This is a genomic window from Amycolatopsis sp. NPDC049252, from assembly GCF_043197175.1.
Classification (GTDB): Bacteria; Actinomycetota; Actinomycetes; order Mycobacteriales; family Pseudonocardiaceae; genus Amycolatopsis.
On record NZ_JBICSQ010000022.1, the window covers coordinates 1 to 113,839 of the forward strand.

Sequence of the window (113,839 nt, forward strand, 5' to 3'; positions counted from 1 at the left end):
CTCGGCGGCGCCGGCCCGATCCAGGCGGGCACGACCCAGGTGCTCGTCCTGATCGGGCTGCTCGCCGCCGAAGCCGTCTCGATCCTGGTGACCGTCCAGTGCGTCGCCGCCGGGAAACTCACCGGCCGGGCGTACGACTTCCGGCGTACGCGCTACGCCGGAGGTCGCACCCCGGGCCCGCGCAGATCGCCCGCCAGGCTGTCGCTCCGCCGCCGGGCCCGGTCCTAGGCTCCGCGCACGCCATGCCCGAGAGGACGAGAACGCCCATGATCGAAGCACGTGCCGTGTCCAAACGCTACGGCGACAAGAGGGCCGTGGACGACCTCACGTTCACGGTGAAACCCGGTGTGGTGACCGGGTTCCTCGGTCCCAACGGCGCCGGGAAGTCCACCACCATCCGGATGATCATGGGCCTGGACGCACCCACCTCCGGCTCGGTCACGGTCAACGGCAAGCCCTACCGGCAGCACGCCGCGCCGCTGCACGAAGTCGGCGCGCTCCTGGAGGCCAAGGCCGTCCACACCGGACGGTCCGCCTACAACCACCTGCTCGCCCTCGCGCTGAGCACCGGCATCCCGCGCCGGCGCGTCGACGAGGTGATCGACCTCGTGGGGCTGCACGAGGTCGCCCGCAAGCGCGTCGGCGGGTTCTCCCTCGGCATGGGCCAGCGCCTCGGCGTCGCCGCCGCCCTGCTCGGTGACCCCGCGACCCTGGTGCTCGACGAACCGGTCAACGGGCTCGACCCGCAGGGCATCCTCTGGATCCGCACCCTGCTGCGCGGCCTGGCCGCCGAGGGCCGGACCGTCTTCGTCTCCTCGCACCTGATGAGCGAGATGGCCCTGACCGCCGAGCACCTGATCGTGATCGGCAAGGGCAAGCTCATCGCCGACACCTCGGTCGAAGAGTTCATCCGGCGCGCCTCGAGCCGGGTCGTGCGGGTGCGCACCCCGGAGGCCACCCGGCTGCGGGACCTGCTCACCGGACCCGACGTCGGCGTCACCAGCCTGGCCCCCGCACTGCTCGAGGTCAGCGGCCTCGACGGCGCCGAGATCGGCCGCGTCGCCTGCCGCGAGGCCATCCCGCTCGAAGAGCTCACGCCCGTCCAGGCCTCCCTGGAAGAGGCGTTCATGGAGCTCACCGACGACGCCCTCGAATACCGGGTCACCCCGGCGGCCCAGGAAAGGACCGCGTCATGACGACCACCCCCGCCCCCGCCGCCACCGGCGGCACGCCGGCACCCCGGGCGTCGCTGCCGGACGACCTCAAGGTCACCCCGGTCCGGGTCCTCCGCTCGGAGTGGCTGAAGTTCCGCACGGTCCGCTCGTCGCCGGTGGCGGTCGCCGTGACCGTGGTCGGGATGATCGCGCTCGGCTGGGTCTTCTCGGCCGCCGACGCGAGCCGCTGGCCGGTCATGCGGCCGCAGGCCAAGCTGCGCTTCGACCCGACCGACGTCAGCATCCGCGGCTACGTCCTGGCGCAGCTGGTGATCGGCGTGCTGGGCGTGCTCGTCGTCTCCGGCGAATACGGCACCGGGATGATCCGCGCGACCTTCTCGGCCGTGCCGACGAGGACGCCGGTGCTGTGGGCGAAGCTCGTCATCTTCGCCGTCGTGTCGTTCGTGGTGGGCACGGTCAGCTCGTTCGCCGCGTTCCTCGGCGGGCAGGCGTTCCTCAGCTCCCAGCACATCGAGACGACGCTGTCCGCGCCCGGGGTGTTCCGAGCGGTGTTCGGCGTCGGCCTCTACCTCACCGTGGTGGGGATGCTCGGTGTCGCGCTCGGCTGGCTGATCCGGCACACCGCCGGCGCCATCGCCACCCTGTTCGGCCTGCTGCTGGTGCTGCCGGGCATCGCCGAGGCGCTCCCCGACAGCTGGGCCCCGCACGTCGTGCCGTACCTGCCGAGCAACGCCGGCCAGGCCCTGATCACGGTCCACCCGGACGCGGCCATGCTCGCGCCGTGGACCGGGTTCGCCGTGTTCTGCGCCTACGTCGCCGTCGCGCTCGTGGCCGCGTTCGTCCTGCTCGAACGCCGCGACGCCTGAGGCGGTGGAGGAGGATGGCGGGGTGAGCGACGCGGGTTCGGCGTGGCCGGTCTCCGAGCACGGCCTGGTCAGCGGGTGGCCCGGGGCCGAGCGGCTGCGCGCCTGGGCGCGGGGTCACCCGAGCGCCACGGACGTGCTGGCGGCGTGCGCCCTGCTGCCGCTGGCGCTGGTCATCGAGCACCGCGGGGTGGCGCCGGCCGTTCGCCCGCTGCTGTTCGGGACGGGCGCGCTGCTGGTCTCGACACTGGCGTTCCGCCGCCGGTTCCCGCTGGCGACCCTGGCCGCGGCGTGCGCGTTCGCGCTGGTCCAAGCGCTCTTCGGGCCGCCGTTCCCGCCGACCTCCATCGCGGTGCTCGTCGCCGTCTACACCGTGGGTGCGCATTCCGGACGGCGGCGGGCATGGACGGCGCTGGCGGTCCTCGGTGTGCTGATCGCGATCGTGGTCTTCCGCGGCGACGAGCTCGCCGAGTCCGCCGCCCGGTTCGTGTTCGCGGCCGCGGTGGTCACCGCGGCGTTCGTGCTCGGGGTGAACGTGCGGATGCGGCGGGTGTACCTGGTGTCGCTGCGGGACCGGGCGCTGCGGGCCGAACGCGAGCGCGACCAGCAGTCGCAGATCGCGGCGGCGCGCGAACGGGCGACCATCGCCCGGGAGATGCACGACATCGTCGCGCACAACCTCTCGGTGATGATCGCACTGGCCGACGGCGCCGCGTACGCCGCGCGCACCGACGCCGCCGCCGCGGAAACCGCGTCGCTGCACGTCTCCTCGACCGGGCGGCAGGCCCTCGACGAGATGCACCGGCTGCTGGGCGTGCTGCGCAGCACCGGCGGCGGCAGCCCCCGCACGCCGCAGCCCGGCGTCGCCCAGATCGACGAGCTCGTCACCCAGGTGCGCACCACCGGGCTCCCCACGTCGTGGACGATCACCGGCGAGCGGTTCCCGCTCTCCCCCACGGCCGGGCTCGCGCTCTACCGCGTCGCCCAGGAGGCGCTCACCAACGTGCTCAAACACGCCGTCCGGCCGTCGGCCGCGCACATCCGCCTGAGCTACACCGACCCGACGATCACCCTCGAGGTCGACGACGACGGGGCCGGCGGCCGGGAAACCGCCGGTCCGGTGGCCGGGCACGGGCTCAGCGGCATGCGCGAACGCGTCGGCGTCTTCGGCGGTGAGGTCACCGCCGGCCCGCGGCCCGGCGGCGGCTGGCGGGTCACGGCCCGGCTCGAACCCGGGTACGCCGGATCGGCGGCCGGCGCGTGATCAGCATCCTGCTCGTCGACGACGAACCCCTGCTGCGCCTGGGTTTCCGGCTGGTCCTGGAGTCGCAGCCGGACTTCACCGTCGTCGGGGAAGCCGCCGACGGCACGGCCGCGATCAGCCGCACGGCCGAGCTCGACCCCGACGTCGTCGTGATGGACGTGCGCATGCCCGGGATGGACGGGATCGACGCCACCCGCGAGATCGTCCGCGCGCACGCCCGCTCCCGGGTGCTGATCCTGACCACGTTCGACGTCGACGAGTACGCCTTCCCCGGTCTCAAGGCGGGCGCCAGCGGCTTCCTGCTGAAGAACGTCCCGCCCGCGGACCTGATCTCGTCGATCCGGGCGGTGGCCAGCGGCGACGCGGTGGTCGCGCCGAGCGTCACCCGCCGGCTGCTCGACGCCATGGCCGACCGGCTCCCCGACCGGGGCCCGGCCGAGGACGCCCCCATCACCGGACACGGTCTCGACCGGCTCACCGACCGCGAACTCGAGGTCCTCCGGAAGCTCGCCCGCGGGCTGTCCAACGCCGAGATCGCCGACGAACTGGTCCTGTCGGAGGCGACGGTGAAGACCCACGTCGGGCGCATCCTCAACAAGCTCGACCTGCGCGACCGCGTCCAGGCCGTGGTGCTGGCCTACGACGTCGGCCTGGTGCGGCCGGCCTGATTCAGGGCTTTCCCACCGCCGCACCCGCTTTCGCCCACGTGGCGCGCAGGTCCGTCAGATAGGTCTGGGCCTGTGCGCCGGGCTTCGTGCCGCGGGCGAACGCCTTCATGTTCCCCGGCCCGGCGTTGTAGCCCAGCGCCAGCAGTTCGCCGGTCGTGTACTGGCCGCTGTGTTTCGCGGGCAGCTGAGCGGCCAGGTCGTGCAGGTACCAGGCTTCGGCCCGGATGGCGAGGTCCGGGTCGTCGGGCAGCTCCTGCCAGTCGCGGCCGGCGAACGGGCGGCCGCGGCGGGTCTGCTCGTACGTCGCGCGGTGCATGTTCGCCACCCCGAACGCGGCGTCCGGCTTGAGGTTCTGCCAGGCGCGCTCGAGCTGCGGATCGTGCGGCTTGTAGTTCTCGTTGTAGAGGATGGCCAGCACCAGCTGCGGGTCGACGCCGGCTTCGCGGGCGCGGGCGATGACCTGCGGCGCGAACTTCGCCGGATCGGGGTTCACCGCGGCGTCCTGGGCCGAGGTCGTCGTGACGGGCGCGACCGGGGTGACCGAGGTCGCGGGAGCGCCGGCCCCGGGAGCCGCGGAGCAGCCCGCCAGCGCCAGCGCGCAACCGGCCGCGAGCACCCGGTACGGCCGCATGAGTCCTGCCTTTCCTCGGGTGAACGCCACTGTACGGCGTGCGGCCGGTCGAGTGCGCCGGCTCCGCACGACGCCCTCCCGGATGTCCATAAAGGACTGACGTCACCGGGCCGCGGCCGCGGTTCGTTCGCCGGTCCCGGCCAGCGGCCGCAGGGCTCCGTCCCGCAAGTGGTCCACGAGGGCCGTCATCGGACGCCGCAGCGGCAGGCCCAGGCACGCCACCAGCGCGCCGAGGACAGCTCCGGCGAGCACGTCGTGGGGGTAGTGCGCGCCCAGGTACATCCGCGAAAACGCGACCAGCAGGGCCAGCCCGAGCGCGACCAGGCCGGTGCGGCGCGCGGCGAACAGCAGGGCGAGCGCCGCGGCGACGGCGAGCGTGACGTGGTTGCTCGGGAACGAGTAGTCCGTGGCGTAGTCACAGGTCGCCACCGTGGGCACCGCCGGGTACCGGATGCACGGCCGCGGTTCCTGGACGAGGACCTTCACGAGGTTGCTCAGGCCGTAGGCCAGCACGACGGCGAGCGGGACCCACCACGCGGCGGCCATGCGGGCCGCGTCGCGCGAACGCATCCGCCACCACGTCACCACCGCCAGCAGGGCGAGCAGCACCAGGCCGACGTTGGTGTAGATCGCCATGACCCCCTGCAGCCACGGGGTTTCCCGGGCGAACCCCAGCACCGCGAGGTACCAGCTGCCGTCGATCGCCCCGCCGTCCACGCGAATGTCCTTCCGCCGTACATCTACAGTCTTCTAGAAGTTCTACTCCAGTGTAGATGTTTTCGCCGCCCTCCTTGCCGTACGTTAATCTACAACTGTGTAGAAGTTCGGCATCGGGGAGAGCGAAGGAGGGACATGGCGCGCATCGTGATCGTTTCCGCCCGGTTCGGCGCCGGGCACGACCGGGCCGCGTACGCCCTGGCGGACCGGCTGAGCGCCCACGAGGTCGAGGTCCTCGACTTCCTGGACCTCCTGCCGCCCGCGCTGGGCGGACGGTTGTGCCGGCTGTACCGGCGCCAGCTGCAGGCCGCCCCGCGCAGCTGGGACTGGACCCTGCGCGCCCTGAACGGTCCCCGCGCCGCCGCCCTCGCGAGCCGGGCGGCGGGCCTGGCCTGCCGCCGGCTGCGCGAAGCGCTCGGCGACCGGACGGACCTGGCCGTCTCCACCTACCCGCTCGCGTCCCACGCCCTGGCGCGCCTGCGCGGACGCGGTGAGCTGACCGCCCCGCTCGCGGTGTACCTGACCGACCCCGCCGTGCACCGCATCTGCGTCACCGCCGCCGCCGACCTGCACATCGCGCCGAACCACCTCGCCCGGCAGCAGGCGCGAACCCTGGGAGCCCGCGCGGCCGCGGTCGCGGCTCCGCTGGTGGCGTCCGCTTTCCGGCCCGCCACCCCGCCCGAGCGGCGCCGGGCCCGGGAGGCGTTCGGACTGCCCGGCGAAGGACGGCTGGCGCTGGTCACCGCCGGTTCGTGGGGCGTCGGGCAGGTCCGCCGGACCGCCCACGACGTCGCCCGGTCCGGCCCGCTGACGCCGGTGGTGGCCTGCGGCAGCAACACCGCCCTGCGCGACCGGCTGCGCGCCGAGGGCCTGGCCCACGTGTTCGGCTGGGTCGAAGACATGCCCGGGCTGATGCGCGCGGTCGACGTCGTCGTCCAGAACGCCGGCGGGCTGACCAGTTCGGAAGCCCTCGCGGCCCGGCTGCCCGTGCTCACCTACCGCTGCCTGCCGGGCCACGGGCGCGCCAACGCCGCCGTCCTGGACCGGCTCGGCCTCGCCCGCTGGGTCCGCGACCCCGGTGACCTGGCCGCCGCGCTGGCCGCCGGCGAGCGCCCGCCGGCCACGGCCCAGCCCGCCGAAGATCCGCTCCCCCTGCTCGAGAAGCTCCTGGACCGCGCGTGAAAGCCGCAATCGGGCTCGCGGCGCTCGCCGCGGTCACCCACGTCGCCCCCGCCGCGGCGTTCCTTCCCGGCCCCCGCCGCACCCTCCTGCCGCGGCTGGCCGGAATCGGCTTCACCGGGCAGGTCGCCCTGACCTTCGACGACGGCCCCTCGCCGACGTCGACCCCGCAGTTCCTCCGCGCCCTCGACCGCCACGGCGTCCAGGCGACGTTCTTCCTGCTCGGCGCCCAGGCCCTGCGCGCCCCGAAGCTGACCAGGGCCATCGCCGAGGCCGGGCACGAGATCGGCGTCCACGGCTGGGACCACCAGTGCCTGCTGCGCAAGACACCCGGCCGCACCCACCGGGACCTGCTCGGCGCCCGCGACCTCCTCGAGACCCTCACCGGCGTCCGGCCCCGCTGGTTCCGGCCGCCTTACGGCGTCTTGAGCGGGGCGTCACTGCTCTCGGCCCGGCGCCTCGGGCTCACCCCGGTGCTGTGGAGCACGTGGGGCTTCGACTGGACCGAAGGCTGCACGGCCGCGTCCGTCCACCGCAGGGTCATGCGGAACGTCGGCGACGGCGGCACGATCCTGCTGCACGACAGCGACGTCACCACCGGCAACGGCGCCTGGCGGGCCACGCTCGGCGCGCTCCCGTCGATCATCGGCGACTGCCGGGCCCGCGGCCTCCACCTCGGCCGGCTGGGTACGACACTTCTGTAGAATGCGGCCATGAGGATGCAGCGGGACGAAGGCGTGCGGCGGGCTCCCGGCGCGCTGGAGGCGGAGGTCCTGGCGATCCTGTGGGAAGCCGAAGGCCCCCTCGCCCCGGCGGACGTCCAGGAACGGCTCGAGGGTGACCTCGCCTACACGACCGTGGTCACGATCCTCTCGCGCCTGCACGAAAAGGGCGTCGCCGCCCGGGAGAAGCAGGGCCGGTCGTTCCGCTACCACGCCGTCGAAGACGAACCCGGGCTGGCGGCGCGGCGGATGACCAAGGTGCTCGACAACGAGCCGGACCGCCGCAGCGTGCTCGCCCGCTTCGTCTCGAACCTGTCCAAATCGGACGAACGCGAGCTGCGGAAGCTCCTGGGCAAGTCCGGTACCGGGGACTGAGCCGTGGACCTCGACGTCTGGGTCCCGCTGCTCCTGCCGCTGGCCGCCTGGCCGCTGGCCCGGCTCGTCGCCCCCCGGCTCCCGCCCCGGGAAGCGAGCTGGCTGCTGACGGCCGGCTGTCTCGTGCTGGCCGCCGCCAGCACCGTCACCCTGGCGCTGCAGGCCTTCGCCGGCCTGACGCTGATCCCGGCGGTCGCACGCGCCGGGCACTGGTCACCCGACGTGCTGCGCGGCCTGGACCCGATCAACCTCCCGGCGTCGGCCGCCTGCGGCCTGCTGCTCACCGGGCTCGCCGTCGCCTTCGTCCGCGCCGCGATCGGCTACACCCGCTGGATCCGCGCCCTGACCCGGGAGCTCGACGACCACAGCCGGGCACCGGGCGTGGTGATCCTGCCGGGCACCGAGCCGGTGGCGTTCGCCGCGCCCGGGCGCGGCGGCCGGATCGCGATCTCCAGCGGCATGCTCAGCGCCCTCTCCCCGCACGAACGCACCGCCCTGCTCGCCCACGAACGCGCCCACCTCCGCCTGCGCCACCACCACTTCCTCGTCGCCGTCACGCTGGCCGGCACGCTGAACCCGGTGCTGCGCCCGCTGTGCGCGGCCGCCCGGTTCGCCCTCGAACGCTGGGCCGACGAGGCCGCCGCGGAGCAGGTGGGCGACCGCACGGTGGTCGCCCACGCCGTCGCCAAGGCCGCGCTGGCCGGGCGGTCCCGGCCGACGTTCGCGCTCGCCGCGACCGGCGGCCCGGTCCCCCGCCGCGTCAAGGCCCTGCTGACGGCCCAGCGCCGCCGGCTCCCGGCCGCGCTGCTCGCGGCCACCGTGGTCTCCGGCATCACCGCGTGGTCCGCGGAGACCGCCCTGGATTCCGTCACCGATCTGCACAGCACCATCGAATCGGCACAGGCAGGACCCGGGTCCGGCTGACGTCCGGCAGTACGTTGCACGTACTACTTGACACGTAGTAGCGTGCGGCCGGACCACCGAAGGAGCCGCGGATGCCGAACGACGCCCAGATCCTCGTGCTCTACGCCCTGACCGACGGGCCGCTGCACGGTTACGCCGTCAACACCGCGATCGGCGAGCTGACCGGCGAACGGCTGGGGCCGGGCAGCCTCTACGGCGCCCTCGCCCGCTTGGAGGCGAAGGGGCTGATCGAAGCGCTCGAAGGGGAAGGCCGCCAGCGTCCGGTGCGCATCACCGACCAGGGACGGACCGTCCTGGAGCGCGAGCTGCGGGCCATGGCCAGGGTGGCCGACGCGGGACTCCGGCGGCTCGGCGTGCGGCCGGCATGACCGTCGCCCAGGGGCTGGTCCGGCTCTATCCGCGGGCGTTCCGGGACCGCTGGGGCGCGGACCTGGCCGCGGAGGTCCGCACGAGCGGCCCGCGGTCGTGGCCGAACCTGCTCGCGGGCGTCGCCGACATGTGGCTGCACCCCGCCGCCTGGCCCGCCCGCTCGGCCGCCCAGCGCCAGGCCCGGCTCGTCGCGATGGCGGTGATCGTGACGGGCATCGGCTGGTTCGCCGCGCACCTGATGATCGAGGGCACCCGCGGGCTTCCCCGGATGCTCGACGTCTGCGCGGTCGCGGTGGTCGCCGGTCTGCTGCTCGCCGTGCCGCGCCCGGCCCCGGCCACGCTGACGGCCCTCGGGCGGCGGCTCCTGCGCCGCCTCGCCGGGCCGGCCGTGCTGGGCGTCGCCGTCGTCGCCGTCGTCCACGGCACCGGCGGTGCCTTCGCCCCGCCGATCCGGCTCACCGTGCTCGCGTGCTGGTGGGGTTCCTGGGGCTGGGCCGTGATCCAGGTCGCCAGGACCATCGCGGGGGCGGGTGCCGATCCGGCCGTGCCCCCGCGGCGCTTCCGGTTCGGCGTCCGGGTCCTGGCCGCGGCGGCCGCGGCCACCGGCGCGACCCAGCTGGTCGCGGCGGTCACCGATCCGGCGCCCGTGCCGGCCGCGTTCGGGCTGTGCCTGCTCGCGGCACCGCTGGTCCTCCGGCCCCCGGCCACCGCGGCCTGAAAGGTGCAGACGATGCGCGTCACCGCGCCCCTCTATGCCCGGTACGCGCGCCACCTGCGCAAGCAGCTCACCGGCACCGCCCTGCCGGGCCACGTCGGCCTGATCATGGACGGCAACCGGCGCTGGGCAAGGCAACAGGGCCTGGCCAACCCCAGCCTCGGGCACCGGTACGGCGCCGAGCACGCCGAACGCGTGCTGTCCTGGTGCGAGTCCCTCGGCATCCGCTACGTCACGGTCTTCCTGTGCTCCACGGAAAACCTGACCAGCCGCGCCGACGGCGAGGTGGCGTTCCTCATGGACGTCGTCGAACGGCTCGCCACCGACCGGCTGGCCCGGCCGGACGCCCGGTGGCGAGTCCACGTCGCGGGCGCCGTCGACCTGCTGCCGGCGTCCACGGCACGCGCCCTGAAACACGCCGCCGAAGCCACCAGGGACTGCCCGACCGGCGCCCACGTCACCCTGGCGATCGGCTACGGCGGCCGCCAGGAGATCGTCGACGGCCTCCGCGACCTCCTCACCGAACGCGCCACCTCGGGCAGCACGCTCACGGAGGTCGCGGAAACCCTGACCGTCGACGACGTCACCGCCCACCTGTACGCCCCGGAGCACCCGGAACCCGACCTGATCATCCGCACCAGCGGCGAGCAGCGCCTGTCGAACTTCCTGCTCTGGCAAGGCGCCCACGCGGAACTGCACTTCTGCGACGCCTACTGGCCGGCCTTCCGCGAGATCGACTTCCTCCGGGCGATGCGCAGCTACACCACCCGCCGGCGCCGGTACGGATCCTGACGGCCGGGCCCGGTCAGGCCACGGTGTAGAACCAGAAGTACTGGTTCGGATTGCCGTTGGACGGCCACTGCTCGAGCTGCGTGCCCCAGTTGCCGGTGCCACCCGGCACGTCGATCACCTGGTGGCTGTTGGCGTTGCGCAGCACGTACGCGGTGCCGGAATCGACCGGCTCCAGTGCCCACTCTTCGTGGGCGACGTCGCTGCAGGGGTACTGCACCAGCGGGGCGCCGGCCGCGAGGCTCGCGCCGGGGACGCTCAGGCACTTGCCGGTGGCGTAGTTGACGAGCCAGCTGCCATAGGTCTTCCCGACGAGCGTCCACTCCTGGTTCTGGCCGTCGTTGATCGGCCACTGGATCACCGCCGCGCCGGCGTCGCTGGACGACCCCGCGACGTCGACGGCCAGCGTGGCCACGGTGGTGATGCGGTACACGGCGGGCGCGGCGTGGGCGGGCAGGGCCGTGCCCACGGCGAGGGCGGCCGCGGCGGCCGTGACGGTGGCGAGCTTCCGGCCGTGACGCTGGATCAGGTGGCGCATCGGATTCCTCCATGTTCCGGGTGCGGCCTCCTCCGTCAGGTCGTCACCTGTGGCTCGTTCACCGCGGCGGCCACCGCACTCGGCATCAGCCAGCCCGCGGTGTCGCAGCACATCGCCCGGCTGGAACAGGAAGTCGGGATGCAGCTGCTGGACCGCGCCGGGCGCGGGATGCGCATCACCTACCCCGGGAAGGTGCTGCTCCATCACACCGAAGGGCTGCTGAGCCATTTGCGGGAAGCGACGAGGGAACTGTCGGCGCTCGCCCAGCCGGACGGCGGCGAGGTGCGGATGGTGACGTTCCCGAGCGCGGCGGCCACGATCGTGCCGCCGGTCGTCGGCACGTTCCGCCGGGCCCTGCCGAAGGCGAAGGTCCTGCTCTCCGAAGCCGACCCCGTGGTGGCCCTGCCGCGGCTCCTCGCCGGTGACGCCGACCTCGCGCTGGTCTACGACTATCCGGACATCGGCGAGCCCCGCGATCCCCGGCTGCACTGGGAAGTGGTGGCCGACGACCGGATGGCGGTGGTCCTGCCGGCCGGCCACCGGCTCGCCGCCACCGCCGAAGTGCCGCTGGCCGGGCTGGCCGGCGAGCACTGGATCGCCCCGAACCCCTGCCCGTGCCTGGACGCCTTCGTGAACGCCTGCCGCGGTGCCCTGTTCAGTCCCGAGATCGTGGCGGTGTCGAACGACCACGCCGCCATGGTCGGCCTGGTGTCGGCCGGGATCGGCGTCGCCGTGGTGCCCCGGATCATGGCGCCGGCGCCGATTCCCGCCGCCGTGGTGCTGCGCCCGCTGCGCGACGCCGGGATCAGCCGCAGCATCGCCGCGGTCACCCGCACCACGGGCTACCGGCCACCCGCCACCGACCGCCTGGTGGCCACGCTGCGCGCGGAACTCGCCGGGCACGCCGCACCCGGCCTGCGGCTCGACATCAGGCGTGCCGCAGGAGACCGCTGAGCGGGTAGGCCCGGCAGCCGGTCACCGCCGGCCGGGTTCGCCCTTCCCCTGCACCGGTATGAGCGGTCCGAGATCGTCGGCGGGCACACCGGCCAGGCCGTCGAGCCGCAACGGCCGGCGGTCGTCCCCGTGGCCGGCGACGAAGTCGAGGGCGCAGTGGCGGCACGCGGCGAGCTCGGCCAGGTCGGTGAGGATCGCCAACCCGGTGTGGTGCAGGGCGGTCAGCTCCGTCAGGTCGAGCACGACCGGGCGGCCGGGCGTCAGGAGGACGAACGGCGTCAGCCACAACGCGACGAGGCTGCCGGCGTTCTCGTCGAGGACCCCGCCGAGGCGCACGGCGACCCGGTCGTCGTCCTCGGTCACCGAGATCGAGAACCCCGTACTCGCCGGGGTCATGACACCGGCACCCGTTCGGCTTCGCTGCCCCGGCGCGATCGGCGCCCGGTCACCAGCCGCACCGCGGCGGCACCCGCGAGCAGCACCACGACAGCGGCCCAGGCGGTGTAATCCGTCAACGGCACCCCGGAGAAGACCGTCGGCCGGGTGAACGCCGTCGCCGGCGGGACCGTCCACAGCAGACTGGCCGACGCCGGGACCAGATCGGGACGGCGCGCGGTGACGGTGATCGACCAGTTCCCGCTGTCGGCCAGGTCGTCGGTGGCCAGCAGGTAGGCGCCCGGACCGGCCGGGCTCGCCGTGCGGGTGACCGCTGCCCCGCCGGGTCCGCGCAGGACGACGTCGACGGCCTGGATCGGCGCGGGGGCCGGCCGCCGGGTGTCGAACAGGTTCACCGTGACGAAGTTGCGGCCCGGCAGGTTCGGACGTACGTCGACGGTGCCGACGAGGTCGTCGGCCGCCAGTGAGGTCTGGGTGACCACGGGCTCCGGCGGACGCCATTGGGGTCCGGTCGCCTGGTGGGTCGACACCAGTCCCCCGGTCACGACGAGGACTCCGGCCAGCACCGCCATCTCGGCCCGCACGGCGGGGCCGGTCCGGGTCGGATCCTGCTTGCGCCCGTGCAGGCTCCGGGTGGTCGCGAGACCGGTCAGCGCGGCGACGGCGACGAGTCCCGCTTTGACCACCAGGATCCGGCCGTAGGTCGACAGCAGGAGGGCGTCCAGCGAAGCCACCCGGTCCCCGGCCAGCAGCAGGCCGGTCGCGACCAGCAGGGTCAGCGCACCGGTCGCGACGAGGCCGAAGCGGCGGAGAACCGCCCTGGCCTGCTCGCGGTGCCCCCGCAGGCCGACCAGGACGACGCCCGCCACGATCACCGTCCCGGCCCACGTCATGGTCGCCAGGATGTGCAGGACGTCCGTGACCAGCAGCAGCGGCCCCGACCGGCCGAGGTGCCCCAGCAGGGCCGTCGTGACCGCCCCGGCGGACGCGAGCACGAGCACCGCCGCGGCCGCGGGCCGCCTCGGCAGGGAGCCGCGGCGCAGCGCGGTGACCGACACCGCCGCCATCCCCAGCGCGACGGCCTCGCGGATCACCCACGGCGGTCCGGCGGTGGTGCCGCTGACCAGCTGCCACGCCACGGGGACGACGTCGGATCCGAACGCGGCCGCCCGCACCAGCATCAGGACCAGGCCGCCGGAGAACGCCACGACGGCGGCGATCGCGCCGATGCGCAGCAACCGGGCCCGGATCCGCCGCGCGGGACCGTCGGCCGGACGGCGCAGGAACAGCAGCACCATCGACCCGATCCAGCCGCCGAGCCCGAGGTAGATCGCCGCCTGCGCGAGCACCTCGCCCGCACCCGGCAGCGGGTCGGGGGGCGGGCCGCCGGTGGCCGGCGCCACCGGCCGCTGCACCCCGAACACCACGGTGCCGGCGGTCGCGTGGAGGTCGTCGCTCGACACCGTCGACCAGGACAGCCGGTAGGCGTCGGGCGGCAGGACCGGAAGCGGGATCCGCAAGGTGGCCGGTTCCTCCGGACCGGCACCCGCGGTGCGCAGCAGCACCGCGGGGGCGGTGGGCAGGGTTCGCCCGGCGCCGTCGACGAGGGAGACCTTCGTCGCGGCGGCCTCCACGGGCTCGCTCAGCCGGACCTCGACGGCCGGCGGCGATGTGTCCACAGTGGATCCGTCGGCGGGCACCGTGCCGATCGGCTCGGCGTGCGCCCAGGCGGGCGCCGCCGAGAGGACCGCGAAACCCGCCGCCACGACCACCGATCCGGCGAGCACCGCCACCCGCGTCCGCAGCCGTCCGGTCACCGGGTCACCGCACCGGGACGTGCTGCAGCTTGGCGCCGCCGGCCTCGACCTCGAGGGTCTCGCCGCTGCGGATCGCGTTACCGTTGTTCAGGTAGAGGATGTAGTAGGTCTGGCCGGGCCGCAGTTCGTGGCCCTGCTTCATCAGCGCGGCCCGGTAGACGTCACCCTTGCGCCGCTCGCTGTGCAGGACCGGCGGGTGGTGGACGTCGTTCTGGAACTTCGACGCCTTCTGGCCGTCGAGCACGGTGTAGCGCAGCTCGACGATGCCGCCGTCGGCGACCACCGCCGCCTGGGCGATCCGGATCCCGAGGCTGCTCTCCAGCTGCGGGTCCTGCGGTACCTGGTAGGGCTTCCCGGCGCCGGCGGTCGACTGGACCCGCCAGGTCAGCACCGCCGCGAAGGTGAGGACCAGCACGGTGAGCACCGCGATCCGGACCGCGCCGCGCCGCCACCACTCACCCAGTTTCCTCGGCAACATCGTCGTTCTCCTCGCGTCGGGCGGGTCAGGGCAGCGTGAACCGGGTGGAGAGGACCGCGTCGAACGACGCCGCCCCGGTGGTGGCGGCACCGCCGCCGGACAGGCCGAGCCAGAGCGCGTCGAGCCGGACGGTGCCGGTGTTGACGCCGGTGAGCTGCTGGCTCGCCGCGCCGACGGTCAGCTTGTGCGTCGTCGACGTCCCCGCCGCCCAGTCGACCCGGATCGTCTGGACTCCGGTGCCGAGCGTCAGGTACGGCGTGTAGGCCACGACGCCGGTGCTGCGCCGCACACCGAGCCGCACCTGGGCCGCGCCGGTCGACTTGCGGTACTGCACCACGAACAGCTGCTGACCGGTCGCGGACAGCCCGGCCGCCAGGTTCACCGTGCCGGTCCCGGTGGCCAGCGTGTCGGGCCGGAACTGGAACTGCAGGTGGTAGGCGGACTCGTTCAGCGGCGTGGGGTCGGTGAGGTACGCCGGCGCCGCTCCCCCGGCCGTGGCCTGCAGGCCCTGGGTGCCGCTCAGCGCGGAGCCCGGGAGCACGGCGACGGGGCCGGTGCCCGTGGCCCAGGCGCCGGTATTCCCGGACTCGAAGCCGTCGGAGAACACGATGTTGCTCAGCGCCGTGACGGTGAGGGTCACCGTCACCGGGGTGCCCCAGTTGCCGGCGGCGTCGCGGGCCCGCAGCGACAGGACGTGCGTGCCGACGGCGAACCCGCCCGGTCCGGCCACGACCCCGACGTTCGCGGTCTTCGGGCCGGTGGCCGTGACCGTCATCGGGTGGCCGAGGCCCTTGCCCGGGTCGGCGCCGTCGAACCACTCCGCACCGGTGACCGCGGTCTGGTTGTCGGTCGCGGTCGCGGCCAGGGTGACGCCGGTCGTGTTCCGGTTGACCGTGTTCGGCGTCGCGCTCGCGGCGCTGAGGACCGGACCGCTGCGGTCGACCACCAGGGTGAGCGGGGCGTACGGGCCCCAGTTCCCGGCGGCGTCCTTGGCGTGGACGTAGACCTGGTGCGGGCCTTCGGTCATCCCGGTCAGCTGGCTGAGCGGGATGAGGCCGTACGCGCCTTCCGCCGTCGCGTTGAACGCGCCGTCCGACGCGACGAACGTCAGCCCGGTGCCCGGAACGCCGTTCGGGTTGTCGAGGAAGCCCTCGGCGGCGGTGATCGCCGTGGCGACGCCGTTGGTCACCGGGTCGGCGAACGCGGCGGTGACCTTGATCGCCGTCGGGTCCACCGGCGACCCGGCGGTACCGTTGTTCGGGCTCGGCTCGACGATCCCGCTGGTCATCGCGGGCGGCGTCCGGTCGAGCGTGAACGGCAGGGCCTGCGCCGGTCCCCACAGCCCGAAGGAGTCGTGGCTGTGCGCGTACACCGTGACCGGGCCTTCGGGCAGCGCCGCGAGGCTGAGCGCCGGGATGGTCGCCGACTCCGCCACGACGGCGCCGGGCGTCAGTGTCATCGGGGTGCCGGTGCCGTTCGCGCCCTGAGTGCCGACGAAGTACTCGGCCTGGTCGACGGTGCCGCCGAGCAGGGAGTCGTCGCCGGTGGTGGACAGGACCACCGCGGCCGAGCCGTTCCCGGCGGCGGGGGTCAGCGCCCCGCCGGTGGTGACCGGCCCGGAACTGCTGACCGTCAGGACCACGGAGTTCACCACGCCCCAGTTGCCCTGGGAGTCGAGCGCGCGGACGTAGACGACGTGCTTGCCCGCCGCGAGTGCCGGAGTGAGCGTGGCCAGGTTCAGCGTCGCCTGCGCGCCGGTGACCGTGGGGCCGCCGAACGTGCCGGTGAACGGCGTTCCGGTGCCCACGGCGATCGCCGGGTCGTCGACGACGTACTCGGCGCGGGTGACGTTCGAGCCGCCGTTGGGCACGTCGGTGAAGTCCGCGGTGAACGTCACCGTCTGCAGCGCGGTCGCCGTCGCCGGTGCCGCCGCGAGCTTCTGCGTGACCGGGCCGGCCGTGTCGGTGCCGGACGGCGCCGCGCCGGTGTCCAGGAACGTCATCATCCCGCCGAAGGCCACGGTGTTCGTGGTGCCGACGCGGTGACCCGCGGTGTCGAGCCGCCCGGCCGTCTCGTAGACCGCGAACTTCGGCCCGTCCTCGGCCGGGGGCACGGTGACCAGGGTGTCCTTGGTGCTCCCGGCGGCGATGCTGTCGGAGACCTTGAGGTACGGGGCCTCGCTCGGCCGGGCGTCCTTGGCCAGCACCGACTGTTCGGTGCCGAGGGTGCCCATCGCGTGGGCGGACAGCCCCGCGTTGACGTACCGGAGCAGGACGCGGCGCCCGGCGCCGGTCGCGACCGGGTCGGTCTCGGGGTAGGCCTTGCCGTTGATCAGGCGGTAGACCGGCTGGAACTTCCGCAGGTCGTAGCCCGCGGGGTCGGCGTTGAACGCCGGGTCCACTTCGGACAGCACGAGCGCGCTCTCGTCGTCGAACGCGGTTCCGTACGCGGTGCCCGGACCGCCGGCGGGACGCACGATCATCGCGCCCACGACGCCCATCGCGGCCTGCCGGGCGCCGTCGGCGGTGTGCCCCGCCTCGTACAGGTAGGTGCCGGCCCGGTTCGCGGTGAACGTGTACGACTTGGTGGCACCCGGAGCGGCGCCGGTGCGGTCGTCGGCCCCGCCGAGCAGGCCGGGAACCGCCAGGCTCAGCGCACCCGGCAGTCCGTTGTGGACGTTGACCGTCACGGTGGCGCCTTCGGTGACCACGAGCACCGGCCCCGGGGTGCCGGGTACCCCGGTGTCCGTCGAGGACAGTCCCCAGATGGGAACGGCGATGCTGGACACCGTGAGCGTGCCGGGCTTGGCGTAGAGCTCGCACGTCGACGCCGTGCCCGCGGCCGTGCAGCCGGTCGTCGGCAGCGCACCTTGAGGGGTCGCCGCGCGGGCGAGCGGAGTCGCCAGCGGAGCGGCGGCCGCCGCCGCGGCGGGGTGCGGGACGACGACGGTGAGCCCGGCGACCGCGAGGGCGAGCGCCGCTCCCCCGGCCGTGCGGCGTGTGCTGCTGCGCATGGTCCTGTCCTCTCGGCCCGGGGTCGTCATGACGGGCACCCGGCGGCCGGGTCGATGCGCACGAGCGTCATCATCCCGCCGAAGCTCGCGCCGTAGTTGGTGGCCTGTTCGAGTGCGTGGCTGTGGGCGACCATGTAGTACTCGCCGCACTGGTTGTTGCGGACGACGCCGGCGGGCACGTCGCCCGGCTGGCCGCCCAGGTACGGGTTCTCGCTGAACCACGTCTCCGTGCCCGGGCCGACGATCTGGTCCTGCAGCTGCGGCAGCGGGACCGGGATCGGGTTGGTCTCGCCGTTCCAGTGCTCGGCGTCGACCCACTGGTCGAGGGTGTCGGCGCTCTGGCCGGGCCCGATGTCGATGAGGAACTTGTCGTAGGAGGCGTCGCTGCCGCCGGCTCCCTGCACCGGCTGGCCGTCCTCGGTGATCACGCGCTGGTCGTTGCCGTGCGGGTGGAACGGGTAGTTCACCGACCCGGCGTTGAGGTAGCGCACGAGCGCGGGCCGGCTGTTCGGGTCACCGGGCACGAACGGCTTGAGGTGCACCAGCGAGCCGTAGGGCTGGTTGGGCAGCCAGGCCGCGCCGGTGGGCGCGATCGTGTCGGGCATGCTGCGGCCGTTGATGAAGAAGTAGCGTGCCTTGGTCTTGGTGACGTCGAAGGCCCGCTTGCGCTCGACGGCGAGGTGCAGGTCGGGGTCCACTTCGGACAGCAGGTAGACGTACTCGCGGTTGAGGTCGAACGCCGAGTCGGCCCGGCCGTTCGCGTGGTCGGGCTGGCCCGGCGGACGGACGACGAGCGCGCCCGACAGGCCCATCTCACGCTGCTTGGCGACGTCGGTGCCGCTCTCGTAGAGGTAGGTGCCCGGCGAGCCGGCGGTGAAGGTGTAGGTCACCGAACCCGTGAGCGGCGCCGCCGCGTCGGTCAGCGACGTCAGGCCGGTGGTGTCGGCCTGCGGTTGCGCGGGGTGCCCATCGGCCCGCTGATGGTGCTGGCCCGGGAAAATGATCGACGTCACCTCCGGCAGCGTGTTGTGCAGGACGACGGTCACCGTGACACCGGAGTCCACGCAGAGCATCGGGCCGGGCAGCTGGAACGCCTTGGTGCTCGAGGAGTAGCTCCACATGTAGATCGAGTTGCCGTCCGGGGTGGCGACGTAACCCGCCTTGGCGTCGAGGGAGAACGTGTTGGCGGAGTTGGCTTCGCAGGGCAGGCCGTCGGTGGTGGCCGCGGCCGCCGACGGCATCGGCATGGTGAGCGCGACGACGATGGCGACGGCCAGGACGACCGGGGCCGCGGAGGTGAAGCGGGGCGAGCGCGTCGGGTTCATGGCGTGTCCTGCTCAGGTGTTGGGGGTGGTCTGCGGGCCGAGCGTGCCGGCGGGGCTGACCCGGATCTCGGTCAGCTGACCGCCGTACCCACCGCCCCCGCCGTTGTTCAGGAAGCCGTAGTCACGGTCGTAGAGCAGGTACGTGCCCGGCGACGGCGCGGTGAACAGCACGTCCCGGCTCTCCCCCGGCCCGATCTCGACGCTGTTGCCGGCCAGGTAGTGCTTGCTGCCGTCCCGGCCGACGAGCGGGGCGGCGTCCTTGGCGACGGTGGTCAACGTGATCCCGTCGGCGGTCAGCGAGTGGTTCTGGTAGCCGAGGTTGGCCAGGCGCAGGAGCACGCGGTCGCCTTCGTTGGCGGTGATCAGGGAGCTGTTCGGCTGGTACTGCAGGCGTCCGGCCGCCGTTGTCAGGGGATTGCCGTTCGGGGCCAGGGTGTCCGGGTAACAGCGGCCGTTCATCGTCCAGAAGCTGGGCGAGAAGTCGGTCCAGTCGGTGGTCTGGATGTGGGCGTCGCGGTAGTGCGCCTCGGCCCAGATCTCGGTCAGCATGAAAGCGAACTCGCGGGTGTAGCGGGTGGAGCCGTCGCCGTCGTTGTAGGCGTACTTCGTGCCGAGCGGGTCGCCGCCGACCGGGGCCTTGTTCTGCGCGGGCCGGACGAACACCACGCCGGTCATGCCCATCTGCACGTGTTCGACGTCTTCGAAGTGGCAGTGGTACATGTACGTCCCGGCCTCGTGCGGACGGTAGAAGTAGGTGAAGTCCCGGCCGATCGGCACCGAGATCGACAGCTCCGGCACGCCGTCGAACAACGGGATGGCGTTCTGGAACCCGTGCCAGTGCACGGTGTGCCCGTCGACGAGGTCGGGCCGCTGCGAGAGGCCGAGGTTGGTGAGCGTCAGCTTGATGTCGGTGCCCTGGTCGAACGCCAGCAGGGGCGCGGAGATCTGGGCCTTGCCGCGCTGGGCCTTGACGGTCGCGTCGTCCAGCCCGGTCACATCGCGGAAGCCGAAGACGTAGAGGTCGAACGGGCTCGGGGCCAGGGAGTCCGGCCAGAACGGCAGGTTCTGGCGGGCCCCGGCCGGCATCGAAACCCAGCCGTCGGTCGCGGCGAAGTGCACCTCGGTGACCGGGGGCACGACGGCGGCGGCCGGCCGGACGGTGGTCGGGGCCGGCGCGTCGAGGCGGGAGCCGAGCAGCCGCCCGCCCGCGACGGCGGCCACGGTCGCGGCGCCGCCGTAGAGCAGGGCACGGCGGCTCATCGGCCTCGGCGGCCGCTGCTGGTTGTCGCTGGTCACGGTGTCCTCCCGGCGAGCCGGTTGCCGATGCTGGTGGGGTGGAACCGGCCCGGCCGTACCCTCGGGGGGTAGGAATACGGCCGGACCGGAATCGCGGGAGCGGGCCTAGAACGCTTCGTCGGCCCCGATGTCCGGCGGGGTGGCCCGCCGCTGCCCGTCGTAGTCGATCGCGGGCGCCTGGATCGCGCCGCCCGGGTTCGGCTGCGAGCCCGTGCCGCCGCCGTTGGCCGGGGGCACCGGTCCGCTCAGGTGGTAGTCGCCCTGCAGCTGCGGCGCCACGTTCTGGGCGACGATCACCGCTTCCCGGAAGGACGGGAACGTCCGGGAGGTCAGGATCGTGGCCGAGACGTCGAACGGGGTCCGCACGTGCGGGTCGGTGCCGATCTTGTTCGTCGGGCTCGCCGTCACCCCGGGGTCGTACTGCTGCAGCACCGAGTAGGTCGGGGTCAGCGTGACCCCGGCGTCCACCGAACCCAGGTCCCAGTGCCGGACCGGGTCGCCGGCCGGCGCCTGCGGCGAGGCGATACCGGAGACGTAGAGCCCGTTCCAGTTGCCGGCCCGGTTGTCGTAGAAGATGTTGTTGAACAGCACCGGCTTGCTGTACTTCGGCGCGTTCGCGGGCAGGGTCGCCTGCAGCTGCGCGCTGTTCAGCGCGGTCGACAGCCCGGCCGGGGCCGCCTCGCCGGTGCTGGTGATCGCGGTGGCCGTGGTGACGTTCTTCATCACCGTGTTGTTGACGACCCGGACGTTCGTCGCGTCGTCGAGCGCCAGGCCGCCCCCCTCGTGGGTGGAGATGTTGTCGGTGATCATGTTGTTGACGATCGAGATCGGGAACGTCCCGGCCTGCAGCAGCCGGATGCCGCCGCCGTCGTCGTTGGCGAGGTTGTCCTGCACGAGGTTCTCGTGCACGATCACCGGTCCCGAGCCGGCCGAGGGCTGGTTCAGGTTGGTGTTCAGCTCCCCGGCGATCATGATGCCGCCCGCCTCGTCGTAGGACTGGTTGAACCACAGCCGGTTGCTGCCGATGTCACCGCCCGTGCCGCGGCCGTAGTGGCTGATGCCGCCGCCGTACTCGGCGGAGAAGTTGCCGCACAGATCGTTGTGGTGCACGGAGTAGTTGTCGGTGCCGTCGAACAGCCCGATCCCGCCGGCCAGGTTGGTGCCGCCGTTGTCGCGGATCTGGTTGTGGTCGATGGTGAGGTTGCGGTTGTGGGTCGTCGTGTCGTACGGCGTCCCGACGCGCACGCCACCGCCGTACGAGCCGCCGTTGCCGACGATCACGTTGTCCGACAGGCCGAGCCCGGTGACCCCGGCGTGGACGTACACGCCGCCGCCCTGGGTGATGGCCGCGCCCGGCGCCCCGGCGGGTGTCTTCGTGCCGCCGTAGACGTCGTTGAGGTTGGTGGCGAAGTCCGCCTGCGCGCCGCCGGTGATGGTGAACCCGTCGATCGCCGAGCCGGTGTTGCCGGCGGGCGGGGCGAGCACGGTGACGACCGCGGAGTCGGGGACGTTCGCCGGCCCCTGGTGGGCCAGCCCGCCGACGAGGGCGAACCACGCCGTCCCCGACGGGTTGTCCGGGTTGAAGCCCAGCCCGTTGAGCACGGATCCCCGGACGTAGCTGCCGTCCGGCCGGAAGCCGCCCGGGCCGACGCCCTGCAGGCGCACCTGCGAGTGGACCACGACGTTCTCGAAGTACGCGCCCTGCGGGTTGTCCTGGCCCTGCGGGCCCGGCCACACCACGACGACCTGCTGGCCGGTGCCGCGGGCGGCCGCCTCGAGCGCGGCCTGGACGGTGGTGAAGCCGGTGCCGACGGGTGCCGGGGTCGGCGGGTTCACCTGCAGGATGCGCGGGTTGTAGGCGAGCCCGAGGACCTGCAGCCCGACGCCGTTGACCGTCGTCTGGCCGTCGGACTTGCGGACGGAGATCTTCACCGGGCCGCCGGCGAGGGTGAGCGGGACGGTGAACTTGATCTGGGTGTCGCTCCAGGCCGTGGTCGCCAGGTTCACCGTCGAGCCGTCGGCGCGGGTCAGGATCACCTGCCCGGTGCCCTTGGCGGCCCCGAACCCGAGACCGTCGAGGGTGACGGTCCGGTTCAGGACGTCGGTCAGCCGCAGGACCGGCCGGTCGAGTGCGAAGATCTGCGGTGCGGCCGCCGGCGGGGTGCAGTTCACCGGGTTGACCTGGGTCGAGCCCGGCGCCACGGCCACGACGCCCACCTGGGTCGGCGCGGTGTCGGTCACCGTGTAGAGCCCCGGCCACGCCTGGAAGTTCGTCGCGATGGTCCGGAACCGCGGGTTGTAGTCGCGGTTGACGTGCCCGGGCTGGCCGGGGTCGTTGCCGACGAACCGGTACATGCCGGGACACGGTCCGGCCGGCAGCGGGCAGTTGTACGTCGACGTCGACGGCTCCAGGGCCTCGTAGTAGCCGTTGAAGTCGGTGGCGACGGTGTCGACGAGCCGGCCGCTCCAGTCGTAGACACCCATCGGGACGCCCGGCAGCGGCTGGGCCTCGCCGTACTGGATGGACCGCTGGTCGTTGGACAGGCCGAGGTCGTTGATGGTCAGGCCGTAGAAGTGGGTCGGCAGCGGCACGTCGGTGAACAGGCTGAAGTTCGGCGCGGTCGACTGTCCACCTCGGACGGTCACGAGCTTCTGGTCGCACAGCGGCTTCGCCTGGCCCTCGAACGGGCTGCCGCCGCCGTCGACGAACGCCTGGTTCGTGACGTGCACCGTGTGGTTGGCCCCCGCGCACGGAGCCACGATGCCCGCGCCGCCCGACGGCGGTGCTCCGGGATCCGGCTGCGGCTGGGCCGGGGTGGGCGGGTCGCTCGACAGTTCCGGAGCCGGCGGGAAGTTCTCCTGCGGCAGGTACCCGTCACCGTTGAAGATGTTGACGTCCTCTTCCTTCGTCACCTGGTACATCGGCTTGCCGCCGACCGGGTTCTGCGGGACGTCGACCGAGACCAGGTAGTCGTCGGGGACCAGGGGCTGGTCGTCGTAGTGGTTGTCGGCCAGGTTCGCGTAAAGCGGGAGGTCCTTGCCCGGCGCCGGGTTGTTCTCGTCGCCCGGTGGGTACAGGTTCAGCTTCGACGTGCCGAAGCCGTAGTTGCCGTTCACGGTCTGCCCGAAGCTGCCCGGCGTGGTGTCACTCGGCTGCACCTGGATCCCGCTCATCGGGGACTCCACACAGGACGGTGGATCCTGCCCCGGGATCCCGACCGCCTGCTGGCCGGTCAGGACGTTCCCGTTGTACAGCCGGGGCGTGCAGCCGGTCGGCTGCTGCCAGGTTTCCGACGTGTAGGTGTCCGCCAGCTCCGGACCGCGCGCGACCGAGCCGTCGGGGTTGAGGACCGGGTCGCCGTTCGCGTCGCGCTGGACGGCGTAGAGGTGCACGGGGACGTTCGGCACACCCGGCTGGTAGGGCTCGGTCACCGCGTAGCGCGGGTCCAGCTCGTTGCGGGTGGTGTCGTAGCTGACGGTGCCGACGATCCCGCCGTTCTCCGCCCCGGTGTAGGGCTGCACGCCCCAGTCGACCCGGCCCTTGAGCCCGATGATCGGCAGGATGGACACGTCCACGGCGGCACCGAGCATCGTCGTCGGCGCCGGCTGGTTGTCGGCCTGGTAGGTGATCCCGGTGGTCTTGTACCGGGTGTTGAACGCCTCCAGCACCAGGAACTTGCTGAGCGGGTAGACCTCGGGGATCGAGTACTGCCCGGTGGCGTCGGTGGTGACGCCGGCGATGCCCTGGTCCATCGTGGAGTTGTCGCGTTCCTTCACCGACACCGGGAACTGCGGCACGCCCGCTTCCCCGGGGTCGCGTTTGCCGTTGCCGTTGGTGTCGACGAAGATCGTGCCCTCGATGGCGGCGTGCCAGCCGACGAGCCCCTTCTGCCCGACGTCGGCCACGCCGCCGTTGTTGACCGTGACGTTGAAGCTGTCGAGGATCACTTCCTGCGGGTAGTCCCACAGGGTCAGCTGGTAATCGCCGTTGGGCACGTTCTTGATGTCGAACTTCCCGTCGCTGCCGGCGCGGGCCATGTAGGCCACCTGGTCGTTGTTGCCCAGCGCGGACAGCGCGACGAACGGCCGGTCGACCGGGCCGCGGACGCTCGCCCCCGCCACGCCGGCGTTGGGCACGCCCACTCCCCCGGTGCCGCCGACGTAGGTGTCGATCTGGACGGCGACACCCTTGATCTCGCCGGTCGGCCCGGCGGGCAGCGCCTTGGGGCGCACGAAGCCGAAGTCGACCGCGGGCACCGGCTCGGCGCCGACGGTCTGCTCGGTGTCGAACCCGGTGTCGCCTTCCTGGGTCCAGATGTCCCAGTCGTGCGCGCCTTCCAGGGTCGTGGTCTGGGCCCAGTCGGTGCCGACCGGCGGGATCACGGTCGCGGCGTAGCGATCCGGTCCCATGTTGGGGATGAGGATGTCGCCCTGGGCGTCGCTGACGCACTTGCCGGTCGAGGCCGGGTCGACCTGCGGCTTGCCCCCGGTGAAGACGATCTGGCCGGCTCCGTTGTGGACGTACTTGGTGCACAAGGGGTTTCCGTAGTAGTCCGTGGACACCTCACCGAGCACATCGGACAGATGCGCGGTGAACCCCGCCAAGCCGGACTCGGCACCGACCTCGTAGGTCGCGTCGACCGGCACGGAGTCGTTGAACACCCGGATCCGGACGTTGCCCAGGGGCAGCGGATAGGGCTGCATGGCGACGTTCACCCGCTGGGTGCCTCCGTCCACGGTGAAGTGCGCACCGTCGATCTTGTAGCCGTCGGCGGTGAGGGAGATCAGGTACCGGCCCGGCGGCAGGGAGTCGAGCGCCTTCGTGTCGTTGAGGTCGTTCTGGTCGCCCTGCGCGACGATCGGCACGTTGCCCGGGGTGTAGCGGATCGACGGCCACTGGCACTTCGTGGCGAAGTCCGCCGAGCCGCCGGCGCGGGAGGGGAGGCAGTTCTGCAGGCTGTCACGAGGATTCCCGACGTCTTCGGCGGCGATGAGCCACTTGTAGCCGGTGATCGGGTCACCTTTGCGGACCTGACCCGGTGCGGTTCCCACGGTGCGCGCGCTTTCCGCGTGCAGCGTGATCGAACCCGGTTGCGCGGCACGGGCTTGCGGCGTGCCGTGCTGCACCACCACCGGCAGGGCGAGCGCGATCCCGGTGAGCACGGCGACGACGACGGCCGCGGAACGGAAGGTCGGACGAGCCATGGCCAGCCTCCAGTGGGCGCTGCGAATGACCCGATCGTCCGGCGCCCGATGAGCCGCGCCGCCGAAAATGAAAGGTCCGTCATCTGGTTGTCACGGTGTCCCAATCGTTATGGCTTGGTGTAACGAAGGAAGCGCGCCGGTCGACAACGTGCAGGGACGACGAGACATCCGGCAGCGGACGTCGGCCGGTCCCGCTCCACCGGTGAGTGAGGTGAAGTCGTTGAGCCGCCTGCTGGTCGTCGATGACGAAGAACGGATCCGGCGTCTGCTGCAGCGCGTGCTGCAAGCCGAGGGCTACGCCGTGGACTTGGCCGCGACGGGCGCCGAAGGGCTCACCGCCGCAACCGCGCGTAGTTACGACCTGATCGTGCTCGACCTGATGCTCCCCGACGTCTCGGGCGCCGCCGTCCTCGCCGAGCTCCTCGACCGGCTCCCGGGGTCGCGGGTCGTCGTGTTGTCGGCGGTGCCCGAGATCGGGACGCGCGTCCAGGTGCTGGACGCCGGCGCACTCGACTTCCTCCCGAAGCCCTTCGTCACGGCGGAACTGCTGGCCCGCGTCCGGGTCCGGCTGCGTGAACAGCAACCCGGGAACACCGGTGGTTCGCGATTTCTCCAGGTCGGCGATCTGCGGCTGGACACCCAGCGCCGGATCGTTTCCGTGGGCAACCAACAGACCGCGTTGTCGCAACGTGAGTTCGTCCTGCTGAGCCACCTGATGCAACGGGCGGATCAGGTGTGCAGCCGGGAAGAACTGCTCGCCGACGTCTGGGGCTACCAGTTCGACCCGGGGAGCAACGTCGTCGACGTCTACGTCCGGCGGCTGCGTTCGAAGCTCGACGGGCTCCGCCGGATCGAAACGGTGCGCAATGTGGGTTACTGCCTCTCCGCGAGCTAAGCGGACAGTCCTTTTCTGCTGGATCGGGTTCGCCTTGGTGAACCTCGTGGCGATGTGGCGGTTCCCCGAAGGGGAGACGATCCCGTTCCACTTCGTGTGGATCAGCATCGCGCTGGTGTTCGGGGTCAATTCCTGGCCGCTCGCGGGAATGCTCACCGCGCTGGGCGCGGTGACGGCGTCGACCGGACTCCTGATGCTCGACCAGGCCACCCGCGGGGAGATCCGGTTCGAGGAGACCGCCGAGGTCCCGCTGATGGCCGCGGTGTTCCTCGTCATGGTGTGGCACGTCCGCGGCCGCCAGCGCGCGGTGGAAGAGCTGCAGCGGGTGGCCGCGCTGGAACGGCAACGTGCCGAGACCCAGGATCTCTTCGTGCGCCTGGGTTCGCACGAGCTGCGGACCTCGATCACGGTCGCCCGGGGTTACGTCGAGCTGATCCGTTCGGCCCACGAAGACCAGCAGACGGACGAAGACGCCGGCATCGTGCTGGACGAGCTGGGCAAGCTGGACCGCCTCACCGGCGGGCTCACCACCCTGATGCGGCTCGACTCGCCGGTCAGCACTCCCCCGCTCGACTTCGACGCCTTCCTCGAGCGGCTGGTCCGCCGCTGGACTCCCGTGGCCGACCGGCAATGGTCGTGCGAAAGCCGGGTGGGCACCGTGCTCGCAAACCCGGAACGGCTGCAGGCCGCGATGGACAGCCTGCTCGAGAACGCGATCGCCTTCACCCAGAACGGCGACCGGATCGCCGTGCGCGCGCGGCCCGCGCCGGCCGGGTTCACCATCGAAGTCGCCGACACCGGCCGCGGCATCGCCCCGGAACACCTGGCGCACATCTTCGAACAGTCCTGGTCGACCCGCCACGGCGACGCCCACGGTGGCACCGGGCTCGGGCTGGCGATCGTCCGTGCCGCCGTCGAAGCGCGTGGCGGCAAGGTCTCCGTCGCCAGCACGCCGGGTGCGGGCGCCACCTTCACGCTGACCATCCCCGACGCCGTACCCGTCACCCCACGCCGCGCCGGGGTGAGTCCGGCGATCCCGAAACCGAACACGAGCGCCGAGGACTCACCGAACGCACGCCGGGTGCCGTGAACGCCGTCTCACCCCACCGGGTGTTCAAGCCCGGGAATCGGCGGTGACCGGCTCGGCGACAGCACGCGAGGGCGACACCGCGGTGGCGAGCGCGAACCGTCCCGGTCCCGTGAACGCGATCAGCAGGAACGCCCAGCAGAACAGCGCGGCCGCCTCTCCCCCGTTCTGGATCGGCAGGATCCCGTTGAGGATGTGCACCGTGAAGTAGGCGTAGGCCATGGATCCCGAGCTGATCAGCGCGGCGATCCGCGTCCCGATCCCGAGCAGCACCAACGCGCCGCCGACGAGCTGGATGAGCGCGGCCCACCAGCTCGGCCACAGGCCGATCGCCGCAGGAGCCTTGGCGCCCAGGATTCCGAAGATCGTTTTCGCGCCGTGGCAGGCGAACAGGAAACCCAGGACGATGCGGAAGAGCCCGAGAACGTGGTCACGCGCAGGGTCGAGCCGGTGCATAATTCCTCCACAAAGGACGGTTTCACGGGGTTCTCGTTACGGGGCACGATCGACGGCGTCCGGCGCCGCCGTCGACAAAGCAGATTCCGGCGCCGGCGCCGAAACCCGCGGAGTGCGTTTCGAAAATGCGCCGCGACGACGCGGCAGTTGGGCAATAACGTTCAAGGTGCCGCGCACAGATATACCGGACAACATCAACCGGCAACACCCTCGAAGGTGTGCTCTTACCGAGTTCTTACCGTCCTATCACCGGATTCCCACCCTCGGTCAGTTGTCTGGACCAGACCCCCGTCCGGAGGTCGAGCGCGAGATGCGGTGAGGTTTCGAACACGGCGGCGGCCCGCTGACCCGCGGAGTCCATCCCCGGCCGCGGTGTCAGCTGCCGTGTCAGCGCCGTGGCCGTCCCGTGTCAGCCCGGCCCGCCACTGTGGTTCACGTCCCCACCACCGGGGCCACGAACCCAGGAGAACACCGTGCAGACCTTCGCCACCACCACCCCGATCACCGCCACCCTCGACCTCCCCGCCGGCCGCGTCCACCTCCACGCCACCGACCGCACCGACACCACCGTCGACGTCCGCCCGGCCGACCCGGGCAAAAACCGCGACGTCAAGGCCGCCGAACAGACCACCGTCACCTACACCGACGGCGTCCTGCGGGTCCACACCCCGCAGGACAAGAACCAGCACTTCGGCCCGTCCGGCTCCCTCGACGTCACCGTCGCACTGCCCGCCGGTTCCCGCGTCGAGGCCACCACCGCCGCCGCCGAACTCGACAGCACCGGCCGCCTCGGCGACGTCAGCGTCACCGGCGCCTACCGCCACATCACCCTCGCCCACACCGCCGCTGTCCACCTCACCGCCACCGACGGCGACGTCCACATCGGCCACCTCGACGGCCCGGCCGACATCAGCACGGCCCGCGGCGACATCCACATCGGCGAAGCCGCCGGCGGCACGGTCACCCTGACGACCCAGTCCGGCAGCATCACCGTCGCCGCGGCCCCCGGCGTCTCCGCCTCCCTCGACGCCGGCACCACCTACGGCCGCATCGACAACACCCTCAAGAACAACGGCACCCCCGAGCTCACCATCCGGGCCACCACCTCCCAGGGCGACATCACCGCCCGCAGCCTCTGAACCCTGGCGGTGCCGGCGACGCGCGACCGAGACCGGGCCTCATGCCGCCCGGCCGGTCGGGCCGAACAGGATGACGCTGCTGTAGCCCTCCATCGGCGCGAACTGCGCGTGCGCGCGGCCGAGCCGGTCGACGAGGTAGTCCCAGCCGGCCGCGACGTCGTCGATCGCCTTCATGTTCGTCGTGAGGTGGCCCGTCACCGGGGTGAAGAAGTCGTTCCAGTGCAACGGGACGAACAGCTTGGGCCGCACCTTCGCGACGGTCTCCTCGTAGAACTCGTCGCGGAACGCCGCGTCCTTGCCCACACTCCCCGCCGTGCCGCAGAACATCGCGTCCGCCCGGACGTGGTCGAGCCCGCCCGGCAGGTACCCCGCGGACGCCTTCACCAGCAGCGAATGCGTGCCGTACTCGACGAGGAAGTCGAACGAGCCGCCTTCCAGGTAGTCACCGGCGTCGGCGGGCTGGCGCAGCGGCCGCGTGATCGGGGTGCCGTCGCCGCCCTTGGTGCCGGGGGAATGCTTCGACGCCAGCACCGTGACGGTGAAGCCGCCGATCTTCAAGGGGTTGCCGACCTGGTACGGCCGCAGCTGCGCCTCGGGGACGTCGCCGCCGCGGCCGATGTTGAGGGTGGACGGCGAGCCGTGCAACGTCGCGTTCGCGCGCTTGGCGATATAAGCCGCGTCGAGCGCGTGGTCGTAGTGGGAGTGCGAGACGAAGATGCCCTTGATCCGGTCGGCGCCGACCCGGTCGAGCGTCGTGTCGACCTTCGCCGTGTCCGTTTGGAGCCGGCCGAAGATCGCCGTGCTCAAGGAGACGTCGGTGATGAAGGCGTCGAACAGCAACTGCGTGGTCCCGTCGTCGACCAGCAGCGTGGTCGTGCCGAGGAACGTGACGCGCACCTCTCCGGGCCGCAGCGCCCGCTGGTCGTCGACGAGGTGCTCGGCGTAGTCCGCGACGTCGCCCGACGGCGTCAGGAAACCGAGGTAGCCGCCCGCGCCGGCCGCGACGACGGCGACCCCGCCGAGGCCCGCGGCCCGGGCCAGGACCTGCCGCCGGGTCAGTTTCTTCATCCCGCTCCCTCCAAAGTTGGCAGTTTCTGCCACATTTCGACGGTAGCCGATAGTGGCAGAGACTGCCAACTTTGTTAGGCTGCGGACGTGCAGACGAACGACGGGACCGGGCGGCGAGCGGCGAATGCCGCCCGCAAAGAGGCCGCCGTACGCCTGGCGGCCCTGGAGCTTTCCGAGCAGGTGGGGTACTCCGCGGTCTCCATGGCCGACATCGCACGGCGCTCCGGCGTCGCGGAACGCACCGTCTTCCGCACCTTCGGCAGCAAGGCCGGGATCTTCTGGCACGACCCCTTCCTCCAGCGGCTGGTGCACCACCTCGACCCCGCCACCGCTCCCCTGGACCCGCTCACGGCGGTGTCGGCGGCCGCGGCCACCGCGGCCCGGGAGATGACTCAGCAGGACCGCGACCTCGAGGCCCGCCGGCGCGCGCTCATCCTGGGCGAACCCGACCTGATGGGCGTCGGAACCCAGTCGATGGGCCGGAACATCGGCGAGCTCGCCCGGCGCATCACCCCCCCGGACGCCGACGCCGAACAGCGGCGGCGGCTGTCCTTGTTCGCGCTCTTCGCGGCGATGGCTCTCGCGTTCGTGCGCATGGACGCGGCCAAACCGGTCGACGACTGGATCACCGGGCTGCACGAGGCGCTGTCCCTCGCGGCGTTCGGACCGCTGACCGGCACCCAGCGCGAGAGGCCGTAGCCACCGCTGTGCTCGCCGGCCTCGAAGAGCACGGTCTCCCCGTGGCGTGTCGGATGTCCGGAGCGGCCCGGATCGCCGCTTCGCGTTCGGCCTGGCGCCTGCCGACGTGGAGCGCCCGGCCGGCGGTCTCCGGGTCCGGCATTTTCACCGGCGCTTCGAGGTCGCCGAAATCGGGTTCCACGGCCACCAGCCGGGTGTGTTTTCGCGCAACTGAGCCACTTCGGCGTCCGCCCTGATGGCCGAGGCGGGTACACGAATCGCTCAACGGCTGTAGAGTGAGTTCATGACCGAGACCTCCCGCGACGCCAAACGCGCCCGCACCGCACAGCGGATCCTCGAGGCCGCCCGCCAGGAGTTCGCCACCCACGGCTTCGACGGCGCCACGATCCGGGGCATCGCCGGCGCCGCGGGCATCGACCCCTCACTGGTGATGCAGCACTACGGCTCGAAAGCAGCCCTGTTCACCGCCGCCGTCCAGCTACCCGGCGACAACGCCGACAGCGCCGCCGAACACCTGCTGGAAGTCCTCACCAACCGGCTACGCGAACTGCCCCCGGAGACCAGCGCACTCGTCCGGTCCATGCTCACCGTGCCCGAAGCCGCCGACACCATGCGGACCTACCTCGACGAACGCGTCGACAACCTCACCAGATCCCTGGAAGGCGACGACGCCCACCTGCGCGCCCTCATCACCGTCAGCGGCATCCTCGGCCTGACGATCACCCAGCACTTCCTCAAGCTGCGCGCCTTCGACGACGCCTCCCACGAAGAGCTGCTGCACGCCGCACGCGGCTGGACCGAATACCTGTCGCGCGACTCATGAGCCCCACCGGTTGATCACGACGGCCGGCTGGGCGTCTCCGTTCCCCTGGGTGCCTCGAGCAGGCCGGCCAGCAACTGGAGCCGTTCGTCGTCCGGGCCGCCCGGCTCCGCCGTGTAGACGATCAGCACCGGCCCCGGCGCACCCGGCATCGGATAGGCGTCCCAGTCCAGGTTCAGCTCCCCGACCAGCGGGTGCGCGATCCGCATCCGGCCGCGGGTCGTGTCCTCGACGTCGTGGCGAGCCCACAACGTCGCGAACTCCGCGCTGCGCACCGCCAGCGCCCCCACCAGCTCGACCGCACGGGGGTGGCCCGGCTCGGCGGCGACCTGGGCCCGCAGCATCCCGGTCAGCTCGGCGACCGTGGCCGCGCGCTCCGGGCACGCCTGGTCGGCCTCCGGGTGCAGCAGCAGCGACAGCAGGTTCCGTTCGGCCCGGGGCACCTCGGTGAACGCGCCCAGCAGCGCACCGGCCAGCGGGTTCCAGGCCAGCACGTCCAGGAACCGCCCGACGACCAGGGCCGGTGAGGACGTCGCGCGCAGCAGCCGCAGCGTGGTCGGCGGCACCTCCTCCGGCGGGTACCGGCGGGCCGGCCGGGCCGGGGTCCGGGCGGCCGCGGCGAGGCTGTGCAGGTGCCGGGTCTCCTCGGCGGAGAAGTCCAGCGCCCGGGCGATCGCGTCGAGGACCTGGTCGGAGGGCCGCACGTCCCGGCCCTGCTCCATGCGCTGGTAGTAGTCCGAGCTCACGCCGGCCAGCAGGGCCAGTTCCTCGCGGCGCAGTCCGGCGACCCGCCGCCGCGGGCCCGGCTCGAGACCGACGTCCTGGGGCCGGACCCGGGTCCGGCGGGTCCGCAGGAACTCGGCGAGGGCGCGGCGGGGGTCATCGGTCACCGGCCCAGTATGCCCGCGGTGTGACCGGCGAAGGTGGGTCCGGCGGACCCAGGACAACGCGAACGACCGTGCCGCCGCGAATCCGCCCCAAGATCGGTGCCGTACCAGCCGATCACGGAAGGAATCCCGACATGAAGGCCGCACAGATCACGAGCTTCGGAACCCCGGACGTCCTGCGGGTCGCCGAGACCGGCCGCCCCTCCCCCGGTGCGGGCGAGGTCCTGGTGGCGGTCGAGGCGTCCAGCGTGAACGGGCACGACACGATCGTCCGCGCCGGCGGATTGCGGATGGTGTCGGGCCGCAGGTTCCCGATCGGCGTCGGCCTGGACTTCGCCGGGGTCGTCGTCGAGACCGGACCCGGGGTCGAGAACCACCGCGCCGGCGACCGGGTGTGGGGCATGGTGCACCCGCGGCAACGCCACACCGTCGCCGCCGCGGCCGAGTACGTCGTGGTCCCCGCCGAGCGCATCGCCCCCGCTCCCGCGGGTGTCCCGGCGGTCGAGGCGGCGTCCCTGGTCGTCGCGGGCAGCACCGCCCTGACCGCCCTGCGCGACAGCGTCCGGCTCGAGGGCGGCGAGCGGGTCCTGGTCCGCGGCGCGGCCGGCGGTGTCGGCACCGCCGCGGTCCAGCTGGCCCACGCGATGGGCGGCCACGTCACCGCGCTGGCCCGCGACCGCCACGCCGCGCTCCTGCGCGACCTGGGAGCCGACGACGTCCTCGACTACGGCACCACCACCTCGGACCGGATCGGGCCGTTCGACGTCATCGTCGACACCGTCGGTTCCGAGCTGAACTGCTTCCGCGGCCGGCTGGCCAAGGGCGGCCGGATGGTCACGGTCGCCCTGTCCGCCCCCGCACTGGCGGCGATCGCCGCGTCCGCCGTCCACGGCGCCCGGCGCATCCGTACGTTCAGCGCCAACCCCGGCTCCGCCGTCCTGACCGACCTGGCCGGTTACGTCACCTCCGGCGCCTTGCGCCCGATCGTGCAGGGGGTCTATCCGCTGGCGGACATCGCCGCCGCGCACGAAGCGTTCGAACGCGGCGGCGCCGTGGGAAAGCACGTCCTCGCCGTCGCCCCCTGACCCGTCGATCCGGGCACGCCCGGACTACGCGGAGGCCGGAACCGGTCCGCCGTTGGCCGGTGTTTCCTGCCGCGGAACGGCCGGGACCGGGGTGGGGACAACGGCCTCGGGCAGCGCCGGGACCTGCGGTGTGGCCGACGCGGCTTCGCGGGCGAGGAACGAGCCCAGCTCGCCGATGGTGCTCATCAGCGGCGCGGGGAACACGACCGTCGTGTTCTTGTCCACGCCGATCTCCACCAGGCTCTGCAGGTTGCGCAGCTGCAACGCCAGCGGGTGCGCCATCATCGTGTCCGACGCGTCACCCAATGCCGCGGCGGCCTGCGACTCACCCTCGGCGTTGATGATCTTGGCACGCTTCTCCCGCTCGGCTTCCGCCTGCCTGGCCATCGCCCGCTTCATCGACTCCGGCAGCTGGATGTCCTTCAGCTCCACCAACGTGACCTCCACACCCCACTCGGCCGTGGTGACGTCGAGGATCTGGCGGATGTCGGTGTTGATGGCGTCCGTCTCGGACAGCGTCTCGTCGAGCGTGTGCTGCCCGACGACCTTCCGCAAGGTAGTCTGGGCGATCTGGTCGATCGCCGAGTACACGTTCTCGATGGCTACCACCGACTTCGTCGCGTCCACCACCCGGAAGTACGCCACCGCCGACACATCCACGCTCACGTTGTCCCGCGTGATGATCCCCTGCGACTGGATCGGCATCGTCACGATCCGCAGCGGCACCTGCCGCAACACGTCCACGACCGGGATGATCAGCCGCAAGCCCGGCTCGCGCACCCCGATGACCCGGCCCAGCCGGAACAGCACACCCTTCTCGTACTGCTTCACGATCCTGACCGACAAGGCCAGCAGGAGCAGGACGACCACGACGATCGCGGCGATGATCCAGCCATTCATGATGAATCTCCTGGTATAGGTGGAATCCGGCCGCTGACCTCGACGGTCGGCAGGTCCGGCGGTTTGCCGATCCGGTTCTCGACGCGCGCCACCGCGTCGCCGGCTCGGCTCACGATGTGGGTGACTGGACGACCAGCAGCGGGCACGTGGCGTGGTGGATCAGCGCCTGGCTCGTCGATCCCGTCAGCATCCCGGAGAAGCCACCGAGGCCGCGGCTCCCGACCACGAGCAGCTGGGCGTCGGCGGAGTGGTCGAGCAGGCAGCGCACCGGGTGGTCACGTGCGACGACGCGCCGGACCGTGACGTCCGGGTACTTCTCCTGCCAGCCGGCGAGCCGTTCCGCCAGGATTTCGCGTTCGTTCCCTTCGAGGGCGTCGAAGTCGTCGAGCAGCTGCCGGCCGAGGGTGTGCGCGGTGCCCGCGGAGACCGACAGCCAGCTGTGCACCGCCACCAGGTCCGCACCCCGCGACGACGCCTCGTCGAAGGCCACCGCGATCGCGGGCTCGTTCGCCGGGGAGCCGTCCATGCCGAGCACCACCGGGCCGTTTTCCCGGCCGCCGCCACGGACCACCATGATCGGGCACCGCCCCCGGGCGACCATCGCCACCACCGTGGAACCGGTCAGCATGCCGCTGAACCCGCCCAGCCCCCGGGACCCGAGCGTGACCAGGCGCGCGTCGGCCGACGCCTCGAGCAGTGCGCTCACCGGGCTGCCCGTCACCAGATCAGTGTGGATCTCCAGATCGGGATGAGCCGACCGGATGGCGGCCTCGGCGTCGGCGAGCCACTCGCGGCCCTGCGTTTCCAGCACCTCCGTGAACCCGTCCGGGGGCCGGACACCGGCGCCGTAGGACAGCGCGGGCGTCGGCACGGCGTGCACGATCCGCGCCGGCAGCTGCCGGCGCGCGGCCTCGTCGCCCGCCCAGCGCGCGGCTTGAAGAGCCGAAGCCGATCCGTCCACGCCGACGACGATCTGCTGCCTGGTTGTGTTGTCGGCCATGAGCGGAACTCCTCGGCTGTCGCGAACTGTCGAAACCCGAGTCTGTTCTCCGGAAAATCTTGGCACTAGAGCATTCCACCGCGTTTCCCGGTGACTTTCTTCCCTGCTTTCCCGCCCGCGACCGGCCGGGCCGTGCACCAAAGTCACCACGATCAAGGGATTTCGGCACCAGCGTCCGGCGCGCACGACGGCCCATGCTCCGGGCACAACCGAAGAGGAGCCCACGATGTCCGTCCAGGACCGCGGCCCGTCCCTGACCACCCCCTTCCTCCCCGGCCGGCCGTACCCGCGGCCCGCCGAGCGGCCCCGGCCCGCCTCCTCCGCCCGTGGCCCGGCACTGGCCGTCCTGCGCATCGTGATGGGCCTGACGTTCCTCTGGGCCTTCGTCGACAAGCTGTTCGGGCTGGGTTACTCCACGAACCCGGCGCAGGCCTGGATCAGCGGCGGCTCGCCGACCAAGGGATTCCTCGGCCACGTCCAGGTCGGGCCGATGCAGTCGACGCTGCGCGACTGGGCCGGCGCCGGCTGGGCCGACTGGCTGTTCATGCCGGCCCTGCTCGGCCTCGGCGTCGCCCTCCTGCTCGGGGTGGCCCTGCGCCCGGCCGCGGTCGCGGGCACCGTCCTGCTCGCTCTCATGTGGATCGCCGAATGGCCGCTCGCCCGCTCGACCTCGGCCGGGACGGCGACGTCGTCGGCCAACCCGCTGATCGACTACCACGTCGGGTACCTCGCCGTGCTGATCGTGCTGGCCGCCTTCGCCGCGGGTGACACCTGGGGCCTCGGCCGCCGCTGGGCGAGCCTGGATCTCGTCCGCCGCACCCCCTGGCTCCGCTGAACCCGACCGTTCGATCCATAAAGGACACCGTCACCACCGCAGGAGGAAGACCATGCGCACCAGTACGACAGCAGGACAGGTCATGACCCGGGACGTGATCACCGCGACGCCGGCCACGCCGTTCAAGGACCTGGTCGGCATGATCGTCACCAACGGCGTCGGCGCGGTGCCGGTCGTGAGCCCGGAGGGTGCGCTGCTCGGCGTCGTGACCGAAGCGGACCTGCTCTGCCGGCAGGCGCACCAGGACGACCGGCTCGGTGCGGGCTGCCCGCACTTCGCCGGCCACCTGACGCGGGAGGACTGGCGCAAGGCGGCCGCGCAGACCGCGGGCACGCTGATGACCGCGGCGCCGCGGACCACCGCGCCGGGGGCCACCCTGCCGGAAGTCGCGCGCATGCTCACGACGAGCGGCGTCCGCCGGCTGTTCGTGCTCGACGGTGCTCGGCTGGTGGGCGTCGTCACGCGGCGGGACCTCCTGCGCACTTTCCTGCGCACGGACGAAGACCTGCAGGCGGACGTCGACCGCACCGTCTTCCACGACGCTCTGCACGCCGACCGGAACGCCGTGCTCGCGAGCGTCGAGCGCGGGGTGGTCCTGCTGACCGGCCGGCTCGAGTACGAAGCCGACGTGGCCACCGCGGAACGCCTGGCCCTCGCCGTGCCCGGCGTGGTGGGGGTCAAGAACCGGATGGACTTCGTCTGGCAGGGCCGGAGCCCGCAGCACGCCGGCGGCTGACCGCCCGGGCGTGGCGGAGGTTCCGCGCGTGCAGGACGACGGCCAGGACGAGCAACGGCACGTGGATCACCGGCAGGTACCGGGCGAACCACCGCGGCAGGAAGATGTCGGTGACCGAGCCGTCGCCGGCGCCGAACGATTCGGCGACCGCGGTCAGCGGACAGCGGAATCCGTTCGCCGCGAAGACGAGGCACTCGAGCGCGACCACGCCGCCGGCGAGCGCGGCTCGCCGGTCCGATCGTTTCGCCAGCCCCGAGTACAGGACGTACGAGAAACAGGATTCGATGGCGAACCAGGCCGTCGTGTGCCCGAGCTTGATCGCCACGAGCACTCCGGGGTGCCGGCCCCGCCGGGGTTCACCCTTCATCGAAGTCCTTTGCCCGAAGGGATTCCCGGGGCCCGCTCCGCGGTGCTGAAGTAGCCGGCCCGGCGGCGCAGGTGACGGCGCGGGCTCGCGGGCCGTGGCACGGTGGTCGTCGTGCGCACCACCCGGTAGAAGATGCGTTTGCCCACCTCGATCAGGACGAGGTATCCCAGCACCATCCCGGCCAGCGCGGCGAAGAAGCCGCCCGGCAACGGCGAAAACCCGAGTGTGGCCGCGAGCGGCGTCGCGGGCAGCAGGGCGCCGACGGTGACGACCCCGAGGGCCCCCAGGGTCAGCGGCAGGCTGGGATGGCTGCGGAAGAACGGGATCCGCCGGGTGCGGATCGCGAAGATCACCAGCGTCTGGGTGGCCAGGGACTCGACGAACCAGCCGGAGCGGAACTGGTCCGGGCCCGAGTGGAACACCCACAGCATGACGCCGAACGTGACGAAGTCGAACACCGAACTGAGCGGGCCGAAGAAGACCATGAACCGGCGGATGAACCCGATGTCCCAATGGGACGGGCGGCGCAGCTGTTCCTCGTCGACGGTGTCGGTGGGGATGGCGAGCTGGCTGGTGTCGTAGAGCAGGTTGTTGAGCAGGATCTGCGAGGGCAGCATCGGCAGGAACGTCAGGAACAGGGACGCGCCCGCGGCGGAGAACATGTTGCCGAAGTTGCTGGAGGTGCCCATCAGCACGTACTTGATGGTGTTGGCGAAGATCCGCCGCCCTTCGGTGACGCCGTCGGCGAGCACGTCGAGGTCCTTCTCGAGCAGGATCACGTCGGCGGCGTCCTTGGCGACGTCGGTGGCCGAGTCCACCGAGATGCCGACGTCGGCCGCGTGCAGGGCGAGCGCGTCGTTGACGCCGTCGCCGAGGAACGCCACCCCGCCGCCGCCGATCCGCTGGACGCGCACGATGCGGGCCTTGTGCTCGGGGTTGACCCGGGCGAACACCGTGGTCCGCGTGATCGCGGCGGCGAGCTGGGAATCGTCAAGGGCGTCGAGTTCGGTGCCGGTCAGCGCGGCGCCGTCGCCGAGTCCGAGGTCGTGGCACACCTTCGCGGCGACCGCGGGGTTGTCCCCGGTGACGACCTTGACCGTGATGCCCAGGTCGCCCAGCCGCCGCAGGGCGCGCGCGGCGTCGTGCTTGGGCGGGTCGAGGAACACCAGGAACCCGAGCAGCGTCAGGCCCTGTTCGTCCGCGGGCGTCGGCGCCCGCCCGCCGGGGAAGGGCCGGGTGGCCACGGCGACGACCCGGTTGCCCGCGGCGAACTCGGCGTCCAGGGCATGGCGCGCTGCGGGCGGGACGCCGGTGCAGCGGTCCAGCACGGTCTCCGGGGCGCCCTTGGTGACCAGGACGGTGTCGCCCGCCGGGTCCTGGACGACCACGGAAATCATCCGCCGTTCGTGGTCGAACGGCAGCACGCCCAGCGTGGTGTGGCCGGTCAGCGCGGCTCGTTGCGCCGCCGAGCCCGGTGACGCCCACAGGGCCTGGTCCAGGGGGTTGCCGCCGACGGCGGCGGTGTTCCCGGTGCACAGCAGCCCCCAGCGCAGGACCTCGCCGGGATCGCCGCCGGCCGCCGGGACGGCCCGCATGTAGTCGATGCGGCCGAGGGTGAGGGTGCCGGTCTTGTCGGTGAACAGCACGTCGACGTTGCCCAGGTCCTCGATGCAGACCAGCCGTTTGACGAGCACCTTGCGGCGGCTCATCCGGCGCGACCCGGCGGCGAGGCTGGTGGACACGACGGCCGGCAGCAGCTGCGGGGTGATGCCGACCGCGATCGCGAGGGAGAACAGCAGCGCGTCGAGGATCGGCTTGTGCAGCACCACGTTGACCGCGAAGATCGACGTCGTCAGCGCGCCGGCGACGTACACCAGCAGCATCGAGAACTTCCGCAGCCCGACCTGGAACTCGGTGTCGAGCTGGTGGGTGCTCAGCCCGGCCGCGATCGCCCCGAAGCCGGTGCGGGCGCCGGTCGACACCACGACACCGGTGGCGCCGCCGGCGTGCACGACGGTGCCCATCAGCGCGCAGCCGGACAGTTCGGCCAGCGCCGTGCCTTCGGGGACGGGCGCCGTCCCCTTGTCCAGGGGCAGCGACTCCCCGGTCAGCACCGACTCGTCGCACTCCAGGCCGGTGACCGACAGCAGCCGGACGTCGGCCGGGACGACGTCACCGAGCTTCAGCTCGACGACGTCGCCGGGGACCAGCGCGGTGACGTCGACCGGCACGGGGCGGCCGCCGCGGATCACGACGGTCTCGTGCCGGATCTGCGCGTGCAGGGCTTCCGCGGCCTTTTCCGCGCGGTACTCGTTGACGAACCCGAGCCCGACCGAGACCGCGACGATCACCCCGATGATCACCGCGTCACTGCGCTCGCCGACGAAGTAGGACGCGACGGCGGCGACCATCAGCAGCACCAGCAACGGCGAGCGCAGCTGGTGCCACAGCACCGGGACCAGCCGCGCCCGGTGCGACGACACCGCGTTCGGCCCGTACCGTGCCGAACGCCCGGCGACCTCGCCGTCGGTCAGGCCGTCGAGCGTGCCGCCGAGCGCGTCCAGGACCGCTTCACCGGACAGGGCCGCGGCGCGGCCGACGTCCAGGTCGACGACGGCCGGTCGCGGGAGCGACGAGGTGGTGCGGGTGGCCATGGGCGCCTCGGCGTTCGCGAAGGGAAGATCCGGATCGGCGAGCCGTGGTGGCGCACCGAGAAGGGGCAGACGGCGCCGGGGTCCGAGGCACGGAGGAAGAACCGCCGGCAGCGACGAGGACGCCGTGACGCGCGGAACCACCGCCAGTGTATCCCCGCCGGATCCCGCCCGGCGTGGCTCGGCCGGTTCGCCCTGGACCGGGGGGCTGGTGACGTGCACTGTTCACGTCGGAGCCCGGGCCGGAGTGGGAAGCTGGGATCCTCCCAGCGAAGGCAGTGAGGACGATGCGCATCCACGAACCCGGGTTGACGATGGAGCACTCCGCGTCGCCCGGCGAAGCCGGCGGCCGGCCGAGCCAGGCCGAGGAAATCGGCGAGATCACCGCACGGCTCCGGAAGCGCTACCCACCCGGCGAGATTTCGCCCGCGGACCTCGCCGAGCGCGTCCGCGGCTACCACCACCGGTTCGACACCGCCAGGATCCGCAGCTACGTCCCGATCCTGGTCGAGCACCTCACCCGCCGCTCGATAGAAACCCCGTCGCGCTGACCCGCGCGAGCGACGTCAGCCCGCCGTGCCCGACTCGACGGACCGCGCGAGACGGCGCAGGTTGGTTTTCATGCCCTGCTTGAAGAAGCGTTCGGCGAGGCCGCCGAGGTGACCGGCCGGGCCCGGTAGTCCCTCCGCGCTGATCTGCCCTTCGAGCGTCAGGCGGGTACCCGTCGCCGCCGGCGCGAACCGGTAGCGGTACCGGAACGGGGTGGGGCCGGTCACGGACGCGAAGGTGATCTCTTCGTCCGGCACCCACGTGGTGATTTCGACGTCGTTGTGCGCCGGGCCGGCGGGCAGCGACCGCACCATGCGGAACCGGGCTCCCGGCCCGGCCGGGTCGGCGGGCTCGACCCGGACCACCGCCTCGTACCAGCGCGGCATGGTCGTGACGTCGGCGACGAACGCGAACACCCGCGCCGGCGGCCGGTCGACGTCCTGCGTGATCTCGAAGCTCATCAGAGGTCCTTCCCTCGTTCCACCCGGTCGATAGGTGATACGACATCTGATGACGTGTAATCTATTCCCATGCGCCCTGCCGAAGAGCTGCGGTTCCTGATCCTGGCCGCGCAGCGGGAAGGCAACCGCCTGCTCGCCCAGGCCCTCAAGCCGCTCGGGGTCACCCCGTCGCAAGCCGAGGTCCTGGCGCTCCTGCAGGAGCGCCAGCCACTGACCCTCAACGGACTGGGCGCCCTGCTGGTCTGCGAAAGCGGCAGCAACCCCAGCCGGCTGGTCGACCGCCTGACCACCACCGGCCTGATCGACCGCCTCCCCGCCGACCACGACCGCCGCCAGGTCCGGCTCACGCTCACCCCCGAAGGCGCACGCATCGCCGCGGGCATCAGCGAGATCGAGGACGAGCTCTACGACCGGCTCGACACCGCCGGCGCCGGGAGCGACACCGGCGAGGTCATCGCCTTCCTGCACCGGTTCGTCGACGGCCTGCCGGCCGGCCGTGCCCTCGCGCACCGGAAGGACACCGGCGGCTGATCGGGCCTGCCGCCTCGGTTTCGGCCGACGCGCAGTGACGGCGTCCTGACCGCCGTCCGCCTGAAACGGACCGCGGGGTTCATGCTTCCCTGAAGACCCGAAACGGCAGGAGACGAATCGTGGCCGAACACCGGCTCCCGGCGACACGTGAGACCACTGTGGACGTTTTCGACCGGGACACCCCACCCGTGCTCACGGTCGACCCCGGCGATTCCCTCGTGGTCGCGTCACTCGATGCCGCGGGGTACCTGGAACGCCGGATCGACGGCCCCACGATGATCCCCGGCCGGCGCGGGCACTGCCTGACGGGCCCGATCGCGGTGCGCGGCGCCGAGCCCGGCCTGGTCCTGGGCGTGCACTTCACGTCGATCACGCCCGCGGACTGGGGCTGGACGTCGGCCGGGGTGAAGGACACCGCGCTCAACCGCGCCCTCGGCGTGGCCGGCGGCCCGGGCACGCGGCTGACCTGGGACATCGACGGCGACACCGCCACCAGCAACCTCGGCCACACCGTCGGCGTCGCGCCGTTCCTCGGCGTCGCCGGCGTCCCGCCCGCCGAACCGGGGCCGCACTCGACCATCCCGCCGAGGGCGGCCGGCGGCGGCAACATCGACTGCCGGGACCTCGTCGCCGGGTCCACGCTGTTCCTGCCGGTGACCGTGCCCGGCGCGCTGCTGCACCTGGGTGACGGCCACGCCGCGCAGGGACAGGGCGAAGTCGGCGGGACGGCGATCGAGTGCTCGATGACGACCGGGGTGACCCTCACGCTGTCGGCGGATCCCGTGCTCCCGGGCATCCACGCCGAGACGCCGGAAGGCCGGCTCACCTTCGGCTTCGGCGCCGACCTCAACCAGGCGGCGGCGGACGCGCTGGCCGCCATGACGACTTGGCTGCAGCACCTCTTCGACCTGGACCGGCCGACCGCGCTCGCCCTCGCCAGCCCCGTGGTCGATCTGCGGATCACCCAGGTCGCCAACGAGACGTGGGGGGTGCACGCCGTCCTGCCGCACGGATCGGTCCGCTGATTTACCGTTGCCGGTCCCGGTTCCAGGATTCCGGCGGAAGCGTGAGCCACCCGAAGCCACCGGCGGCGAGCCCGAGGCCGGCGGGGTGCTCGCTCCCGGCTCCCCGGCCGTCGAGCGCGGTCATCGAGCCCGCCCGTCGACCATGGCCACGACCAGCGCGGCGCACCCGGCCAGTGGCAACCCCCGATCCCGGGCCATCGCGGCCAGCGCGCTGCGGGCCGCGGCTTGACCGAGTCCTTGTGCGGCAAGGACATCCATCGCCAGCCGGACGACGTCGGGGCCGGGCGACGGCGCGGATCGAGCAGCCATGGGTGACCTCCGGCGGGTTTCGCGGACCAAGACGCGACCGGATACCCGGCTGATTCCGGGTTCACACCGGCCCGCTGAAGATCACCCGATCAGTGGCACGTCCGGCGGGGCGGTGCGATCCTGGGAGGTATGACCGATCAGTCCGGCCCGCGGCGTGAGCTGGAACGGACACAGCACGGTGCCGGTTTCGCGGCCGAGCAGGCGCGGATCGCCCTGACCGCCGAAACCCCGGCCGAAGGTCTCCGGGCCGCCATCCTCGCGCTGGCCACCGCACGGGGCACGGACAGCAGCACCTGCCCCTCCGACGCGGCGAGAGCAGTGGCCGCCGACTGGCGACCCCTCATGCCGGAAGCGCTGAAGCTGGCTCGTGATCTCGCCCGCGGCGGCCAGGTGGAGCTCAGCCAGCGCGGTGAGCCACTCGACCCGGACGGTCGGTGGCGGGGCCCGATCAGGATCCGGCTCCCCCGGCCTTGAGCACGAAACCGCCCGGCGAGTGCCGGGTCAGGGCAGTTTCGAGGCCAGGATGTCGACCCGCTGGATGACGGGGGTGCCGGCGAAGAGATCGGGTGCCTGGGCCATCAGGGCCTCGGCCACCTTGCCGTTCAGGTGTGCCTCGCGTCCCGCGTCGTCGGGGAACACGTCGTAGATCCCGAACGTCGTGTCACCGAGACGGAACGCGAACCAGGCGGTGGTCGCCGGCTCCTCGTCGACGAGCGCCCGGCCCGACTCGAGGAACTTCTCGACGTCGCTCTCCCGGCCCGGCTTGGCCTCCATCGTCACGAGCAGCCCTACGGTCGGTGCCTCGGTCATGAGTTTTCCTTACTCAGCTGTCGTCTTGTGTGTCGGATTTCGTCCTGTTTGGACGCGAGCACAGATGACGGTAGCCCCGTTCCGACGGTAACGCCAGGACACTCCTGGGGGGTCCGGCGGGGTTCGGCCGGCCCCTCCCGGTCACGTCGAGCCCCCCAGCACCTTCCACGCTCGGGTCGCCACGTGCAGGTTGAGCCGGCTTTCGACGTCGTTGAGGTCGAGGTCGGTGAGCTCCCGGATCCGGCCCAGCCGGTAGCGCAGGGTGCTGCGGTGGATCACCAGCGCGGAAGCGGTTTCGTCGTAGTGCCCGCCGCATTCGAGGTACTGCGACAGCGTCCGGACCAGGTCCGTGCTCTTGTGCTCGTCGTAGTCGAGAAGCGGGCCCAGCCATTCCCGCACGAACGCAACGATTTCGCCGCGATTCACCCCGGTGTCCAAAATACGGTAAAGGCCCAGGTGATCGAACGTTGTCGGTCCGTCGGGCGATCTTGATTTCCGGCGGATATCCAGGGCTCGCATCGCTTCCGAATAGGATTTCGGAAAGTCGCCGGGGCGGTCGCAGCGCCCGCCGACGCCGAGTGCACCGCCGCTTCCGAGGTTTTCCGAAAGCAGGCGGTACAGCGTGTCCCCGTCCGGGCGGCCGCTGACGAGGAGCACCACCGCTCCCGAGCGCCGCGAGATCATCGAGCTCAGCTGTAGGGAGGCGACCGCCCGGCCCGCGGCCTCGGCGACGGCGTCGTCGGTCTGCCTCCCGCCCCACCGCACGACGATCACGCGATGAGGACCACGCAGGTCGTGCCCGAGCGCGTCGGCGCGAGCGTAGGCGCTCTCGTCGTCGGTGCCGGTGATCAGGTCGTCGACCAGGTCACGGTGCAGGCGCAGCTCGACCTCGGCGAGGTTGCGCAGGTGCGACAGCTCCAGGGCCAGCACCGTCGTCCCGTATTCGAGCGCGAACACCTCGTGGCTTCCCACGGTCCTGCGCGGGTCCACGAGCGCGACCACACCGAGGACCTCGTGCTGCGGCTTGACCAGCGAGATCAGCCGATCCTTCTCCCGGACCGGATGGGGAACCGCCGCGGCCCGCCGGAGCAGCTCCTCGCGCCGGTGGGCTCGGGCCTTCGGGTACGGGTCGGGCTTGCCGGGACCGGCCCACGCCCGCAGGTTGCCGAACCGGTCTTCGATCGCGACCGGCAACGACGTCAGCTGGTGCACCGCGTAGGCGATGCCCGGCTCACCCGCACCGGACACGGAGATGTCGCTGAGCACCTCGTGCACGTGGGTCTGCTGCTCGAGCCGGGCCACCGAGGCGGACAGCCTGCCGTTGACCTCCTGCAGTTCGACCGCGTGCGCGCGCTCGCGCAGGTGGAGCGAGGCGTTCGCCAGCGCACCCGCCGTCTGCCGGCCGAGCGCTTCGAGCAGGAAGAACTCGTCCTTCGGCGGCTCCACCGCCGCGTGCACCACCAGGTAGCCCTTCGGCCCGCTCGGCCCACGCAGCGCGAAGCCCCAGCACCAGCCGCCGCCGGTCAGGACGAGCGGACCGCCGTCTCCGTCGAGGAGGCGGACCTGCCGGTCGAGCTCCGCGTCCGGCTCCGCGCCGTCACGACGGCTGAGCGCACCGTCGACGACCAGGTACACCGCCTTGACGCCGCAGCCGCTCAACGACGGTACCGAGGTGGCGGCCAGCCGGACGATGTCGTCGGCTTCCCGGCCGTCGAACATCATCGTCGAGACGACGAAGAGCCCGTGCAGGTTCGACAACTGGTCACGCCACCAGCTGTCCGGCCTTTGTGGAGTTTCGTGGGCTCGGTCGCCCGTCGTCGCGGGTGTCATCGGGACCTCCGACCGCCGACTGCCCAAAACCCTACACGGTGGTTCCTGCTCTGCGGGGTCGATCGTTCGCGCGAATTTCGACCTGCCAGGCGCACGCGCCGGGACGGCCGTCCTTGCCACTGTGTGGCTATCCCGAAAGGTCACTGCGACAGCCCCGATTCTGCCGGCATTCGCAGAACTCGTGTCCGACCGGAAACCGCGTCGCAAGTCGATTTGACGCGGTGGATCTCTTCGCGGCACGTACCCGGGCGAGAAATGAGGAGAGTCATGACCTTGATGCGTTTCGACCCCTTCCGTGATCTCGAACGCTTGACCGAGCAGGCCGTGGCCGGCACCCGCGGCCCGCGGGCGATGCCGATGGAGGCCTTTCGCCGCGGCGACCGGTTCGTCGTCGCCCTGGACCTGCCGGGAGTGGACCCCGGCGACGTCGACGTGACGGTGGAACGCAATGTGGTGACCGTGCGCACCCGCCGCGCCCCGCTACGCCGGGAAGGTGACGAACTGCTGGTCGACGAACGGCCGCAGGGCGAGTTCAGCCGCCAGTTCTTCCTCGGCGACAACCTGGACAGCACGCGGCTGTCCGCGGAGTTCGACCGCGGTGTGCTCATGCTCGGTATCCCGATCGCCGAAGCCAGCAAGCCCCGCAAGGTTGAAATCGGCACCGGTTCCGGGACGGCCGAACAGAAGCCCCGCATCGCCGAACAGGTTTCCCGAGAAGAACCCGCCAACGTCTAGGAGCCGGACGATGACTGCGCAGCCGGGCGCCACGGCGCCACCACCGCGTCACTCTTCGGACCCCCACGCTTCGGACCAGCGCCGTCCGATCGGGTCCTACGAAAGCTACAGCGAAGCCGAGCGTGCCGTCGACTACCTGTCGGACAACGGTTTCCCGGTCGAGCGGGTCGCCATCATCGGCTCGGACGTCAAGCTGGTCGAGCAGGTCGTCGGGCGCCTCAACTACGGCGGCGCCGCTTTGCGGGGAGCCGGCTCGGGCGCCCTCACCGGGCTGCTGATCGGCTGGCTGTTCGGGATCTTCAACTGGTTCACGCCGGTGCTGGCCGCCTTCACCCTCGCCCTCTACGGCCTCGTGTTCGGCGCGGTGATCGGCGCGCTCTTCGGCCTCGTCGCGCACGCACTCCAGGGCGGCCGCCGCGACTTCGCGTCGGTCCGGGTGATGACGCCGACCCGCTACGAGGTCGTCGCCGACGAAGCGGTGGCCGGCGAAGCCAAGGACCTGCTCGCCAAGATGACCGGAGGTGTGTGATGGCGAAGGCGGTCGGCATCGACCTGGGCACGACCAACTCGGTGATCGCCGTCTGGGAAGGCGGCGAGCCCACGGTCATCGCCAACTCCGAAGGCGCCCGGACCACCCCGTCGGTGGTCGCGTTCACCGAAAGCGGCGAACGGCTGGTGGGCCAGCTCGCCCGCCGGCAGGCGATCCTCAACCCGAAGGGCACCATCTACTCGGCGAAGAGGTTCATCGGCCGCAAGTTCGACGAGGTGTCCGACGAGGCCAAGGCGGTCGGATTCGACGTCGTCGAGGGCGAGGGCGGCGTCGTCCGGTTCAAGGTCCGCGACAAGCTCCACTCGCCGGAGGAGATCAGCGCGCAGATCCTGCGCAAGCTCGCCGACGACGCGGGCAAGTTCCTCGGCGAGCGGGTGACCGAAGCCGTCGTCACCGTGCCCGCGTACTTCAACGACGCCCAGCGGCAGGCCACCAAGGACGCCGGCAAGATCGCCGGCCTCGAGGTCCTGCGGATCATCAACGAGCCGACCGCCGCCGCGCTCGCCTACGGACTCGACTCGAAGGGCCACGAGACGGTCCTCGTGTTCGACCTCGGCGGCGGCACCTTCGACGTGAGCCTGCTCGACGTCGGCGACGGCGTGGTCGAGGTCCGCTCGACCGCCGGGGACACCCACCTCGGCGGCGACGACTTCGACCGCCGGATCGTGGACCACCTCGCCGATCGGTTCAAGCAGGACAACGGCATCGACCTGCGTTCGGACCCGCAGGCACTGCAACGGCTCTTCGAAGCCGCGGAAAAGGCGAAGGTCGAACTCAGCTCGGTCAGCCAGACCAGCGTCAACCTGCCCTTCATCACCGCGGGCCAGGACGGCCCGAAGCACCTCACGACCACCTTGATGCGCTCGGTGTTCGAGCAGATCACCGCCGACCTCGTCGAGCGCTGCCTCGGCCCGGTCAAGCAAGCCATGGCCGACGCCAAAGTCACCGCGAACGACATCGACGAAGTCATCCTCGTCGGCGGCTCCACCCGCATCCCCGCCGTGCAAAGCCTGGTCCGCCGGCTCACCGGCGGCAAGGACCCGAACATGAGCGTCAACCCGGACGAGGTCGTCGCGCTCGGCGCGGCGGTCCAGGCCGGGGTGCTCAAGGGCGAGGTCAAGGACGTCCTGCTGCTCGACGTCACGCCGCTGTCGCTCGGCGTGGAAACCCGCGGCGGCGTGATGACGAAGATCGTCGAACGCAACACGACGATCCCGGCGCGGCGGACCGAGGTGTTCTCCACCGCGGAGGACAACCAGCCCGCGGTCGACGTCGTGGTGCTCCAAGGCGAACGCGAACGCGCCGCCGACAACCGGGTGCTCGGGCGCTTCCAGCTCACCGACATCCGGCCCGCACCCCGCGGCGAACCCCAGGTCGAAGTCACCTTCGACGTCGACGCCAACGGCATCGTCAACGTCACCGCGCGCGACAAGGACACCGGCACCGAGCAAGGCATCACCATCAGCGAAAGCTCGAACCTCGACCAGGCGGAGATCGACCGCATGGTCAGCGAAGCCGAACGCAACCGGTCGGAGGACCAGCGGCTGCGCGAGGAGATCGACGCGCGCAACCTGCTCGATTCGGCCGCCTACCAGGTCGAGCGGGCCATCACGGACACCACTCCACCGCACGAGAAGGCGCGGGCGGAGATGCTCGTCCAAGACGCTCGCGAGGCGGTGAAGGACGCCGCTCCGCTGGACCGGGTGCGCGAGCTGACCTCGGAGCTGCAGCAGGTGCTGGCCGGGCTCAACACGCCCCGGGCGAGCGGCGGCAACGGTGAAAGCGGCAACGGCGAAGGCGGCGGCCCCCGGCACGCCGCCGACGAGGACGACGTGATCGACGCCGACTTCGACCGGGCGTGAGGCAGCGCGATGGCCACCACAGGAAGGGCCGCGGAGCAGGGAGAACCCTCCGCGGAGGTCGCCGGGGCGGGCACGGATTCCCGCCCCCAGGAGGTGCCGGCCCCGGCGACCGGGGTGGACGGGAAGCTCGCCGAGCTCGAGGACCGGTGGCGCCGCGCCGCGGCCGACCTCGACAACGTGCGCAAGCGCCAGGCCACCGAACTGCGGCGGGAGGTGGAAGCCGAGCGGGCGAGGGTCGCCGCGGCCTGGCTCCCGGTGCTCGACAACCTGGAGTTGGCGCTCGCGCACGCCGAGGCGGACCCGTCGGCCATCGTGCAGGGTGTCCGCGCGACCCGGGAGCAGGCCGTCCGCCTGCTCGCCGGGCTCGGGTACCCGCGTGACGACGAAACCGGCGTCCGGTTCGACCCGAACCGGCACGAGGTCGTCGCCGTCGTCGAGGACCCGGCCACCGCACCGAACACGGTAACCCACGTCGTGCGCCCCGGCTACGGGACCGACCGGCACCAGCTGCGGCCGGCGGCCGTGGCGGTGTCCAAGTCCCAGGGGTGATCGCGGGTGGCGACTGATTTCTACGAGGCTCTCGGTGTCGCCAGAACGGCGAGCACCGAAGAAATCCAGCGGGCGTACCGGAAACTGGCGCGGCAGCTCCACCCCGACGTGAACTCCGACCCGGGCGCCGAAGAGCGCTTCAAGGAGGTCAGCGAGGCCTACCAGGTGCTGTCCGACCCGGAGCAGCGCAAGAAGTACGACCGGTTCGGCGCGGACTTCCGCCGGGTGCCCGACGACTTCGACGAGCGGGCGTACGCCGGTGCCGGTCGGCGGGGCGGCGGCCGTGTCCGCCACCCCCGGGCCGGCCCGGGATTCGGCGGCGGATCCGAGGGCTTCGAAGGCGTCGACATCGAGGACCTGCTGGGCGGCTTCTTCCGGAGCCGGGGTGCCGGTGGGCCGATCGCGGGCGCCGACCAGGAGGCCGAGCTCGAGCTGACGGTCGAGGAGGCCTACCGGGGCGGGCGACGGCACTTGAGCATCGCCGGCGCGGGCGAGCGCGGCTACGACGTCGACATCCCGGCCGGTGTGCTCGACGGGCAGCGCATCCGGCTCGCCGGTCAGGGCGGGCGGGCGTCCGGGAACGCCGCGCCCGGCGACCTCTACCTCGTGGTGCGGATCAAGCCGCATCCCCGCTACCGGCTGTCCGGGCGCGACCTCACGGTCGAGCTGCCGGTGACGCCCTGGGAGGCGGCGCTCGGCGCCACGGTTCCCGTGCTGACCCCCGGTGGCGAGGTGAAGGTGCGGGTCGTGCCCGGTTCGTCGACCGGACGGCGGCTGCGGCTGCGCGGCGAAGGCCTGCCCAACCCCAAGGGCAAGCCGGGCGATCTCTACGCCGAGGTGCGCGTGATGGTGCCGAAGAAGCTCGGCAAACGGGAGCGGGAGCTCTTCGAAGAGCTCGCCGCCGTGTCCGATTTCGACCCGAGGAGGACCTGATGGCCGAGTACCTGCTCGCCCGTCCCGTCCGGCTCAGCCTCGACACGGCAGCCGCGCGAAGCGGACTGCACCCGGAGCTGATCCGCCGGTTCGTCGCGCTGAGCCTGGTGGACGGCACGACCGACGCGCGCGGGCGGATGTGGCTCGCCCCGTCCGCGGTCGCCACCCTCGCCCGCATCCAGCGCTTGCGCGCGGGTCTTTCCCTCAACTACGCGGCCATCGGGCTCGTGCTCGATCTGCTGGACCGCATCGACGTCCTCGAAGCCCAAGTCAGGAGCCACCGGCGATGGACATGAGCAAGCTGACCCGGAAATCGCAGGAAGCGCTGCAGGAGGCCCAGAGCGTGGCGCAGCGCCACGGCCACACCGAAACCGACGGTGAGCACCTGCTGCTCGCCCTGCTCGATCAGCCCGACGGCCTGGCGCCCCGGCTGCTCGCCCAGGCGGGCGCGGACGTCGACAGCCTCCGTGAAGCCGTCGAAGCGGAACTCTCGCGGCGGCCGAAGGTGACCGGCCCCGGCACCACTCCCGGGCAGGTCTACGTCACCCGGCGCCTCGCCGGCCTGCTGGACGCCGCCGAACGGGAAGCCAAGCGGCTGAAGGACGAATACGTCTCCGTCGAACACCTCGTGCTGGCCCTCGCCGACGAGGGTCCGAAGTCCGCCGCGGGGCGGCTGCTGACCCAGTACGGCGTGACGCGCGAGTCGTTCTTGACGGCACTGACCAAGGTCCGCGGCAACCAGCGGGTCACCTCGGCGACCCCCGAGGGCGCGTACGAAGCGCTGGAGAAGTACGGCCGCGACCTGGTCGCCGACGCGCGGTCGGGCAAGCTCGACCCGGTGATCGGCCGCGACTCCGAGATCCGCCGCGTGATCCAGATCCTGTCGCGGAAGACGAAGAACAACCCCGTGCTGATCGGCGACCCCGGCGTCGGCAAGACGGCGATCGTCGAGGGCCTCGCCCAGCGGATCGTGCGCGGCGACGTGCCGGAAGGGTTGCGGGACAAGACGATCTTCTCGCTCGACATGGGCTCGCTCGTCGCCGGGGCGAAGTACCGCGGCGAGTTCGAGGAGCGGCTCAAGGCCGTGCTGGCCGAGGTCAAGGCCGAAGAGGGACGCATCCTGCTCTTCGTCGACGAGCTGCACACGGTCGTCGGGGCCGGCGCCACCGAGGGCGCGATGGACGCCGGGAACATGCTCAAGCCGATGCTCGCGCGCGGCGAACTCCACATGATCGGCGCCACCACACTCGACGAGTACCGCAAGCACATCGAGAAGGACGCCGCGCTGGAGCGCCGGTTCCAGACGGTCGTCGTCGACGAACCCTCCGTCGAGGACACCATCTCGATCCTGCGCGGGCTGCGGGAGCGGCTCGAGGTGTTCCACGGGGTCAAGATCCAGGACGGCGCCCTGGTCGCCGCGGCGACGATGTCCCACCGCTACATCACCGACCGGTTCCTGCCGGACAAGGCGATCGACCTGGTCGACGAGGCTTGTGCGCGGCTGCGCACGGAAATCGACTCCATGCCCGCCGAGCTCGACGAGCTCACCCGGCGCGTCACCCGCCTGGAGATCGAGCAAGCCGCGCTGTCCAAGGAAGCCGACCAGGCCAGCAAGGCACGGTTGGCGGACCTCGACCGGGAGCTCGCCGATCTTCGTGCCGAAGCGGACTCGAAGAAGGCGCAGTGGGAAGCCGAGCGACAGGCGATCCGGCGGGTCCAGGAGCTGCGGTCCGACCTGGAACGGCTGCGCCACGAAGCCGAAGAAGCGGAACGGAACTACGACCTGAACCGCGCGGCCGAACTGCGCTACGGCGAGATCACCGAAGCCGAACGCCGGCTCGCCGCGGAGGAGGAACAGCTGGCGGGCAAGCAGGGCCGCAAGCGGCTGCTGCACGAGGTCGTCACCGAGGACGAGATCGCCGAGATCGTCGCTGCCTGGACCGGGATCCCGGTTTCCCGGCTGCAGGAAGGCGAACGGGAAAAGCTCTTGCGCCTCGACGAGATCCTGCACGAGCGGGTGATCGGCCAGGACGAGGCCGTCCGGCTGGTCGCCGACGCGGTCATCCGGGCGCGCTCGGGGATCCGCGATCCGCGCAAGCCGATCGGGTCGTTCATCTTCCTCGGCCCGACCGGGGTCGGGAAGACCGAACTCGCCAAGACCCTCGCGGCGGCCTTGTTCGACAGCGAGGAGAACATGGTCCGGCTCGACATGAGCGAGTACCAGGAGCGGCACACCGTCTCGCGACTGCTGGGCGCTCCCCCGGGTTACGTCGGCTACGACGAGGGCGGGCAGCTCACCGAAGCCGTGCGGCGCAAGCCTTACTCGGTCGTGCTGTTCGACGAGATCGAGAAGGCGCACCCGGACGTGTTCAACACCCTGCTCCAGGTGCTCGACGACGGCCGGATCACCGACGCGCAGGGCCGGACCGTCGACTTCCGCAACACGGTGATCATCATGACCTCCAACATCGGCTCGCAGCACCTGCTCGACGGGGTCACCTCCACCGGCGAGATCAAGCCGGACGCCCGGGACGCCGTGCTGGCCGAGCTGCGGCACCACTTCCGGCCGGAGTTCCTCAACCGCGTCGACGACATCGTGCTGTTCACCCCGCTCGGGCCGGCCGAGATCGAGCGGATCGTCGACCTGCAGTTCGACGAGCTGCGCCACCGGCTGACCGAACAGGGCATCTCGGTCGAGCTGACGGCGGAGGCCAGGAAACTCATCGCCCGGCACGGGTTCGACCCCGTGTACGGCGCCCGGCCGCTGCGCCGGTACATCTCCCACGAGGTCGAGACCAAGATCGGCCGCACGCTCCTGCGCGGTGAACCGACCGAGGGACTGGTGATCACCGTCGACGCCCAGGACGGCGAGCTCGTCGTCACCTACAGCGGGGGCGAAGGGCGGTCCGCGGCATGAGCACCGGCACCGGAACCACCACCACGGTCGTCTGCGAACACTGCGGCCACAAGAACCGCGTCCCGGCGGCCGCCGCGGGCAAGCCGAAGTGCGGGCACTGCCACGAGCCACTGCCCTGGATCGTCGACGCCGGCGACCCCGACTTCGCGGAGGTCGCGGAGCGGGCCACGCTGCCGGTGCTGGTCGACCTCTGGGCCACCTGGTGCGGACCCTGCCGCCAGGTCAGCCCCGCGCTGGCCCAGCTGGCGCGGGAGCGGGCCGGGCAGGTCAAGCTCGTGAAGGTCGACGTCGACAAGGCACCCGGGCTGTCCCAGCGGTTCGACGTGAAGGCCGTGCCGACGCTCATGGTGCTGCGCGGCGGCGAGGTCGTCGCGCGACAGGCGGGCGCCGCGCCCGTGCCCGTGCTGCGCGAGTGGCTCGATCAAGCGCTGGCACGGCCGGCGAACAACTCGACAACGGAAGGTGACGCGCGATGACCAGTGTCGTCGACCGGCATCTCGCGCTCGTGCGAGACGTGGTGCCGCGAACCCCGCAGGGGTGTGAAGAGTGCCTGGTCGCCGGCACGCCGTGGCTGCACCTGCGGCTGTGCCTGACGTGCGGGCACGTCGGCTGCTGCGACTCGTCGCCGATGAAACACGCGAGCAGGCACGCCCACGCCATCGGCCACCCGATCGTGCGCTCGTTCGAACCCGGGGAGACCTGGCGCTGGTGCTACGTCGATCAGACATTCGTATGACCGCCTTGGCAGGGCTCGACCTCGGCGCGCCGCCGACCGAGACCCCGGATCCGCACGGCGCGTTCCCCCGGCTCACGGACGAGCAGATCAGCACCCTCGGTGAAGGCGGCGAACGCCGTCCGGTCCAGGCCGGCGAAGTGCTGTACACGCAGGGCGGGCGGCCGTCCGAGTTCTTCGTGATCTTGAGCGGCAAGGTCGCCGTCACCGAAGGAACCGGGGACGACGCGAAGGTCGTCCGCGTGCACGGCCCTCGCCGGTTCCTCGGTGAACTCGGCCTGCTCGAAGGGCAGCCCGCGTTCGTCGGCGCCGTGGCCGCCGAACCCGGCGAGGTGCTCGCCATCCCGATCAGCACGGTGCGGCACCTGGTGCTCGGCGATCCGGTGCTCGGCGACCTGATCCTGCGCGCCTACCTCGTGCGGCGGACGGTCCTCATCGGAGCCGGCAACGGACTGCGGATCGTCGGCTCGTGCTATTCCCCGGACACCAGGCGGCTGCTGGAGTTCGTGGCGCGCAACCGGCTCCCGTACCGGCTGGTCGACGTCGACAAGGACCAGCAGGCCGAAGCGCTCCTGGGGCGCTTCGGCGTCGCCGTCGCGGACACCCCGGTGGTCGTGCTGAACGGCACCGAAGTGCTGCGGAACCCGAGCACCGCCGAGCTGGCCGGGAGAATCGGGCTGCGGCCGCCGGACTCCGAACGCGATGTGCGCGACCTGCTCGTGGTCGGTGCCGGGCCCGGCGGTCTGGCCGCGGTGGTCTACGGCGCTTCCGACGGGTTGCGGCTCTCGGCGTTCGACGCCATGGCCCCGGGCGGCCAGGCCGGGACGACGTCCCGCATCGAGAACTACCTCGGCTTCCCGCCGGGGATCTCCGGGGCGGAGCTGGCCGAACGGTCGGTGATCCAGGCGGCCAAGTTCGGGGCCCGGGTCGCCGTCCCGGCCGAGGCGTGCACCCTCGAAGAACGCGACGGCCGCTACGCCGTCGGCTTCGACGACGGCATCGAGATCGTTTCCCGCGCCGTCGTGATCGCCACCGGCGCCCGCTACCGCCGGCTCGTCGTACCCGGCATCGAGACGTTCGAGCCGACCAGCGTCTACTACGCGGCGACACTGCACGAAGCGCGTCGGTGCCTCGCATCCCCGGTGGCCGTGGTCGGTGGCGGCAACTCGGCCGGCCAGGCGGCGGTGTTCCTCGCGGAGGGTTCGCCGGTGGTCTACCTGCTGGTGCGCGGCGGCGATCTCGCCGCGAACATGTCCCGCTACCTCGTCGAGCAGGTCGAACAGCATCCGCGGATCACCGTGCTCGGCCACACCGAAGTCCGTGAGCTCGCCGGCGGCGACGGCCTCGAATCCCTGGTCGTCGAGAACAACCGCACCGGCGAGCGCCGCGTCCTCGACGCCCGCGCGTTGTTCGTCTTCATCGGGGCTTCCCCGCACACCGCCTGGCTTTCGGGGATGGTCGCCCTCGACGAGGACGGGTTCGTGCTCACCGGGGCGGACGCCGAGCAGTTCCGGGACGCCGAAGTGTGGCGCGGGGTGCATCGCGCGCCCCAGGTGCTGGAGACGAGCAGGCCGGGGGTCTTCGCGGTGGGAGACGTACGGCACGGCTCGGTCAAACGGGTGGCCTCGGCGGTCGGGGAAGGCGCCATGGCCGTCCGGTTCGTCCACGAACATCTCTCACAGGAGGCCTGATGCCGGTCATGGGTGCGGCGAGGTTCGAACGGTTCTTCCGGATGGCCGCGAGCCTGGACGTCGACAAGAGCGACCTGAAACGGTACGACGAGTTCCTCGACCGCAAGATCTACGACTTCTTCGTGGTCGCCAAGGCCACGGCCAAGGCCAACGGGCGGGACGTCATCGAGCCGCGGGACCTGCCGATCACCAAGGGCCTGCAGGAGCGCATGCACGAGTTCCTCAAGCTGGACGAGGACCTGGAAGTGGTGCCGCTGCTGGAGCAGCTCCTGGCGCGTCCCGCGCTCGGGATCGCCCTCTCCGAAGAAACCGAGGCCCGGCTCCCCGCCGTCGCCGGCGGCCTCAGCGTGGCGCTCGCCCAGGCGTTCAAGATCGTCGACCCGCGCGTCAAGAACCCCGGCTCCACCGAGTGGGACCAGGTCTTCCGGATGTTCGAACTGCTCCTCTGAAAGGACGTCAGGCATGGTCAACGGACTCTCCCTCAACCTCGATCAGCCGGCGTACGCGGCGGCGTTCGCCGAGCTGCACCGCCTCACCGGGCAGGCGCGCGGTGCACCGGCCGAAGTCCCCGGCACCACGGGAAACTTCACGGTCACCTCGACCTTGCGCGACGACCACCACACCGTGGTCACGGTCGGCGGGTCGATCGACGCGCGGGCCCGCCGCCTCCTGGCCGCGCACTTCGCCGGGCTGCTCCACGCCGGCACGCGGCACCTGGTGGTCGATCTGTCCCGGGTCGAGCAGGTGGACGACAGCCTGTTCGAGCTGATGCACCGGGTCGAGGACCGGCTGACGGCGCTGGGCGGCCTGTTCGAGCTGACCGGGCTCGCGCCGCCCGTGCTGTACGCGATGGACGACGTCCTGCTGGGCGAGGTGTTCTCCTGGTACCGCGCCGTCGTCGACGACCCGAAACCGCGGGCCGCGCTGTGGTCGGCTTTGCGCTGCCCGCAAGGGCTCGAGGACGTCGCGGAGCCCGGCTCCGCGGACCGCTACCGGACCTTCATCGACACGGCCGCCCACGGCCGCGGCGAGCGATGGGGGAAGCGCCGGTGAGAGCCGTCACCGAACGACCGAAACGACGTACGTGGCTTCGGATGTTCGGAGCCGGCCTGGTCCTGTGGATCCTGTCCGCGGCCGTCACCTACCTGACCGGGAACCCCAACCTCATCCCCACCCTGGTGCTGCTCGGCAGTTTCCTGGTGCCGGTGACCTTCGTGGCGTGGGCGTTCGAGCGCCGGGACTCCGGCGAGATCACCGCCGAACTCGTGTTCCGCACGTTCGTCGTCGGCGGGGTGCTCGGCGTGCTCGGCGCTTCGGTGCTGGAGACCTACCTGCTGCACCCGTCGACGTGGCTGTACATCGGCGTGGGGCTCATCGAGGAGGCGGTCAAGCTGGCCGCGCTCGCCCTGCTGACCCGGCGCCTGGCCGTGAAGTCCCTGCGCGACGGGTTGATCCTGGGCGCCGCGGTCGGGTTCGGGTTCGCCGCCTTCGAGTCGGCCGGGTACGCGCTGACCGCGCTGTTCACCCCCCAGGGACTGTCACTGGCGGACCTGGTGACCACCGAGCTGTTGCGCGGGCTCCTCGCCCCGGTCGGGCACGGGCTGTGGACCGCCGTGCTCGGCGGGCTCCTGTTCGCGTGGAGCACCCGCGACCACTTCCTCCTCACCACCCGGCTCGTACTGGCCTACCTGGGCGTGTCGCTGCTGCACGCGCTGTGGGACTCGATGTCCGTGATTTCCCTGTACCTCACGCTGCTGCTGACCGGTCAGCCGTGGCAGTACGAACTCCTGCTGCGTGGCCTGCCGGCCGCGCCGACCGGCGCCCAGGTCGGGCTGTACACGACGCTGACCTGGGTGGGCCAGGGCCTGATCGCGGCGATCGGGGTGGTGTGGCTGCTGGTGCTGGTCGCGCGGGCGCGCCGGGAACGGCGGGGCACGCCACCGGCGTGGGCCTACCGCGTGGCGACGTCCCGGCGTCCGGCTCTTCCGCTCTGACCCTCGCCGTGGCCGGCCGGGTGGTTGGCCGCCACCCCCAGGGAAACCGACGAGCGAGGTGACGCATGACCGCACCACCCCAGGTGACCGTCGGGGTGCTGGCCGACAAAGGCCTGCCGGAGCAGGTGATCGCGACGATCGCCGACGACCTCCCCGAAACGTTCGCCACCCGGGTCAGCGGAGAGACGCGGTGGCGGGTGGACCACGAGGTGGACCAGCTGCCGCTGGACGAAGACGGTGACATCCCGATGCGCACGCTGTCGGAGCGCCACCGGCCGGACCGGGGCTGGGACGTGCTGGTCCTGGTCACCGACCTGCCCCGGCGGGCGGGGACGAAACCCGTCGTCGCGGGCGTCGACGTGGAGCACGGTGTCGCGATGATCTCGCTGCCCGCGCTCGGCGCCGTCCTGGTGCGGCGCCGGGTCCGGGCGTTGCTGGTCCGCGTGGTGCGGCAACTGGTGTCGCGGCGGCTCGGGATCGACGGGGACCAGCGCCGGCACGGGATGATGGCACGGTTGCGCGAAGCGCTGGCCCCGACGCAGCGGGTGTCCGGCGAACACCAGTCCGCCGCGACGCACGTGGCTCTGGTCGGGCTGCGGGGCCGGCTGCGGCTGCTGGCCGGGATGGTGCGGGACAACCGTCCGTGGCAGCTCGTCCCCCACCTGGCGGGCGCCACCGCGGCGGCGGCCGGCACCGCCGCCTACGGCGTCATCACCAGTTCGTTCTGGAAGCTCGCGGACGCGCTGTCCCCGCTGCGGCTGGCCGGGATCATGGTGGTCACCGTGGTGATCATGGCGGTGTGGCTGATGGTGTACAACCACTTGTGGGACCGGCCTGCCGAAGGCGTCGAGCGACGCAAAGTCTTGCTGTACAACGTATCCACGGCGGCCACGCTGGCGATCGGGGTGGCGTGCATGTACGCGATCCTGTACGTGGTCGCAATGCTCGCGGCGGCCGTCGTGATCGACAGCGGCTATTTCGCGCAGGCCCTCGGGCACCCGGTCGGCGTGGGCTCGTACCTGAAACTGGTGTGGCTGTGCAGTTCGGTCGGGATCGTCGCCGGTGCGCTCGGGTCGAGCCTGGAGGACGAGGAGACCGTCCGCAAGGCGACCTACAGCCGCCGCGAGCGGGAACGCCAAGAGCACAACCGGCGCGAGCGGGAAGGCAGGTGACCGGCCGGCCGCCGGTGGACGCCGCCGCTACTCGCCGGTCAAGCCCCGGCGGCGAGACCAGGCGCCGGCGTCCGTGACGTAGCGGACGAGGAGCCGACCGAACCGCGTACGGTCCTCGGGCGACCAGGCGGCGGTGATGTCCTCGAACGCCGCGCGCTGGTCGGCGGCGAACCGGGTCCGCTCGGCCTCGCCGCGCTCGGTGAGCTCGAGCACGGTCCGGCGGCCGTCGGCCTGGGACGCCGCCCGCCGCAGCAGGCCCTCGGCGATGCAGGCCGCGACCGTCCGGCTGGCCACCGGCTGCGCGACACCCATCTCCGCGGCCAGGCCGCCGACGGTCATCTCGCCCGGGGCGTCGGCGACCACGTTCAGCACCAGATTGCGGGAGAGGTCCCGGCCCGAGGCCGGCGTGCGACGGCGCAACCGGGACAGGGCGGGCCCGATCTGGTCCAGCAGGGCGTCTTCGGCGGAACTGCTCACCTCACGGATCGTAGTACTCCCCGCATTTGCATGCCAGACGTAAAGTGCATAGCATCGGGTATGTAACTGCGAGCGAGAAAGTGAGCCAGCCATGACCACCACCGCCATCACCGGCGCCCGGATCTTCGACGGCGAGAAGACGCTGGGGGTGCAGACCGTCGTCCTCGACGGCCGGAAGATCCGCCAGGTCGGCGGCGAGATCCCCGAGGGCGCCGAGGTCGTCGACGGCCGGGGCGCGACCCTGCTGCCCGGGCTGATCGACGCGCACGTCCACTCCGCCCCCGGCTCCCAGGCCCTCGCCCTGCGGTTCGGCGTCACCACCGAACTCGAGATGCAGGGCATGAACACCCGCGAGAACCGCGCGCACATCACCGAGGACGACACGGTGGCCGACATCCGGTCGTCCGGCTTCGCCGTCACGCCGCCCGGCGGCCACCCCAGCGAGCTGATGCCGGAAGGCTTCCGGCCGGCCGGGAACCTGCCGCCGGTCATGCCGCTGATGCCGTTCTCCACCACCCCGGACCAGGCCGCCGCGTACGTCCCGCAGCTGCTGGCGCGCGGCTCCGACTACATCAAGTTCATGATCGACGACGGCAGCGTCGAAGGACACCCCGGACTGCCGATGCTCGACCAGGCCACCCTCGACGCGGGCGTCGCCGAGGCCAAGAAGTACGGCGCGCTCACCGTCGCGCACACGCTGACCCTCGACGCCACCCGGATGGCCGCCGAAGCCGGCGTCGACGGCGTCGTCCACCTGTTCATGGACCGGCCGCACACCGCGGAGATCGTGGACCTGATCGCCGACGCCGACATGTTCGTCGTGCCGTGCGTCTGCCTCGACGCGTCGATGATGGGCATCACCGGCAGCGACCTCGCCGACGACCCCCGCGTCGCCCGCCGCCTCGACGCCAAGTGGGAGGAAACCCTGCGCTCCAGCTACGACCGCTATCCGCAGGGCAAGCTCGAAGACGTCCTGGACACCGTCCGCGCACTGGCCGACGCGGGCGTGGACCTGCTGGCCGGCACCGACGCCTCCATGGCGGAGACGTTCTTCGGCGGCCTGGCCCACGGAGCCAGCCTGCATGACGAACTCCGTTACCTCGTGGCCGCCGGACTGACTCCCGCGCAGGCGCTGCGCGCCGCGACGGCGACCACGGCCCGCCGCTTCGGACTCGGCGACCGGGGCCGGATCGCCGAAGGACTCCGCGCCGACCTCCTGCTCGTCGACGGCAACCCGACGGCGAACATCGGCGACACGCTCAACACCCGCGCGATCTGGCGGCGGGGCAGCCGCCTCCAGGATTCGTCATCCCTTCGATGACATCATTCTTGTCATCACTTCGATGACATGTTACAACGGTGGGGCGCGTTGACCAGAGATCGACAAATCCGCCGCCGAGGCCCCGGCGCCACCCCCGACCGGAAGGAAATCCAGGCCTGACGGCCTCGCGGCCCGCTGTCCCAGAAAGGCATCTCCACCCGTGACCGCATCGCTGCACACCCCGACCGGCCACCCCCACCCGGCCTTCACCGCGCTGCAGACCTACCTCGCCGACGTGACCACCGCCCTCGGTGTCGGTCTCGAGTCCTGCACCGTCGACCACGACAGCCCGGTTTCCGCCTACGTCGCCCTCGACGAACACCTGCCCGGCTACCCGGGTCGCGACGTCGCCCTGCTGTGGGACGAAGTCCACGGCTGGGCCGCCGCCATCGAGACCCACTCCGGCGAAGACCTCATCGTCATCCGCTACCTCGGCGGCACCACCGTCACCTCGGTGCCCGGGGACATCACCCGGTTCTTGACGGCGCTGCGCGAGGACGACCATCACCTCGGCCGCCTCGACCCACCCCCCATCCGCGCCGCCGGCACCCTCGCCGAACTGCAGGCCGTCCTCGCCGAGAGGAGAACGGCATGAACTCCCCGGCTCTGCCGCTGCCGGTGAGTTTCGCCCTCGCCGTGCGCGGATACGACCGTGCGCAGGTCGACGAACACCTCGCCGACCTGCACGACGAAATCCGGCTTCTGACCCTCGACCGCGACGCCGCGCTCGCCGAAGCCGAAACCCTGGCCCGGCTCCTCGAAAGCACTCGCGTCGAGGCGGGTGACCTGCGCGCCCGCCTCGACCGCGTCGTCCGCGCCCCGGCCGACCCGGCGGCCGTCGGCGACCGTGTCCAGCGCCTGCTCGAACTCGCCCGTGCCGAGGCGGACACCATCGTCGCCGCCGCCCGCGAACGCGCCGAGGCCATCCTGCGGCACGCCACGACGGCCGAACGGCGCACCGCCGCCCGCCTGCGGGCGATCGACGACCACCTCGCCCGGGCCGAGCACATCCTTGCCGGGGAACCGGGACCCGCGGCCGGCAGGGAAAGGCTCGCCGCCGCCTGACATCCGCGATCACCACGGAGAACGACATGAGCAAGTCCGCGCACGAGGCGGCGGAGAGGATCCTCGCGGCGGCCACCGAAATCGGTACCACTCGGCAAGAAGCCGTCCTGGTCACCCGGGCGGTGCACGCGATCAAGCAAGGCCGCTCGACCGAGGTCGCGCTCACCGACACCGAACAGCACCGGCGCCGGAAGCTGGCCCACATCGCCGGCACGGAGATGTGGGATCCCTGCCTCGACGCCGACGCCGTACTCGCCGCCGTCACCGGGACGAACCCGCCCCCGATGCGCCGCGCGACCAGCGGAAGCGCCGTCGCGGGCGCGTAGTCGCCCGGCTTGCCCCTGCCGTCAGCCGGCTGTCCCCTTCGCCGGGCGCCGGCCGTGCAAGGTTTCCGAGGGCAGGACACCGAACTTGCGGCGGTAGGCGGTCGAGAACCGGCCGGCGTGCAGAAAGCCCCAGCGAGCGGCGACCGCGGCGATCGTCGTGCCGCCGGGGTCGGCCCCCGCGAGTTCGTCGTGCACCCGGACCAGGCGGACATCGCGCAGGTAGGTCATCGGCGGCAGGCCGAACCAGCGCTGGAACCCTTCCTGCAGTGCGCGGACGCTGACCGAGACCTCACGGGCCAAGGTGCTCGAAGTCCACGGCCGACCCGGGTCGTCTTCGATCAGCTCGACGGCCCGGCGCAGGGCCCGGGGCGGAGCCGGGGCCGCCGGCGCGTGCAGGTGGTCGCTGTAGGTGTTCGGCTGGGCCAGCAGCAGGCCGGCGATGGCCAGGCTCTGCAGGTGCGCGGCCGCCGCGGGGTGCTGCGTGATCCCGCCCGGCCGGCCCGCCTCACGCTCCAGCAGGGCCAGCACCTCGAGCCACGACCGCGCCGCCGGCGTGTCCAGGTCCATCGCCGTGGTGAAGCGCAGCCGCTCGCCCAGTGGCCGCCCGAGCTGGCGCTGCAGCTCCAGTTCCAGCTCGTGCCGGTCGATCATGAGGCAGAGCTGGGCGCAGGCGGCTCCCCACCGCAGGTCGGCCGGATAGCCCGGCACGAACACGGCGGCCCGCCCGGGTCCGGCGAACACCGGTTCCGACGAGCCGCAGCGCTGCTCGGAACGTCCGGTGACCGGGATGTTGACGTGGTAGTTGCCGGCGTCGACCGTGCCGAGCCGGACCGCGCTCCCGTAACGCAGGTAGCCCGCGGTCACCGCGCCCACCCGGACCGCGTTGAGCCGCATGTCCAGGTCGATCCCGCGGTCCAGCACCTCGAGCCGATGGGGCAGGTACGTCCGGGTCACCGCTTCGTGCGCTTCGTCGACGTCCAGCGCGCGAGCGACCGGGTGCCCGGGCAGCAGCTCCGTCTGAGGCAGGCCCGTCACCAGCCGAACAGTAATCGCCTCGTCACGCTCACGCCAACGCGGGCACCGGACAGGGTGCCGCGCGAATCGGCTGTGCCGGAGCGGCCCCGGGCACTTCACTGGAGCGGCTGGGGTAGCTACCGCGGGGAGAAACGTGCTGGTGATGGACCCGGACCCGTCGATGACGCGGTCCGTGCAGGTCGAGCCGCTGGACCACGTGCGGCCGGGCGCCTGTCTGCTGCGTCCACGCGGTCCCTTCCACGCGCGGACCGGGATCGAGCTGATGGCCGTCATCGACGGGCGGCGGGCGCACGCCCTCGATCTGCTGATCCTCGACCTGACCGAACCGGGCACCTTCGGTCCGGTGGCCCTCCAGATCGTCGTGCAGATCGCGATGGAGCTCCGCCGCGTCGGCGTCGGGCTGCGGCTGGTCGGCTCGGAACCGGCCGTCGGCTCGCTCTTGACCGTGGCCGGCGTGCGGTCCCTGTTCACCCTGCACGGCACGGTCGGCGAAGCCCTCGACAACCTCGGAGCCCGGTGATCGCTCGGTCGCCGTCAGGTTGAGGTGACGGTCCGGGCGCGGCCCGGGTTTCCGGGCCGGCCAGGACCGCGACGACGAACACCAGGGTCGCGCCGGTCCGCCGGATGGTCCGCTGCTCCGAGTCGCCGAGGTACTCCGACAGCCCCATCGCACCCAGCCCGTCGGCGAACAGGTTCAGCGTGTCGTCGATCTGCTGGGGAAGGCACGGGACCTACCCCTGCGTCCCGAGGACGGCGGGCTTGAGGACCTCCTCGCACCACGCCCGGAAGCTGGTGGGCGTCCCGGTTTCCGGGGTGCGCGCCACACCGTTGTCGAGACCGGCGTCCTTGGCCAGGGCCATGGCGAGCATGCCCTCGGCCATGGCCTCCGACATCCCGGCCCGCATCATCCGGTCCTGGTAGGCCGGCCCGGGAACCTGCTGGAACCGGATCGGCCGCCGCAGCACCTCGGACATGATCCGGGCCATGTCGTCGAAGGACAGATCCTGCGGGCCGAGCAGCGGAACCTCGGCCACTCCGGTCCAGGACGTGTCGATGAGCAGGCCGGCGGCGACGGTGGCGACGTCCTGGGTGGCGCACGACGGGAGCTTGCGGTCCCCGGAGATCGGTGAGGTGAACCTGCCCTCGTTCTTGATCAGTGCCGCTTGGCGGGCGATGTTGTCCATGAACGAGGGCATCGTCAGCGCGCGGTAGTGCACGCCGGTACTCGCGATCAGGTCGTCCATCGCCAGCGACGCCGTCACGTTCCCGGCTGCGCCGGCCGGCGCGGTCGTGCGCCCCAGAGCCGAGACGCCGACCACCCGCGCGACCCGGTGGTGTTCCAGCGCTTTGCACGCCGGTCCGCTGAAGCCGACGTAAGCGGCCTCGACGCTGAGCGCGCGGGGATCCGCCGGCACGAGCCAGAAGACGGCGTCGGCGCCGTCGAACGCCTCGGTGACGACGTCGGAATCTCCGTGGGAGCCCTCGACGACTTCGATGCGTTCGCGTGTCTCGGCGGGAAGGCGGGACGGGTCGCGGGAGATCACCCGGACCGGCGCGTTGCGGGCCAGGAGGTGGTCGAGGACCTGGTGGCCGATCTGACCGGTGGGCGCGGTGACGACGATCATGGGACTCCTCGGAGGACGTGGCGGCGGACTCAGGCCGGATTCCCGCCCGAGCGCACGAAAGTGTTACCCCGCAAGGAAACGTGGCTCGCGTGGCGTGATGATCATGCCGGGTGATCGTGGCGGTCGATCGTCGCGAGGGCGGGGACTGGGCACTGCGGCGCTGTCCACCGCAGCCTACGCGCGATCGGGGCTCACGGCGGCGTTCACCACCCCGGATAGCATGTGCCGCATGCCCGACGCACCGGTGACTCCGGCTGACTGGCAGAGGTTTCTGCGCAGCTACAGCGAAGACTTCCTGCGGGTCGATTCCGGAGCGGAGTTGACGGATTTCACGAGCACCCAACTCGCGGACGGCTGGCTCGGGTATGCCCCGGCCACCGAAGAGGAGGTCGGCGCGCTCGAACAGCGCCTCGACGTGCACCTGCCGCCCAGTTACCGGAATTTCCTGCTCACCAGCAACGGGTGGAGCGGCGTGCCCTTCGCGATCCGGGAGCTGTGCACGACCGACGAGGCCGGCTGGCTCGCCGAGGTGGAGGCGGACTTCCTGGAGGCGTGGTCGGAGTTCGGCCCCGCAGACGTCGTCGAGCTGGCCGAGCGGTCCCTGCTGGTGTCATGCCCCCGGGAGGGCGACTTCTGGCTGCTCGACCCGGGCACGATCGGACCGGGCGGCGAGTGGACCGCGTACAGCTGGTTCTCCAACGACGGTATCCCGCCGCAGCCACACGCCGGTTTCGGCGCCCTGCTGCTCAACGCCCGCGAGGAGTACGAGAACCGCTGCCCGCCGGCCTAGGTACACGGAATGCCCTCCGCGAAGGTCGTGGGTACGCGCACGGGCGACCAGGGCACGCTCAGCGTCCACTCGCCGAGGGCCTTGACGAAGCCTTCGTCATCGCCGGGCCGCAGGAAGGCGACCACGTCGGACTGCAAACCGGAGCGATCTGAACGGGTGATCACCATCGGCTCGAACGGGCTTGTCTCCTGGCGGTGCCGGTGTCCGGAAGGGGCCACGACCCAGAAGACGTCGTCTTCAGTGGCTGCGGCACCTCGAGGCACTTCGAGGTGGGCACAGGGGTCGGGGTACGCCTTCGCACTCGCGTGGCCTCCGGTTTTTCGGCACGCCGCGACCAGTTGTTCGATCCGTGTCAGCCGGTCCCGGGCCGCCCACCGCTCGGCCAGCGAGCGGTCGCTTCCCCACGCGCCGACCAGCCATCCGGCCGCGCCGTCCGGCAGCGGGCCGGATCGCCCGTTCCCCAACGCGCGGGTGACTTCGAGGACCTGCCAGGCGCGGGACGCCCGGTCCGCCGGTTCCCGCGGGAAAGGCAGCACCCGGAGCGCTTCGGCCCGGCCGGCGGCGTCGGCGGTGAGTTCGTCGGCGACGGTGAGCCGTTGGGCTCTGCTCAGCTGCGGCAGCACGTCCGGAAGGCAGGAGTGCAGCATGTCGGTCACGTCGTAGAAGCTCCACTGGCTGACGTGGCGGTAGCCGGTTCCGGCCAGACTGATCTGCGGGATGGTGTCCTGGGGGCCGCGCAACTGGCTGATGAGCTCGGTGATGCCGGCCTCGATGACCGGATGGGTGTCGAGCCAGGGTGCCGCGTCCCACGCGCCCTCGGACAGATGCGTCAGGTAGGCGGCGAGATCGCCGGCCATGTCGCCGTCGTCGAGGGTGGTGACCTTCTGCGTGTGATCGCTGTACATTCCGGGCCAAGTGGCGAGAACGGAGAAGCGGCGGCGGGAGGCCAGAACGCTGTAACTGGTCAAGCGAATCTCCTGAGCGCGGACCACTGACGACGCCGGCCGTCAGGGCGGCACCGTCTGCAAGTGAGGGGTCCGGGAGCCCCGCGGCGCGACCGCCAAGCCAATCCGTGGGCGAGAGTTTAGCCCATCGCGGACCTGCACTTCCACGCACGCTCCACGTCGACGTGGTCACCCGGGACGGGTGGCCGCCGCCTCTCGGCACTGCGCACAGGGTCAGCGGCACCACGTGCCGGACGGTGTTCCCCTTGCCCGGCAACAGGACATCGGCCGGGGAACCGTCCATGGCGGACAGCATCCGCACGGTGGCCTTTGTGGCTACGGCCCTCACCGGAATGATTCGATCAGGGTTCGGGTGGGCGAGCCGAGCCCGGTGGCCGTGTTGTAGCCGGGTGCGAACTCGAGGTCGGCGTTCGCGTACTGCCCGGGAGTGACGAGGGTGACCTGGCCGCGGCGGCTGACGGCGAAGGCGATCGTGTGCGGGGTGCCCGCCGGGTTGTCGTGGATGGCGTGGAACAGGTGGCGGCGGGCGTAGAGAGCCGGGTTGGCGAAACCGAGCGGACCGTGGACCTGCACGAGGAGGGCTTCGACGCCGGCGAACAACGGGGACGCAAGGCTGGTGCCGCCGCCGTTGTCCTCGGTGTAGCCGAGGTTGCCGCTCAGGTCGTACCCGGTCGTCCCGATGAGCAGGCCGAGGTCCGGGTCGGCGAGGGCGGAAACGTCGGGGACGGTGCGCATCGGTGGGGTGCCGGCGAAGGTCGCGGGTACGACATCGTGTTGGTAGGAGGGCTGGCCGAACACGGTGCCGGTGCCACCACCGGTCGCGCCTCTCTGGTAACCGGGTGGTTCGTCTTCCCAGCGTGTGCCGTCCGCCGACAGGTCCGTGTTCTCGGTCGCCCAGACGACTTCCCCCTGGTACCTGTTCCGCGGGCCGATGACCAGGGTGGTGCCGCCCACCCCGGTGACCCAGGGGCTGGACGCCGGATATTCGACGGACCTCACACCGTCGACGAGGCCACCACCGGAGTCGCCGCTGGCGAAGTCGACGGTGATGCCTTCGACGGCCGCCTCCTGGAACAGGCGCTCGTACGCCGCGATCGCGTCGGGCGCCGAGCCGGGGGTGCGGCCGACCATGATCGAGCCTGACACGACATCGGCCAGGCGATGGTCCACGATGGTTCCGATCCCGTCCAGCACCCGGTCTCCCCACGTGGCCGAGGAGCCGACCACGTAGGCGATGTTCGCGTCCGGGGCCATCGCGTGCGCGGCCTGGATGTCCATGCCGAACTCGCCGCTGGCTTCGCTCGTACCGGCGCCGGGCGCGACGTACGCGGTGAACTGACCTGGCGCGAAGGTGGGCTCGCCGTGTTCCGCGGCGAAGCGGTTCGCGTCGGCCAGGGCGTTGACCGCGTAGGTGGAGCCGACGATGCCGATGGTCACGCCCTTGCCGGTGAGCCCGGTGCCGGTGATCCCGTAGGCGTCGCGTACCTGCTTCGGCGTGTAGCCACACGGGGCCCACTGGACGAGATGCCCGTAGGCAGCGGGGAGAGTGGTGGCCGGCGTGTCACCGAAGTAGGCGGGGCACGGACTGGACGGCGTATCGGCCCGGCCGGTGACTTTGTCCGGCGCGAACGTCCGTTCCTCCGGCGGAGGGCCGTCGGCGGAGGGCTTGCTGGGCTTGTCGCCGGCGGTGAGCCCGGTGACGGCGAGCACGTCGGCCGCCACGGTGATCGGATCCACCGCCGCGCGGAACTGCCGCTCCCCTGCGGTGTAGTTCGCGAACCGCGTGCCGAAGGCGGCGGTCGCCTGGGCCACCGTTCCGTGGACGACGACGCCCCGCGAGCCGGCCAAGTCGATCGACAGACCGGTGCCGCGCAGCCAGGTGGTGACCGCGTCGATCCGGTCCGGTGCGGGACCGAAGCGGGCACGTGCCTGCTCGGGGGTCAGGAAGTGGCCGTAGCGGGGGTCGGCCGGGTCGGACACCGCGCGCGCGTAGCCGGCCAAGCCGTCGGCGTCGCCTTTGAGAAACACCTGGGCGCTGAGGTGCGTGGACGGATCGGTCGGTCCGATCCGAGTGGCCTCACGGACCACTTGGTCGGCCACGGTGTCGGTCGGATGCGCCACCGGCACCCGATCCGGCTGGTCCGCCCGGGCGGTGCTCGCCCCGGGAAGGCTGACGACCACGGCGACGAGACACGCCGGCACCGCATGGAGGTGGCGTCGCTTCCGCATTTCTCTCCTTTGTGGACACGGGGCGATCTTGCGCGAATCAGACGGTCCCCAGTGGACCTGACCGTGCGGACGTGCTTGCCCGCCCGCACGGTCGAAGCCGGTGTCCGGTCAGAACTTGCCGGCCGCGATGTCGGCGACCTTCACCCGGGAGGATTCGTAGGTCTGGGGAGGCGACGGCTTCTCGCCCGGGGCGGTCTTGCCCGTCTCGGAGCGGATCGGCAGACCGGTCTGGGCGTTGATCGTCAGCACGTACTCGTAGTGCCCGGCGAACAACGCGGATCCGGCCGTCAGGATCAACACGGCCTGTCCGTCGACGATCGCCTTGCTGACACGGACATCCGGAATGGTGGAGAGCAGGCGGAGCACCCCGGCCCGGACCTCCGGGTTGGCCGCACCCACGGTGAGGGCGCTGAAGCTGTTGCTCCACAGGACGCCGTTGATGCCGTCCTCCAGAGCCTTGCCCGTGGGCCGCGGCCGCGGCTGCGGGTCCTTGATCCCCTTCGCCTTCAGAAGCGGAATCAACTCGGCCTGAGCCTTGTCCCATGCTTTCTGTGCTTCGGCCGGGCCGAGACCCACCCCCCACGCGTTGGGGGCCGCGTTGATCATCTGCACCCGGGCCTTGTCGAGATCGCTGCTCGCCGCGAAACGCGCGGCCGCGACCACCGAGGAGTTGTAGGAAACCGCGAGGTCGTCGCCACGGACGACCGCCCTGGTCAGAGCACTCCGCTCGTCGGCGAAGAAGATCTTGCCCGTGTCGGTGTACACGGTGTAGACGGGGTACGGCTTTCCGTCGGGCGCGATCTTGCTGCTGACGACCAGCGAGGCGTCTCCCGGCACCGAACCGGCGGTCACCTTGACGTTCGCCGCCAGGGTCACCAGCCCGGGCTCCACCACGGGCGCCTGGGCGGTCGGGTCGGCCGGCGGCGCCGAGGTCGCCGAGGTCACCGACACGACGACCACCGCCGCCGCGGCCACCCCCACCACCCCCGCGCCCACGCGGAAGCCCCGAGTCCGGGTGAACCGCTTCTTCCGCGCCGGAGCGGCGACCAGGTTCGGCCTCTCGGCCGTGACCATCGCTGTCTGCAGCGCCGCCCTGGCCCGCTCGAACGCCTCCGGCCGCACGGGCGCCACGTCCTTCACCTGCTTGACCAAGTCCATCTCATCCATGTCGGCAAGCTCTCTTTCACAAAGTGGGGATCTTCAGCAGAGCGGCGACTTCCGGCGCGTTCCGCAGTTCTTTCCTGGCCTCGTGCAGCAGGCGGCGCGCAGTGCCCGCCGGTATGACGAGCACCCGCGCGGCTTCGGCGGCGGTCAGGTCCTCCCAGGCGACGAGGGTCAGTACCTCTCGTTGCTCCGGCTTGAGCTTCGCCAGGGCCGCACGCAGCAGCGTCTGGATGTCCACCCGGACGTCCACCGCGGGCCACGGGTCCCACCCGCCGGCCACGTCCGCGACTTCCGGCACGAGATCCTCGGCCGTTTCCGACCGCCAGTGACGCCGCAGCTTGTTCAGCGCCACGCCGTACAGCCACGGCCGCGCACTGTCGAACGACCGGTCGTAGGTCCGCCGGGACTCGTAGGCCGCCACCCACACGTCGCCGAGCAGGTCCTCGGCCGTGTCACGCCCCACTCGCCGGGCCAGGTACGCACCGAGCGCGACCTCGTGGCGGCAGACCACCTCCACGAAGGCGTTCCTGTCGCCGTTCAGCGATCGGCTGATCAGTTCCGCGTCTGACGCCATGCAACTCCTCGGTCCGCCTTGCCCTGCCACCCTGTGCTTGCCAACCGGCCCCGAAAGTGTTCAGCAGGTCGTTCCGGCCGTCCCGGGACTGGCCACCGGCCCGTCAGGCGCGAGGCTGTCCGACTGCTCGCACCGCTTGACAAGACCCGGTCCGAGCCTCCATGGTTAGTTACATGAGTAATGAACCGACGAACCGCCACACGCGGTGGTCGGCGTGAAGGACGACGGGCGGCCGCTGTTCCTTCAAGTCGCCGAGCAGATCGAGAACTCGATCGTCGACGGCAGCCTGGCCGCGGACACGCAGGTGCCGTCCACCAACGAGCTCGCGGCCTTCCACCGGATCAATCCGGCGACCGCGGGCAAAGGCATCAACCAGCTCGTCGCCGACGGGATCCTCTACAAGAGACGAGGCATCGGCATGTTCGTCGCCCCCGACGCCCGCACCCAGCTGCTTCAGCGGCGGCGCCAGGACTTCACGCGGCAGTTCCTCGCCCCGCTGATGACCGAGGCGAGCAAGCTCGGCATGGATGCCGAGGACATCAAGAAGCTGATCGACGTCTGGGAGCCGCAGGGATGAACGTGGTGCGCACAACCGGGGTGAGCAAGCGCTACGGCCCGCTCGCCGCGCTCGACGGGGTGAGCGTGGAGCTGGCCGAGAACACGATCAACGGCCTGCTGGGCCGCAACGGCGCCGGCAAGACCACGCTGATGCGGATCCTCACCGGGCAGGCGTTCGAAACGAGCGGCACGGTGGAGGTCTTCGGGCAGCACCCGTACGAGAACGCCGACGTGCTGTCGCGGGTCTGCTTCGTCAAGGAAAGCCAGCACTACCCGGAGAAGTTCCGGGTGAAGCACGCGCTGCTGGCCGCGCGGCTGTGCTACCCGAACTGGGACGGCGCCTTCGCCGCGGCGCTGCTGGCGGACTTCGCCGTCCCGGCCGGCCGGCTGCTCGGCAAGCTCTCGCGTGGCCAGCTCTCGGCGGTCGGGGTGATCATCGGGCTGGCCGCACGGGCCCCGCTGACGTTGTTCGACGAGCCCTACCTCGGCCTCGACGCCGTCGCACGCCAGCTGTTCTACGACCGGCTGCTCGCCGACTACGCCGAGCACCCGCGCACGGTCGTGCTCTCCACGCACCTGATCGACGAGGTCAGCGACCTGATCGAGCACGTCGTGCTGCTCGACCGCGGCCAGGTGCTCATCGACGCCGACGCGGAGGCACTGCGGGGCGAGGCCGTCGCGGTCACCGGGCCCGCCGACGCCGTCGAGCGGTTCGCCGCCGGATACCAGGAGCTGCACCGCGAACGGATCGGCGGCGCCCTGCGCGTCACCCTCACCGGCGCCCCCGACCGGCCCGAACCCGGACTGGACTTCGAGCCGGTTTCGCTGCAGCAGCTGGTCGTCCGCACCACCCAACGCCACGGCGGGCCGGTCGCCGCCGGAAGGGAAACCCGATGACCCGCGTGCTCGACGTCGCCCGGATCCAGCTCGTCCACTGGCCCACCCTGCTCGCCTACCCCCTGATCCTGCTCGCCGCGATGCCGCTGCTGGGCTGGGGCATCGACATCTCCAACGGCGAAACCGCGGCCGCCGCCCACGAGATCTACCTGCTGCCGGCGATGTGGGGCCTGGTCGCCCCCGCGCACCTGCAGACGATGACGCAGATCTTCCCCTTCACGCTGGGGCTCGGCGTCACCCGCCGGACGTTCGCCGCGGCCACCGCCCTGGTCGTCCTCGGCCAGGCCCTGCTCCTCGGGCTCGGGCTGGTGGCCTTCGACGCCGTCGAGCGGCTGACCGGCGGCTGGGGCCGGCACGCGCGGATCTTCGGGCTGGACGTGTTCGGTCAAGGCGACCCGCTCACGCGGTGGCTTGTCTACAGTGGACCGCTGATCGCGGTGTCCGCGGTCGCGGTGGTGGCCGGCGTGGTGTTCCAGCGCTGGCGGCAGAACGGAATCTACCTGGCGCTCTTCGCCGGCGCCTTGCTGCTGGCCGGGGTCAAGGTTCTGGTGACCGCGCAGCGCTGGTGGCCCTCGATCACCGGTTTCCTCCGCGGCCAGCCGTCGCTGGCCCTCTTCACCGCCTACCCCGTGGTGTTCGCACTGGCACTCGGCGGCGCGGCGTGGCTGGTTTTGCGGCGCGCGACCGCCTGAGCCGCTCACCGCGGTCAGCGACGAGGAACCGAGCCTGGGCCGGTATCGCGGGGCGACGCGCCGGCGTCGCCCCGCCACCGCCCGTGCTACTGGATCAGGAACGGCGCGGACACGTCCACCGCGTACGGCGTCGTGCCGTTCTTGTCCAGCTGCAGCACATAGCTTCCCGGCACCACGGTGGGTGGGCCGGACGCGTTGATGTCCGTGCCGCTTTCGGCCAGCGTGGCCGTCGGGAAGGACACGCGCACGACCTGGGACCGGCCCGGGTCGAGCGTCACCCGCGCGAAGCCGACCAGCCGCTGCGGCGGGACGACCACCGGGCTCACCGGCTGGGCCACGTAGACCGGCACGATGTCGGTGCCGGCGCGGGTCCCGGTGTTGGTGACGGTGAACGTCGCGGTGGCCGTGCCGTCGCGCGCGACCTTCGGCGTCACCGCCAGGTTCGTGTGGGTGAACGTCGTGTACGACAGGCCGTAGCCGAACGGGAACTGCGGGTTGTACGCGTTCCCCGGACCGGATGCCGTGCTGGGCAGCTGGTCGAAGAACTTCGGCTGGTCCCCCAGCGGGGACGGGGCCGTGCCGGCGAAGTCGGCGCCGACGGCCGGCGCGTCGGACGGCCAGCTGATCGGCAGCTTGCCCGCCGGGTTCGTCTTGCCGAACACCACATCCGCCACGGCCGTGCCGGCTTCCGTGCTGCCCTGGTAGGCCATCAGCACCGCGTTCGCCTTCTCCGCCGGGCCGAGCCCGACCGGCCGGCCCGCGACGACCACGACGATCACCGGCTTGCCGGTCGCCTCCAGTGCCGAGACGAGGGCCTGCTGGTCGGGCGCCAGGGCCGGCGCCGGGTTGTCGCCCAGCCCTTCCGCGTAGGCCTTCTCCCCCACCACCGCCACGTAGGCACTGGTGTCCGCCGCGGCCGCGACGGCGCTGGCCTGGTCCGGCGCGTAGACCGCCGCCGGGTCCGCGGCGCGGATGCCGCCCAGCACGGTGGTGCCCGGCGGGATCTGGTTGTCGGGGCCCATGCAGCACACGTGCCCGGCACCCGCCACGCCCTGCCAGCTCACGCTCCAGCCGCCGAGCTGGTTGGTCATCGAGTCCGCGCTCGGGCCGGTCACCACGACCTTCGCGCCGGCCGGCAACGGCAGCGCGTTGTTCTCGTTGCGCAGCAGGGTGATCGACTCCCGCGCGGCCTTGGCCGTCTGATCACGGCCCGCGGTGACGGCGGCGTTGGCGGCGTTCGCGTCGACGCACGGTTTCGCCGGGTCGGCCACGCACGGCTGGTCGAACAGGCCGAGCTGGAACTTCAGCGTGAGGATGCGGCGCACGGCCTGGTCGATCCGCGCGCGCGGGATCTTGCCCGTGTTCACGGCTTGCAGGATCGCGGTCTGCCACCCGGCCGGGTCGGAGACCTGCATGCTCATGTCGACGCCCGCGTTCACGGCGGCGGCGATGGCACCCGGAAGATCCGCCGCGATGTGGTAGGCGGTCTGCAACGCGGTGACGTCCTGGTAGTCGCTGATCACGACGCCCGGGAAGTGCATCTGGTCGCGCAGGACGTCGGTCAGCAGGTAGTGCGACGAGGTGGCGGGAACGCCGTTGATCGAACCGGAGTCGACCATCACCGTCCCGGCGCCCGCGTCGATCCCGGCCGCGTACGGCGGCAGGATCGTCGTCTGGAGGTAGTTCATGGGCAGCAGCGCCTCGGTCCGGTCGTGGCCGTTGACCGACTGCGAGTAACCGGCGAAGTGCTTGACCGTCGCGCTGACGTTCAGCTCACCGCGCTTGCCGGGCGTCTGCATACCCTTGATGTTCGCGGCGCCCATCGCGGCGGCCAGGGCCGGTTGCTCGGCCCACGTCTCGTAGGTGCGGCCCCACCGGTTGTCGCGCGCGATGTCCTGGACCGGGGCGAAGTCCCAGTTCCAGCCGGTGGCGCGCAGGGCGTCCGCGGTCGCTTTGCCCCCGGTCTGCGCGAGCGCGGGGTCCCAGGTGGCGCCCATGCCGATGGACTGCGGGTACAGCGGCGCCTGCCACGGGTGGCCGAAGCCGTGCACCGCGTCGACGCCGAACACCACCGGGAGGTGCAGGCGCGAGTTCTTGATCGCGAACTGCTGGATGATGTTGTACTCGGTGGCCCAGTCGTAGCCGGTGTTGCCCACGCCGCCCTTGCCCGTGGTGTCGACCGGATTGTCGGTGCCGCCCGCGAGAACCGAGCCGACGTTGGCGTCGACCAGGATTTTCCGCATGCACACGGGATTGGGCAGGTTGAAACCGTTGTTCCCGCACGTCGTGCCGTCGGCGTCGGTCAGCGTGCCGACCAGCTGCTGGTCCATCTGGCCGACCTTCTCGGGCAGCGTCATCGCGTGGAGCAGCGCCTCCACCCGCGCCGGGACCGGGCGATGGGTGTCCAGCCAGGGCGCGGCGCCCGGATCGACGGCGGCACTGCTACTGGCGGTGAACGCGGGAACCGCGAGTGAGATCGCCGCCGCGAGCGTCGTGACGGTGGCGCGGATACTGCGTCTGTGGTTGCGGAACACCTGACCTCCTTCAGCCGTGGTCGGCGTGGACCGGCCGCATGGGTGCGAGCGCACCGTAGGACCGTCCGCCTGGGCTGTAAAGCGCCGAACGGTGGCCGGGCGTTCGTTTCTACACACCGTGAAGTAAGCGACGACCCGTGTCGGCTTCCCGGCCGGGCGCCGGCGGCGCCAGGGCAGCCGGCCCTCTTGAAGCCGCTCGAGCGCTTGGTGAACAATCCTCCGCCATGACGCTGAGTCCGACCTTCATCGACTTCTCGGCCGTACCTCCTCGCACGGTGAACGCCTCGGTCGAAGCGCACGGGGCGGGCGACGCCGGGAACCACTGGGTCATCGGCGCGGGTGGCGGGGTACGCATCGGGTTCTCCGGCGATGCCCAGGCCGACGAGGTGACGCTGAAGATCCGTGCGCTGGTGTCGAAACTCGGGCCGGTCGTGGGATTCGCGCCGCTGGACGTCCTGGTCAACGGGCAGGTCGTGATCGAGCGGTTCCGCATCCCCGGCGGCGGCGACCTGCCGCAGACGATGACGTTCGTGGTACCGGGTGACTGGCTGCTCGGCGACAACACGCTGGAAGTGCGCAGCGCCGAGGACTCCCGCTCGATGCTGTGGCTCTACGACGTCCTGCTGGAATCGGTCTGGGACCGCGACGCCGCGGAACGGGCCATGCTCGCCGACGGCGCCCGGGAAGCGGCGTTCACCTACGACACCCAGCACTCCGACGGACCTCAGTGGGACTGGGAACCGGGACCCCGGCTGCGGTTGTGGATCGACAGTGGCCAGGACGCGCTCCCCGGGGAGCTGACCTGGCGCGGCGCGGACGGCAGCGAAGGCGCGGTCGCTTTCGCGCGGGAGATGGGCACCTTCCTCGGCCACGTCCGGACCGCCGACGGGCGGTGGTCCCAGTTCCGCGGCGACCTGGCCGAGCGCACCGCGCGCCCCGCCGGGCCGGCGTGGCGGTTCACCACCGCCGTCAGCTGGGACGGGACCTGGCACGGCGCCGGCGAGCTGGGTGTCAACGTGGACACCGGGGGCGCGCCGATCGAGCGGCTGGGCTGGCGCGACCAACGCGGCAACCTGGCCTCGATCGGGCTGGCCGGCGACGGCGCGTCGTTCCTCGGGTTCACGCAGCGCGTCGACGAGGGCCCGATCGGGTACCGCGGCACGCTGGTCCGGCCGGCCCCCGAGGTCGACGTCAAGGCCGGTCCGCTCGTCGACGTCCGCGTGGACGAGACTCCCCGCGACGACGGCAGCCGGCCGTGGTCGAGCCCGCTACGGATTCAGGCGCCGCACCAGGGTCCGGTCGTGTCGATCACGGCTGTGCGGCTGGACGACGGTCGCGCGCTGATGGTGACCGGTTCGAAGGACGGCGTGCGCCGCTGGGACGCCGTGACCGGACAGGCCGTGGGCGACCCGCTCACCGGCGCCGGCTGGGCCTGGGCGCTGACCAGCACCCGCCTGACCGACGATCGCGTGCTGATCGTCGGCGGCTTCAGCGACGGCACGATCCGCCGCTGGGACGCGGAAACCGGCCGTCAGGTGGGGACTCCGCCACCCCGGACGGGATGGGTGCGGTCACTGACCACGCTCCGGCTCCCCGACGGGCGAACCCTGATCGTCAGCGGCTCCGACGACGGAACCGTGTGCCGGTGGGACGCGACGACCGGCCAAGCCGTGGGCGAACCCCTCATCGGACCCGCCGCCTCCGCCTTGTCCGTGGCCGCGGTCGAGGCGGGCGACGACCGCGCGGTCATCGTCGGCGGTTTCGGCGACGGCACGATCTTCCGCTGGGACGCGGAAACCGGAGAGCCCACGGGAGAACCGCTCACCGGGCACACCGGTCCGGTGTGGTCGCTCGCGGCGGGCGACGGGCTGGTCGTCAGCGGCGGGGCCGACGGCACGGTCCGGCGGTGGGACGTGGTGGCAGGCAGGGCCGTCGGTGAGCCGCCGGCCGGGCGCCCCGGCGCGGTGCGGTCGGTGACCATGGTGGCGCTGCCCGAGGGGCGCGAGCTGATCGTCAGCGGCACCGAGGGCGGAACGGTCTGCCGCTGGGACGCGGCCACCGGGGAAATCGTGGGTGAGCCGCTCACCGGGCACACCGCTCCGGTGCGGGCCCTGGCCACCGTCGTCCTCGACGACGGCCGGACGGTGCTCACCAGTGGCTCCGACGATGGCACGGTCCGCCGCTGGGACGCGGAGACCGGCGAACCGGTGGGTGCCTCGCTCGCCGGGCACAACGAGATGGTGACGTCGCTGGCCATGGCCGAGGGCCGCCCGCTGGTCGTCAGCGGGTCCGTCGATCGCACGGTGCGCCGCTGGGACGCGCTGACCGGCGAGGCCGTGGGCGAACCGCTCGCCGGCCACACCGACGGCGTGCGGGCGGTGGCCACGGTCGCCCTCGACGACGGCCGGACACTGGTCGTCGGCGGCGCGGCCGACCACACGGTCCGCCGCTGGGACGCGGAAACCGGCGACCCGGTCGGCGAACCGCTGACCGGTCACACCGGCATCGTGATGTCCCTGACGACCGCCCGGCTGAGCGACGGCCGGGCGCTGATCGTCAGCGGTGCCGGCGACCACACGATCCGCCGCTGGGACGCGGAGACCGGCGCACCGGTCGGCGAACCCCTCACCGGCCACGGTGGCACCGTGCGCTCGCTGGTCACGGTCCCCGCGGCCGACGGCCGCACCCTGATCATCAGCACGGCCGACGACAAGACGTTCCGCCGCTGGGACGCGGAAACCGGTTCACCGGTCGGCGAACCACTCCCCAGCCACGGCACCACGGCCCCCGTGGCGGCCGGGGTGTGCGACGGCCGGACCCTGCTCGTCAGCGGTGCCGGGGACAACACCATCCGCCGCTGGGACGCCCTGACCGGTGAACCGGCCGGCGAGCCACTGACCGGCCACACCCGATCGGTGACCTCGGTGGCCGTGGTTCGGTTGGGCACCGGACGCACGGTGGTTCTCAGCGCCGCCGCGGACGCCACCGTGCGGCGCTGGGACGCGGCGACCGGCGCACCGGTGGGCGAGCCGCTCGTCGGCCACACCCCCGCCATACTGTCGGTGGTGGCCGGCGAAACCGCCGGCGGCGGAGCGCTGGTGGTCGGTGGCTCCGGTGACCGGTCGATCGTGGTGTGACCGCTGGGCCCGGACGGCCTGCTGGACGAAGAGTCCACAGTAGAAACGCGGGGAGGCGTGCATGTCTGAGCCGGGTGCGTTCGATCCGCGGGCGATGGCTCCGTTGTTGTGGCGGCTGGCCGATCGGTTCACCCGCGGCGGCGAGGACTGCCCCGGGTTCGTGGCCCGGCCCGACTGGTTCGACCACGCCGGGAACCTCGTGGTGGTGGACGGAACGGTGCGCTGGAACACCCCCGGCGTCCAAGGCGGCTTCTGCCATTCGGTGCCGGTCGGCACCCACCCGGTGTACGTGGGCACCTACACCTTCGGCCAGGACGACTGGAAGCCGGACGAGATCCGCTACTTCACCAGTGTGCTCGTGATCCCGTTCGCCGGACCGGCGCGGATCGATGCGGCGCAGTGGGACGAGGGGTACGACGACCACCAGGAACTCGAGGACTACGCCGTGCTGTGCGACGACCGGGCGGACGGCAAGGTGGAACACCCCGGCCCGGCCGGCGAGCCCAGCCTGTTCGAGCAGGCACGGGACAGGATCCGGGCCGACGGCCCGCGCTACCGGCGGCACAACTGGGTGGACCAGGTCGTCGACCCCGCCACCGGAGCCAACGCGATGATCTTCCCGGCCGACGCCGAGGCCGTGTACGGAATCGAAGCCGAGGACGAGAACGGGGAACTGCTCTGCCTCGTGTTCACCGCCTGCAGCTTCTGAGATCCCGGCGTCGTCACCCGCCACGGCGGGTCGCTCCCCATCGTGGACCGCCACGCGGGGTGCCTGGGTGATCGCTCGCCTTCCGCGTCCGCGGTAGACGTTGCTCGGCCCATCTTCCACTACTACGTGGTACCGTGTAGCAGTACTCGGTACCACGTAGTACCGATGGTCGAGGAGGCTCGTGATGGACGACCTGACGGAGATGCTGAAAGGCACGCTCGAAGGGTGCGTGCTCGAAATCATCGGCAGCGAGGAAACCTACGGGTACGCCATCACCCGTCAGCTGAACGACCTCGGCTTCGCCGACGTCGTCGAGGGGACCGTGTACACCATCCTGCTGCGACTGGAACGGAACCGGCTCGTCCAGGTGACGAAACGACCGTCCGGGGTGGGCCCGCCGCGCAAGTTCTACGCGCTCAACGACAGCGGCCGCGAGGAACTCGCGAAGTTCTGGGCGAAATGGCAGTACGTCTCATCACGCATCGACAAGCTCAAGGAGGGCGGGAGATGAACGTCTGGGAGACCATCACCGGCAGCGATCTCACCAGGGAATGGAAGGCGTTCGAAAGTCGGGCCGAAACCCTGCCGGACGAATACCGCGCTGCGTGGGAACAGATCAAGGGCCACTTTTCTCCCTACTCGGACTTCACCGGTCGCAACCTGATGCCGATTCTCGACGGTGCGCTGGGGCTGCTCGAAGAGACCGCGGCCGAGGGGCAGAGCGTGCACGAGGTGCTCGGCGACGACATCCGAGGCTTCTGCGCGGCACTGGCCGGCGGAGAAGGGGCCAGAACCCATCGCGACCGGTGGCGCGAGCAGGTGAACCGGAACGTCGCCAGGAAATTGCACCAGCTGGGAGGCTGAGATGGGCATCCAAGACATCATCGAGGGCAAGAAGCAGTGGCGGACCCACATGGCTCGGGTCAAGGCACTCCCGCCGGACTACCAGATCGTCTACCAGGAGATGCAGAAGTACCTCCTCAAGGTCGGGCCGATCGACCTGCCCGACGGACCTCTGCTCCCGGGAATCGTCGCCTTCTTCGAAGAGGGCGTCGCCGCGGGCCAGGGGGTCGTGGCCCTCATCGGCAACGACGTCGCCGCGTTCTGCGACGACCTGATCAAGGACTCACGCACCTACGCGGACGTCTATCAGGAGTCCATCGGCGGGGAATCCGGCACGGCCGGGAAATAGCACCCGGCCGGCACCCCCGTGATCCACCTCAACGGCCAGTTCGCCACCCAGGGGTACTGGCGGCGGGTCATCACCGACCTGGGCACGGGATGGCGGCACATCACCTACGACGAGCGAGCCCGCGGCAGGAAGTCACAGCGCTCGGCGGACTATTCGTTCGAAGCCGCCGTCCGGGATGTCGATGCCGTGCTCGCGGCCCGGGGCGTGGACCGGGCGCTGGGGGCGGGCTGGTCTTACGGAGCTTTCGTCGAGGGCGCGCAACCGTACGACTGGCTCACCGACGCCATGGAACAAGGGATCCGGAAAGCGTCTCGGCGATGGGGCCGGTTCATGCCGCTGCTGCACCCGACCGGTCTGACCCCACGGATGAACGCCGAAAAGATGGCGAGCAGCACCATCGAACTCGGCAAAGGGTGGGCACGACCAGATACGCACCAGCCTCCCTGCCGTGACCGAACGCAACCCGAACATCCGCATCAGCGCAAAGGTCACCGGCAGCCACGGTGCGATCCTGCGTAAGGACTTCCGCGCCGTCGCCGACGCCGTCCGTAAGGTCACCGCCCTCAACCGCAGCGAGCGCTGCAGACGGTCTTCGGGTGAACATGCCAAGTGCTGCAGTGCATGACCCGAGGTAAGAGCAACGGCCGGATCTGGCTGCATCGGGAGGTACTCGATGTGCCCACACACCGACCACGCCGCCGAACCCCGGACCGCACGCTCGCCGCGGGCGTGACCCGCTCACCGACTTCGGTTCAGGTCGGACGAGGGGACCACGCTGCGGACTCGGGCGCCAAGGGGAGCACAGGCGGGTAAGGGCCGTAGGCGTTCTCGCACGCCCCGCGGTACGTATCGCGGGGATGGTGAACAGCCGGAGCGGCAAGGCCGGCGGCGCCGGACCGAGCGCAGGACTCCCCTGCCCTTGAGGAGTTCCCTCGCCTGAGAGCCCTGCACTTCGGCTGATCCCACGCTCCTCCGGCTACAGGTGCCAGCCGACGCTGATCGAGGTCGCAGGCTGCGAGAGATGAACCTGTACGTGCAGGTTCCCGGCGAGGTCACCGGTGGTTCCACAACCGACGGTACCGCTGTTGGCTCCGTTCGCGGACCATTGCGTCCACAATCCGTTCTGCAGTACCCGGAAGTAGCTCGCCGGCCCGCCGTTCCAGTCGCACCAGATCTGCCGGCGGCCACCGGGTACCGGATCGGTGCCGGTCCCGCAGTCGCTCGTGAATTTGCACGTGTTCGGGTTGGTCGCCTGGGTTGACGCAGCCGCCACACCTGTTCCGGTCAAGACCATAGCGGCCGCCAGCAGACCACTGGCCATCATCGCTTTCCTCGACACGAATTCCCCTTTCATCGCAAGCAATGCCGACCCAGGTTCCTGCCGGAGCCGCCACGTCGCAAGCTTTTCGAACCAGCTCGAACGACGCACCGTTCGACCGGTCTCGAAAAGCTCAACCGGACCGTGATCCCTCGCCGGTGCGCTACTCCGGCATGCCGCTGCCCCGCAGGTGGGCGGTCGAGGACGGCAGGACGAACTTCGCCGCGGTCACCCCGGACCGCACCGACCTGGCCCGGCTGATCTTTCCGGGATGCTGCTGCCACCGGGCACGCCGAAGGTCTCGACGGGCCCGGCGCTGGAGGACGTGGCCACGAGATGGCGGCGGAATCGCTCGCGTTCCGCCGCCGGCGGCACCAGGCCACGCAGCCGGACGAACCGCGCGCGCCGATCGCGTACGAGGCGGTGAGCTCGGTGCCGGAGCACGGGATCCCGTTCATCCCGGTCCACGTACCGGGCGACAGCCGAGCGGTCGAGCTGCAGCGCGCGGCGATGCCGAGCGAGGTCGACGCGAGCCTGGCTGAGCGTTCGACCTGGCGAAGGAGACGTGACCGGCCTGGACAGGCGAACCACCGAAACCGCCGTCTCGTCGGTCACCGGCCGCGGGCGCAGTAACGGCCACCGTGTCCGTTGCGACCCATGAGTGCCGGGCACAGTGAGTGTGGAGGCACGACCATGCGAAGCCGCAGTACTGCCGATTCGTTACAGGTCCACGCCGTGGCCGGCTCCTACGTGGTGCTGCTCGGGATCGACCTTCCCGAGCAAGCCGCCACCGGCCTTCTCGGCTTCGCCGTCGAACGGTTCGACGCGGCCAAGGACGAGCGCTACTGGCTCCGCGGCATGAAAGTGTTCAAGGAGACCTCACGCGGGATCCCGCCGGGCTCGTCCGTCAGCCTCCGCGAACACCCGCTGCAATCCTTCCAGTGGGGCGACTACACCGTCGAGCCGGATCACGAGTACCAGTACCGCGTGGTCGCGCTCTACGGAAAGCCGAAGAACCTGACGATCGGCCGCGACGTCACCGTGACCGTCCGGACGGAACCCGTGGACATCGGCACCCACGCGATCCACTTCAACCGCGGCGTCGCCGCCAGCCAGGCCTACGCGCAGAAGTTCGGCCGCCCGCCCCGCACCGACGACCGCACCGACCCCGCCTACGACTGGCTCTCCCGCGGCCTCGAGGAAGCACTCCTCACCTACATCGCCTCGGCCACCGGGCCCGAGTACGCGCTGCGCGGCTCGGTCTACGAATTCTCCTACCCGCCGGTGCTCGACGCGCTGAAGGCGGCCGCGGACCGCGGGGTCGACGTCAAGATCGTCTACGACAGACGCGGACGAGCAAGCACCGATCCGAAGCGTGCCAAGGTCTGGCAGCAGACCGAGCCGGCCGTCACCGCCGCCGGCCTGGACCCGTGCATGATTCCGCGCAAGACCAACAGCGCCATCTCGCACAACAAGTTCCTCGTGCTGCTGCACGAGGGCAAGCCGCGAGCCGTCTGGACCGGATCGACCAACATCACCTGGGGCGGCCTGTTCGGCCAGTCCAACGTCGGGCACCTCGTCCGCGACGACGACGTCGCCGCCGAGTACCTCGGCTACTGGACCCGCCTGTCCACCGACCCCGACTACGCCGAGATCCGGCCCGCCAACACCGCCGCGGCACCCACCCCCACCACCCCGCCGACGGCCGGGATCTCCCCCGTGGTCAGCCCGAGAAGCACCCTCGACCTGATCGACTGGTACGCCACGCAAGCCGGGCGGGCCCGGAAGTCGTTCTTCATGACCGCGGCCTTCGGGGTGCACGACAAGATCGCCGACGCGATCGCCCCCGAGTCCGACGTGCTGCGCTACCTCGTCCTCGAAGAACCACCCGACAGCGGAGACGTCGAATTCACCCGCGACCACGACATCAAGGTCGCCGTCGGATCCCTGCTGAGCTCCGACATCCTCGACCGCTGGACCAAGGAACACCTGACCGGCCTCAACGTCCACGTCCGCTACACCCACACCAAGTTCATGCTCGTCGACCCACTCGGCGACGACCCGCTCGTCATCACCGGCTCCGGCAACTTCAGCGACGCCTCGGTCCACGAAAACGACGAGAACATGCTCATGATCCGAGGGGACACCCGGGTCGCGGACATCTACCTCGGCGAGTTCATGCGCATCTTCAACCACTTCTACTTCCGCTACCTCCAGCAGAAACTCCGCGACGACGACCAGCGCGACACCGCCTACCTCGCCCCCGACGACAGCTGGACCCGCCGCTACTACGACCCGGCGACCCCCAGCTGCCGCCAACGGCTGCTGTTCGGCTGACCGGAAGGAGCCAAGATGCCGCTGGCCGACTACGGCGTGCGGTGTTCCGGTGCAGTACCGCGAAGTGCGCAACCTCGACGCCACCCGGTTCACCACCATCGCCGGCCTCGGACCCGGCTGGCATCCCCTCGCCCGCGACGCCACGTCCGGCGCGCTCGACTACCTGAGGTCCCCGCTGCTGCGCGGCCGCGGCTGCCTGACGCTGATCGCCGGTCCGCTGGCCGCGCTGGTCACCACGATCCTGCGCTCCCCCCGGTTCGGCTGGGTCGAAAGCACCGCGGACAACGCGCTGAACCTGCTCGAACAACGGCTCACCGGTTGCCGGCGGGTCCACGTCTTCGGCGCGCCGTACACCCATGGCCCCGGCGTCCACGACATCCACTACAACCAAGGTGACCCGCCCGGGCAGTTCCAGCACCTCGACGGCATCTGGCAGGACGGCGGGACCATCATCGAGTCCACCACGGGTGAGTTCACCGCGTTCCTGACGAAGTTCAAGACCCAGGTCCTCGACACCGGCGACAACGGCCTGCCGGCCTGAACACGGGTCGTCGCCGCGCAGAACCCCGTCAGCGTGTGGGTGCAGGCCGAGCACCATGCCTCGACCGGTTCGTCCTGCTACGGCGGCCTCCAGGGCTCCCGGGTTGGCGCCGAGCGCAGAGAGATCCGATGACCGGGACATTCAGGTGCGAAATAGCCCTCTTCGCCCCGCAATGCCCGATAAGTCATCCGACCAATCGTTGACATTTCTTCGTCGCACCGGTCAGACTCCGAGCCGGCCAGAGCCTACGACGAAGGACGGTCATCGTGCGCACACGAGTCAAGGCGGCCCTATTCGCGACCGGCCTCGCGTTGACGGCGACGGGGGTCCTGGTGACCCCGGCGACGTCGGCGCCGCAGCAGGTCGTCCACGTCGCCCCGGACGGCGACGACACCCACGACGGCACGAGCGCGGCACAGGCCGTCAGGACGCCGCAACGCGCCCAGCAGCTCGTGCGCGGACTCATCCCGGGCATGACCGGCGACGTCTCGGTCAGCCTCGAAGACGGCACCTACCCCCTGAGCGCGCCGTTGCGGCTGACCGCCGCCGACTCCGGCGCCAACGGTCACCGCGTGCTCTGGACCGCCGCACCCGGCGCCCGGCCGGTCATCAGCGGCGGCGTCCCGATCACCGGCTGGAAGGTTTCCGACAGCGGCAAGAACATCTGGTCCGCGCCCGCCCCCGCGACGCTGCGCACGCGCCAGCTGTACGTCAACGGCGCCCGCGTTCCGCGCGCGACCGGCACCCTGCCGGTGACACTGACCAGGATCACCGGCGGCTACACGACGTCGTCGGCCGCGATGGACAACTGGCGCAACCCCAAGGACATCGACTTCGTCTACACCGGGGGTCTCGGCGCGTGGACGCAGCCGCGGTGCCCGGTGAACACGATCTCGCCGACGACGATCAAGATGGCGCAGCCGTGCTGGGACAACTCGACGAAACGCGTGATGCGCACCGACGGCTCCGGCCGCACGGTCGAGCTGGTCGGCCGCCAGGCCATCACCGAGCTGCCCACCGCGGTGGAAAACGCCTACGAGCTGCTTTCCGCCGGTGAGTGGTACCTCGACAACGCCGCGCACACCGTCTTCTACGTGCCGAAGCCCGGCGAGGACATCACCAAGGAGACGGTGACCGCGCCCGCGGTGGAAACCCTGGTGTCCGGCATCGGGACGGCCTCGGCGCCGGTCCACGACATCACCTTCAGCGGCCTCCAGTTCTCCTACGCCACCTGGAACTTCCCGAGCACGCCCGAAGGCTTCTCCGAGATCCAAGCGAACTACACGCTGACCGGCGCGCACGGCTACGACCAGCAAGGGCTGTGCCAGTTCGTCGACAGCGGGAAGTGCCCGTACGGCAACTGGACCAAGGAACCGGGCAACGTCTCCTTCGCCTACGCCAGGAACATCAGCTTCACCCGGGACGCGTTCGTCCACTTGGGCGCGGCGGGACTCGACCTCGGCACCGGCTCGCAGGACGACCTGGTGCAGGGCACCGTGTTCACCGACATCTCCGGCAACGGGCTGGAACTCGGCGGCGTCGACATCACGTCGCCCACCGCGGCGGCGCAGCACACCAGCGGAAACCGGCTGCTCGACAACCACGTGTTCGCCACGTCGGTGGAGTACGCGGGCGGCATCGGGATGGACATCGGCTACACCGAGCACACCATCGTCTCGCACAACCAGATCGACCACACCCCCTACAGCGGGATCTCGATCGGCTGGGGCGGCTGGCCGGACAAGGTGAAGATCAAGGCGGAACCCAACTACAGCAACAACAACACGCTGAGCGACAATCTCGTCTTCGACCACATGCAGCTACTGGCCGACGGTGCCGGCATCTACACCAACGGCAACACCGGCCCGGACCTGGCCGACGGCGAGAAGCTCACCGGCAACGTGATCCACGATCAGAAGGGCGCGGGCAAGGCCGTCTACACCGACAACGGCGCGGGAAACATCACGATCACCGGCAACGGGCTGTACAACGCGGATCTCGCCTGGGGTTCGAAGCACACCGACTACGCACTGAACAAGGGCACCTACGACCCGCTCGACATCGAGAACAACTACTGGGAGAACGGCAGCGCCGACTACGACCAGAAGTCCGTGCTGATCAGGAACAACCACCCGATCACCGACGCCGGCGGCATCCCGGCGAGCATCCGCGCCAACGCGGGTTTGGAGGCGGCCTACGCCGACGTCCTCACCTGGACCCCGGCCGGCTGACCCTTCCCCACGACCGGCCGATCTTATTCGAGGACAGGCGAACCTTCCTCCACCATGGGCCAATGGTCCCTACCTGCGGATGTCACGCCTTGCGCGCGGAGGTCCAGCGGAATCGCCGACGAAGGGCTCCGCCACCACCCCGCGGTCGTGTGACTGACGTGGCGAGGCTGCTCCATCCGTCGTCTCCGCCGGAACGGGTCACCACGCCACCACAGAAGCGTTCGGGCGCAGGCGCGTTCCCCGTCTGCTGCAACGAACCAGATACCGGCCCCGATCTCCCTCGCGGTCTGCCACATCCGGTGGGCAGCCGTGCCGACGTCGGTTGCGTGGTCGTAGTCCTGCCAGTAGTTGTCGAAGTTGGTGAACTGGTCGCCAGCTGAAGCCCACCAGATGATGTGGCTGGCGGGGTCCGGGTAGGCGGTGATCGCGGTGCCGCACCGCAACGTGCAGGTGAGTGCCGGACTGGCCTGGGCGGCCCCTGCGGTCGCGGTGAACACGAGCCTCCGAATCGTGCTTGAACAGAAGGTCAGTAGATGTTCAGTTTTTCGACGTAAGTGCTGCGGTCCGGCAGGGTTCCGCGCTCGTTCTTGCCGAAGAACCGGGTGAACGGCCCACCGTCGACGTCGGACCACACGAAGTAGCCGGCGTTGTTCCCGCTGCTCCAGGCGGTGACGAGAGCGAGGTCCGGTTCGGTCACGCCGGCATAGGCGTAGCACGTCTGGTTGAAGTTCCGGTCCTGGAATCTGAAGAAGTCCGGAGCGTTACACGGCACTTGGTGGATCGTGTCCGCGTTCGCGGCCGGGGCGGCAACAGCGGAAACCGCGGCAATGACGGCGGTTGCGACAATGGTCCGGCGAACTTTCGACATAATGCGATTTTCCTGGGTTCATTGGTGGCATGCAAGAGATTCAAGCACCATCGAAACCCGTCGAGCGGATCATCTGCGCGAGCTGCCGAACCGGGTCGAAGCAACAACTGCTGGCGACCGCATAGACCTGAGCGCCCTGTGCGGGTCGAGCTCTCCCTTGGCGATCATGTCGCTGACCATCGGTTCTCGAGGGCGGTGCTGATGGTCGGGCCGATCGCGCCGGTGCCTTGCGCTCGGACTCCGCCCGACGTCCGGCAGCCGGTCGATCCGGGGTGCCGCGGGAGGTGCGGAAGGTGCCGCCATGGCGGCCTTCCCTCCCCCGCTAGGACGACGAAACGGAGTAGCTGTTGGTGGTGAAGTTCAGGCCGCCGCCGGCGGCGGTGATCTCGAAGCCGAACTGCACCTCGCCGAGGGTCACGTCCCCGAACCAGCCCTTGCTCTGGATCCACTTGAGCACCGCCAGCACGTCCACCGTGCCGGAGCTGGTGTTCGAGGTCCGGACGAAGGAGAACACGTCGTTCGAGCCGTTGCTGCCCTTGTAGACGTCCCAGGTGTGGCCGCCGACCGTCGCGGTCGTCTGCTTGCTGCCCAGCGGGCCGACCGCACCCTGCTTGTCCATCCACAGCATGGTTTCGTAGGCGTTGTTGTTCGTCCAGATGTCGTACGCCGTCTCGTAGGCACCGCTGCCGGGCCGGGTGACGTCGAAGCTGCTCGACACCCGGCCGAGCGCGCTGAGCTTCTTGTTCACGGCCTTGGCCGAATGCGGGTACGACTTGACGCCGCCGGTGTCGGGGTGGTCGGCCCAGACCCCGAAGTTGCTGGAGGAGTTGGCCCAGATCGTCTGCGGGCCGGCCCCGCTGCCCCACACGTCGTTGCGGACCGTGTAACCGCCGTTGGACCAGGTCGCCCACCTGTCCGAAGACGACCAGGTCGCGGCGTGGGCCGCCGGTGCGGCGGCCACGACGGCCGCCGCCACGGCGAATGAGGTCACGAGGGCGCGTGCCGGTTTCGGCATGGTCTTCCTTTCCCGAGCGTCGTTGCGCGGATTCACCGACTTCAGCTGACGGCGCGGTATCCCGGATTCGCGAGGTCCCGCACCGGCACGCACGGATCGGCCAGGTCCTCGCCGCCGGCGTTGCCCTGGATCGAGGGCCTTGCCGAGCTTCACCGGCCGGCCTCCTTCGTGAGCTGGACGGAGTGGAGGTTCACCGGGCCGTCGAAGACGAGGTAGACGTTCCGGATCCCGCTCGCCTTCGCCAGTGCGGCGCGCACGTCGGTGTAGCGGTACTTCCCGCCGGTGCCCGGCACCGTGAGCGTGCCGAGCACCGGGCCGGTGGCCGGGTCGTCCAGGCGCACGGTGATGCGGGCCGGCGTCGAGTCCGCTTTGGACACCGACGCGGTGATCGCCCGCGCCGACGGCGAAAGCCGGACACCGTCGAACGCGATCCAGGTGCCGGCCACCGCCGCGACCGAAGTGCCGCTCGCCTTGCTCTGGTCGGTCAGCGTGACGCCCTGGTAGCCGTCGAAGTTCTCGGCGAGCGTCCGCTGCCCGAGGTCGCGGGGCGGGACGACCTCGCCGGCGACGAACACCGGCACGGTCTGCGTGATGTCGGTGGCCGACCGGCCGACGGCGAAGTCGTACCGCCCGGTCTCGACCACGGACCGGCTGCGCGTGACGTCCCACGACGCGAGGTCCGCCGCCTTGACCTGCAGCTGCACGGTCCTGGTCTCGTGCGGTTCCAGGCTGACCTGCTGGAAGGCGCGCAGCTGCTTGAGCGGTTGCCGGACGCGGGAATCACGGTTGCTCGTGTAGAGCTGCACGACGTCCGAGCCCGCGCGGCCGCCGGTGTTGGTCACGTCCACGCTCACCGTCACCGTTCCGTCCGCCGTGGTGACCGGCCGGTCGGCCCGGACGTTGCCGTAGCGGAACGAGGTGTAGCTCAGGCCGTAGCCGAACGGGAACAGCGGCTTGCCCCGGTAGTACTGGTAGGTCATGCCGGTCTTGGCGATGTCGTAGTCGAGGATGCTCGGCAGCTTCGCGTCGGAGGCGTACCACGTCTGCGTCAGCCGCCCGCTGGGGTTGTAGTCGCCGAACAGGACGTCCGCGACGGCGTGCCCGGTCTCCTGGCCGGCGTGCGTCGTCCAGACGATCCCGGGGGCGGTCCGGGTGTCCCACCCGGTCGTCGGGTAGCTGTTTTCGACGACGACGATCGTGTGCTTGTTCGCCTTCTGCACGGCGTCGACCAGCGCCTGCTGCGCCGGCGCGAGCTCGGTGCCGCTGCGGTCGTTCGCCTCGCGGCCGTTGATGAACGGCATGCTGCCGACGACCACGACGGCGGTGTCCGCGTCCTTCGCCGCGGCCACGGCGGTGCCGACCCCGCTGGTGACCACGTCGCGGCCGAACTTCGTGGCCCCCGCGACGTCGGGCGAGGCGATCCGCAGCACGCCGTCGGCCCCCACCACCGCGTACTTGTCCGGGCCGAACCACGATTCGCCCACCTCGTTGCCCGCGTACTCGAGCACGTAGCTGCCGTCGGGCTGCTTGTCCAGCTTCAGCTGCTGCTGCACGAACCAGCCGTTGGGCTGCACGGCGTTGTTGACCAGCGTGCCGCCGGAGTAGCCGAGGTACTTGCCGTTGGCGACGGTCCGGAGGGTGTTCTTGCCCGCACCCCAGTCGAAGACGTCGAACGACTGGGTGGCGCCGGCGGTGGTGGCGCCCTCGGTGAGGGGGCCGCCCGCCGCGTCCGCCGAGGCGGTCAGGTACTTGCCGGTGGCCAGGTTCTTCAGGGCGATCCGGTCGACGCCTTCCGACGAGGCGACCGTGCCGTTGGTGCCGAGGCGGTCCGTGATGCCCTGCAGCGGGGTCACCCGGTACGGCATCGAACCGCTGTACCAGTCCTCGTACAGGGTGTCGGAGAGCGGGCCGACGACCGCGACCTTCTTGTTCCGCGCGGTGTCGAGCGGGAGCGCGTTGTCGTTGTTGCGCAGCAGCACGACCTGGGCGTCCGCGGCCTTGCGCGCCAGCGCCTGGTGCGCCGGCGAGTTGATGACCGCCGGGGTGATCTTCGCGTACGGGTTGCGTCCCGGCGGGTCGAACTCGCCGAGGCGGAAGCGCAGCGAGAGCAGGTGCCGATCGGCGTTCTCGACGTCCGCGACGGTCAGCAACCCCTTCGAGAGGGCCTCCTGGACCGCGGCCGCGGTGATCGAGCCGTCGGTGTCGTTGTCGGTGAAGCTGTCCAGCCCGGCCTTGATCGCCGCGGCGTCCGCTTCCGCCTTGGTGGCGTAGTACTTCTCCGAATCGACCAGGTTCGACGGGGCACCCGCGTCGCTGACGACGGCGATGTCCCGCGGCGCCCACTTGCGGAGCGCGTCGTCCAGGTCGGGGCTCACCGTGTTGGGCCGGCCGTTGGTCAGGTTGTACGACGGCATGACCGCGTTGGCCGCCCCGGCTTGCAACGGGATCTTGAACGCCTGCTCGTCGTAGTCGTGCAGGACCTTCGGCGGCACCGAGGAGTTGCTGGTGTCGCGGCTGACCTCGTTGTTGTAGGCGAGGTAGTGCTTCAACGTCGGCGCAGCCTGGAGATAACGCGGGTCGTCACCCTGCATGCCGCGGCCGTAGGCGGTCGCGAGCCGGCCGGTCAGGTACGGATCTTCGGAGTACCCCTCCTCGTTGCGGCCCCACCGGGGGTCGCGCAGCAGGTTCACCACCGGCGCCCACAGGTTCAGGCCCCACAGGGTCGGGTTCTCGGCGTTGAAGCCGCGGGCCTCCTGCCCCACCGCCGTGCCGACCTGCTCGACCAGGTCCGGGTTCCACGTGCCGGCCAGGCCGAGCGCCTGCGGGAACACGGTTCCGTTCGCGGTGACGACGGCGCCCTTGTTGTCGTAGTCCGTCGACCACGCCACGCCGTGCAGGGCTTCGGTGCCGGTCTTGAACACGCCGATGCCGAGGCGCGGGATGGCCGGTTCGTACTGGTGCAGCAGGGAGACCTTCTCGTCCAGGGTGAGCCGCGAGAGCAGGTCGCCGATCCGGACGGCGAGCGGGAGCGAGGGGTCCCGGAACGGCGGGGGCGGCGCCGCGACCGCGGCGACCGGCGCCGCGACCAGGGTCGCGGTCACCGCCAGCAGGACGCCGCGGCGCGCGGTCCGGAAGAGGTTTCTGCGCATCGGTGGAACCTCCGGTAGGGGCATCTGTCGAAGCGATTCGACTGTGTTTCGCGGACGGTCGTCGCGTCAGAGGAGGATGGAAGGACTATTGCAGCCTCGTTACAACCCGGTCAAGCGCCTCTCGGCGACTTTCCCTCGAATCGCCGAGTACCCGCTATAGGTGCCTGTGAACAGGGCAAACCCGGCCGAGCTGGCGCTTCGATGGATTCGGCGCCGGTGTGGCATTTCGAATATTCGTCGAATGACTGTCGAATAGCGCGCGAGCAACGATCGGGGGTTGTGTTTCGCAGATGTGTCACTTACCTTCATCGATCATCGATGCGCTTCGACGATCCGGTGCGCCGAGAGGAGTCTCGTGGTCACGATCAACGACGTCGCCGCCGCGGCGGGGGTGGCGCCCAGCACGGTGTCGTACGTGATCAGCGGCAAGCGCTCGATCTCGCCGCAGACCCGGCAGCTCGTCGAGGAGAGCATCCGCAAGCTCGGCTACCACCCGCACGCCGGGGCCCGCGCCCTGGCCAGCAGCAGAACCAACGTGCTCGCCCTGGTGGTCCCCCTGCGTACCGACCTCAACGTCGCCGTCGTGATGCAGTTCGTCACGTCGGTGGTGACCGCGGCGCGGGCGTACGACCACGACCTCCTGCTGCTCACGAAGGACGAAGGGGCCGCCGCGCTCCAGCGGGTGGCGTCGGCGGCCATCGCCGACGCGCTGATCGTGATGGATGTCGAGGCGGGCGATCCCCGGGTGCCGGTGCTGCTCGCCCTGGACCGGCCGGTGGTGCTCATCGGCGTGCCCGAGCACCGGGCCGGGTTGACCTGCGTCGACCTCGACTTCACCGCGGCCGGCTCGGCGTGCGTCGCGCACCTGGCCGACCTCGGCCACCGGCGGATCGCCCTGATCGGTCCGTCGCCCGCGGTCTACCAGCGCGGCACCAGCTACGCGACGCGGTTCCTCGGCGGCTTCAACCGGACCGCGGGCCACCGGGGCCTGCGGGTGATCACCCGGCCGTGCAACCACTCCTACGAGGCCGCGAGCGACGCACTGGACGAGCTGTTCACCCAAGACCCCGGCATCACCGGGCTGGTGGTGCACAACGAAGCCGTTCTCCCGGCCCTGCTCTCCGAACTGCGGCACCGTGGCCTGCGCGTGCCGGACGACCTCTCGGTCATCGCCGTCTGCCCGGAAACGATGGGCGAGCAGCAATCGGTCGCGCTGACCACCGTGGCCATCCCCGCCGAAGAGGTCGGCAAGCAGGCCGTCGAAATGGTCGTCCGCAGCCTCGGTGGCCACACCACCCCCGAGATCCGCCTGCTCTCGCCCCGCCTGACCGTGCGCGACAGCACCGGCGCCCCACCCGCTTGAGCCTTCCCGTCACATCCCCGGTCGAGCCCCACCTGAGCGCCCGAAGGAGTCCCCCATGCCCGCGTTCCGCCACGGCCTGCTGGCCGCCACCGGCATCGCGACTGCCGCCGTCCTCGTGTCCGGGTGCAGCCCGGCCCCGGCTCCCGGCGGGGCCGGGGGCGGCACCGCGGCGCCGGCGTCGTCGATCACCGAGCTCGACTACTACGCCGACGAGCAGGGATCCGCCGCCTGGCAGAAGATCCTCGACGGCTGCGCGGCGCAGACCGGCATCAAGATCCAGCGTCAGACGGTGCCCACCGCCCAGCTGCTGCCGAAGGTCCTGCAGGGCGCGAGCTCCAAGACACTGCCGGACCTGCTCTTCACCGACAACCCCACCCTCCAGCAGGTCGCCGCCACCGGCGCGCTGACCCCGCTGACCGACTACGGCATCTCCACCGACGGCTACTACCCCAGCATCATCAAAGCGGGCACCTACCAGGACAAGGTGTACGGCCTGGCACCCGGTGTCAACGGCCTGGCCCTGATCTACAACAAGGACCTCCTCACCGCTGCCGGCGTACAGCCGCCGAAAACGTGGGACGAGTTGACGGCCGCGGCGGCGAAGCTGACCAAGGACGGCAAGTACGGGCTCGCCTTCTCCGCGATCCCGTCGGAGGAAGGCACCTGGCAGTTCCTCCCCTTCTTCTGGAGCAACGGCGCCGAACTGTCCCGGCTGGACTCCCCGCAAGCCACCCAGGCACTGCGGTACCTCACCGACCTCGTCGGCTCCGGGGGAGCGTCCAAGTCCGTGGTGACGTGGAACCAGAACGACGTCGCCGACCAGTTCGTCGCCGGCAACGCGGCGATGATGGTCAACGGCTCGTGGAACCTCGCCCGGCTCGACGAGCAGAAGTCACTGCACTACGGCGTGGTGCCGATCCCCGTGCCGAAGGCGGGCGGCAGCCCGTCGGTCGCGCTCGGCGGCGAGGTCGGGGCCGTGCCGGTCACCAAGCCCGCCGAGCAACAGGCCGCCGGGAAGGTGCTCGCGTGCATCCTGGCCGATCCCACGATGCTCGAGTGGAGCAAGGCCCACGCCTACGTCCCGTCGAAGACCGCCGTCGCGGCGAAGTTCGGCGCGGAGCAACCCGCGATGCAGGCGTTCATCGACGAGGTCGGGACCGCGCGCTCCCGCACCGCCGAGCTCGGCGAGAAGTACCCGAAGGTCTCCCAGGCGCTGGCCGACGCCACCCAGGCGGCCCTGACCGGCAAGCTGCCGGCCGACCAGGCACTGAAGACCGCGCAGCAGGCAGCCGGGTCATGACGCTCACCGCCACTCACGCGCCGGCCGCCCGCCGGTCCGTCACCCGTGGATCGCGGCGCGGCGACCGGTGGGTGGCGTGGGCGTTCCTGCTCCCGGCGATCGCCTACGTCGTCGTCTTCTTCGGCTACCCCCTGGTCGCCAACCTGGTGATGAGCGCGCAGAACTACACGGTGAAGTCGTTCTACACCGGCGAAGCGCCCTTCGTCGGCTTCGACAACTACACCGCCGTGTTCGGCAATCCGCTCTTCGGCACCGCCGTGCTCAACACGGTGCTGTTCACCGTCGGCTCGATCGTCTGCCAGTTCGGCATCGGGCTCGCGCTCGCCCTGTTCTTCAACGGCCGGTTCCTCGGCAGCGCGCTGCTGCGGTCGCTGCTGCTGCTCCCCTGGCTGCTGCCGCTGGTGGTCAGCGGCGCGGTCTGGCGCTGGATGTTCGACCAGGACCACGGCGTGCTCAACGCGGCCCTGCGCGCCGTGGGCCTCGACGGCGTACCGTGGCTGACCACCACGAGCTGGGCGCTGCCCGCGGTGATCCTCACCAACATCTGGATCGGCATCCCGTTCAACCTGGTGATCCTGCACGGCGGCCTGCGCGCCATCCCGGCCGGTCTCCACGAAGCCGCGGCGCTCGACGGCGCGAGCGCGTGGCAGCGGTTCCGGCACGTCACCTGGCCACTGCTGCGCCCGGTCACCGGGATCGTGCTCATGCTCGGGCTGGTCTACACCATCAAGGTGTTCGACGTGATCATGGTCGTCACCGGCGGCGGCCCGGCCAACGCCACCCAGACGCTCACGACGTGGTCCTACCGCCTGTCGTTCCAGGACTTCGCGTTCGGGCAGGGTGCCGCGGTCGGCAACGTGCTCATCGTCGTGGCCACCGTCTTCGGCCTGGTCTACCTGCGCTCGGCACGGGCGACCCTCGCGGAGACGGCGTCATGACCGGCCGCCTGAAGACCGTGGTGGGCGTGCTGATCGTCGCCGTCCTGCTGTTCCCGCTCTACTGGATGGTCAACGCGTCGTTCCAGCCGAGCGGCGCGCTGCTCAAACCCGATCCCGACTGGTTCCCCGGTGGTGGCACGCTCGACGGCTATCGCAAGGCGCTCTCGACGCAGGGCCCGCACCTGCTCTCCAGCCTGATCATCGCGCTCGGCACCGTCGTGGTCTCCCTGGTGATCGCGATGCCGGCCTCCTACGCGCTGGCCCAGCTGAAGATGCGGGGCGGGCCGGTGATCGTGTTCGTCATGCTGATCGTGCAGATGATCCCCGGCATCGTGATGGCCAACTCGCTCTACACCGTGTTCGGCAACCTCGGCCTGATCGACAACTACCTCGGCCTCGTCCTGGCCGATTCCACCGCCACGATCCCGTTCGCCGTGCTGTTGTTGCGGGCGTTCATGATCTCGATCCCGCGGGAGCTGACCGAAGCGTCCCGAGTGGACGGTGCGGGGTACTGGCGGACGTTCTTCTCGATCATCGTCCCGGTGAGCCGAAACGCGATGGTGACCGCCGGGCTGTTCTCGTTCCTGTTCGCCTGGGCCGACTTCCTGTTCGCCGTCACCCTCACCACCGGCCAGACGTTCGAACCCGTCACCGTCGGCATCTACCGGTTCGTCGGCAACCAGTCCGCCGACTGGAACGGCGTCATGGCCACCGCCGCCCTGGCGTCGATCCCCGCGGCCGTCCTGCTCGTCATCGCCCAGCGCTACGTCGTGGCCGGCCTGACCAGCGGCGCGGTCAAGGACTGACCTTGCCCCTTTCACCTGGAACAGGAGACCGCATGATCGCCGTTCTCGACGACGGCCGGGCGCTCGAAGTCACCGTGCGCCACGAAGTCCTCCGGATCGAACCGTGGGGCGCCGACAGCCTGCGCGTCCGCGTCGGGCGGCACGGCGTCCGCGAGGACGTCCCCGGCGCCCTCGTCCCGGCGAAGCCGGCGCCGGTGGACGTCGAGGTGCGGGAGCGGACCGCCACGATCGTCAACGGCGCGCTCACCGGGATCGTCGAGATCGCCGACAGCGACACGGGCATCGACACGATCGTGCGGTTCGTCCGCACGGACACCGGCGAAGAACTGCTTTCCGAGCAGCGCGCCCACTTCTGGTGGCCCGGGGCCAGGCTGTTCATGCCCGCGGCCAACGGTTTCGGACGGCTCGAGCAACGGTTCGCCGCCTACCCCGGCGAGCGGATCTACGGTCTCGGCCAGCACACGCACGGCCGGCTCGACCAGAAGGGACTGGTGCTGGACCTCGTGCAGCGCAACGGCGAGGTGTCCGTGCCGTTCCTGCTCTCCAGCCGGGGTTACGGCTTCCTGTGGAACTCCCCGGCCGTCGGCCGCGTCGAGCTGGCCGAGAACGGCACCCGCTGGGTCGCCGACAACGCCCGGCAGATCGACTACTGGATCACCACGGGCGAGCAGCCGCGGCAGATCCTCTCCCACTACGCCGACGCCACCGGGCACGTCCCGATGCTGCCGGAGTGGGCGGCCGGGTTCTGGCAGTCGAAACTGCGGTACCGCTCGCAGGAGGAACTGCTCGCCGTCGCCCGGGAGCACCACGCCCGTGGCCTGCCGCTTTCGGTCATCGTGGCCGACTTCTTCCACTGGACCCACCTCGGCGACTGGAAGTTCGACCCGGCCGAGTGGCCGGACCCCGAGGGCCTTGTCCAGGAGCTCGGGGAAATGGGCATCAAGCTGATGGTGTCGATCTGGCCGACGGTCAGCCCGCTGTCGGAGAACTACCGCGAGATGCACGAGGGCGGCCTGCTGGTCGGCACCGAGCAGGGCATCCCGGCGCACGCGCCGTGGAAGGACAAGGGCTTCGACGTCGAGATGCCGGTCGCCTTCTACGACTCGACCAACCCGGCCGCGCGGGAGTTCCTCTGGTCGACGGTCAAGCGCAACTACTACGACAAGGGCATCCGCGCGTGGTGGCTCGACGGCGACGAGCCGGAGATCCAGCCGGGACATCCGCACAACCTCAGCTTCCACGCCGGGAGCGGCGCGGAGGTGTTCAACGTCTACCCCCAGCTGCACGCCAAGACCTTCCACGAGGGCATCCTCGGCGAAGGCGACGACGAGGTGGTGCTGCTCAGCCGGTCGGCCTGGGCGGGCAGCCAGCGCTACGGCACCGCTGTGTGGTCCGGGGACATCGCCCCGACGTGGGAGTCGCTGCGCGCCCAGGTCAAGGCCGGACTCAACCTGGCGATCGCGGGCATCCCGTGGTGGACCACGGACATCGGCGGCTTCCACGGCGGCGACCCGGACTCGCCCGAGTACCGCGAACTGATGGTCCGCTGGTTCCAGTACGGCGCGTTCTGCCCGCTGTTCCGCCTGCACGGCTTCCGCGACCCCCGGTCCGCGTTCGGACCCGAGATGACCGGCGGCCCCAACGAAGTCTGGTCCTACGGCCCTTCGGCCCTCGAGTCGATCACCCAGTCCTTGCGGCTGCGAGAACGGCTGCGCCCGTACCTGATGGCGCAGATGCGGGTCGCGCACGAGCACGGCATCCCCCCGATGCGGCCCCTGTTCGTCGACGCTCCCGGCGATCCGGCCGCCTGGGACGTCGACGACCAGTTCATGCTGGGCCCGGACCTCCTGGTCGCCCCGGTGCTGGAACCCGGCGCGGCCGGCCGTTCGGTCCACCTCCCGGCGGGAACGTCCTGGACCGATGCCGTGACCGGCGAGGTTCACGACGGAGGCGTCCGCATCGAGGTCGAGACCCCGCCGACGCACATCCCGGCGTTCGCCCGGGCGGGAAAGGAACTGCCGATCCGGCCGCGCTGACCCGATGGTCATTTCTGGCGAGCTCACTCGACTGAACGCGCAGGGAGCTCCCACCGCCCGGATCGCCACCACCTATCGGCCAGGCAACCGTGTCTTCTTCTCCGCCGCGGACACGCGCACGACACCAGGGGTGCCAGCCGCCTTCGGCATTCCTGCTACGACTCAGGCAAGCCAGGGCTGATCGAGCCCATCGCGCGGTCGAGCAGCCGACCCAGGGGCTGCGTTCCATCACCGGCGATCCAAGCCGCAACGGCGGCCTCCAGGCAACCCAGGGCGCCGGCGATGAGGGCACGGGGTCGCGGATCGGTCGAGTCGTCCGGGTCCGAACCGAGCCGTAGTGCGAGCTCGGGTGCGATCAGGGCCTGGAATCTCGCTTGCTTCTCCTGGTGGAGCGTAGCGAGGGCAGGGGTCGTCACAGCGAGCGCAGCCAGCCGGTGTGCGCGTTCGGTCTGGGTCGCGTAGTACTCGACGAGAGGGCTCATCGCATGGCGGAGCGCAGACCACGGGGCTTCGTCATCGGGTCGCTGACGCAACGCCAGCACTATCTCGTCGACAGCGGTCGAGGTCTCGCTCGCGAAGACATCTTCCTTCGAAGGGAAGTAGCGGAAGAACGTACTGCGCGAGATCCCGGCGACCGCGCAGATGTCGTCGATGGTGGTCTGCTCGTAGCCGTGGTCCAGGAACAAATCGAGCGCCATCTTGGCCACCTGCGCCCTCATGGCACGCCGGGCGAGTTCACGTGCACCGGGACGGCGCTCGTCCCGATCCGGCAGCCTGGTCACGGGGCTGATGGTACTACACCCCAAACCTGGTACCGTGGTTTCACAAACGATACTCAGTATCAGGATCTGAGCGGAGATGGACGGCGATGGACCCGAGCAAGGTCAGGAACACCACGACGGCAGGCAGCACAGCCCGGCCAGGACAGCCGGACTCGCCGCCGGTGAACGATCGGCTGGAGGCGCTCACCGCCGACCTGCCCGCGGAGGAACTGGCACTCGTGTCGGCCGCGGCCGCGCTGGTGCCGGGCCTGAGCGCCAACGCGGCGGCCGCGGATGCCACGGGAAGACTGCCCGACGACGCCGTTGCGGCGCTGCGCAAAGAGGGTTTGTTCCGCCTCGCCACACCGCGGAGGTACGGCGGTCACGAGGCCGGCGCGTGCGCTGCGACGGCTATTGCCGCAGAAGTGGCGCGCGGCTGCCCGTCGGCGTCTTGGGTGCTGACGGTGTACTACACCGCGAGTATCGCCCTCTGGCTTTTCCCGGACCGGGTACGGCATCGGGTCTGGGACGAGGATCCGGACGCGACTGTGTGCGGTTCCTCCGCCGGCGCCGTGCCGGCACGAGCGGTCGACGGCGGTTACCTGCTCAGCGGCCGATGGGGCTGGGCTTCGGGCATACACAACGCATCCTGGGCGATTCTCAGTGTGGTGACCGAGGCCGGAACGTCCCCCCAGGAAAGCGGATTCGCCCTGGTTCCGACGAGCGCGTTGTCGATCGAAGACACCTGGAACATGGCCGGGATGCGCGGCACGGGCAGTGACACGATCATCGCGGATGACGTTTTCGTCCCGGAGGAGCAGGTCATCTTCGCGTCCCGGGCGGCCGGTGCCTCCCGGCCGGTCCAGGAGCCCTCGATGCCCCTGAGCGTACCGAAACCGCAGGGCCTGATGGGTGCACTGGCCGCACCGGTGCTGGGGATGGGCATGGCGATCTACGATCACGTCGTGGCGAAACTCGGCGCCGGCCGCCCCCTGGTCTCCGCGGGGAGATCGCCTGCGCGGGCGATCGACTCCCCCGGCGTGCAGGCGAACATCGCCGAGGCCGCCATGCTCATCGACAGTGCGATCCTGCAGGCCTCGCGCACCGCCCACGCCGTCGACCGAGCCACCCGCACGGGGGCACGATTGTCCACCCTCGCCATCGCCCGCTCCCGAATGGACTGTGGGTTCGCCGCGCGGCAGATCCGCCAGGCGGTGGACAAGCTGCTGGACGTCGGCGGCGCCGGCCGATTCGCCGAATCGGATCCGGCGCAGCGAATCTGGCGTGACCTGGGCACCGCAACCCGGCATCCGGCCTTCATCACCGAACTCGACCGCGAACAGTACGCAAAGCTGCTGCTGGGAATCTAGCGACAACACGCGACCGGACGACGATCTGACGATGCGGACGCTCAAACCGTCGTTGCCCGAACACCTCGCCGAGAACGACCGCCGTCCGAACAGGACGTTCTCGCGCGGCGACTCGACATCCCGTGGGTGAGCTTCGCCCACAGCCCGGCCCGGTCGGCGACCGTCCAGTTGTGGCCGGAGTGGCTCGAAACCGCCCAGAACACCCCGCACGATGTCACCGCGATCGCCATCGGGACCACCCCGTACGACACCGCGATGCTGGTCGACATCCCCGCCTTCGACCTTACTCGGATGCCAAAGACCTCGGGAACTCACCACAGAACGCGGCAGTAAATTGATCACTGTTCGGCGACTGTCGCCCCGGCGGCTGGACCGACCAGTTCGCGAACCGTGTCTCCCGATGCACCCGCTGCCACGCGGGGTCATCAGGTGATTCTGCGCGTCACGGCTGGCCTCTCCAGACCACCGGCTGGAGTCAAGGCGTCCAGCCCCGGCGGGCAATCTCGCGCCGAGGATCACGGGTGCCGCGATCACGCCGACCACCACCCCGATCGGGCGAAAAGACCACAGAACCCGACGTGCCGCATCGCCGCCGGCCGGCCCGTCATGCTTCGACGGCAAGACACAGCGCTGCCATCCTGATCGCGGTTGCGGCCACCGGCGTGAGCGGAGGCCGACCGGTCCGCCGCCCACCTCGACCGCCGACTCGCACCGCTCCGGCCTCCCGTCAGCTCCACCTCAGCGAGGGGCCGGGACGTAACCGATCGGAGGGATGGGATTGTCGCCCCAGATCGCTCTTTCCACGGCCGGGTTGACTACCTCGGTGAAGATCCGAGCCCCGCCGCGCGCTCGGTGGCCCGCTGCCTCGCCCAGTTCACCGCCCAGGTAGGAGCCGCCGAGGCCGCCGCCGATGCCGCCCGCCAGGCCACAGAGGAGCAGGCCGGCGCCCTCGGTCGTGATGCCGAAAGCGATGCAGGCGGCCCCGGCCAGTGCGGAACCGCCAGCGCCACCGAGCCAGCCCCCGCTTTCCTCGCCGAGCACGCGAGGGAGTTCCGCCGGGGTCGCTGTGGCGATGCGGCCCACCGAGATCGCGGCGCCGACCACGATGAAGCCCTTGCCCGCCCACCGGAGTACCGGCGCCGCGCGGCCCAGGGCGCCGACCGGGTTCGGCCGCACGCTGGTGATCGCGCCGCGCGCGTCGGTGAACACCAGGACCTCCGCCTCGTACACGAGGCTGGGCAAGCGCTGGGCACCCAGCGTGGCGTTCACGTCCACGACCGCCTCGACCGGGACCTGGATCCGCACAACGTACGGAGCCTCCCGGAAGAACGGCGCTGCCTCCGGAAGGGCCGACAGCCCCTCCCGGACCGTGGCCGAGAGTGCCGGACTGGCGATCTTCTGGCCCGCCGACGCCACGTTCTGGGCGTGAGCCTGCAGGAACGTCAGCACGAGCCGCTGCTCGGCCGGCGCGAGTGAACCGATCCCGCCCCGTGACATCCGCGCCACCAGGCCCGGCATCTCGCCCAGCTGTCGCTCCGTCAGCCCGAAGTTGTTCTGCCACCAGCTCTGCCCGTGCTGCTGCTGGAAGAACAGCTCCGCCAGCTCGTCGGCGTACCTCGGCGTCAGCTCCTTCACCGGATCGGTGAGGTAACGCTCCAGCGTGATCACGTCACCGCTGATGCCGAGCGGCGCGGCCTCACCCAGCCTGCCGGCCAGCGGGAGCAGCGGGTCCAGGCCGCCGCGTACCGGCGGCGAGACCAGGTAACCGATACCACGCGCGGCGCCGATGACCGTCGACCGGGCCGCCGCGGCGCCCCAGTTCGGGCCCGGGTCGAGAAGCTGGTACTGAAGCGGGACCGGCACCACGGCCGGAACGGCGGCCGCGGCGCCGACCGGGTCCAGCGCGAGGTCGTTGACCTGCAACGGTTCCTTGCCGCGCGCCTTCTGATCGGCCGGCTGGACTTGGATGACGCCGAAGCCCTGGTCGAGGACGACCTCGACCAGCGTGCCCGCCTTCACCGTCTTCAGCGGACCGCCGAACCTGTCGTGCCCGGCGACGACGTCGCTCAGCAGCGTGGCCCGCATGCCGGGTTTCCAGTCGACCGGCCCGCTCCGGCGGCTCGCGGGCTTCGGGTCGCGCCGCACCACAGGTGCGCCTGCCCCGCGCACGGTCACCTGGGCGCCACCCGCCACCCGGTCGGCCGTCGCGTGCGCCTCGTGCTCCAGCGGGTCGTGCACCGCACCGACCGGGAGGCCGCCGGATGGTCGCGGGGCTGCTTTCTCCTGCTGGACCACGTGCGTCAGCTCGTGCGCCAGCAGCCGCCGTCCCGCATCGGTACCCGGCACAAACCCGGCGCCCATCACGACGTCGTTCCCCACCGTGTACGCGTTGGCGCCCACCGCCTCCGCCGACCGAGCGGCCGGCGCGCCGGTGTGCAGCCGCACGGCCCCGAAGTCGTGCCCGAACCGGGACTCCATGACCGACCGCGACTGGTTGTCCAGTGGCTGCCCTTCCGCGCGCAGCACACTGTCCACGATCGGCGGGGCGGTCGCGAGGTCGGCGAGCGCTTGGTTGCCCAGCGCGCGTCGCAGCACCGGACCCGGTGTGGCAGGGCGCACGGCCGCGCGTTCCGGTGTCACGGCCTTCTCCTGCGCGGCCGCGTTCGTCCGGCCGAGAAGGGTCATGGGTCTCTCCTCCCTGCAGGTGGGCTCGAGCCAGTCCAGGTTCGTGGACAGCGGTCCGGCGGATGCCCGGTTCGGTCGCCTGCTGACACACGACTTGACGTGCGCCACTAGGGGACAGTTTTGGGTGTCGCGAGCTTGCGGGCGCGGACGAACGCTTCGTAGTCGGCGTACGACTTGTGGTGGAAGAGATGCACCTCGGCGAAGCCGATCGCCTGCCGGTGGTCGAGGTTCCGGAAGTCGAGGGCCGGGACGCCGAGCGCCTTCTTCGCCCACTCGAAGCCGGTTTTGGACGGGTTCCAGAACTGGCCGAACTTGTCCGGATCGAGGGTGTCGTTCAGTTCGCTGACGACGGCACCGGTGAACCGCGACTGGTTTTTCCCGATGAAGTTCTCGACCGTCCGCTGCTCGTTCTGCACCATCCGGATGTCGAAATCGAACCCGCCGATCGCCCCCGGCGCACCGGTCACCGGATCGCGCGGCTGCTTCCACTCGAAGATCAGGTTGTGGATGACCTTCATGTTGAGGGCGAACAGCTGTTCGTTGACGTCGCGGAGGATCTGGCGGGTGTCCTGCCCCAGTATCTTCGCGCCCAGCACCGTGTCCACCGAGCCGACACCGGGCGTTCCGGTGACCACTGTGGCCGCGTGGAAGAAACGGATGTCCCGCAGCGGGCCCGGCGTGTTCCGGTCGAATTCCAAAACGTAGCTCATCAGGTCGTAGTAGTCGTGTCGCTGCCGTATCGTCGTGTATTCGGCCGGCAGGATGTTCTGCGTGTTGTAGAACGCCGCGCGCATGAACGTGTTGGACGGCGACAGCGACCGGATCCCGCCGTTGAGGCTGAGGATCTCCCATTCCTGCCGATCCAGGGCCAGCCAGTCGGACGGGCCGACGTTGGCCCGGTTACCCCCGGCCAGCGACGAGTCGATCTCCTTGCGGTGCACTTGTTTCGCCCCGGCCCGCTGCTGCAACACGTGGGTGAGTTCGTGCGCGATCAGCGACCGTCCGTCCGGGGTGTCCGGCCGGTACTGGCCGGCGCCGAACACGACGTCGTCCCCGATCGTGTACGCGGCGGCCGAGATCGAACGCGCCGCGCGCTCAGCGTCGGGCCCGGTGTGCACCCGCACCGAACCGAAGTCGGGGCTTCCGGCGGTCGTCGACGCGGGTGCGGCGACCACCCTGGCCGCGACCGCGTCCGCCTCCCGCTCCCCCGCGTCCCCTGCCCTGCTCACCGCGGACTTGCCCTGCGCCGCTGCGGTCGCCGGCGAGACGGCGGCACCCGCGAAGGCGTGCTCCATCGAGGAACGCAGGCCGTCCGGCAGTGGCACGCCGGAACCGTGGGCCGCGGTGTCCCTGGCGGACGCAGTATCCGACCAGTGGTTGCCCAATGCCCGGTGGACGGCCGCCACCGGACTGGCCGGCACGGCCGCCGGTGCGGCCGGGTCCGGGCGGGCCTGCCGGTGCGTTTTCCTGCGCGTCACACGTTGACTGTCCATGTCCCCTCCGAAGCCGGACCGGACGGAGGCCCGCGAGCCTCCGCCCGGTCGCCGGTCAGTCGTCGTCGTCCCCGAAACCGAGCAGCCGCCGGCGGATGTCGATCGTCGGCAGCAGCACGCCGCCGGCCCTCACCTGCAGCGTCGGCCGCTGACGGTTGGTGAACAGGACGACCCGCCGGTAGGTGCCGTCGGTCTGCACCGGCGCCGGCTGGTGGTTGAACACGTGCTGGAAAGTGCCGTCCCGCAGCGCGAAGATGACCTCGTCGTCCTTGCCGGGCCCGAGGTCCTCGCCGCGCTTGTCCTGCGGCAGGATGACCACCTGCGCGGCCGACATCCCGCTGGGGTCGTGCGGAATCCGGGTCACCGTGATCTTGGTGGCCTTCGGGTCGACCTTCACCCGCACGAACGTGCTGATGGTCAGCTCCCTGGTGAACGGGTTGCCGGTCACGTCCGTGCCCGCCACCGACAGGTGCCAGGTGTACGTGCCCTCCTTGAACACCTGGGCGAACGTGTTGGTGTAGTTGCCGTCGCCGTCCGGGTCGACCAGGCCGTTCGTACCGTCGACGAACAGCCCGCCGCCGCTGTGGCAGGTGCGCGGCAGCGTCTTCCACTGCTGCTTGGTGAGCAGTGCGCCGATGCGCTCCTCCATCCAGGTCGGCTTGTCCGGGCTGCCGGCGGCCGAACCCGGGGTCGCGTCGGTCAGCGCCGTCAGCTGCTGGCCGAGGCCGACGGTCGGGGCGTCCAGCGTCGCCGTGACGGTCGCACCGCGGATCGGCTGGTCGTCCTGGCGGATGCGGACCGTCAGCTCCATCCGGTCACCGGTCAGGTAAGACGGCTTGTCGAGCACCACGTCGGCGAGCAGGTGCAGGTCGAGGTACACCAGCACCTGGCTGGGGTCCAGCTCCTCCGCGGTGGACGGCCCGGTGCCGTGGATGAGCCGCCAGTCGATCTTCTTCCCCTTGGCGACGGTGGGCAGCTGCGCCACCGACAGCGCCCGGTCCGACTGGGTTTCCTGGATCTCCACGGGGAACGGCTGGAAAATGGCACCGTCCCAGCGGGACAGCTGGATGGTGTCGGTGAAGACGGTGGTGCCGGCCTTCGGGGTGACGGCGAGCACCAGCCGGTCCACACTCGGTTCGGTGGAGAAGTAGACCGCGGGCAGCACGGCGGGGGCCGGCGGCGCGTCCGGGTCCGGAACCCCCGTGGTCGGCGTCGTGGCCTTGGTGACCGCGTTCACCTTCTGGACGTCCGCCAGGATGTCCCCGACGTGCTGCGTCAGCTCGCTGGGGTCGTTGGCGAGGGCGAACACCCCACCGTGGAACGTCGACAGCTGTGAGAGCACGCCCTGGTCGGCGGTGGGGCCCAGCGCGATGGCCGACAGGACGCAGCGGCTCGGGTCCAGCACGGCCTTCCGCAGCGAACTGGAGTTGACGGCGTCCTGGAAGGAGATCGCCCCGTTCGCCGGTGTCGCCGAGGCCGGCACCAGCGCCACGTCGCCGCAGTTCTCCTCACCGTCGGTGAACATGATGATCGAGAACCGCTGGTCGGTGATCGGTCCGGCGTTGCCCAGCAGGTCGATGGCGAAGATGAGCCCGTCGCCGATCGGCGTGTTCGTCCCCGGGGCGCCGAAGTCGAACGCCGGGTTGTTGATGGCCTTCAGGGCGTCGTCCAGCGGGGTCAGCGGCAGCAGGGCCACGATCCGGCTGGACGGCGGGCCGGCGCGGAAGCCGGCGATCTCGTCCTCGAACGCGACGATGGCCACCCGGTCGTCGGTGCCCACGCCGGTGAGCAGGCCGTTGATCAGGTGGACCAGCACCCTGCTCGCGGTCTTCGCGTTCTCGAAGCGGTTCTCCAGCGCCATGCTGCCGGAGCGGTCCAGCACGAAGACGATGTCCTTGCGGCGCTGGGTGATCGTCATCGGCGCCGTCGCGGAGTTGTGCAGGAACCCGGTGTAGATGCCCGCCGCGTCGTCGAGCTTGACGCGCAGGCCGAACTGGATGGGGATCTGCTCGTACACGCTCGGCAGGTTGACCGTCAGTTTCGGGACGTCGGTCTCGGTCGGCTTGGCCGGGTCGTTCGAGATGGCCGTGATGGGCGCGGCGCCGGTGTAGGACCAGTCGTAGGTCGCGTCGAAGACCGGCGGCGTACCGGCGAACGTCTTGTCCGACTTGGCGTTGCCGGCGTGCAGGTCGGTGTCCAGCAGTTCCACCGCGGTGGCCGGCACGTTCAGCGTGGCCACCGGGTTGACGGCGGCCCACTGGACGTCCACGTTCTCGCTGGAGAAGCCGAGCGACCAGGCGGTGGGCGCGCCGGTGGAGACCCGCAGTTCCCACAGCTCGGCGTCGACGACACCGCCGTTCAGGTCGGTGAAGGTGACGCCGACGTTCACCGTGTCGCCCTGGATGGTCTCGGTCACGACGTCGATCTGGTACTGGTGGGTGCCGGTGGGCGGCACGAACAGGGTGCCGTTGGCGGGCAGCTGCTGGGTGATGCGGGCGCCGGTGCCGGTGTCGATGTGGGTCAGCGACGACGTCACGCCGCTCACCGTGTCGGCGTACTGCAGCGTGAAGCTCTCCTGTGAGCCCCCGCCTGCTTGCAGGGCCACGGAGAACACCGCGACGAACGCGCTGGTGTCCGACATCGTGTAGCCCGACGCGCCGCCGGTCGTCGGATTGATGATGGGATCTGGCATGGTGGTTCCCCTCAAATTGCCGTGATGATCTGCTTGGCGTAGATGTCGAAATCCGCGTTGGTGCGGTTGCTCTGCCACAGCAGCCACAGGCCCAGGTTCGGGACCAGGAGCGGGTGCGGCGTCTGGTTGATCTGGACGTTGGTGATCAGCCGCTGCGCGTTCGCCCAGCCCCCGCTGATCGGGCTGCGCCTGCGCAGCACGAGATCGATGAGGCTGCTGGAGAGCACCCGGGCGCTCACGAGGTAGACGGTGCCGTCGGCGTCGCGCACCAACGTCGGAAAACCGTCGATGGTGTCCGAGTCGGGGATGTGGCTGGTCGTCCACGTGCCGTTGCTGCACGTGGCGATGCCCAGCCCGGCGCTGCCGTCGTCGTAGCAGACGAGCGCGTCGGTGGCGCTGAGCGCGAGCACGAACACGTCCAGGGCGCCGGTCGCCGCCGTGTTGAACGTGAAGTCGATGACGGGCGGGTCCTGCGGGTTCGACGTGGCGGGCACCGGGTTGAACCGCAGCGTCTGGAGTTTCGCGCCGTCGGCGTAGGCGACCCACACGACACCGCCGGCCGCGGCGCAGTGCAGGTTCCGCTGGGTGAGGCCGGTCGCGGACAGCGCCACCGGTACCCCGTCCAGGAAGGTGTTGTCCGTGTGGCGGTAGCGCCGGTAGAACCACTGTTTCAGCGTGGAACTGCTCTGGTGGGTGAAGAACACGACCTGGTCCCCGGCGATCGCCGCGCGCGTGGCCTGGTCGGCGACGGGATTGGCGGTGTTCGCCACCGGCTGTTCGGTCTGGGTGCCGATGGTGGCCAGCGGGCCACGCTTCATCATCACGTCGGTGCCGGTCTGGTCGAACCCCCCGGTCTGGTAGGCGACGAGGACGTCGCCGTTGGGCAGCGCGACGGCGGCCGGTTCCAGGTGCGCGCCACCGCTGGTGATCGCGGGCGCGGTGGTGAAGGTGAGTTCGGGATGGGCCGGGTCGAGCCGGGCGGCGAGGATCTGGTTGGTGCCCGCCGTGCGCGCGGACTGCCAGACGGCGACCAGGCCGCCGTTCGCGTCCACCACGCTGGCCTTGTTCAGCACGTCCAGCCCGGCGGCCGGCGACACCGGGATGTCCTGGCTGGCCGGCAGCTGGCCGGTCAGCAGCGCGTTGATCGTGTCGCGCAGGTTCACCTTGGGCCGGTTGCGGCCCTGCCGGTAGTCGGCGGCCGTCCCGCCGAGCATGTCCTCCGCCAGGGTGCTCGGCGCCAGCTGGAGGCTGCGGGGCCGCAGGTCGGTCAGGGCCGGCAGGAGGATCGCCGGGGTGCCGGCCTGCCGGGCCAGCTGGGCCAGCGGCAGGTAGGAATGCCCGGCGGTGAAGTCGCCGTCCCCGCTGACCGGGACCGTCGTGCCGCCCACCCGGACCCGCACCGCCCACTCCCGCTTGAGCCGCACGCTCGTCTCGACGCCGATGAACGGGTCGACCAGCGAACCGTCCTCGGCGGAGGTCACCTCCCGGTCCCACACGTCGAGGTACACCAGGTCCGACCGGGCGCCGCTGGACGGCGCGGCGAGCGGCGCCACGACGGGCACGCCCCACGCGGCGGCCAGCGCGCTGTTGGCGTACAGCGGCTGGGAACCGTAGGCCGACCGTCCTTCCTGGACGGCGTCCCGGCCTTCGGCCAGGCAGCGCCCCGCGTGCTCCGGTGTGCCGTCGCCGCCGGTGATGACGAAGTCGTCGCCGGCACCGACGGACGCCACGACCCGGGTCGCGGACGCGTTGATCGCGGCGGCCACCTCGGCGGCCGTCGCGGCGCCGATGGCCGAGAAGCCGGCGGCCGCGAACGTGATCGTCTCGGCGGCGCCGCCGTCGGCGGTGATCGACAACGTCATGCCGGCGGTGAGCGGGAACGGCTGGGCCGCGTCACCGGTGAGCCGGGCGGGTGCCAGGCCGCGGCTCGCCTGCCGGTTCGGCGCGGTGAAGCCGAGTGCGGCGGCGGCCGTGGAGTGCGCCAGGTCCACGCTCACCGTCGAGTTGGCGGGCGCGGACGCCGTCGACGTGAGCCGGATCGTGTTGACGCCACCACCGGCGGCCGCGGTGATCCGGAAGCCGTCGTTGCCGGCCGGGACGCCGTCGCCGACGAACCACTTGAGGAACGCCTGGACTTCGAAGCGCCGGATGTCCTCCAGCTCGTTCCAGTCGGCGTCCACCAGCGGGACGCCCTGTTGCAGGCGAACACCGACGTAGTGCTTGACGCGGTCGAACGTGCTGCGTGAAAAGTCACCCACGGTGACCCCCCTCTGAGATGGTCGTGCCGGTTCACGGCGTGATGAAGACGGCTCTCGTCGTCACCGGCGCGAAGCCGGCGAGCACACCGGCCAGCCGGTCGGTGGTCGCCTTGACCTGCGCCGGATCGGTGACGGTCGGCGTGAGGTAGAGCCCGACGGTGTCCCGCGAGACGCGCACGTCGTTGTCGCGCTCGCCGTCGTGGCCGGTGTCGTAGGTGTAGGTCTGGAAGTCGTCGAGCGCTCCGCGCCGGTCCAGCTTCTGCCGGCCACCGGTGTCCACTGTGGTCGTTCCGGCATAGCGGTTGTCCAGTGTCGCTGTCGCGCCGAACTCGCTGCTGGTGTACAGGATGCTCGCGTTGGACCGGTACACGAGCAGGGTGCCGGTGCTCAGGTCGGCCACCATCGGGCCGCGGCGCGCGTACGGGCCGTCGACCACCAGCTGGTTCGTGCCCCAGAGGAGGGTGCTGACGGCCAGGGAGTTGCGGACGATGGTCCAGCCGCCGTTCTGGGTGGAGCTGAAGAACAGTTCGATGTCCCCGGTCGCGGTCACCAACGGGGCCGGCTGCCGGTCGTGGTAGGCAGTGCCCGTCTTGGGCAGGGACCGGACCGGCGACCAGTCCGACACGTCCGGGGCGAGGCCCTGCTTGACGCGGTGGACGATGCTCCACCGCGTCTGGCCGGCCGGACCGCCCGGCTCGCGCCGGGCCCAGAACAGCCACAGCCGCTGCGTCGAGCTGGTCGGGTGGAACAGCACGCAGAGGTCGTCCTCGACCCGGGGGTCCGCGCCGCCGTCCGGGGGCAGGGTGGCCGGTGTGGTCAGCTGCCACATCGTGCCGTTGTGCCGGTTGTAGCGGACCTGCCAGCCGCCCGCCACCAGTTCCAGCCAGAACAGCCAGACGCCACCGGCGTCGTCGGCCACGGCGGCGGGCAGCCGCCGCTGCGTCGCCGCGTCGCCGAACATCGAGGGCGCGGACCAGGTCGTGCCGGTCCGGGTGGCGGTCGAGATCCGCCAGCCGAAGCCGGGGTCGTAGGTCTGCCAGAACAGCCGCACCAGGCTGCCCTGCACGGCGGCGGCCGGGTTCTTGTCGATGCCCGGCTGGTCGACGACCGGCCGGCTGGGCTGCCACTCGCCGCCGGCGAACCGCTTGGCCCAGATGTCCCAGCCGTGCTGCCGCAGCGTGTGGAAGAAGACCAGCGTCGAGCCGTCGGTGTCGCGGATCGCGACCGGTCGGCCGTCGTAGGCGAAGTTCACCGACGCCAGTGCGGGCTCCGACCAGGTTCCGGTGGCGTCCCGCCTCCTGGACAACAGGTTCAGCCGTTCCGGCTGGTTGCTGCGCGCGACGTTGTGCACGAACTCCTTGGTGCGGTTGGCCCACCCGGTGACCCGGGCGACGGTCGCGTCCAGCGTCGGCACACTGCCGACGGTCGGGTAGAGCCGGGGCGCGTAGCGGATCTCGTTGCGCTGCGCGCCGACCGGCAGGCGCAGGTCGGTCGGCCAGCCGATCCACTGGGCCAGCAGCGGCAGCAGCCGGCCGTCGACCCGATCGACGTCGAGGAAGCCCAGCGCGGCCCGGTTGAGGCTGTACAGCCGGTCCAGCTCGGCACCGGGCAGGTCCAGGAAGCCGCGTAGCTGCCCGGGATCGGTGACCGGCGACTGGCCGGGCCGCAGCGCGGCCGGGCGTTCGGCGTCGTAGCGGCGGTAGATCGCCGGCAGCAGGGCGTAGAGCCGTCCGGCGAAGTCGTAGGACGCCGTGGCCATCGCCTCGGTCACGTTGTGCGGGTCGGGGTCGTACACCGGCGGGCTCCCGGTGAACGGGAACAGCGTGTAGTAGTAGACGTGCTCGCCGAGCAGGCCGGTGTCGGTAGCCGTGGTGATCCCGTCGCCCTGCGCCACGAGCACGCCGTCCGCCGGCCGCACCGGGTGGGTGCGCTCGGCCCGGACCACCCGGACGTTCACCGGGTGCTGCGGATCCGGGAACGACCAGGACAGGTCGATCCGGTTGCCGTCGCTGTGCGCGGTCGCTGTGATGCCGACGAGGCGCATCGTCACCGCCCCCCTTGGTCGACCAGCACGACGTTCAGGCCCAGCGCGTAGGCGGCTGCGGTGGGAACGACCGGCACCTCGTTCGGGCCGAGCACGATCGTGCCGTGCGGTTCCACGGCGGGAGCCGTCACGTCACCGCGGCGGAACTCGGTGATGTTGACGAACTGGACCCCCGGCACCTGCTGGCTGTCCTCGTAGAACCGGCTCAGGTACACGGTCTGGCTGAAGTCGACGTTGTCGAACGCCAGCAGCTCGGCCGCCGCCTGCCGGACCGCCGCGATGACGTCTGCGGGCTCGTAGAAGCTCCGCACCGCTATCTCGGCCGTCACGAAGATCGGCACGTAGTCCACATCGGACACTTCGACGATCTGGCTGAGCATCCGCTTGTCCTCGAAGTAGCCGATCAGGCCGGCTTCCAGCACGTCGCTGACCTTGCCGCCGCCCTCCGGTGCGATGTAGAGCGTGATCGTGTTCCAGCCGGTGGCGGCGGCCCGCACCTTGCCGACCCCCTTGTAGCTCAGGGCCAGCGCCTCGTAGTCGGCACCGGTGACCGCGCGGCGCAGCGACCGGAACACCGACGGCGCCTGGGCGACGGCGTGCGCGACGGTCTCCCGCTCGGCACCGCCGGTCGCGGGCGCCGGGTTGGTCACCGTGGCGCCCAGCAGGGTGAGGGCGGGCGCGTCGGCGATGGTGCTGATCGTGCCCGCCGCGACGTTGCCCGCCTGGCCGCCGCCGGTGCGGTAGGTCGCCGTGACCTGGGCTCCCTGCCGGGGGACCACACCGAAGCCGCCGTCCCCGAAGATGACCTCGGCCCGGTCGTTCTCGTCGACCTCGACCACGTAGTCGTGCTGCCCGGCCTGGCTGAACGCCAAGGTGTCCCGCCGGGTCCACACGTCGACCGTGCCGGACAGTTCGGTGCGCACGATGATGTCCTGGCCGGTCGGCTGGGCGACGCCGGGCCTGCCAAGCAGCACGCCGGGGTGGGTCAGCGGGAAGCGCTGGTTCGGGGTGCCGTCGGACGTGCCGAGCACCTCGGCGCCGACCAGCCTGCCCTCCTGCACCGGCAGCCCGGCGAACACCTTCCGGCCGGTCGACGGATCGGCCGCGATCGTGCTGAAGTCGATCACGAGCGGCGAGTCCCTGGTGTACTCGAAGCGGGCGGCCGGCCGGTCCTGCCGGCTCTTCGTCGCGAACGCGGTGCCCTTGGCCAGCGTCACCGTCGACGTCACCGACCCGGGCACGGTCACTGTCAGGTCGGCCGCGGCCGCGGCGGCCGTGCCCAGCTCGTAGCCGATCAGCCGCAGGTGTTCGATCACGCTGCGCCGGGTCTGCGCCGTGCCCAGGAAACTCTCGTTCGCCACCCGGTCCTGGTAGTAGCTGAGGATGTCGCCGATGTGCGCGAACAGCTGCAGCAGGACGTTGCCGAAGTCGGCCTCGTTGGCGAAGTCGGTCCACTGGCCCAGTTTCCGCGGGATCTGGTCGCGCATGGCCGAAAGCAGGCTCTCGTAGTCGCGGGCCATGTAGTCGATGACCGGCTGGCCGTTCACCTGAACGATGTCCACCATCACCCTCCCCCTATCTGAAATGGACCCGGAGCGCCTGCGGTGCGAGGTCCTTGCGGCGCACGTAGGACACCTCCACGCTCGTCGTCTCTTCGACCGAGCCGACGTCGACGCCGACCACGGCCAGTTCGTCGCCCAGCCACCGGGTCAAGGCCTGCCCGATGGAGAACTCGACGGCGGCGGCCATGATCGCGTTGTTCGGGTCGAACACGAGGTTGAACAGGCCGCAGCCGAAGTCCGGCCGGTTCACCCGTTCCCCCTGCGCGGTGAACAGCACCTGGATCACCTTGCCGCGCAACTGGACGGCGTCGTCGTCGACCGGCCGGATCGACCCGGTCGCGTCGACGCCGAACGGGAACTCGAACCCGGTCACCATCCGGCCCACCCCCTCACTCGGTACATGTCACGAAGTCCTGACCCTGTGCGGCGACCGACGACGCGGCCGTCGTCGGTGCCGGGCCGCAGGTGTCGAAGCCGTCGCCGTCGAGCAGGACCTTGACGCCGCCGACGGTCAGCAGCCCGCTGCCGGCTCCGCTGCTCGGTGCGCCCGCTCCCAGTGGTACGTCCAGGAACGTCACCGGCGAGTTCGGTGCCGGGCCCGGCGCGCTGAACTCACTGCCGCTCAACGGGCCGTGACCGCCGGTCGCCGTCTCGGCGGAGCCGAGCGAACTACCGCTGGCCACCAGGGCCACCGGGGTACCGCCGATCGAGACGAAGTCGCTCAGCCGCGCGGTGACCGAACCGTTGTAGGCGAACTTCCCGGTACCCAGGTAGGGATGGCCCTGGCTGTCGGTGCCGGACACGTGGTGGATGTCGTTGCCGGTCACCGGATCTCCTTCGACCACGACAAGCTTTCCCATGACTCAGCCCTTCTTCAGGTCGATGCTGTCGCAGACGATCTCCACCGGCTGGCCGGAGGCGTCGATCTTGAACGGGACGACGGCGGTCAGCGTCATGGCGTCCGCGGTCATCTCGATCGAGTTTCCCGTGGCGTCGGTGACCTTGATGCCGTCCCGGTCCAGGACCACGAGATGGCCCTGCGCGCCTTCGCGGATGATGACCGACTCGGCGCCGTCCTTGTCCTCGAACTGGA

The 113,839-nt window shown here is 71.1% G+C and carries 107 protein-coding genes and 1 pseudogene (1 of these 108 cut by a window edge); 65 read left to right on the forward strand and 43 right to left on the reverse strand.

The features are described from left to right. The 5 genes and pseudogenes from ACGFMK_RS23405 to ACGFMK_RS23425 all read left to right on the forward strand — a co-directional run. Positions 1–228 (forward strand): annotated as a pseudogene (locus tag ACGFMK_RS23405) (hypothetical protein); the annotation flags it as partial. Between the two features lie 38 nt (positions 229–266). Next, the gene (locus tag ACGFMK_RS23410; protein WP_392766792.1) at positions 267–1,196 is read left to right on the forward strand and encodes an ABC transporter ATP-binding protein; all 930 of its coding nucleotides are present in this window, start codon (positions 267–269) and stop codon (positions 1,194–1,196) included. Beyond that, on the forward strand, positions 1,193–2,041 hold the full coding sequence (locus tag ACGFMK_RS23415; RefSeq protein WP_392766794.1) for an ABC transporter permease subunit: 849 nt from the start codon (positions 1,193–1,195) through the stop codon (positions 2,039–2,041). The genes ACGFMK_RS23410 and ACGFMK_RS23415 overlap by 4 nt, the downstream gene beginning before the upstream one ends. 22 nt (positions 2,042–2,063) lie before the next feature. Further along, on the forward strand, positions 2,064–3,302 hold the full coding sequence (locus ACGFMK_RS23420; protein WP_392766797.1) for a sensor histidine kinase: 1,239 nt from the start codon (positions 2,064–2,066) through the stop codon (positions 3,300–3,302). Continuing rightward, the gene (locus ACGFMK_RS23425) at positions 3,299–3,970 is read left to right on the forward strand and encodes a response regulator (protein WP_392766800.1); all 672 of its coding nucleotides are present in this window, start codon (positions 3,299–3,301) and stop codon (positions 3,968–3,970) included. Before ACGFMK_RS23420 ends, ACGFMK_RS23425 begins: the two co-directional genes overlap by 4 nt. Before the next feature lies 1 nt (position 3,971). On the opposite strand, the gene ACGFMK_RS23430 is transcribed toward ACGFMK_RS23425, so the two are convergent. Then, on the reverse strand, positions 3,972–4,601 hold the full coding sequence (locus tag ACGFMK_RS23430; protein ID WP_392766803.1) for a transglycosylase SLT domain-containing protein: 630 nt from the start codon (positions 4,599–4,601) through the stop codon (positions 3,972–3,974). A 102-nt stretch (positions 4,602–4,703) separates the two neighbouring features. Continuing rightward, positions 4,704–5,318 carry a phosphatase PAP2 family protein gene (locus ACGFMK_RS23435; RefSeq protein ID WP_392766806.1) on the reverse strand — a complete coding sequence of 205 codons (615 nt, stop codon included), beginning with the start codon at positions 5,316–5,318 and terminating at the stop codon, positions 4,704–4,706. Between the two features lie 135 nt (positions 5,319–5,453). Here ACGFMK_RS23435 and ACGFMK_RS23440 point away from each other — a divergent pair, with 135 nt between their 5' ends. From ACGFMK_RS23440 to uppS, 7 genes are all read left to right on the forward strand, one after another. After that, entirely contained in the window at positions 5,454–6,500 is a 1,047-nt protein-coding gene (locus tag ACGFMK_RS23440; RefSeq protein ID WP_392766809.1) for a hypothetical protein, read from the forward strand. Then, on the forward strand, positions 6,497–7,201 hold the full coding sequence (locus ACGFMK_RS23445) for a polysaccharide deacetylase family protein (protein ID WP_392766811.1): 705 nt from the start codon (positions 6,497–6,499) through the stop codon (positions 7,199–7,201). The genes ACGFMK_RS23440 and ACGFMK_RS23445 overlap by 4 nt, the downstream gene beginning before the upstream one ends. A gap of 9 nt (positions 7,202–7,210) precedes the next feature. Beyond that, complete coding sequence (locus ACGFMK_RS23450; RefSeq protein WP_392766814.1) at positions 7,211–7,594, forward strand: BlaI/MecI/CopY family transcriptional regulator; 384 nt, start codon at positions 7,211–7,213, stop codon at positions 7,592–7,594. Between the two features lie 3 nt (positions 7,595–7,597). After that, entirely contained in the window at positions 7,598–8,518 is a 921-nt protein-coding gene (locus ACGFMK_RS23455; RefSeq protein WP_392766815.1) for a M56 family metallopeptidase, read from the forward strand. A gap of 71 nt (positions 8,519–8,589) precedes the next feature. Continuing rightward, a complete protein-coding gene (locus ACGFMK_RS23460; RefSeq protein WP_392766818.1) occupies positions 8,590–8,886 on the forward strand; it encodes a PadR family transcriptional regulator in 297 nt (98 codons plus the stop codon). Beyond that, positions 8,883–9,605 carry a hypothetical protein gene (locus ACGFMK_RS23465; protein WP_392766821.1) on the forward strand — a complete coding sequence of 241 codons (723 nt, stop codon included), beginning with the start codon at positions 8,883–8,885 and terminating at the stop codon, positions 9,603–9,605. The genes ACGFMK_RS23460 and ACGFMK_RS23465 overlap by 4 nt, the downstream gene beginning before the upstream one ends. A gap of 12 nt (positions 9,606–9,617) precedes the next feature. Beyond that, a complete protein-coding gene (gene uppS, locus ACGFMK_RS23470; RefSeq protein ID WP_392766824.1) occupies positions 9,618–10,394 on the forward strand; it encodes a polyprenyl diphosphate synthase in 777 nt (258 codons plus the stop codon). A gap of 13 nt (positions 10,395–10,407) precedes the next feature. On the opposite strand, the gene ACGFMK_RS23475 is transcribed toward uppS, so the two are convergent. Further along, positions 10,408–10,929 carry an RICIN domain-containing protein gene (locus ACGFMK_RS23475; protein WP_392766827.1) on the reverse strand — a complete coding sequence of 174 codons (522 nt, stop codon included), beginning with the start codon at positions 10,927–10,929 and terminating at the stop codon, positions 10,408–10,410. On the opposite strand from ACGFMK_RS23475, the gene ACGFMK_RS23480 reads away from it, so the two are divergent. Continuing rightward, positions 10,921–11,883 (forward strand): LysR family transcriptional regulator, encoded by a 963-nt coding sequence (locus ACGFMK_RS23480; RefSeq protein ID WP_392767086.1) that lies wholly within the window; start codon positions 10,921–10,923, stop codon positions 11,881–11,883. The genes ACGFMK_RS23475 and ACGFMK_RS23480 overlap by 9 nt on opposite strands. 21 nt (positions 11,884–11,904) lie before the next feature. On the opposite strand, the gene ACGFMK_RS23485 is transcribed toward ACGFMK_RS23480, so the two are convergent. The 7 genes from ACGFMK_RS23485 to ACGFMK_RS23515 form a co-directional block, all read right to left on the reverse strand. Continuing rightward, entirely contained in the window at positions 11,905–12,279 is a 375-nt protein-coding gene (locus ACGFMK_RS23485; RefSeq protein WP_392766829.1) for an STAS domain-containing protein, read from the reverse strand. Further along, complete coding sequence (locus ACGFMK_RS23490; protein WP_392766831.1) at positions 12,276–14,096, reverse strand: copper resistance protein CopC; 1,821 nt, start codon at positions 14,094–14,096, stop codon at positions 12,276–12,278. Before ACGFMK_RS23490 ends, ACGFMK_RS23485 begins: the two co-directional genes overlap by 4 nt. Before the next feature lie 4 nt (positions 14,097–14,100). Beyond that, positions 14,101–14,574 (reverse strand): hypothetical protein, encoded by a 474-nt coding sequence (locus tag ACGFMK_RS23495; RefSeq protein WP_392766834.1) that lies wholly within the window; start codon positions 14,572–14,574, stop codon positions 14,101–14,103. A 25-nt stretch (positions 14,575–14,599) separates the two neighbouring features. After that, positions 14,600–17,587, reverse strand: a complete 2,988-nt coding sequence (locus tag ACGFMK_RS23500) for a multicopper oxidase domain-containing protein (RefSeq protein WP_392766837.1) — start codon at positions 17,585–17,587, stop codon at positions 14,600–14,602. A 26-nt stretch (positions 17,588–17,613) separates the two neighbouring features. After that, entirely contained in the window at positions 17,614–18,912 is a 1,299-nt protein-coding gene (locus ACGFMK_RS23505; protein WP_392766840.1) for a multicopper oxidase domain-containing protein, read from the reverse strand. 12 nt (positions 18,913–18,924) lie between these two features. Then, a complete protein-coding gene (locus ACGFMK_RS23510; protein WP_392766843.1) occupies positions 18,925–20,208 on the reverse strand; it encodes a multicopper oxidase domain-containing protein in 1,284 nt (427 codons plus the stop codon). A gap of 105 nt (positions 20,209–20,313) precedes the next feature. Then, on the reverse strand, positions 20,314–25,413 hold the full coding sequence (locus ACGFMK_RS23515) for a hypothetical protein (RefSeq protein ID WP_392766846.1): 5,100 nt from the start codon (positions 25,411–25,413) through the stop codon (positions 20,314–20,316). A gap of 220 nt (positions 25,414–25,633) precedes the next feature. Between ACGFMK_RS23515 and ACGFMK_RS23520 the strand changes: the two genes are divergently transcribed. Together ACGFMK_RS23520 and ACGFMK_RS23525 are read left to right on the forward strand one after the other, a co-directional pair. After that, a complete protein-coding gene (locus tag ACGFMK_RS23520) occupies positions 25,634–26,308 on the forward strand; it encodes a response regulator transcription factor (protein WP_392766849.1) in 675 nt (224 codons plus the stop codon). Between the two features lie 37 nt (positions 26,309–26,345). Beyond that, positions 26,346–27,398 carry a sensor histidine kinase gene (locus ACGFMK_RS23525; RefSeq protein WP_392766852.1) on the forward strand — a complete coding sequence of 351 codons (1,053 nt, stop codon included), beginning with the start codon at positions 26,346–26,348 and terminating at the stop codon, positions 27,396–27,398. A gap of 24 nt (positions 27,399–27,422) precedes the next feature. Here ACGFMK_RS23525 and ACGFMK_RS23530 read toward each other — a convergent pair whose 3' ends face one another. Further along, positions 27,423–27,851 carry a DoxX family protein gene (locus tag ACGFMK_RS23530; RefSeq protein ID WP_392766854.1) on the reverse strand — a complete coding sequence of 143 codons (429 nt, stop codon included), beginning with the start codon at positions 27,849–27,851 and terminating at the stop codon, positions 27,423–27,425. 473 nt (positions 27,852–28,324) lie between these two features. On the opposite strand from ACGFMK_RS23530, the gene ACGFMK_RS23535 reads away from it, so the two are divergent. Beyond that, positions 28,325–28,990 (forward strand): DUF4097 family beta strand repeat-containing protein, encoded by a 666-nt coding sequence (locus tag ACGFMK_RS23535; protein ID WP_392766857.1) that lies wholly within the window; start codon positions 28,325–28,327, stop codon positions 28,988–28,990. Between the two features lie 39 nt (positions 28,991–29,029). On the opposite strand, the gene ACGFMK_RS23540 is transcribed toward ACGFMK_RS23535, so the two are convergent. After that, positions 29,030–30,058, reverse strand: coding sequence for an MBL fold metallo-hydrolase (locus ACGFMK_RS23540; RefSeq protein ID WP_392766860.1), 1,029 nt, complete (start codon positions 30,056–30,058; stop codon positions 29,030–29,032). 87 nt (positions 30,059–30,145) lie between these two features. Between ACGFMK_RS23540 and ACGFMK_RS23545 the strand changes: the two genes are divergently transcribed. Both ACGFMK_RS23545 and ACGFMK_RS23550 read left to right on the forward strand, forming a co-directional pair. After that, a complete protein-coding gene (locus ACGFMK_RS23545) occupies positions 30,146–30,757 on the forward strand; it encodes a helix-turn-helix domain-containing protein (RefSeq protein WP_392766862.1) in 612 nt (203 codons plus the stop codon). A gap of 283 nt (positions 30,758–31,040) precedes the next feature. Further along, on the forward strand, positions 31,041–31,580 hold the full coding sequence (locus ACGFMK_RS23550; RefSeq protein ID WP_392766865.1) for a TetR/AcrR family transcriptional regulator: 540 nt from the start codon (positions 31,041–31,043) through the stop codon (positions 31,578–31,580). Between the two features lie 14 nt (positions 31,581–31,594). Here the strand turns inward: ACGFMK_RS23550 and ACGFMK_RS23555 are convergent, their stop codons facing one another. After that, positions 31,595–32,467 (reverse strand): helix-turn-helix transcriptional regulator, encoded by an 873-nt coding sequence (locus tag ACGFMK_RS23555; RefSeq protein WP_392766867.1) that lies wholly within the window; start codon positions 32,465–32,467, stop codon positions 31,595–31,597. 131 nt (positions 32,468–32,598) lie between these two features. Between ACGFMK_RS23555 and ACGFMK_RS23560 the strand changes: the two genes are divergently transcribed. Further along, the gene (locus ACGFMK_RS23560; RefSeq protein WP_392766869.1) at positions 32,599–33,549 is read left to right on the forward strand and encodes an NADP-dependent oxidoreductase; all 951 of its coding nucleotides are present in this window, start codon (positions 32,599–32,601) and stop codon (positions 33,547–33,549) included. A 24-nt stretch (positions 33,550–33,573) separates the two neighbouring features. Here the strand turns inward: ACGFMK_RS23560 and ACGFMK_RS23565 are convergent, their stop codons facing one another. Next, on the reverse strand, positions 33,574–34,449 hold the full coding sequence (locus ACGFMK_RS23565; RefSeq protein WP_392766871.1) for a slipin family protein: 876 nt from the start codon (positions 34,447–34,449) through the stop codon (positions 33,574–33,576). Between the two features lie 109 nt (positions 34,450–34,558). Then, entirely contained in the window at positions 34,559–35,449 is an 891-nt protein-coding gene (locus ACGFMK_RS23570) for a universal stress protein (protein ID WP_392766874.1), read from the reverse strand. Between the two features lie 226 nt (positions 35,450–35,675). Between ACGFMK_RS23570 and ACGFMK_RS23575 the strand changes: the two genes are divergently transcribed. Together ACGFMK_RS23575 and ACGFMK_RS23580 are read left to right on the forward strand one after the other, a co-directional pair. Next, complete coding sequence (locus tag ACGFMK_RS23575) at positions 35,676–36,284, forward strand: DoxX family membrane protein (protein WP_392766877.1); 609 nt, start codon at positions 35,676–35,678, stop codon at positions 36,282–36,284. Between the two features lie 52 nt (positions 36,285–36,336). Further along, positions 36,337–37,020, forward strand: coding sequence for a CBS domain-containing protein (locus tag ACGFMK_RS23580; RefSeq protein ID WP_392766880.1), 684 nt, complete (start codon positions 36,337–36,339; stop codon positions 37,018–37,020). Here ACGFMK_RS23580 and ACGFMK_RS23585 read toward each other — a convergent pair. Both ACGFMK_RS23585 and mgtA read right to left on the reverse strand, forming a co-directional pair. After that, positions 36,962–37,387, reverse strand: coding sequence for a hypothetical protein (locus ACGFMK_RS23585; protein WP_392766883.1), 426 nt, complete (start codon positions 37,385–37,387; stop codon positions 36,962–36,964). The two genes, ACGFMK_RS23580 and ACGFMK_RS23585, sit on opposite strands and share 59 nt — an antisense overlap. After that, complete coding sequence (mgtA, locus tag ACGFMK_RS23590; RefSeq protein WP_392766885.1) at positions 37,384–40,041, reverse strand: magnesium-translocating P-type ATPase; 2,658 nt, start codon at positions 40,039–40,041, stop codon at positions 37,384–37,386. Before mgtA ends, ACGFMK_RS23585 begins: the two co-directional genes overlap by 4 nt. Before the next feature lie 284 nt (positions 40,042–40,325). On the opposite strand from mgtA, the gene ACGFMK_RS23595 reads away from it, so the two are divergent. Continuing rightward, entirely contained in the window at positions 40,326–40,589 is a 264-nt protein-coding gene (locus ACGFMK_RS23595) for a three-helix bundle dimerization domain-containing protein (RefSeq protein WP_392766888.1), read from the forward strand. A 15-nt stretch (positions 40,590–40,604) separates the two neighbouring features. Here ACGFMK_RS23595 and ACGFMK_RS23600 read toward each other — a convergent pair whose 3' ends face one another. After that, a complete protein-coding gene (locus ACGFMK_RS23600) occupies positions 40,605–41,048 on the reverse strand; it encodes an SRPBCC family protein (RefSeq protein ID WP_392766890.1) in 444 nt (147 codons plus the stop codon). Positions 41,049–41,117: 69 nt separating this feature from the next. On the opposite strand from ACGFMK_RS23600, the gene ACGFMK_RS23605 reads away from it, so the two are divergent. Next, entirely contained in the window at positions 41,118–41,579 is a 462-nt protein-coding gene (locus tag ACGFMK_RS23605; RefSeq protein ID WP_392766893.1) for a MarR family winged helix-turn-helix transcriptional regulator, read from the forward strand. A gap of 119 nt (positions 41,580–41,698) precedes the next feature. Next, positions 41,699–42,604 (forward strand): acetamidase/formamidase family protein, encoded by a 906-nt coding sequence (locus ACGFMK_RS23610; RefSeq protein WP_392766895.1) that lies wholly within the window; start codon positions 41,699–41,701, stop codon positions 42,602–42,604. Positions 42,605–42,724: 120 nt separating this feature from the next. On the opposite strand, the gene ACGFMK_RS23615 is transcribed toward ACGFMK_RS23610, so the two are convergent. Continuing rightward, positions 42,725–42,913 (reverse strand): hypothetical protein, encoded by a 189-nt coding sequence (locus ACGFMK_RS23615; protein WP_392766898.1) that lies wholly within the window; start codon positions 42,911–42,913, stop codon positions 42,725–42,727. 129 nt (positions 42,914–43,042) lie between these two features. On the opposite strand from ACGFMK_RS23615, the gene ACGFMK_RS23620 reads away from it, so the two are divergent. Further along, positions 43,043–43,387, forward strand: coding sequence for a DUF3253 domain-containing protein (locus ACGFMK_RS23620; protein ID WP_392766900.1), 345 nt, complete (start codon positions 43,043–43,045; stop codon positions 43,385–43,387). 27 nt (positions 43,388–43,414) lie between these two features. Here ACGFMK_RS23620 and ACGFMK_RS23625 read toward each other — a convergent pair whose 3' ends face one another. Both ACGFMK_RS23625 and ACGFMK_RS23630 read right to left on the reverse strand, forming a co-directional pair. Continuing rightward, the gene (locus tag ACGFMK_RS23625) at positions 43,415–43,723 is read right to left on the reverse strand and encodes a putative quinol monooxygenase (protein ID WP_392766903.1); all 309 of its coding nucleotides are present in this window, start codon (positions 43,721–43,723) and stop codon (positions 43,415–43,417) included. Positions 43,724–43,864: 141 nt separating this feature from the next. After that, positions 43,865–45,481, reverse strand: a complete 1,617-nt coding sequence (locus ACGFMK_RS23630; RefSeq protein ID WP_392766905.1) for a PucR family transcriptional regulator — start codon at positions 45,479–45,481, stop codon at positions 43,865–43,867. 339 nt (positions 45,482–45,820) lie between these two features. Between ACGFMK_RS23630 and ACGFMK_RS23635 the strand changes: the two genes are divergently transcribed. The 14 genes from ACGFMK_RS23635 to ACGFMK_RS23700 all read left to right on the forward strand — a co-directional run bounded on the left by ACGFMK_RS23635 (position 45,821) and on the right by ACGFMK_RS23700 (position 58,689). After that, positions 45,821–46,288 carry an Hsp20/alpha crystallin family protein gene (locus ACGFMK_RS23635; RefSeq protein ID WP_392766908.1) on the forward strand — a complete coding sequence of 156 codons (468 nt, stop codon included), beginning with the start codon at positions 45,821–45,823 and terminating at the stop codon, positions 46,286–46,288. A 10-nt stretch (positions 46,289–46,298) separates the two neighbouring features. Next, a complete protein-coding gene (locus ACGFMK_RS23640; RefSeq protein WP_392766911.1) occupies positions 46,299–46,817 on the forward strand; it encodes a general stress protein in 519 nt (172 codons plus the stop codon). After that, entirely contained in the window at positions 46,817–48,700 is a 1,884-nt protein-coding gene (dnaK, locus tag ACGFMK_RS23645) for a molecular chaperone DnaK (RefSeq protein ID WP_392766914.1), read from the forward strand. The genes ACGFMK_RS23640 and dnaK overlap by 1 nt, the downstream gene beginning before the upstream one ends. A 9-nt stretch (positions 48,701–48,709) precedes the next feature. Continuing rightward, a complete protein-coding gene (locus ACGFMK_RS23650) occupies positions 48,710–49,249 on the forward strand; it encodes a nucleotide exchange factor GrpE (RefSeq protein ID WP_392766917.1) in 540 nt (179 codons plus the stop codon). Between the two features lie 6 nt (positions 49,250–49,255). Further along, complete coding sequence (locus ACGFMK_RS23655; protein WP_392766920.1) at positions 49,256–50,182, forward strand: DnaJ C-terminal domain-containing protein; 927 nt, start codon at positions 49,256–49,258, stop codon at positions 50,180–50,182. Continuing rightward, positions 50,182–50,478 carry a chaperone modulator CbpM gene (locus ACGFMK_RS23660; protein WP_392766922.1) on the forward strand — a complete coding sequence of 99 codons (297 nt, stop codon included), beginning with the start codon at positions 50,182–50,184 and terminating at the stop codon, positions 50,476–50,478. Before ACGFMK_RS23655 ends, ACGFMK_RS23660 begins: the two co-directional genes overlap by 1 nt. Continuing rightward, positions 50,469–53,099, forward strand: coding sequence for an ATP-dependent chaperone ClpB (gene clpB / locus ACGFMK_RS23665; protein ID WP_392766924.1), 2,631 nt, complete (start codon positions 50,469–50,471; stop codon positions 53,097–53,099). The genes ACGFMK_RS23660 and clpB overlap by 10 nt, the downstream gene beginning before the upstream one ends. After that, positions 53,096–53,575: a thioredoxin gene (gene trxA, locus ACGFMK_RS23670; RefSeq protein WP_392766926.1), complete on the forward strand. Its 480-nt coding sequence runs from the start codon at positions 53,096–53,098 to the stop codon at positions 53,573–53,575. Before clpB ends, trxA begins: the two co-directional genes overlap by 4 nt. Beyond that, entirely contained in the window at positions 53,572–53,835 is a 264-nt protein-coding gene (locus ACGFMK_RS23675; protein ID WP_392766929.1) for a ubiquitin carboxyl-terminal hydrolase 14, read from the forward strand. Before trxA ends, ACGFMK_RS23675 begins: the two co-directional genes overlap by 4 nt. Next, positions 53,832–55,523: an FAD-dependent oxidoreductase gene (locus ACGFMK_RS23680; RefSeq protein WP_392766931.1), complete on the forward strand. Its 1,692-nt coding sequence runs from the start codon at positions 53,832–53,834 to the stop codon at positions 55,521–55,523. Before ACGFMK_RS23675 ends, ACGFMK_RS23680 begins: the two co-directional genes overlap by 4 nt. Then, complete coding sequence (locus tag ACGFMK_RS23685) at positions 55,523–55,972, forward strand: DUF1931 family protein (RefSeq protein WP_392766934.1); 450 nt, start codon at positions 55,523–55,525, stop codon at positions 55,970–55,972. The genes ACGFMK_RS23680 and ACGFMK_RS23685 overlap by 1 nt, the downstream gene beginning before the upstream one ends. 13 nt (positions 55,973–55,985) lie before the next feature. After that, positions 55,986–56,576, forward strand: coding sequence for an STAS domain-containing protein (locus ACGFMK_RS23690; protein WP_392766937.1), 591 nt, complete (start codon positions 55,986–55,988; stop codon positions 56,574–56,576). Positions 56,577–56,617: 41 nt separating this feature from the next. Further along, positions 56,618–57,517: a PrsW family intramembrane metalloprotease gene (locus ACGFMK_RS23695; RefSeq protein WP_392766939.1), complete on the forward strand. Its 900-nt coding sequence runs from the start codon at positions 56,618–56,620 to the stop codon at positions 57,515–57,517. Between the two features lie 65 nt (positions 57,518–57,582). After that, entirely contained in the window at positions 57,583–58,689 is a 1,107-nt protein-coding gene (locus tag ACGFMK_RS23700) for a hypothetical protein (RefSeq protein ID WP_392766942.1), read from the forward strand. 27 nt (positions 58,690–58,716) lie between these two features. On the opposite strand, the gene ACGFMK_RS23705 is transcribed toward ACGFMK_RS23700, so the two are convergent. Beyond that, entirely contained in the window at positions 58,717–59,166 is a 450-nt protein-coding gene (locus ACGFMK_RS23705) for a MarR family winged helix-turn-helix transcriptional regulator (protein ID WP_392766945.1), read from the reverse strand. A gap of 91 nt (positions 59,167–59,257) precedes the next feature. Between ACGFMK_RS23705 and ACGFMK_RS23710 the strand changes: the two genes are divergently transcribed. From ACGFMK_RS23710 to ACGFMK_RS23725, 4 genes are all read left to right on the forward strand, one after another. Continuing rightward, the gene (locus ACGFMK_RS23710; protein ID WP_392766948.1) at positions 59,258–60,487 is read left to right on the forward strand and encodes an amidohydrolase family protein; all 1,230 of its coding nucleotides are present in this window, start codon (positions 59,258–59,260) and stop codon (positions 60,485–60,487) included. Between the two features lie 160 nt (positions 60,488–60,647). After that, positions 60,648–61,082 (forward strand): DUF6292 family protein, encoded by a 435-nt coding sequence (locus ACGFMK_RS23715; protein WP_392766950.1) that lies wholly within the window; start codon positions 60,648–60,650, stop codon positions 61,080–61,082. Continuing rightward, on the forward strand, positions 61,079–61,552 hold the full coding sequence (locus ACGFMK_RS23720; protein WP_392766953.1) for a DivIVA domain-containing protein: 474 nt from the start codon (positions 61,079–61,081) through the stop codon (positions 61,550–61,552). The genes ACGFMK_RS23715 and ACGFMK_RS23720 overlap by 4 nt, the downstream gene beginning before the upstream one ends. A gap of 26 nt (positions 61,553–61,578) precedes the next feature. After that, positions 61,579–61,878 carry a hypothetical protein gene (locus ACGFMK_RS23725; RefSeq protein ID WP_392766956.1) on the forward strand — a complete coding sequence of 100 codons (300 nt, stop codon included), beginning with the start codon at positions 61,579–61,581 and terminating at the stop codon, positions 61,876–61,878. Between the two features lie 21 nt (positions 61,879–61,899). Here ACGFMK_RS23725 and ACGFMK_RS23730 read toward each other — a convergent pair whose 3' ends face one another. After that, positions 61,900–62,913: an AraC family transcriptional regulator gene (locus tag ACGFMK_RS23730; protein WP_392766957.1), complete on the reverse strand. Its 1,014-nt coding sequence runs from the start codon at positions 62,911–62,913 to the stop codon at positions 61,900–61,902. 142 nt (positions 62,914–63,055) lie between these two features. Between ACGFMK_RS23730 and ACGFMK_RS23735 the strand changes: the two genes are divergently transcribed. Continuing rightward, the gene (locus ACGFMK_RS23735) at positions 63,056–63,433 is read left to right on the forward strand and encodes an STAS domain-containing protein (protein ID WP_392767089.1); all 378 of its coding nucleotides are present in this window, start codon (positions 63,056–63,058) and stop codon (positions 63,431–63,433) included. 211 nt (positions 63,434–63,644) lie between these two features. Here the strand turns inward: ACGFMK_RS23735 and ACGFMK_RS23740 are convergent, their stop codons facing one another. Next, positions 63,645–64,538, reverse strand: a complete 894-nt coding sequence (locus ACGFMK_RS23740) for an NAD(P)H-binding protein (RefSeq protein WP_392766960.1) — start codon at positions 64,536–64,538, stop codon at positions 63,645–63,647. A 229-nt stretch (positions 64,539–64,767) separates the two neighbouring features. Here ACGFMK_RS23740 and ACGFMK_RS23745 point away from each other — a divergent pair, with 229 nt between their 5' ends. Further along, positions 64,768–65,328, forward strand: a complete 561-nt coding sequence (locus tag ACGFMK_RS23745; protein WP_392766963.1) for an SMI1/KNR4 family protein — start codon at positions 64,768–64,770, stop codon at positions 65,326–65,328. Here ACGFMK_RS23745 and ACGFMK_RS23750 read toward each other — a convergent pair. The 4 genes from ACGFMK_RS23750 to ACGFMK_RS23765 all read right to left on the reverse strand — a co-directional run bounded on the left by ACGFMK_RS23750 (position 65,325) and on the right by ACGFMK_RS23765 (position 70,260). After that, complete coding sequence (locus ACGFMK_RS23750) at positions 65,325–66,296, reverse strand: hypothetical protein (protein ID WP_392766966.1); 972 nt, start codon at positions 66,294–66,296, stop codon at positions 65,325–65,327. The two genes, ACGFMK_RS23745 and ACGFMK_RS23750, sit on opposite strands and share 4 nt — an antisense overlap. A 321-nt stretch (positions 66,297–66,617) precedes the next feature. After that, complete coding sequence (locus ACGFMK_RS23755) at positions 66,618–68,522, reverse strand: protease pro-enzyme activation domain-containing protein (protein ID WP_392766969.1); 1,905 nt, start codon at positions 68,520–68,522, stop codon at positions 66,618–66,620. Between the two features lie 108 nt (positions 68,523–68,630). Next, complete coding sequence (locus ACGFMK_RS23760) at positions 68,631–69,497, reverse strand: hypothetical protein (protein WP_392766971.1); 867 nt, start codon at positions 69,495–69,497, stop codon at positions 68,631–68,633. 208 nt (positions 69,498–69,705) lie between these two features. Next, positions 69,706–70,260 carry an RNA polymerase sigma factor gene (locus ACGFMK_RS23765; protein WP_392766973.1) on the reverse strand — a complete coding sequence of 185 codons (555 nt, stop codon included), beginning with the start codon at positions 70,258–70,260 and terminating at the stop codon, positions 69,706–69,708. A 205-nt stretch (positions 70,261–70,465) separates the two neighbouring features. Here ACGFMK_RS23765 and ACGFMK_RS23770 point away from each other — a divergent pair, with 205 nt between their 5' ends. The 3 genes from ACGFMK_RS23770 to ACGFMK_RS23780 are packed head-to-tail and all read left to right on the forward strand — an operon-like array spanning position 70,466 to position 72,407. After that, positions 70,466–70,837, forward strand: a complete 372-nt coding sequence (locus ACGFMK_RS23770) for a GntR family transcriptional regulator (protein ID WP_392766976.1) — start codon at positions 70,466–70,468, stop codon at positions 70,835–70,837. Then, a complete protein-coding gene (locus tag ACGFMK_RS23775; protein ID WP_392766979.1) occupies positions 70,834–71,715 on the forward strand; it encodes an ATP-binding cassette domain-containing protein in 882 nt (293 codons plus the stop codon). Before ACGFMK_RS23770 ends, ACGFMK_RS23775 begins: the two co-directional genes overlap by 4 nt. Beyond that, entirely contained in the window at positions 71,712–72,407 is a 696-nt protein-coding gene (locus ACGFMK_RS23780) for a hypothetical protein (protein WP_392766982.1), read from the forward strand. The genes ACGFMK_RS23775 and ACGFMK_RS23780 overlap by 4 nt, the downstream gene beginning before the upstream one ends. An 86-nt stretch (positions 72,408–72,493) precedes the next feature. Here the strand turns inward: ACGFMK_RS23780 and ACGFMK_RS23785 are convergent, their stop codons facing one another. After that, positions 72,494–74,941: a glycoside hydrolase family 3 N-terminal domain-containing protein gene (locus ACGFMK_RS23785; RefSeq protein ID WP_392766984.1), complete on the reverse strand. Its 2,448-nt coding sequence runs from the start codon at positions 74,939–74,941 to the stop codon at positions 72,494–72,496. 224 nt (positions 74,942–75,165) lie between these two features. Here ACGFMK_RS23785 and ACGFMK_RS23790 point away from each other — a divergent pair, with 224 nt between their 5' ends. The 6 genes from ACGFMK_RS23790 to ACGFMK_RS23815 all read left to right on the forward strand — a co-directional run bounded on the left by ACGFMK_RS23790 (position 75,166) and on the right by ACGFMK_RS23815 (position 80,604). Beyond that, positions 75,166–78,078 (forward strand): hypothetical protein, encoded by a 2,913-nt coding sequence (locus ACGFMK_RS23790; protein WP_392766987.1) that lies wholly within the window; start codon positions 75,166–75,168, stop codon positions 78,076–78,078. A gap of 61 nt (positions 78,079–78,139) precedes the next feature. Continuing rightward, complete coding sequence (locus ACGFMK_RS23795; RefSeq protein ID WP_392766990.1) at positions 78,140–78,787, forward strand: hypothetical protein; 648 nt, start codon at positions 78,140–78,142, stop codon at positions 78,785–78,787. 184 nt (positions 78,788–78,971) lie between these two features. Further along, on the forward strand, positions 78,972–79,298 hold the full coding sequence (locus tag ACGFMK_RS23800; RefSeq protein ID WP_392766993.1) for a PadR family transcriptional regulator: 327 nt from the start codon (positions 78,972–78,974) through the stop codon (positions 79,296–79,298). Further along, on the forward strand, positions 79,295–79,651 hold the full coding sequence (locus tag ACGFMK_RS23805; protein WP_392766995.1) for a DUF1048 domain-containing protein: 357 nt from the start codon (positions 79,295–79,297) through the stop codon (positions 79,649–79,651). The genes ACGFMK_RS23800 and ACGFMK_RS23805 overlap by 4 nt, the downstream gene beginning before the upstream one ends. 1 nt (position 79,652) lies before the next feature. Beyond that, positions 79,653–79,979, forward strand: a complete 327-nt coding sequence (locus ACGFMK_RS23810) for a DUF1048 domain-containing protein (RefSeq protein ID WP_392766998.1) — start codon at positions 79,653–79,655, stop codon at positions 79,977–79,979. Positions 79,980–80,427: 448 nt separating this feature from the next. Beyond that, positions 80,428–80,604 carry a hypothetical protein gene (locus tag ACGFMK_RS23815; protein WP_392767001.1) on the forward strand — a complete coding sequence of 59 codons (177 nt, stop codon included), beginning with the start codon at positions 80,428–80,430 and terminating at the stop codon, positions 80,602–80,604. A 351-nt stretch (positions 80,605–80,955) separates the two neighbouring features. On the opposite strand, the gene ACGFMK_RS23820 is transcribed toward ACGFMK_RS23815, so the two are convergent. After that, positions 80,956–81,408, reverse strand: coding sequence for a hypothetical protein (locus ACGFMK_RS23820; protein ID WP_392767004.1), 453 nt, complete (start codon positions 81,406–81,408; stop codon positions 80,956–80,958). A gap of 225 nt (positions 81,409–81,633) precedes the next feature. Between ACGFMK_RS23820 and ACGFMK_RS23825 the strand changes: the two genes are divergently transcribed. The 4 genes from ACGFMK_RS23825 to ACGFMK_RS23840 all read left to right on the forward strand — a co-directional run bounded on the left by ACGFMK_RS23825 (position 81,634) and on the right by ACGFMK_RS23840 (position 86,406). After that, positions 81,634–81,930 carry a hypothetical protein gene (locus ACGFMK_RS23825; RefSeq protein ID WP_392767007.1) on the forward strand — a complete coding sequence of 99 codons (297 nt, stop codon included), beginning with the start codon at positions 81,634–81,636 and terminating at the stop codon, positions 81,928–81,930. A 102-nt stretch (positions 81,931–82,032) separates the two neighbouring features. Continuing rightward, entirely contained in the window at positions 82,033–83,634 is a 1,602-nt protein-coding gene (locus ACGFMK_RS23830) for a phospholipase D-like domain-containing protein (RefSeq protein ID WP_392767010.1), read from the forward strand. A gap of 49 nt (positions 83,635–83,683) precedes the next feature. After that, on the forward strand, positions 83,684–84,175 hold the full coding sequence (locus tag ACGFMK_RS23835) for a DUF2278 family protein (protein ID WP_392767012.1): 492 nt from the start codon (positions 83,684–83,686) through the stop codon (positions 84,173–84,175). A 266-nt stretch (positions 84,176–84,441) separates the two neighbouring features. Beyond that, positions 84,442–86,406 (forward strand): right-handed parallel beta-helix repeat-containing protein, encoded by a 1,965-nt coding sequence (locus tag ACGFMK_RS23840; protein ID WP_392767015.1) that lies wholly within the window; start codon positions 84,442–84,444, stop codon positions 86,404–86,406. A gap of 526 nt (positions 86,407–86,932) precedes the next feature. Here ACGFMK_RS23840 and ACGFMK_RS23845 read toward each other — a convergent pair. The 3 genes from ACGFMK_RS23845 to ACGFMK_RS23855 form a co-directional block, all read right to left on the reverse strand. Then, positions 86,933–87,274 (reverse strand): hypothetical protein, encoded by a 342-nt coding sequence (locus ACGFMK_RS23845; RefSeq protein ID WP_392767017.1) that lies wholly within the window; start codon positions 87,272–87,274, stop codon positions 86,933–86,935. A 322-nt stretch (positions 87,275–87,596) separates the two neighbouring features. After that, entirely contained in the window at positions 87,597–88,325 is a 729-nt protein-coding gene (locus tag ACGFMK_RS23850) for a hypothetical protein (RefSeq protein ID WP_392767020.1), read from the reverse strand. A gap of 113 nt (positions 88,326–88,438) precedes the next feature. Next, complete coding sequence (locus tag ACGFMK_RS23855) at positions 88,439–91,438, reverse strand: glycoside hydrolase family 3 C-terminal domain-containing protein (RefSeq protein WP_392767022.1); 3,000 nt, start codon at positions 91,436–91,438, stop codon at positions 88,439–88,441. Positions 91,439–91,793: 355 nt separating this feature from the next. On the opposite strand from ACGFMK_RS23855, the gene ACGFMK_RS23860 reads away from it, so the two are divergent. The 5 genes from ACGFMK_RS23860 to ACGFMK_RS23880 are packed head-to-tail and all read left to right on the forward strand — an operon-like array spanning position 91,794 to position 97,881. Beyond that, complete coding sequence (locus ACGFMK_RS23860) at positions 91,794–92,801, forward strand: LacI family DNA-binding transcriptional regulator (protein WP_392767025.1); 1,008 nt, start codon at positions 91,794–91,796, stop codon at positions 92,799–92,801. Between the two features lie 55 nt (positions 92,802–92,856). Further along, positions 92,857–94,101, forward strand: a complete 1,245-nt coding sequence (locus ACGFMK_RS23865) for an extracellular solute-binding protein (RefSeq protein WP_392767028.1) — start codon at positions 92,857–92,859, stop codon at positions 94,099–94,101. Further along, complete coding sequence (locus ACGFMK_RS23870) at positions 94,098–95,039, forward strand: carbohydrate ABC transporter permease (protein WP_392767031.1); 942 nt, start codon at positions 94,098–94,100, stop codon at positions 95,037–95,039. Before ACGFMK_RS23865 ends, ACGFMK_RS23870 begins: the two co-directional genes overlap by 4 nt. Further along, on the forward strand, positions 95,036–95,845 hold the full coding sequence (locus ACGFMK_RS23875) for a carbohydrate ABC transporter permease (RefSeq protein ID WP_392767034.1): 810 nt from the start codon (positions 95,036–95,038) through the stop codon (positions 95,843–95,845). The genes ACGFMK_RS23870 and ACGFMK_RS23875 overlap by 4 nt, the downstream gene beginning before the upstream one ends. Before the next feature lie 32 nt (positions 95,846–95,877). Beyond that, positions 95,878–97,881: a TIM-barrel domain-containing protein gene (locus ACGFMK_RS23880; protein WP_392767036.1), complete on the forward strand. Its 2,004-nt coding sequence runs from the start codon at positions 95,878–95,880 to the stop codon at positions 97,879–97,881. A gap of 155 nt (positions 97,882–98,036) precedes the next feature. Here ACGFMK_RS23880 and ACGFMK_RS23885 read toward each other — a convergent pair whose 3' ends face one another. Then, positions 98,037–98,663, reverse strand: a complete 627-nt coding sequence (locus tag ACGFMK_RS23885; protein WP_392767039.1) for a TetR family transcriptional regulator — start codon at positions 98,661–98,663, stop codon at positions 98,037–98,039. 86 nt (positions 98,664–98,749) lie between these two features. Between ACGFMK_RS23885 and ACGFMK_RS23890 the strand changes: the two genes are divergently transcribed. Both ACGFMK_RS23890 and ACGFMK_RS23895 read left to right on the forward strand, forming a co-directional pair. Beyond that, a complete protein-coding gene (locus ACGFMK_RS23890; RefSeq protein ID WP_392767042.1) occupies positions 98,750–100,012 on the forward strand; it encodes an acyl-CoA dehydrogenase family protein in 1,263 nt (420 codons plus the stop codon). 126 nt (positions 100,013–100,138) lie between these two features. Next, entirely contained in the window at positions 100,139–100,345 is a 207-nt protein-coding gene (locus ACGFMK_RS23895) for a hypothetical protein (protein ID WP_392767044.1), read from the forward strand. A 405-nt stretch (positions 100,346–100,750) separates the two neighbouring features. On the opposite strand, the gene ACGFMK_RS23900 is transcribed toward ACGFMK_RS23895, so the two are convergent. The 9 genes from ACGFMK_RS23900 to ACGFMK_RS23940 all read right to left on the reverse strand — a co-directional run. Further along, positions 100,751–102,697, reverse strand: coding sequence for a DUF4157 domain-containing protein (locus tag ACGFMK_RS23900; protein WP_392767046.1), 1,947 nt, complete (start codon positions 102,695–102,697; stop codon positions 100,751–100,753). Positions 102,698–102,804: 107 nt separating this feature from the next. Further along, positions 102,805–104,175: a DUF4157 domain-containing protein gene (locus ACGFMK_RS23905; RefSeq protein ID WP_392767048.1), complete on the reverse strand. Its 1,371-nt coding sequence runs from the start codon at positions 104,173–104,175 to the stop codon at positions 102,805–102,807. A gap of 70 nt (positions 104,176–104,245) precedes the next feature. Then, complete coding sequence (locus ACGFMK_RS23910) at positions 104,246–106,882, reverse strand: VWA domain-containing protein (protein WP_392767051.1); 2,637 nt, start codon at positions 106,880–106,882, stop codon at positions 104,246–104,248. A gap of 11 nt (positions 106,883–106,893) precedes the next feature. Beyond that, entirely contained in the window at positions 106,894–109,140 is a 2,247-nt protein-coding gene (locus ACGFMK_RS23915; protein WP_392767054.1) for a DUF6519 domain-containing protein, read from the reverse strand. Between the two features lie 31 nt (positions 109,141–109,171). Further along, complete coding sequence (locus ACGFMK_RS23920) at positions 109,172–111,190, reverse strand: hypothetical protein (RefSeq protein ID WP_392767057.1); 2,019 nt, start codon at positions 111,188–111,190, stop codon at positions 109,172–109,174. Continuing rightward, complete coding sequence (locus ACGFMK_RS23925; RefSeq protein ID WP_392767060.1) at positions 111,187–112,749, reverse strand: baseplate J/gp47 family protein; 1,563 nt, start codon at positions 112,747–112,749, stop codon at positions 111,187–111,189. Before ACGFMK_RS23925 ends, ACGFMK_RS23920 begins: the two co-directional genes overlap by 4 nt. Before the next feature lie 10 nt (positions 112,750–112,759). Then, a complete protein-coding gene (locus tag ACGFMK_RS23930) occupies positions 112,760–113,122 on the reverse strand; it encodes a GPW/gp25 family protein (protein ID WP_392767063.1) in 363 nt (120 codons plus the stop codon). A gap of 13 nt (positions 113,123–113,135) precedes the next feature. Next, the gene (locus ACGFMK_RS23935) at positions 113,136–113,606 is read right to left on the reverse strand and encodes a hypothetical protein (RefSeq protein ID WP_392767066.1); all 471 of its coding nucleotides are present in this window, start codon (positions 113,604–113,606) and stop codon (positions 113,136–113,138) included. A gap of 3 nt (positions 113,607–113,609) precedes the next feature. Next, positions 113,610–113,839, reverse strand: the final stretch of a protein-coding gene (locus ACGFMK_RS23940; RefSeq protein WP_392767069.1) for a phage baseplate assembly protein V. It continues 412 nt past the right edge of the window; only the last 230 of its 642 coding nucleotides appear in the window; its start codon lies beyond the right edge, outside the window — the gene reads right to left on this strand; it ends in the stop codon at positions 113,610–113,612.

Bases quoted from the DNA above. Each gene is read 5' to 3' on its own strand.
- ACGFMK_RS23635 (WP_392766908.1), top strand. From the start codon at position 45,821: ATGACCTTGATGCGTTTCGACCCCTTCCGTGATCTCGAACGCTTGACC.
- ACGFMK_RS23890 (WP_392767042.1), top strand. From the start codon at position 98,750: ATGGACCCGAGCAAGGTCAGGAACACCACGACGGCAGGCAGCACAGCC.
- dnaK (WP_392766914.1), top strand. From the start codon at position 46,817: ATGGCGAAGGCGGTCGGCATCGACCTGGGCACGACCAACTCGGTGATC.
- ACGFMK_RS23585 (WP_392766883.1), bottom strand. From the start codon at position 37,387: ATGAAGGGTGAACCCCGGCGGGGCCGGCACCCCGGAGTGCTCGTGGCG.
- ACGFMK_RS23465 (WP_392766821.1), top strand. From the start codon at position 8,883: ATGACCGTCGCCCAGGGGCTGGTCCGGCTCTATCCGCGGGCGTTCCGG.
- ACGFMK_RS23805 (WP_392766995.1), top strand. From the start codon at position 79,295: ATGAACGTCTGGGAGACCATCACCGGCAGCGATCTCACCAGGGAATGG.
- ACGFMK_RS23875 (WP_392767034.1), top strand. From the start codon at position 95,036: ATGACCGGCCGCCTGAAGACCGTGGTGGGCGTGCTGATCGTCGCCGTC.
- ACGFMK_RS23855 (WP_392767022.1), bottom strand. From the start codon at position 91,438: ATGCGCAGAAACCTCTTCCGGACCGCGCGCCGCGGCGTCCTGCTGGCG.
- ACGFMK_RS23690 (WP_392766937.1), top strand. From the start codon at position 55,986: ATGGTCAACGGACTCTCCCTCAACCTCGATCAGCCGGCGTACGCGGCG.
- ACGFMK_RS23570 (WP_392766874.1), bottom strand. From the start codon at position 35,449: ATGGCCGACAACACAACCAGGCAGCAGATCGTCGTCGGCGTGGACGGA.
- ACGFMK_RS23800 (WP_392766993.1), top strand. From the start codon at position 78,972: ATGGACGACCTGACGGAGATGCTGAAAGGCACGCTCGAAGGGTGCGTG.
- ACGFMK_RS23825 (WP_392767007.1), top strand. From the start codon at position 81,634: ATGGCGGCGGAATCGCTCGCGTTCCGCCGCCGGCGGCACCAGGCCACG.
- ACGFMK_RS23790 (WP_392766987.1), top strand. From the start codon at position 75,166: ATGACGCTGAGTCCGACCTTCATCGACTTCTCGGCCGTACCTCCTCGC.
- ACGFMK_RS23565 (WP_392766871.1), bottom strand. From the start codon at position 34,449: ATGAATGGCTGGATCATCGCCGCGATCGTCGTGGTCGTCCTGCTCCTG.
- ACGFMK_RS23495 (WP_392766834.1), bottom strand. From the start codon at position 14,574: ATGTTGCCGAGGAAACTGGGTGAGTGGTGGCGGCGCGGCGCGGTCCGG.
- ACGFMK_RS23845 (WP_392767017.1), bottom strand. From the start codon at position 87,274: ATGTCGAAAGTTCGCCGGACCATTGTCGCAACCGCCGTCATTGCCGCG.
- ACGFMK_RS23780 (WP_392766982.1), top strand. From the start codon at position 71,712: ATGACCCGCGTGCTCGACGTCGCCCGGATCCAGCTCGTCCACTGGCCC.
- trxA (WP_392766926.1), top strand. From the start codon at position 53,096: ATGAGCACCGGCACCGGAACCACCACCACGGTCGTCTGCGAACACTGC.
- ACGFMK_RS23560 (WP_392766869.1), top strand. From the start codon at position 32,599: ATGAAGGCCGCACAGATCACGAGCTTCGGAACCCCGGACGTCCTGCGG.
- ACGFMK_RS23605 (WP_392766893.1), top strand. From the start codon at position 41,118: ATGCGCCCTGCCGAAGAGCTGCGGTTCCTGATCCTGGCCGCGCAGCGG.
- ACGFMK_RS23615 (WP_392766898.1), bottom strand. From the start codon at position 42,913: ATGGCTGCTCGATCCGCGCCGTCGCCCGGCCCCGACGTCGTCCGGCTG.
- ACGFMK_RS23695 (WP_392766939.1), top strand. From the start codon at position 56,618: ATGTTCGGAGCCGGCCTGGTCCTGTGGATCCTGTCCGCGGCCGTCACC.
- ACGFMK_RS23550 (WP_392766865.1), top strand. From the start codon at position 31,041: ATGACCGAGACCTCCCGCGACGCCAAACGCGCCCGCACCGCACAGCGG.
- ACGFMK_RS23865 (WP_392767028.1), top strand. From the start codon at position 92,857: ATGCCCGCGTTCCGCCACGGCCTGCTGGCCGCCACCGGCATCGCGACT.
- ACGFMK_RS23795 (WP_392766990.1), top strand. From the start codon at position 78,140: ATGTCTGAGCCGGGTGCGTTCGATCCGCGGGCGATGGCTCCGTTGTTG.
- ACGFMK_RS23725 (WP_392766956.1), top strand. From the start codon at position 61,579: ATGAGCAAGTCCGCGCACGAGGCGGCGGAGAGGATCCTCGCGGCGGCC.
- ACGFMK_RS23930 (WP_392767063.1), bottom strand. From the start codon at position 113,122: ATGGTGACCGGGTTCGAGTTCCCGTTCGGCGTCGACGCGACCGGGTCG.
- uppS (WP_392766824.1), top strand. From the start codon at position 9,618: ATGCGCGTCACCGCGCCCCTCTATGCCCGGTACGCGCGCCACCTGCGC.
- ACGFMK_RS23530 (WP_392766854.1), bottom strand. From the start codon at position 27,851: ATGCACCGGCTCGACCCTGCGCGTGACCACGTTCTCGGGCTCTTCCGC.
- ACGFMK_RS23505 (WP_392766840.1), bottom strand. From the start codon at position 18,912: ATGAACCCGACGCGCTCGCCCCGCTTCACCTCCGCGGCCCCGGTCGTC.
- ACGFMK_RS23755 (WP_392766969.1), bottom strand. From the start codon at position 68,522: ATGCGGAAGCGACGCCACCTCCATGCGGTGCCGGCGTGTCTCGTCGCC.
- ACGFMK_RS23900 (WP_392767046.1), bottom strand. From the start codon at position 102,697: ATGACCCTTCTCGGCCGGACGAACGCGGCCGCGCAGGAGAAGGCCGTG.
- ACGFMK_RS23460 (WP_392766818.1), top strand. From the start codon at position 8,590: ATGCCGAACGACGCCCAGATCCTCGTGCTCTACGCCCTGACCGACGGG.
- ACGFMK_RS23595 (WP_392766888.1), top strand. From the start codon at position 40,326: ATGCGCATCCACGAACCCGGGTTGACGATGGAGCACTCCGCGTCGCCC.
- ACGFMK_RS23870 (WP_392767031.1), top strand. From the start codon at position 94,098: ATGACGCTCACCGCCACTCACGCGCCGGCCGCCCGCCGGTCCGTCACC.
- ACGFMK_RS23600 (WP_392766890.1), bottom strand. From the start codon at position 41,048: ATGAGCTTCGAGATCACGCAGGACGTCGACCGGCCGCCGGCGCGGGTG.
- ACGFMK_RS23775 (WP_392766979.1), top strand. From the start codon at position 70,834: ATGAACGTGGTGCGCACAACCGGGGTGAGCAAGCGCTACGGCCCGCTC.
- ACGFMK_RS23515 (WP_392766846.1), bottom strand. From the start codon at position 25,413: ATGGCTCGTCCGACCTTCCGTTCCGCGGCCGTCGTCGTCGCCGTGCTC.
- ACGFMK_RS23485 (WP_392766829.1), bottom strand. From the start codon at position 12,279: ATGACCCCGGCGAGTACGGGGTTCTCGATCTCGGTGACCGAGGACGAC.
- ACGFMK_RS23735 (WP_392767089.1), top strand. From the start codon at position 63,056: ATGGACCCGGACCCGTCGATGACGCGGTCCGTGCAGGTCGAGCCGCTG.
- ACGFMK_RS23415 (WP_392766794.1), top strand. From the start codon at position 1,193: ATGACGACCACCCCCGCCCCCGCCGCCACCGGCGGCACGCCGGCACCC.
- ACGFMK_RS23580 (WP_392766880.1), top strand. From the start codon at position 36,337: ATGCGCACCAGTACGACAGCAGGACAGGTCATGACCCGGGACGTGATC.
- ACGFMK_RS23675 (WP_392766929.1), top strand. From the start codon at position 53,572: ATGACCAGTGTCGTCGACCGGCATCTCGCGCTCGTGCGAGACGTGGTG.
- ACGFMK_RS23410 (WP_392766792.1), top strand. From the start codon at position 267: ATGATCGAAGCACGTGCCGTGTCCAAACGCTACGGCGACAAGAGGGCC.
- ACGFMK_RS23700 (WP_392766942.1), top strand. From the start codon at position 57,583: ATGACCGCACCACCCCAGGTGACCGTCGGGGTGCTGGCCGACAAAGGC.
- ACGFMK_RS23745 (WP_392766963.1), top strand. From the start codon at position 64,768: ATGCCCGACGCACCGGTGACTCCGGCTGACTGGCAGAGGTTTCTGCGC.
- ACGFMK_RS23650 (WP_392766917.1), top strand. From the start codon at position 48,710: ATGGCCACCACAGGAAGGGCCGCGGAGCAGGGAGAACCCTCCGCGGAG.
- ACGFMK_RS23660 (WP_392766922.1), top strand. From the start codon at position 50,182: ATGGCCGAGTACCTGCTCGCCCGTCCCGTCCGGCTCAGCCTCGACACG.
- ACGFMK_RS23765 (WP_392766973.1), bottom strand. From the start codon at position 70,260: ATGGCGTCAGACGCGGAACTGATCAGCCGATCGCTGAACGGCGACAGG.
- ACGFMK_RS23925 (WP_392767060.1), bottom strand. From the start codon at position 112,749: ATGGTGGACATCGTTCAGGTGAACGGCCAGCCGGTCATCGACTACATG.
- ACGFMK_RS23620 (WP_392766900.1), top strand. From the start codon at position 43,043: ATGACCGATCAGTCCGGCCCGCGGCGTGAGCTGGAACGGACACAGCAC.
- ACGFMK_RS23430 (WP_392766803.1), bottom strand. From the start codon at position 4,601: ATGCGGCCGTACCGGGTGCTCGCGGCCGGTTGCGCGCTGGCGCTGGCG.
- ACGFMK_RS23500 (WP_392766837.1), bottom strand. From the start codon at position 17,587: ATGCGCAGCAGCACACGCCGCACGGCCGGGGGAGCGGCGCTCGCCCTC.
- ACGFMK_RS23575 (WP_392766877.1), top strand. From the start codon at position 35,676: ATGTCCGTCCAGGACCGCGGCCCGTCCCTGACCACCCCCTTCCTCCCC.
- ACGFMK_RS23740 (WP_392766960.1), bottom strand. From the start codon at position 64,538: ATGATCGTCGTCACCGCGCCCACCGGTCAGATCGGCCACCAGGTCCTC.
- ACGFMK_RS23685 (WP_392766934.1), top strand. From the start codon at position 55,523: ATGCCGGTCATGGGTGCGGCGAGGTTCGAACGGTTCTTCCGGATGGCC.
- clpB (WP_392766924.1), top strand. From the start codon at position 50,469: ATGGACATGAGCAAGCTGACCCGGAAATCGCAGGAAGCGCTGCAGGAG.
- ACGFMK_RS23540 (WP_392766860.1), bottom strand. From the start codon at position 30,058: ATGAAGAAACTGACCCGGCGGCAGGTCCTGGCCCGGGCCGCGGGCCTC.
- ACGFMK_RS23680 (WP_392766931.1), top strand. From the start codon at position 53,832: ATGACCGCCTTGGCAGGGCTCGACCTCGGCGCGCCGCCGACCGAGACC.
- ACGFMK_RS23640 (WP_392766911.1), top strand. From the start codon at position 46,299: ATGACTGCGCAGCCGGGCGCCACGGCGCCACCACCGCGTCACTCTTCG.
- ACGFMK_RS23475 (WP_392766827.1), bottom strand. From the start codon at position 10,929: ATGCGCCACCTGATCCAGCGTCACGGCCGGAAGCTCGCCACCGTCACG.
- ACGFMK_RS23910 (WP_392767051.1), bottom strand. From the start codon at position 106,882: ATGCCAGATCCCATCATCAATCCGACGACCGGCGGCGCGTCGGGCTAC.
- ACGFMK_RS23880 (WP_392767036.1), top strand. From the start codon at position 95,878: ATGATCGCCGTTCTCGACGACGGCCGGGCGCTCGAAGTCACCGTGCGC.
- ACGFMK_RS23710 (WP_392766948.1), top strand. From the start codon at position 59,258: ATGACCACCACCGCCATCACCGGCGCCCGGATCTTCGACGGCGAGAAG.
- ACGFMK_RS23810 (WP_392766998.1), top strand. From the start codon at position 79,653: ATGGGCATCCAAGACATCATCGAGGGCAAGAAGCAGTGGCGGACCCAC.
- ACGFMK_RS23625 (WP_392766903.1), bottom strand. From the start codon at position 43,723: ATGACCGAGGCACCGACCGTAGGGCTGCTCGTGACGATGGAGGCCAAG.
- mgtA (WP_392766885.1), bottom strand. From the start codon at position 40,041: ATGGCCACCCGCACCACCTCGTCGCTCCCGCGACCGGCCGTCGTCGAC.
- ACGFMK_RS23450 (WP_392766814.1), top strand. From the start codon at position 7,211: ATGAGGATGCAGCGGGACGAAGGCGTGCGGCGGGCTCCCGGCGCGCTG.
- ACGFMK_RS23935 (WP_392767066.1), bottom strand. From the start codon at position 113,606: ATGGGAAAGCTTGTCGTGGTCGAAGGAGATCCGGTGACCGGCAACGAC.
- ACGFMK_RS23440 (WP_392766809.1), top strand. From the start codon at position 5,454: ATGGCGCGCATCGTGATCGTTTCCGCCCGGTTCGGCGCCGGGCACGAC.
- ACGFMK_RS23720 (WP_392766953.1), top strand. From the start codon at position 61,079: ATGAACTCCCCGGCTCTGCCGCTGCCGGTGAGTTTCGCCCTCGCCGTG.